Here is a 115,343-nt window from a genome sequence, read left to right as displayed (position 1 = left end):
CTTGTAGTCGTTCGTTCTGAAGATTTATCTTCACCTAAAATAATTAAATTACAAAAGCTATTTCAATCCCCATCTATAAAGAGTTTTTTCGATGTAAAGTATCGTGGAGATATTTTAACAATAACTCAAGAAAGTTAACGAAACAAAAGATTTTTTATACAGATAAGTATTATTTAATCTTGTGTTTTAAGGTCATTTTCTTTAAGAAAAGGTGCTGTTAACAATGTATATTGACGTTAGCTCTCAACCCTTTGCTATTACTTCATTACCTCAATTTATAACTAACTTAAAAGCATGTATTCCTGTATATAATATATCCGTAGGTGTTTCGCGAATTTTAGCCACTTATGACGAGAAAGTTTTGTCAAGTAATGAGAAAACAGAAAAACCCTCTTCCATATCTTCTTTACGCCTTTGGGAACATCGAGTTCGTGGAATTATGGAGATTTTAGGTCTGGGAATAGTTTTATGTGCTGTAGAAATTCTAGGATTAGCAGTAGGCGCGATTCTTGCGGGAGTTCTGTGTCTTATTGTATTACTTGGCTATGGACTTTTTTGTATCGTTAGTGTGGTTGGTGGTGGTATACTGTATCTTGGATGGGAATTGGTCGATGCTGTGAGGTCTACTTGTCGTCGTTAAGAGATTAAACTCATACTTTGTAAATTGTCTGTATTTTTCGTTTTTAAAATATTCTCAAGGTTTCTTTGTTTTTTGGAAGACAAGAAATTGACTTTTTTCGTTTCTGTCGATATAACAAGTTTCTTTTGATACAGCATGCTATCACAATTTTATTTAAAAATTAGTGATGAGAAAAAACAGAAGAAGGATAAAAGTTTCGGAAGTTAATAATCTGTTTCTTTAAGTGCTGCGTTATTCTCTAGGTAGGGTATGTTCTTAAAGCGGAAAAAAAGACGTGAATTTTCTCAAGTTCAAAATGCAAGAATAGCTTCCCCTATAAAACATGCTAAACACTATCTCCATGGTTATTTAAAGGAAATTCAAAAAATCGTAGCAGCTAGGCCTCATGATGTAATTGAGGCTTGGCATCAAGTTTTTGGAGATAAATATAAAAAGATGTCTCAAGCTATAGGGTTTAGAGATCACGTTTTATTAGTAAAAGTTTATAATTCTTCGTTATATGCTCTGTTAAAGCAGACGCCTCAGCATGATTTGATTGCGAGTTTGCATCAAGTAGCCTCTCATGTGCAGATCAGGGAAATACAGTTTTTGTTAGGATAGTTTATGGACCCGAAAGAAAAAAATTATGATGCTTCTGCCATTACTGTTTTGGAAGGGCTACAAGCTGTTCGTGAACGCCCTGGTATGTATATTGGAGATACAGGAGCCACAGGTCTGCATCACCTAGTCTATGAGGTTGTAGACAATAGTATTGATGAAGCCATGGCAGGTTATTGTTCGAGGATAGATGTCCGTATTTTAGAGGATGGAGGCATTGTCGTTACAGACGATGGTAGAGGCATTCCTATAGAAATTCATGAAAGAGAGTCTTTTAAACAGGGAAGAGAAGTTTCTGCTTTGGAGGTTGTCTTGACCGTGCTTCATGCTGGAGGAAAGTTTGATAAAGATAGCTACAAAGTGTCTGGAGGATTACACGGGGTCGGAGTCTCCTGTGTTAATGCTCTTTCTGAAAAATTGATTGCTAAGGTATTTAAAGATAAAAAGTATTACCAAATGGAATTTTCTCGAGGAAGTCCTTCAACTTTATTGGAGTGTTTGGGAGCTACTGATAAACAGGGAACCGAAATTACTTTTTATCCTGATCCTAAGATATTTTCGACATGTACTTTTGATCGATCTATTTTAATAAAGCGTTTACGAGAGTTGGCTTTCTTAAATCGTGGGATCACAATAGTATTTGAAGATGACCGTGATGTTGGCTTTGATAAGACTATCTTTTTCTATGAAGGAGGTATTCAATCTTTTGTCAGCTATCTTAATCAAAATAAAGAAAGCCTTTTTTGTGATCCTATTTATATTTCTGGAACCCGTTCAGGAGATGACGGAGATATTGAGTTTGAAGGAGCCTTACAATGGAATTCAGGGTATTCTGAACTTATCTATTCCTATGCTAACAATATTCCTACGCGCCAGGGAGGAACTCATCTTACAGGATTTTCAACAGCTCTTACTCGGGTAATCAATTCTTATATTAAAACTCATAACCTTGCTAAGAATAATAAGCTTGCTTTAACAGGAGAGGATATTCGAGAGGGACTCACTGCAGTTATTTCTGTAAAAGTGCCCAATCCTCAATTTGAAGGGCAAACTAAACAGAAATTAGGAAATAGTGATGTTGGCTCTGTTGCTCAGCAAGTTGTAGGAGAAGCTTTAACTATCTTTTTCGAAGAGAACCCTCAAATTGCTAGGACGATTGTTGATAAAGTTTTTGTGGCGGCACAGGCTCGAGAAGCTGCAAAAAAAGCACGTGAGCTCACCTTAAGAAAAAGCGCTTTGGATAGTGCAAGATTGCCAGGTAAATTGATCGATTGTTTAGAAAAAGATCCTGAAAAATGTGAGATGTACATTGTAGAAGGAGATTCTGCTGGTGGATCTGCAAAACAAGGCCGTGATCGGAGATTTCAAGCGATTTTGCCTATCCGAGGTAAAATTCTTAATGTAGAAAAAGCTCGTTTACAAAAAGTTTTTCAAAATCAAGAGATAGGAACTATTATCGCAGCTTTAGGATGCGGTATAGGTTCTGACAACTTTAATCTGAGTAAATTGCGCTATAGGCGTATCATTATCATGACAGATGCTGACGTTGACGGATCTCATATTCGTACCTTGCTTCTTACCTTCTTTTATCGTCATATGACGTCCCTTATTGAGAATGAATGTGTCTATATTGCGCAGCCTCCTTTGTATAAAGTGAGTAAGAAAAAAGAGTTCCGCTATATTCTATCAGAGAAAGAGATGGACAATTATTTGTTAACATTAGGTACAAATGAAAGTTCTATCTTCTTTAAGTCTACAGGACGAGAACTACGAGGAGAAGCTTTAGAAAGCTTTATAAATACGATTTTAGATGTGGAGAGCTTTATAACTGCCCTTGAGAAAAAAGCAATTCCTTTCTCTGAATTTTTAGAGATGTATAAAGAAGATTTAGGTTACCCTTTGTATTATTTTACTCCAGGTAGTGGCAAGCAAGGCGGGTATTACCTATATTCTGATGAACAGAAAGAAGAAATATTAAGTCAAGAAGAAGGGACTTATGCTAAAATTATAGAACTTTATAAGGTCGCTGCATTTATAGATATTCAAGAGCAACTCAAAGATTATGGTTTAGATATTTGTAATTATCTTATCTCTCAGAAAAATGAAATTGTAATTGTTTGCCAAGATTCTCCAAGCCGTAATTATAGTTGTTATACTCTCGAAGAAGTCATTAACCATCTTAAAAATCTTGGAAGAAAAGGTATAGAAATTCAGAGGTATAAGGGTCTTGGTGAGATGAATGCAGATCAATTATGGGATACTACTATGAACCCAGAGCAGAGGACGCTAATCCGTGTTTCATTGAAGGATGCTGTAGAAGCTGATCATATTTTCACTATGTTAATGGGTGAAGAAGTGCCTCCAAGAAGAGAGTTCATTGAAAGCCATGCCCTGTCCATTAGGATGAATAATTTAGATATTTAGGAGTCCATAATCCCTATGTTGAATAAAGACGAAATCATTGTCCCTAAAAATCTGGAAGAAGAAATGAAGGAAAGTTACCTTCGTTATTCAATGTCTGTGATTATATCTCGAGCACTTCCAGATATCCGGGATGGACTCAAACCTTCACAAAGACGAATTCTTTATGCTATGAAGCAATTAAGTCTTTCCCCAGCAGCTAAGCATCGTAAATGTGCAAAAATTTGTGGGGATACTTCTGGAGACTACCATCCACATGGTGAAAGCGTCATTTATCCGACTCTTGTGCGTATGGCTCAGAGTTGGGCAATGCGCTATCCTCTGGTGGATGGACAAGGAAACTTTGGGTCAATAGACGGGGACCCACCTGCAGCTATGCGTTATACTGAAGCTCGTCTTACTCATAGTGCTATGTATCTTATGGAAGACTTAGATAAAGATACTGTGGACATTGTTCCTAACTATGATGAAACAAAGTATGAGCCTGTAGTTTTTCCTTCTAAGTTCCCTAATCTGCTTTGTAATGGTTCTTCTGGTATTGCGGTAGGGATGGCGACAAATATCCCCCCCCATAATTTAGGAGAGCTTATAGAGGCGACTCTACTTCTTCTTGCAAATCCTCTAGCTTCTGTAGATGAGATTTTAGAAATCATGCCAGGACCCGATTTTCCTACCGGTGGGATTATTTGCGGCTCTGAGGGGATTCGCTCGACCTATCTTACAGGACGAGGAAAGGTCAAAGTTCGTGCTCGTTTACATATCGAAGAGAACGAAGATAAACATCGTGAGAGTATCATTATTACAGAAATGCCTTACAATGTGAATAAATCACGTCTAATTGAGCAGATTGCTAATCTTGTTAATGAGAAGACTTTAGCAGGTATCTCAGATGTTCGTGATGAGTCTGACAAAGATGGAATCCGTGTTGTCCTTGAAATAAAAAAAGGAGAATCTTCAGAGATTATTATTAATAGGCTTTATAAGTTTACTGATGTACAGGTAACTTTTGGAGCGAATATGCTCGCCTTGGATAAAAATTTACCAAGGACTATGAGTATCCATAGGATGATTTCTGCATGGATACGCCATCGAACAGAGGTGATTCGTCGTAGAACTCGTTATGAGCTTAATAAAGCAGAAACAAGAGCTCATGTTTTAGAAGGTTATCTTAAGGCTTTATCTTGCTTGGATGGATTAGTAAAAACTATTCGAGAAAGTAGTAATAAAGAACATGCTAAAGAGCAGATAATCGAGTTTTTTGGTTTTACTGAACCTCAAGCTCTTGCAATTTTAGAATTGCGTTTGTATCAACTAACAGGTTTAGAAGCAGAAAAGATTCAGAAAGAATACGAAGAACTATTGAGTAAAATTACTTATTACAAGCAAGTGTTAGCAGATGAGGGTTTAGTAAAAGATATCATTAGACACGAGCTACAAGATCTTTTAAAACATCATAAAACACCCCGACGCACGACTATAGAGTTTGATGCGGATGATATTCGTGATGTCGAAGATATTATTACGAATGAGTCTGTTATCATCACCATATCAGGGGATGATTATGTCAAAAGAATGCCAGAGAAAGTCTTCAAAGAGCAGCGACGTGGTGGTCATGGAGTTACAGGATTCGATATGAAGAAGGGAGCAGGGCTACTAAAAGCAGTCTACTCTGCTTTTACTAAAGACTATTTGTTAATCTTTACGAATTTTGGCCAGTGCTATTGGCTGAAAGTATGGCAACTCCCTGAAGGAGAAAGGCGTGCTAAAGGTAAACCTATTATTAACTTTTTGGAAGGAATCCGTGCAGGAGAGGAACTTGCTGCTATACTGAATATTAAAAATTTTGATAATGCCGGTTTCTTATTCTTAGCTACTAAGCGGGGTATCGTTAAGAAAGTTGCCTTAGAAGCATTTAGTAATCCTAGGAAAAAAGGCATACGTGCTTTGGAGATTGATGATGGCGATGAATTAATAGCAGCCTGTCATATTGTTAGTGATGAAGAAAAGGTCATGTTATTTACCCACTCAGGAATGGCTGTTCGCTTCCCCCATGAAAAAGTTCGTCCTATGGGAAGAACTGCACGCGGTGTTCGTGGTGTTTCTTTAAAAAGTGAAGAAGACAGAGTTGTAAGTTGTCAAATTGTCACCGAGAACCAGTCTGTTTTAGTTGTTTGTGATCAAGGTTTTGGTAAGAGATCTTTAGTAGAAGATTTTCGTGAAACCAACCGTGGGGGAGTCGGTGTTCGCTCTATTCTTATCAATGAGAGGAACGGTAATGTCTTAGGAGCTATACCTGTAACAGATCATGATAGTATTTTATTGATGTCAAGTCAAGGACAGGCAATTCGCATTAACATGCAAGATGTCAGGGTGATGGGAAGATCAACTCAAGGGGTGCGTTTGGTCCATTTGAAGGAAGGTGACGCTCTTGTTTCTATGGAAAAACTTTCTTCTAATGAAAGTGATGATGAAGTAGCATCGGGATCCGAAGAAGAAAGCATCCCAGTACAACAAGTCTAAGCTAAGGTAGTATTGTGTTTATAGTGCTTGAAGGAGGCGAGGGATCTGGCAAAAGTTCCTTAGCAAAAATTCTGCATGATCAGCTAGTAGCTCAGGATCGTAGGGTTTTATTAACAAGAGAACCTGGGGGCTGTCTTATAGGAGAAAGGATTCGAGGTCTAGTTCTTGATCCTCCTGAATTAGGACTATCTCATTATTGTGAGCTCTTTCTGTTTCTCGCATCCCGGGCGCAGCATATTCAGGAAGTTATTTTACCAGCTCTCGATAAGGGTTATATCGTTATTTGTGAAAGATTTCACGATTCTACTATTGTATATCAGGGAATAGCAGAAGGTTTAGGAGCTAATTTTGTTTCAGAACTTTGTGATAAGGTTGTAGGACCGGAGCCTTTCCTTCCTAATCTTATTTTGCTTTTAGATGTCCCTGTAGAAGTTGGCTTAGAGAGAAAATATCAGCAAAAGACTCCAGATCAATTTGAGAAAAAACCTTTAACCTATCACAATAGCATTCGGGAGGGATTTTTATCACGAGCTAATGCTGATCCTAATCGATACTTAGTTCTCGATACACGTGAATCTCTGAATAGTTTAATAGATAAAGTGATGTTGTACATACAGCCTGAGCTATGCAGATAAAGGAAGAAAATCAAGGTTGGGAAGCTTTACTTAGGAAAATTTATAACCAAGAAATTCCCTCAGCTGTATTGCTGCATGGGTCTATGCTTCCTAAACTAGAAGATAAAGCATTCGAACTCGCTTCAGAAATTTTGGTGCGAACATCCCCAGATTCTCAGTATAAGGTTTCTCAAAAGGTTCATCCTGACATCTATCAATTCTTTCCTACAGGCAAAGGGAGATTCCATTCTATAGACCTCCCTAGAGAAATTAAAAAGCAGATTTATATATGTCCTTTTGAGGCAAAGTATAAGGTCTACGTTGTCCATGAAATAGATCGAATGACTTTAGCAGCAATTTCAGCTTTTCTAAAAGTTTTCGAGGAGCCTCCAAAACATGCTGTGATTATATTGACAACAACAAAGATCCAGCAGTTGCCAAAGACTATTATTTCTCGGAGTTTATCTATTTTTATTGAGAGGGGGGAGAAAGTATTGTCTTCTAAAGAGACATTTACTTACTTATTTCGTTATGCTCAATGTCAAATTGCTGTTACAGAAGTTTCTCAAATTCTCAAAGAATCTCGAGAATCGGACAAGCAGATACTAAGGGATAAAGTAAAGGTACTGCTCGAAACTCTGCTAGAATTGAGCCGCGATCGTTGTTTTTTAGATTTAGGCTTAAGAGCTTCAGCATTAAACTATCCAGAATATGTTAAAGAGATCTTACAACTACCATTATTCCCTTTGGATAAAGTGCTTTTAATTATAGAATCCGCGTGTAGATCTTTAGATAACTCTTCATCAGCGTCATCTGTATTAGAATGGGTAGCTATTCAACTATTGTCCTTAAAGAATAAAAAAGACAAATTCTTATCGATTAATCACTCTCACGATTTATCCACTTAGGGATTATGGTTTGCATTTTTTGGAATACTACTAAGGGGATTTCATGGCCTCCATTGAAAGAGACCAATTCTCCTTTTAGTTTTGTTGATAAGAGATCATAAAGATCAGTCGCTAGCTTATAAGGAAGAATTTCATCTTGATAACCATGGCTTTGTAAAAATGGCACTTGAGAGCATTGCTTGATTCCTTGCTCCCAGCCTTTATTGAAGAGCTTGGATCCAGCAAAGATTAAAGCGCCAGCATAGGGATTCTTTGATGTCAAAACAAGGTGAGTACTTATAATTGCTCCTTGACTGAATCCACCAATAATAATTTCATTGTAAGGTCGGTTTAGGCTAGTAATGAGATCCTCCAAAGCTTTTTTAGGAGAGTCTAGATCTACATCAAATAATTCATCGTATTTTTCTTTGCAGTCCTTCACTCCATTGACATAGAGTTTAGAGACCTCTTCTAATAGGAGAACGTTAAGGGGAAACCATGCACGAGCTCCTCTGAAGTTATTGTCTAAAGAAAGAATTCCATTGGGGAAAATCCATGTCGGGCGTAGCCTAGGAAATGAACATACTGAAGGAAAAAAAGTTAGATTATCAGCCACGGCTCCGTAACCATGACATAAAATAATAATAGGATCTTCAGGATTTCCAGGGCATTCTATAGCTTCAAGATTGCCGATTTTGCGATGGAAAAAAGAATAATCTACCATAGGTTTTTTCCTTATTAAAAAGTTAAGACGTTATCTTGAATAGAATTAACGATCAACAGTTTATTTTGCTAGTCTATTGGTTTAGTTAGGGCTTTAAAACATAGGGTATGGTCTCTGATTTTAAATATTTAATTTCTGTAAATTAATGAAAAATAGTTCTTTTAAGGAAGAAAAAATAGAAAACAACTAAACTAGTAGATTTCAAACACTTTTCATTGAATGTGTTAATGAGATTTTCCTTTATAGGGAAGAAGAATATCTTCCTAGAGCATATGTTGTATGAAGGCTAAAAAATGTATCAATCCTATAAGTTGTTTTTGGAGTTGCTATGTCTAATAGAAAAGCACGCATTACTCGTTCTTTAGAAGAGATTATACTACATATAGATGCAGGAAAAATCGTTGCTCTTCCTACAGATACTGTTTATGGATTTGTTGTTGCTTTAGATAGTCCCCAAGCTGAAGAAAGGCTATATGCTCTAAAATATAGAGAGCCTAACAAATCTTTTGCCCTTTACGTAAATCATGTAGAAGATATTGAAAATATCTCAGGATCCCCATTGTCTCCTACAGCTAGGAAACTAGCCCAACATTTTTTCCCAGGAGCGATTACGCTAGTAGTTAAGCACTGTAATCCTAAGTTCCCTAAAGGAATGCTTGCTTTTCGAATTGTGGATCATCCAGTGGTTCAGGAAGCTGTAAATCGCTGTGGAATTTTAATTGGAACATCTGCAAATCTATCTAGTTTTCCATCAGCTTGTACAGCGCAAGAAGTTTTCACAGATTTTTCTGATTATGATCTCTGTATTTTTGATGGCCCCTGTTTTCATGGTTTAGAGTCGACTGTTGTTGCCTCAGATCCTTTGTCTATTTATCGTGAAGGCTTAATCTCCAGAAGTCTTATAGAAAATATCACTGAGACTAAGGCTACGATGCTCTCTAAATTTTACCATAGCTTTTCGAAACACATAAAGATATACACTGTCAAAAATGAGGAGCATCTTAAATCTTTTTTAAGAAAACTTTCTCCATTCAATGGTGTGATTTGTAAACACCCTAAACCTAAGACCTTTTATTCTACGTTACGAGAAGTCTTGAAAAATCAAAATTCTTCCGTAATTTTTATTTATGATGTAAAAAATTCAGCTTACCCAGAACTTTTTCCTTTTCTTTCCCCCTATTATATTTAGGTAGATTATGACTATTGATATGCATTGTGATTTACTTTCGCACCCCCATTTTTCTCTTCGTGACCCCTTTGTTCGTTGTTCTCCAGAACAACTGCTATTAGGAGGAGTACGTAAACAGGTTTGCGCAATCTTTGTTGCGAATAGCGAAGGTGATCCTAATTGTGATAAACAAAATACTTTATTTTTTTCTATTCCTAATCAGTATCCTAATATTGGGTTGTTATCCTACAATGAGCAGGAAGCACGTGAGCAATCTGAAGAGAAATCCTTAAGTCTTATTCGTAGTATAGAAAATGCTTCTGCCTTAGGAAGAGATTCTCAACCTCTTATGGATTTATTAGTAAAGCTTAGAGATTTAGCTAAACAGGGGCCCCTTGCCTATCTGGGAATGGTCTGGAAAAGAGATAACCGTTTTGGTGGAGGGACAGAGGCTCCTAAGAAGCTTTCTCGAGATGGGGAGATCCTTTTAGACATGATGTACCAACTGGGTATTCCTATTGATCTTAGCCACTGTAGTGATGAGTTGGCTGAGGACATTTTGGATTATACTGCTGATAAATTGCCTCATCTATGTGTAATTGCGAGTCATTCAAATTTTCGAGCAGTTCTCGATAATCCTAGAAACCTGCTTGATGTACATGCTAAAGAGATAGTTCAAAGAAACGGGGTTATTGGTTTGAACGTAATTAAGTATTTGACAGGAAATTCTTTGAGTCAAATAGAGGAGCATTTACTTCATGCAGAGAATCTTGGAATTTTATCAAACATTGTTATTGGTTCAGACTTCTTTTATTCAAACGAGGATTACAAATTTTTCAGTGAGTGTAGTTCTGCAAAAGCACATCCTGTTTTACGTAATTTGATCTCTAATCTTTTCTCTAAAGAGAAAGCAAAATCGATACTTTTTGCTTGTGCTGAGCAATTTTTAAATCGGGTCATTTCGGAACAGACTGCTAAGCAGAAAACAAGTATAGAACTTTGAGTTGCTAAGGACTATTTTTTTTACTAAGAACACAGGTTTCTCGTTTTTCTAGGGGCTAGAAAAGCAGAGATTTCCTCTTATTAGTGATAGAAATGTTTTAAAGCATTGTTGCCTTCTATCTAAGCATAATAATTAAGGTTTAGGAGGGTTAACTTGTTGTATTATTAAGTTACAAGTTCTAATGAACCATCATCTTCTTGTTGAAACATAGAAATGGGTTGATGATGTTTTATAATTAGACCTTCTGACATGTGTATCTTAGATAGATCAGGTTGACTACTAATTTTTTTAGGAGGCGTTAGAGGTTTAGGAGGGGTTTGAATATATTCTTTAAAAGTCATTGTGGGTACAGAATTTGATCTATGACGTGGTCTAGGAGGGGATGAGGGGGCTAGTACAAATTCTTCTTCAGAAGATGTAGGAGATGAGGATCGAGTCTCTTTAGCGGGAATCTTTGAGGTGGTTTTGAAGTATGGCATAAAGGAGGTTATCCATTTCCAAGTTGATGGGGGAGTGGGGCTCTCAGTGCCAGTAGTCTTCCAACTAGGTATAAAAGATTTACCCCATTCTTTCCATCGGAGTAAAGTTAATTCTTTCGCTTTTTTTTTGGTTATCCCATCTAGATAAGAGGCAATAGTCTTTTGTTGGTCCTTTACTATAGTGTTTTTTTCTTCCAGGATTCCTGATAGATAATAGTTTAGGTAAAGATACATAATTCCCTGGGTTATTAAACTATGTGTACGCAATCCTGCTAAACCAGCAACTAGGCAGGTTGCTCCAAGACAGGCGAGTCCTGCACATAGACCTAGTTGTAGGTATCCTGACAAGAAAAATACTGAAACGATAGCTCCGATAAGAAGAGAGATCCCTAAAATAGTACTTGTCGTGGAACATGCAATACGGAATCGAGAGACTGGAGTACTGGCTTCAATAGTTGGATTTTCAATATCCAAAGGAACTGGTAAACAAGAAGCTGATGTGTTTCCTTTATCATTTTTGGGAATAGTAAAGCCTTGGTGGTTTTGTTTTAAGGCTTGTTCCAAATTTTGTTGAGATTGTATCCATCTTAGCGATTTTTTTACTAAGATAACCAAGTCTATTACGAGGATGACTGTTCCTAAAGTTACTCCGAGGGTCCCTATAACTATAGATAAAGGAACACTTAGGCCAAGAGTACCCATAGTGCATAATAAAATAACCCCGACTAGAATTGCTAGCGTTGCTATAATCAGTTGGGTGACAACGCAGGCGAAGACCTTTCGATCTTGATTAATATACCTAGGGTCCAACGCAGTAAAATTAGTGATTAGTTCGGGTTGATTAAGTAGTTTATTAGTTGAGTTTAACGACATCATTTACACTCATTTTACTTTGAGAACAAGCCATTTTATTACAAAGATTAATTAAAATAAATGTCATCGTTCTCAATTCAAAATTTTTAAGTAAAAATATATTAAATATTTTTATGCCTTCTTAAGTTAATAAATTATAGAATAATTTCTATAGAAGTATTGAGGCGTTAACAATTATATTAATAACTAAAAAAAGATTTAAACCTATTTTTTATAAGGTATTAAACGGATTGATATTGCCTTTCCATCTTCCCCTCTTATTAGAGACATTCCATACACTTCTTCCCCACCTAGACTAGCAATACCGGAGGAATCACCTGATTTTGATGAAAAATGCATTGATTCCGAGTATTGTTCAGTTATTAAATTTGGGCTGCGTATTTTTTCTAATCCTGTAGTAAAGAAAATAGTTCCCAGACCAACAAATCCTGCACACAGGCCTAGTTGTAAATACCCTGTACAGAAGAACACAGAGATAAGAGCACATATAAGAAGACAAACGCCTAGAATAATACCTATAATTGAAGAAATAATTCTGAATTTTGAGATAGGGAAGCCTGTATTAGTGATTGGACTGGCGCTCTTTAAAGGAGTGGATTTATTTCCAGTATCGTTTTGCGGAATGGTAAGGTCCTTATCTGTCTTTGGAGTCCCTAGTGATTTTTTCGCTAGGATAATTAAACCTATTGCAAAGATAACAGTTCCTAAAGTTGTTATAAAGCTTCCTATTACTGCAGATAAGGGAACGCTAAGGCCAAAGGAACCCATACTACATAATAAAGCAACCCCGATAAGGATGACCAGAGTTGCTATAACCAGTTGGGTGACCACATAACCGAAAACCTTGCGATTTTCGTTAATATACTTAGATTTATAGGTATTAGGATCAATTGCTTCTGATTCTTTAAGTAGTGTGTTGGTTGAGCTTAAGGACATTATTTATACTCAATTTATTTTGAGACCAGGTCATTTTATTAGAAAAATCAATTAAAATAAAGGTCCTCTTTTTTAAGAAAAGAGATTTTTAGATTTTAAGTAAGGCATATTAAAATTTTTTAATTTTGCTTCTTTTTGGAAAGATAAAAGTCTAAAAATGTTAAAGAATTTTCTTTTTAAATATTACTTTAGGGTTCCTTTTTAAGATTTATGATTATAAAAAATTTATTTATTTCAAATTGATAAAAAAGATACTTTTGATTATTGCAAATTGTCGAAAAGGGAGTTGAATAATAATTCAAAGAGATTTTATTTTATAAACTTTTCTCTAAAGTTTCGTAAAAATTAGTATAATACTTCAAATAATAGCGTGAGTGGAAGATATTATAGTGGATGTGAAATAATGACTATCAAAAAAGACTTTGAAAATTAAGCAAAAACTTATCGCAACATTATGGCTTTAAATATATAAATTAGACGCATAAAAAGACGAACCCCCTACGAATATAGGAGGTTCTAAAAGGAATGGGGGATAAGTCCCAAATGAGTAGAGAAGAGTATGATTTTCTTATAATCAAATATATTAATTATATAGAAGAGAATAGTTGTGAAATTAAATATTTTTTTAAGTTTAGTTAATTTTAAATATTCGATATTCGCTATATTGTTTTTATCCGCATCTACAATATTTGCTTTTTCTCTACCTGAGATTTCGCAACATTTATCAGTTAAAGTAGGTTTAAGGATTTTAGTTCTAGGAGCAGTTGCATTTATTTTTGCAAGAACTACGGGAATTGTAGTGAATCAGTGTATTGATTGGTTAATTGATAAAAAGAATAGTAGAACCTTAAAAAGAGTCCTTCCGGCTAATCTTGTCTCTTTAAATTTTGCTTGGACCTTCTTCTTAGTTTGTGGGTTTATTTTTCTTGTCCTTTGTATAATGCTTGGTATTTTTAGCTTGGGACTAGCTTCGCTTATTCTAATGATCGTTTACCCTTATATGAAAAGATTCACTTTTTTGTGTCATTGGGGATTAGGATTGGTATACGCTCTAGCCATTTTCACTAATTTTTTTGTTTTGGCTATCACGGGTCTTTCTACCTCTTTGCGCTTACTCGCTATTTTATGGGGTGGAAGTGTAGGCCTAGTAATCACTGCAAATGATATCATATATGCATTGCAAGATATCGAATTTGATAGGAAAGAAGGAGTCTTTAGCATCCCTGCATGCTATGGAAAAAAGAAAGCAATTAAGATTGCACAATTAAGTTTATCCGTTAGTTATTTGTTTTATATTTCCTCCGGTTTTATTGGTTCTTTAGGAAAAACATTCTATATTTCCGCTCTTATTCCTCTAATTATGATTATCAAAGTGCTTAGAATGTATTCTAACTTAGATAAAACAAATCAAGAAGAGGATGGCGAATTCTTTTGGGCAAATATGGGTATTGCTTTATCTTTTCTTGTAAGTATGATTGTGTTTTGGATTTCGAATTTATGAAACGTTATGTTGTGGGGATTTCTGGAGCTTCTGGAGCAATACTTGCCATAAGACTTATTGAAGAACTTGCTAATCGAAAAAACGAAGTTGAAGTGATCATTTCTCCTTCGGGAAGAAAGACGTTATATTATGAATTAGGATCCCAGTCCTTCAAAGCACTATTTTCTGAACAAAATTTAGAATACATTCACACTCATAATATTCAAGCTATAGAGAGCTCATTAGCTTCAGGTTCTTCTCCTGTCGAAGCTACGATCATCGTTCCTTGTAGTATGGCTACAATTGCTGCTATTTCTATAGGTTTAGCCGATAATTTGATACGACGTGTTGCTGATGTTGCTCTTAAAGAAAAGCGACCCTTGATTCTTGTCCCTAGAGAGACTCCTTTACATACGATCCATTTAGAAAATCTATTAAGGTTAAGCAAGAGTGGAGCAATAATTTTCCCACCTATGCCTATGTGGTACTTTAGGCCTAAATCTATTGAAGATCTTGAAAACGCTTTAGTAGGAAAAATTCTTTCTTATTTAAATATTGCAAGTACTCTGACTCAGGAATGGACAAATCCAGATTCATTACAGGCAAGTAGTTAAGTGCGCCTACCATTGATTACTTCATGCAGGTTTTCAATAGCTATAAATGCTGTAGGATCTTCTCTATGGACGATTTCTTTTAACTGTGAAAGCTGAAGACGTTCAACAACAACATAGAGAAGATTTCTCGGCTCTCCGGAGTATCCCCCTTCAGCATGGATATAGGTTAGGCCAATACCTAATGTTTCCATAAGAATATGACCTAGCTTTCTTGGAGAAGAGGTAATGATAGTAACAGACTTTGTGTCTTCAAGACCTAGAATAACCATATCCATAACTTTTGTAGCAATTCCATAAGTTAAAAAAGATACAAAAGCTGTATGCCAATTCTTATAGACAATTCCAGATAAAGCAAAAATAAAGAAGTTTACAAATAAAATTACCTGGCCAACAGTATAGCCTTTCTTTTTATTTATGATGATTCCTAAGATCTCTGTCCCATCTGTGGATCCTCCATGGCGAATAATCAGGCCGCAACCTACACCAATAATTGCTCCTCCTAAAACAACTGTTTCCATCTCAGATCCTTTAAAAACCAAGGGACTGACCCCTAACCAAAAGGGTAATTGATCAATAAGCCAGAGTGAACATGAGAAGATGATAACGGCTGTTAACATCTGAATCACAAAGTATTTCCCAATTTGTTTAAATGCTAGGAATACAAAAGGAAGATTGAATAGAGCCAAACAGAAAGGAAGGGTCTTATGACCTAAAAAATGAGAAGCTATAATAGAAAGTCCAACAATGCCACCATCAATAAGTTCATTAGGCACCAAAACCATTTGAACTCCACAGGCAGCAAGAAAGCCTCCTAAGATAAACCAACTTAATGTTTTAGAAAAATACAGAGGAAAACTAAATTTTGATGGACGTGGACCGTGAGACATCCTAAAACCTCTGAAAGTATATTTCGCGAGAGACGGGGCTTGAACCCGCAACTTCCGCCTTGACAGGGCGGTGCTCTAACCAATTGAACTACTCCCGCAAATGGACACGACAGGATTTGAACCTATGACCCCCTGTGTGTAAGACAGGTGCTCTAACCGCTGAGCTACGCATCCAATAAGACAGGAGACAAATTTAGCAGAAGAAATACTTTAATCACAATCATTTTCCATTCAATTTATGTGAGAAAATTTAGGTTAAGTAAGACCTCTGTATAGGAAAGCATTTAGAATATTTTAGTTCTAATCTCAGGCTTGGAAAGGAAGGTATTAAAATCTTCTTGGCATTTTTGAAACTCTTTAATAGTCATTACTTCAAAGGGGGAACTTTGTAAGAATATTGGAGCAACACTGATATGATTTTCTAACATGCACAAGAATTCTGCCGAAGGTTGATCAGTAACCTTTACTCCAGCAACTTTTCCAACATAATACTTATCCTTGTGCACAGAGCCAAGGTATTGGGGTTCTTCATAGAAAAATTCATCTCCAGGGGGAATCAGTCGCATTCCTTTCCAACAGCAACCTCCTGGACTTACAGGAAAATTGACATTCAATCCAGTTAAAGAAGGGAAGGGCTGAGACAAAAGATACATGATTAATGTTTTTAAAATTTCAGGGGCCCTATCTTCTTGAAAGAAAGAAATGTGTTTGTCCTGAGATAATGCAATCGAAGGAATACCGTCTATTAAAGCTTGTTTTGCAGCACCTACGGTTCCTGAATACCAAGCATTCTTGCATATGTTGTTGCCAGAGTTAATTCCTGAAATCACTATATCAGGAGAGAGCGTTTCAAAAAGTGCTCTGAGACCTAATCTCACGCAATCTGCAGGAGAACCGCCTATAGCCCAGGCTTCTTCAACAGGTTGGGGATAAGTGTAAGGAGTCGCACAGATCACTTGGTCAAGAGAAATAGCCATACTTTTCCCTGACTGCTCTATTTGAGGAGCAGTTATGTAAATATCCCCTATATTAGCCTCTAATAGAGCGGAGACTAGAGAACTCATTCCCTTAGCTGCAATTCCATCATCATTAGTTAGAATTATTTTTAATCTTTTGTTCATAAAAACCTAATAAATTTTTATTTTAAGATTTACATTAAGAATTAATTAATTACAAAATCTAATAATAAAATGATTGTTAATTTTTTTGCGACTTAGATGATCCCTGTTCATAAATGGCTAAAGCAATATTATGACGAGCTAAGGGAAACACTTCTTCTAGAAACTTTAAACCTTGTTCGGCTTTACTTCTTAATGAAATGACGGGACAACGGCAAGTTACTCGTGAGAAACCATTTTCTTTAGCAAACTTCCGGATCCAAAGCTCAGGGGTGAAAATTAGAGGACGTAAAATAGTGACTCCAAAATGAATCATATCTAAAACAGGAAGCATTCCAGCAAACTCTGCTTTATGTAGAAGATTAAGCAAAGCAGTTTGGACCACATCATCTCGGTGATGGCCAAAAGCAATAGCTGTAGCCCCTATCTCTTTAGCCGCTTGGAAAAGCAGTCGTCTTCTTGCTTGCGAGCAAGGATAACACTCAGGGGTTTCAGATTCATAAGGAGAGGCAATTGTTGTAAAGGGAACATGAAGCCTATCACAGATTTGGCTTAAGTAAGATTTGCTAACCTCGGCTCCACATGAATATTTGCCTCCGATATTGACCGCATAGAGATCCAAAGGTGGGAATCCTCGTCCAGAAATTACTTTGAGCATTAAAAGAAGGGTAAGACTATCTTTCCCTCCACTTAGAGCTATCACAATTTTACGATGGTTTTCTAACATTTTATAAGTATAAAGTGCTTTCCGGACTAAGCTCTCTATACGTTTTCCCGCTTTCATCCATGGAGGGTTTAAAAGTAAGGTAGACATGCAAACAATGTGTGGATATATTTTTAAAATGGTAGCATTTTTAAGAAATCGTCTTTAAAAATCCAGAAACTTGTAGTTCTAAAAATACATAGTGTAAAGGGATTGATTCCCCAAAAAGAATAAAGTTTCTTCTCTTATATATGAAAGAGTGATCTCAGACTAGAGAGGAACCTTTCTATTGATAAAAATAAAATAGCTTCTTTTATTTAACTTTGGATTTTATTTTGAGCTTATTTAGACTTTTTCAAAAGATTTTGTGTTCAAGAGGATCGCATGTCAAAAAAGATTAATAGAAATGATTTATGCCCTTGTGGTTCTAACAAAAAATACAAACAATGTTGCTTAAAAAAAGAAGAACAAACAGCGCGTTATACAACTGAAGGAAAATTCAAGTTTTCTGCTGAAGTTCTTTCGTCATCTGCTGAGGGGGACGCAGGAGCGAATTGTGCGAAGTTGTTTCAGCGTTTATCTCAATCAATGGCTTCAGAGCAGCAAGCTTCAGTAAGTAAACTTCATAAGATCACTAGAAACAAAGAGGTTACTAGTAAAAAAGCTCTTAAGAAAGCTCAATTCCAAGAAGAACAATTAGTAGCGGAGAAACTTCAACAGCATAATTTTGAGCTTTTGCATACAGCAGAGAGTTTAGCTCTACCTCTAGGGGACCAAACGCCTTTAAATCAAGATCCTCACTTTATTTCCGAAGACTTTATCCCTACGCAAGAAGACTTTCGTATATCAGAACCTTCCCAAAAGCCTCCAGTTAAGGAAGATTAATTTTAGATAATGCACTTTCTCATTGAGAATAAAACTTTCTTTTTGAGATAATTCCGCTTTGCTTTCTGCTGGAGTAGCTCAATTGGCAGAGCATTCGATTTGTAATCGAACGGTTGAGGGTTCAAGTCCTTTCTCCAGCATTATTTGGGGGTGTCGCATAGCGGTCAATTGCATCGGACTGTAAATCCGACTCCTTGTGGATACGTTGGTTCAAATCCAGCCACCCCCACTTTTTTAAAAAAGGTCCTAATTTATAAAATCGTTTTATAGGCTATTTTCAGCCTATTATTAAGGGTTCAATTAGGAAACCTTATCTTTTAATTTATTCATGTTTTTTCTATCTATTATCTTTTCAATCTCTATCAAACGTTTTTTTTATTAAGTCTTTCTAAGACCAATTACTTTTATATTTAATTTTATTAATTAATTTAATAATTGACCTAATATGTTTAATTTGTTTTCTAGTTAATTAAAATAAAATTTTTATTAAAAAGTTATTATGAAGAACAATATTAATGATAATGAGTGTTATTTTAAATTAGACTCAATTGTAGATGGCGATTTGTTGGCAGCAAATGTCGAGACCTTCGATACCCAGGCTCAGGGAATCTCATCAACTACTACATTTTCTGTTGAAGGGAATGCGGTACTTAAAGATCAGGTTTCAGCAACTGGATTAACTTCAGCTGCTGCTTACAACTTAAATGCGCAAGATTTTACTTCCCAAATATCTATAGATTTTAAAAATAATCGTCTTAGCAACTCTGCTTTGCCAAGATCGGATTGTGATCCAGTGCCTGCAAATTATATACGCTCTCCTGAATATTTTTTCTGTTCTAAGCCTTTAACAGGAAGGTTAACATTTAACCCTGGAGAAGAACATTTATCACTGACTGGATCGGAATATACTCTATATCAGTCGCGTAATGTGGGTAAAGTTTTTCGTTTTATAGGATGGAAGCAAAGTACACAACAAGTAACTGTCGGAGGCAATAATGCTATACAGTTTCTTGCAGTAGGAACATATATACTTTCATTTACTATTGGTAAACGTTGGGGATGGAACAATGGCTGGGGGGGGTCAGTATTTATATATAATGCTTTAAGAGAGGTTCTATGTGAAAGCACAGTATATAGTGGAGGAGGGTACTCAACTGTGGCCACTCTAGGAACCGCAGTATATAGAAGTTCGAGCGATATAGCTCCGAATCCTAATAATCCTAGTGGCTATAGAGGCAGCATTTTCTACATAGAGAATGATTCTTATGGGGCTGAAATAGGGAATTATTCCTTCTCCCTTCTTTATTATGCAGGAGAAAAATAATAACGATGAAAAAATTAAAACAAAAAAACATAATAGTTAAGTCTAGTATCCCTCCTATAAATTCAAATGAAAATTCTGGAGTGAAAGATCAGAATTTATTTATGGATCAAGCAACTCTTAGCGTGGAGGGGAATGCTACAATAGAAAATGCTTTAGTTACTCGAGATCTTAAAGTATCCGATACAACAATTTCTCCATGTGAATTTGTCGTAGGAGGGAACATATCAGCAGAAAAATCTGAATTTAATGCTACAACACTGTCGAACGGTATTAATATTTTCTCTCAAACGAGTTCATCAAGAACGCCTGTTTGTAATAATATTAGTGACCCTCAGTCTGCAAGAGATGCTATAACATTTAATTACTATAGGAAAACTGGATGTCAAGCTGCCAATCTATATACCTATTACCCAGATGGGTATTATGTTGACAGTGGAGCTAGTGTTGAAACTAATGCTAGATCTATCTCCAATAAAACTGTTTATTTTAATAGGACCCCTAATGCTAGCAACTACATCGAAATCGATCCTATCGTTAAATTAAAAAAAGAAGGCATTTACCAAGTTACATTTCAGCTGACACGTTGGTCTGGATATCATGAAGGCGATAATAATCCAGGCCTATTTCTTAATTTTATTTCGAGAAATAGTAAAGTACAACTTTGTACTTCAGATACCAGAGGAGGTTATCAGACTGATCGTGTTAGTGTTGCTCTAACTAGTATTTTTCCTGTAACGGAAGTTGTTCCTAGTCCTCCTTATAACTACCCTTGGGTCAATGTCGAGACTATCCTTTGGATCAACCTAATGTCTGTATCGACATGCGTGATTTGGTTTCCATTTGATTTTAATTTTGCAGAGGTAGACTAGTATGACAAACCCTACACCCTCAACACCGAAGATAAAAATATCAATTCCTACTTTTGTTCGTTTTAATATTCAATTTATTAATTTAACTGAAGAACAAAAGAAAACAGCACTTACTGTTGGTAAGAAGATTGCTACAGAAAATACTCAAGTTTTAGGAAATTTCACTACTACAGGTGGAGGGCTGGTATGTCAGAACGATCTTTCGGTTGGACAAAATATCAGTATTACTCCAAAAACCTCTACTACCATGGTCTTCAATGGTCGAGTGAATTTATCAAACACGCCCCTCTCTTATAAAGATACATGGGGAAATATGCGCCAAGACTATGACAATATTAATAATAAGCAATCCCAACAATATGTTCCTTATGGATATTACAAACTCACGAGGGTCATGATGATTGCACGAGGTGCTTTATCAGGAGGGCATGAAGGTTCTGGACTATTTCCTCGTAGAACTAATGTTTATTGGAATAAGTATGATCAGAAATCAATGCAGAGCACCATGATTAATTCGACTGTTTCTATCAACACGTCAGATCCATCGAAGTTGGAGTTTCGAGCAAATACTTGGGCTCCCAAACTCTTTCGTATATCTGTTTTTATGTCAAAACACGGTAGTTGGCTTGATAATGGTACTGGAGGAGAGGTTATTTTAGTCGCATACGAAGGATCACAAAAAATAGAGCTCGCGCTTTCTACTTGTTCAGGAACAAGTTATTATCGTACTCGTCCAATGCAGTGGCTTTGTTCTACGTATTATGCTACAGAAAATGGGTATTTTACTTTAGAAAATCGAAGTAATAGTAGTTTTAGAGTCCAAAGTTTTTCTTGGAATGTTGTTGCCCTACCTTTGGTTAATTAAGGGATTCCAAGCTTTGCGAGTTTCTAGCAAAGCTTGGTTTGAAGCTTTTTTTATAACACGTCCTACAAGGTCATAGCCAGCTGTCCCTGTGATTTCTATAAGGCATCTTTCTCCAAAATGAGAAACAAGCTTTGCCTCATTAACAATAATACACGGGTCTACTTCTGGAGCTTGTCCATAGAATCTTGCGATAAGTAAAAGGTTGGTCTCAGGATGATAATTATCAATAATGGCTTCTACTTTTTTCCCAATAAACTTAGAGTTATGTTTATCTACGTTATCTTTTTGAATTTGAGAAAGTGTTTTTAATCTTAAAGCCTTGACTTTTTCTGGTATCTGATTAGACAATTGCGCTGCAGGAGTACCCTTTTCTTGAGAGTACAAGAAAATTCCAAGGTTATCAATCCATCCTTCACTGATAAAATCGGCTAACTCTTGAAATTCTTCTTTGGTCTCTCCAGGAAATCCTGCAATAATAGAAGAACGAATATAAACTTGAGGAATCCTAGCACGTAGCTTTTCTAGAAGTCCTATAATCTGCTCTTTAGATGTCGTCCTCCGCATTTGCTTTAAAATCCGATTGTTAACATGCTGCAGAGGAATATCTATGTAAGGGAGAAGTCTAGGATCACCCTCCATAAGATCTATAATTCCGTCACTAACTTCATCAGGATATAAATACAACATTCGCAACCAGTAATCTCCAGGTTGCTTCAATAATTCACGTAATAGGAACTCTAGTTGAGAACTATGATCTGTCGAGAGATCTTTGCCATAATCTCCGAGATCTTGAGCTATAAGCAGAATTTCTTTAACACCACTTTTTAAAAGAATTTGAAATTCTTTAAGAACTTGGTTAAGCGGTTTGCTGCGGAGCCTTCCTTTAATAGAAGGAATAATACAGAAAGCACACTTCTTTCTGCAACCTTCAGCAATCTTTAAATAAGCGTAGTGTTTTGGCGTAGAAAGTTGTCTTGGAACCTCTCCCATTTCAAGATAGCTTTTTACAGAGATTTTTTCTCCAGATTCGCGAGATTCAATAGCGGAGAGAATATGCTCTATATCTCCAGAACCTAGTAAATAATGAATGTGTGGCATCCAAGGTTCAAGCTCATTCCTATGCTTAGAAGTCATACATCCAGTTAAGATGATCTTAGCACTTTTTTTTTTCACATTGATCAGATGGTTAAGATAATCTTTAGCCTCATCTCTAGCACTTTTTAAAAATGCGCAGGTGTTTAAAATTAAATAGTCAGCATCTTCTAGTTTATTAGTGGATTCGTAACCTGCCTTGAGAAGAATACCCAGCATAACCTCACTATCTACAAGGTTTCTGGAACATCCTAAACTAATAAAATGAATTTTATTTTTAGAAACAAAAGAATTAAAAGATCGTGTACTTTTTATTGCCATTGCCAAGTTCTCTAAATAATGGTAACGAGATTCCTTGATTCTTTTTGAAAAGAAATATAGCATAGTAGGCAATTTACTATTTTTTTAAAAGGACTCATCCATGGCAAGTAAGAATCGTGAGATTATTAAGTTAAAAAGCTCGGAAAGTTCTGATATGTATTGGACTGTAAAAAACAAAAGAAAAACAACAGGTCGACTAGAACTCAAAAAATATGATAGAAAGCTGCGTAAGCATGTAATCTTCAAAGAAGCTAAGTAAAGAATTCTTTTGTACCTAACTAGTTGCTTCTGGAATATCATTGTTAAATAGAAGTCATGAAGTTAGAATTTTCAATAGCTTTAAAATATTTGATTCCAAGAAAAGGGAGGCTATCTGCAGCTATAGTCTCTATTTTTTCTATAGGGATTATTTCTCTTGTTGTTTGGCTTTCTGTAGTTTTCATTTCAGTAATTTATGGTTTGGAACAAAGATGGCTTAATGATCTTTCTCAGCTTCATTCCCCAGTAACTATGGTGCCCTCAGAGGCGTATTACTCTTCTTATTATTACCAAATAGATAGGCATTCTGAGCTCTCTAACTATACTACAAAAACTTTAGGAGAGAAAATAGCCTCTCTTCAGATAGATCCTTATGACCCTGAATTAGATTATCTTCTTCCGGAAACATTTCCAAAAAAAGACTGTGATGTAACTGGTCAACAAAAAGACCCTGTAAAAATGGTGGTGGAATCTTTATCACCCTATCTTAAATCTCAGAATGCACAAATTATGGAATTTGAAGAAGGTATGGGCTACTTACACATTGACACTTCTGTAAAACTAAAAAAGCCTCAGTCTAGGACCCTAATTCATTTTCTAACCTACCCTTCTAAACCCTCTTATGAAGATAAAGTTCTTCCCTATGATGAGACAGATTATACCTCTAATGAACTGAACCCATTTAATAGGAGTTCTTTGGGGTGGAAAACAGATTTCCATCGTCTAGAAGAATTATATCGAGGCTCCTCTATTATACTCCCTAATAGCTATAAAGAATCTGGTTATAAAGTTGGGGATATAGGATTTTTTAGTACCTATTCAATAGAGGCCCAAAAAGAAACTCAATATAAAGTCCATGTGATTGGATTTTATAATCCTGGTCTTTCTCCATTAGGAGGAAAGACTGTGTTTATAGATCCAGATCTTGCAGGATCTATTCGTGCGCAATCTGAGGGTTTGGGGATGAATAACGGCTTTCACATCTTTTTCCCTAATATTAAAAGAATTAGTTTTATAAAAAATCATATAGAAAAAATTTTATCTTCCTTAGAAATTAAAGATTATTGGGATACCTCTTCTATCTACGATTACGAATATTTTCGACCTATTTTGGATCAACTCCAAAGTGACCAAGTTCTATTTCTTTTTGTCTCTATACTGATTCTTATTGTGGCCTGCTCTAATGTTGTAACTATGTCGGTTTTGCTTGTGAATAATAAGAAGAAAGAGATAGGTATTCTTAAAGCTATGGGTGTGTCATCGCGAAGTTTAAAGGTAATCTTTGCTTGTTGCGGAGCATTCTCGGGAGCTTTTGGAGTGATTATAGGAATGATATTCGCTATGATTAGCTTGAAAAATCTAGGGCTTATTGTAAAAGCCTTGAACTACTTACAAGGAAGAGAAACATTTAATGCTGCCTTTTTTGGCCAAAATCTTCCTAATACTGTTCATCCTCAAGCTGTCTATTTTCTAGGTTTTGGTACTCTCATTTTAGCTGCAATTTCAGGAGTTCTGCCTGCAAGAAAAGTTGCAAAAATGCATGTTTCAGAAATTTTAAAGGCAGATTAACCGTGTCATTACTTATAGAAGCTAAAAACCTTTCTAAGACTGTCTACAAACAAAATAGAACTATTTCTATTTTGACTGATGTATCTTTGTCTCTTTATTCAGGAGAAACTGTGTCTATTACTGGTGCTTCAGGTAATGGTAAGACAACATTATTACATCTTTTAGGAACTTTAGATGTTCCTTCTTCTGGAACCTTGCGTTTTTTTAATAAAGATTTAGAAAATCGAGATCTTCCAATTTTTAGAAACCAACATATTGGCTTTATTTTTCAAAATTTTTATCTACTTGAGGACGATACAGTACTAAGAAATATCTTAATGCCTGCGCTGATTGCTTGTAAAGATATATCTAAAGGATCTTGTATGTATAAAAGAGCTCTTGAACTTATTGATGTAGTAGGTCTTAAAGATAAAATATTGAATCGTTGTTCCACCCTATCTGGAGGAGAAAAACAACGAGTAGCTATTGCTAGAGCATTAATTAATCAACCTACAATCCTTCTAGCAGATGAACCCTCAGGAAATTTGGATGAAGAAACTTCAGAACACATTCATAACCTCCTTTTAAGCCAAGTATCTGCATCGTGTGGAATGCTGATCGTAACACATAATAAAAAACTTGCTACTAGATGTTCAAGGGAGGGGGTATTATTAAATGGCAAGTTATCTTTTTGTAAATCTTGAGAGATACTCTATTCTCTCTTTCAAGCTACAATAAAAATTTCCTAGATTTCATTGTAAATAATCTAAGAAAGCCTTTGCACTAGTAGTCCATAGGAAAAGATAGTTCACTATACTCAAGGAATCCTTATGGAAATATTTTTAAATTAAGAGTCTTGTTCTTTTTGACTGTTTTTTGTTTGGAAAAAAAATTGGACAGACTTATAATCGCCCTCTCTAGTATGACAGTTACATTATTATGGAAAAAAGAAAAGATACGAAAACAACTATAGTAAACTCCAGTGAAATTGAGAAATCGTGGTACGTTATTGATGCTGCTGGAAAAACTTTAGGAAGACTTTCTTCAGAAGTAGCAAAGATTTTAAGAGGAAAGCATAAAGTCACCTATACTCCTCATGTTGCAATGGGAGATGGTGTTATTGTTATTAACGCAGAAAAAGTTCGCGTAACTGGAGCCAAGAAAGGACAAAAGATCTATCGCTATTATACTGGGTATATCTCTGGAATGCGAGAGATTCCTTTTGAAAATATGATGGCAAGGAAGCCCACCTATATTGTTGAACATGCGATTAAGGGAATGATGCCCAAAACTCGCCTAGGTAAGAGACAATTGAAATCTTTAAGGATTATAAAAGGGGATTCATACGAAACTTTTAAATCTCAAAAACCGGTTTTATTAGATATTTAATTTAGGATAAGTTGTGGCAAAAAGTACAATACAAGAGTCTGTCGCTACAGGTAGAAGGAAACAAGCTGTCTCCAGCGTTCGTTTAAGACCTGGAACTGGTAAAATCGATGTTAATGGAAAATCTTTTGAAGATTATTTTCCTTTAGAAATCCAAAGGGCTACGATTCTTTCTCCTTTGAAAAAGATTGTAGAGGACCAAAATCAATATGATCTGATTATTCGTGTAAGTGGGGGGGGGATTCAGGGCCAGGTGATTGCTACAAGACTAGGGCTTGCAAGAGCTCTTCTAAAAGAAAATGAAGAGAATAGGCAGGAACTGAAAAGTTGCGGTTTTCTGACTAGAGATCCTAGAAAGAAAGAACGTAAAAAATATGGTCATAAAAAAGCTCGCAAAAGCTTCCAATTTTCTAAACGTTAACATTCAAAGTATTAATCCTGCTTCGAAAAAGCCTTTCTTATTAAAGAAAGGCTTTTCTTTTTTTTGGAACCCCAAAGAATGCTCTTCCTCTCTGATTTTTCTTAAAAAATATGTAGAATTTCGAATCTATAAATCTTCCATCTCTCTCTAAAACAAAATATTCAATTTTTCCTGAATATCCAGAAGCATGAATTAGGGTTAATGAATCTTTTTTTAGCATTACATGAGAAATACGAGACTCTCCTTGACGACAAAGAAAAACTAAACCCCCAGGAGGGAGATTTTCGAATTTAGTAATAAAATTACAATCCGCATACTGATCCATGGAGTTTCTAGGAATGTTATATCCTTGTGCTTGGTAAAGAAGATTCATAAACCCCGAACAATCTAAACCTGAATTTTTCAGACTTTTATGTACAGAACGGCCTCCCCATAGGTAGGGAAGATCAAGGAAGAGCTTAGCATCCTGAAGTGCGAGTTCACTAGACCAACTCTTTAAATAACGAAAATGTTGAGGATCACATTTAGGAATTCCAGGTCCCCAAATTGAATTAAGATAACTAAGAATGTGATTAGGAAAACTCACTGTATTGCGAGAATTAATACATAGTAAAGTCCCAAAAGGAAGGGGAATGTTCCAGGGATCTAAAAAAGCATTTAGAGAGGTTATAGCAACATTTGGAGTGATGTAAAGCTCAGGATTATATGGGACGAGTGTGGAACAAAAGCCATATCCTGGATATGGCTTCCACGAAGATTGATCTTGAAATAATTGAGAATAGGCATAACACTTGTTCCCTTGGAAAAGGATGCGTTCTCCAAAGAGAACCTGGGTTTCAATACTTCCTTTTTCAGAAAAGAAATCTGCAGACGGGGAAAATGACAAGTAGTGTTTCATAATTTCTTTTACTAGAGTTAAAGCAGCCTATAATTAAACTTTTTTGAAAATTAGATTGCAACTTAGACTTAGAAAAAACAAAATACTATTTATAAATACATCTTAAAAGGTTTTCAAAAACAAGGTCCTCTTTGTCTTCTGAAGAAATCCAGCATAGCTTGCCCAATTTTTCATAGTAGGTAATAACAGGTGCTGTACGTTCTCTATATTTTTTTAGCCTTTCTTTAATCACTTCGGGAGTATCATCAGACCTCCTTATTAAAGGCATTAGACAATCTGGACATTCAGTATAGCCCTGTTCTTTTTTGTAGATACGAGAGCAGCTTGGACAAAGAAATCTAGAGCCGATTCTTTTTACAATTTCATTTTCAGAAATTTCTAAGAAGATAACTGTATAATCAGATTGAATTTTTTTAAGAAAGTTATTAAGAAGTTGCGCTTGATCCAATGTTCTAGGGAATCCATCAATAATGCATCCTTGAGAACATTCTATACTTTGCATTTTTTCTTTAAGAATTTTCCATACAAAATTACTGGGAACAAACGCTCCTTTGTCCAGGTATGTTTTAGCTTCTAATCCAGCAGGAGTTCCTTCTTCAATAATGGCTCGTAATAAATCCCCTGTACTGAAATGAGGTATACCTAGTCTTTTTGCAAGATGTTGGGACTGGGTTCCTTTGCCTGAACCTGGAGGCCCCATAATAATAAAAACAGAGCCATTATTCATTGCAATTGCTCCTTAAAGTTGGCATCGTCATTCGACTCTAGAGTCAAAGGATCTAAAATTAGCTTAACACATTTGATAACGCAAAATAACAGAATTCTTTTTCTTATTGAAAGGAGCATAGCTCTTGAAGATATTGCTATAAACTGGGAGTGCTTTCTGTTTCAAGGCTTTTATCAGGACTACTATATACCTTTTTCAAAATACTAGAAAATAGAAAAACGGCAAGAAAAGTCTCTTTTATAGCTTTACCAAGGGGTTAGATAGATAATTTGAAAAGCTCTCTAAGTAGTATAGTTGGTTTATTTTTTAGTGCACTAACCTTTGTAAAGGTAGTAAAAGATAAAATATCTAGGATATAAATGGTTGTTCTTTTTAATGAAGGAAACTACAATCTTTTTATTTAATCTCTTATTCTTTTATCCGCATGGCTTGTTGTTTATATTTTAATTCTAAGGATGGTATGGATACGTCCTCAGCCATACACAAAGTGGGTTTATTTATAGATGTTATTCTATATCCTTTAGTTGCAGTGATTTGTTTTGTTGTTTCTCTTGTTTTTTTGGTTTTGAAACCGATATTTTTTTCTTTAAAATTCCTTATTATGCAATCGATAGCAGTGTGTAGATCTAGACAAGGGCCTAGTGTAGAAGAAACCTTTGAGTGTTTGGATAGGGATTTCTTGCTTTTGAGCTTGTTATTGGTTCCGTTAATAGGAACTATAGTTCATGGCGTCCTCTATTGTTTAATATATTCTGATGCACAGGACAGCGAAAAGGATTTGATCCCTGAATTATTTTTAATGATTCCTATTTATCACACCTATTTAGTTGCTAAAACATGGTCCGTGAAGGAAGGGGAAGAAGCATAATCTATCTAATTTTAGGAATATTATAGTTTTTTAAATTGAAATATAAAAATAATTTTTATTATCTGTTGCGATTGTAAAAAACAAGAAGTCTGGACGCCTAGTTTTATTAATTCTTATAACAACTTTAATAAATCAAAATTTAATCTTAAATTTTGATTTATAATACTTTTATATTTGCAAATAAAAACAAATTGTTTTATTCTAGTTTAGTCAAAGCTAATTTCTTGTTAAGTGAAATAAAAAATGGTTTGTTCTCTTCCTTTGTTTTTGTGTAAAGACGGAATAAATTCTCTAGATGATGAATGGAATTCATACCGAGCTTTGGTAGTTATCGATACTATTTTTTATCCTGTAATTGCAGTTATTTCTTCTATTGTTTTTCTACTTTTGTTGGTAGTAAAATTTATATTTTTATCTCTAAAATTTCTTATTACATACTGTATTGCTTTGTTTAAATCTACATCAGTTCCTAGTCTACAAAAGAGTTTTGGATGCTTGAACTCTGACGGTCTCCCCGATTGGCTTGGGTGTTTATTAATCATTCCACTAGTAGGAACGATAATTCATAGTGCTATCGTGTGTTTTTCTGACCTGAGTACAAATGATAGTTTTGAGAGTTATGCCAACTTTATCCAGGCTCCTGTTGTTCAAATTTGTTCAACTGCTCTAATAAATTGGTCTTAAGGAGATTAAGACTAGTTTTTTTAAAGAAAAATTGTTACTTTATTTCCTGATTTCGGAAGGTAGTAATAAACAATTGAATAAATTGGGTATAAGTACAGAAACATTATAAATTAATAAGTGTTAAAATGGCTTGTCTGTATTTTTCTAAGGATAATATTGATACATCCTCAGCTACACACAAAGCTTGTTTATTTATAGACTGTGTTCTATATCCTTTAATTACAGTGATTTGTTCTGTTGTTTTTCTACTTTTGTTCATAGTAAAGTTTATATTTTTATCTCTAAAATTTCTTATTATGCAATCTAGTGCAGCGTGTGGATTTGGAGAAAAGCGATGTATACAAGAAAGCTTTAAATCTTTTAGTAAGGATTTCTGGGGTTGTTTATTAATCATTCCATTAGTAGGATCGATGGTTTATGGTCTCATCTATTGCCTGATTCATAGCGAAGAGATCAAGAATAGCGATATGGAATACAGCAGAGTGTTTATGGCGGCCCCTTTACATCAAGTTGTTGTAACTGCTACACATTGGACGTAACGAAGAAAGTTATAGTCTATTTAATATTGTAAAGAGCTAAGATAAAGTTCATTCCTTTTATCGCGAGTATTATAGTTATCTTCTGGAGTAGAAACTTCGTTAATAGGTAGTAATCTCTTTCTATTTTAAATTAATAAGACAGCCTTTATAATTTCTACAATCATTTTTAAGGAGAAATCGATGGCTTGTTCTATTTTTATTGATATGAAAGAAGGAGATATAGACAGTGTTCCTCTTTCTAGGAAAGCTTCGTGCATGTTCCTTGATGCTCTTCTTTATCCTTTAATGTCAGTAATTTGTTCTGTTGTTTTTGCAGTTTTGCTACTTGTAAAACTCTTATTTTTAGTGATAGTATCTGGCATCAAGAGTATTCCAGAATGTGTAAATAGGGAGGGGCTCTCAGACTTTTGGGGATGTTTGTTACTGGTACCGGTCTTGGGAACTATAATTCATGGTTGTGTTATCGCAAATAAAATTGGTGAGGAATCTTCTTTTCAAGAGACATCTTCAAAATTAGTAGTCTTTATGCAAGCTCCTTTTATGCAAATTAGAAAAACTGCAAAGTATTGGTCGTAAAATTAAGGTGGTTTTTAAAAACAAGAAATTCTCGTTTTTTTTTAAAAAAACTATATTTATTCATTTTAAAGCAGAGAGAAAATTAAAATTTTTTTGTCTCAAACAGTGTTTCCTATGAGCTATTCCTTTGATTCCAATTTAGCAATAACTTCATCTATTAAACAAGTACGTGAGACTTTGTTGTTTTTAAGTAGTAAAGAGAGATTTGTTCGTTACGAATCTACAGTTGAATCAATTCATTCGTTTCTATTGGAAGGAACTCAGCCAAGTGTATTTTTTATAGATGATTTAGAAACTGCTAGCAATCTAGAAGATCACGAGCTTACCGTCTATTTTAGTATAAGCTTGAAGACAATTTTGGGTCGTTTTTTAGAGAAAATATTAACAGTGAGTTCCTCTTCTTTCCTATTAGCTGCTGATTCTGAGGCTACTCTTGATCTTATCCTTTTTAGGATATTTGGGTGTTTAATTTTTACGATTCTGACTGTTGTACTAGGACCTACATTGGGTGTTGTATTTTACTGTGCATATAAAATTTATCAAGTTACAAAGAAAATATCTTTTTTATCAAAAAACCGAACTCAGGTAACTAATTCCTTAAATAGATCAGATACAACCTTGAATCGTGCAGGAACTATAACTGCAGCTTCGGCTTCAGAATCCATAATTAAATCTTGTAAAGCTTTTAGACAATCCACACTGACTTTTTTAGCTCTTGGTTTGATAGCCACAATAGCTCTAGCAGCCTTAGTAGTAGGTATTGTTTTTTCTATACTTTTTGTTGGTCCTGCGGCTGCCTCTGTAATGACTTCAGCAATGATAGGCTGCTGCGCTGGAGGGGGAGGTGGCATCCTTCTTTCTATCTTAGGCTTTTTGATTGCCTCAGTATATAGTGTGCGAAAGAGAAAAGAAGCAGCTGCCTATATGCATACCGCACTACTGCAGGCTATGGTTGCCGACTTAGTTATGCAGAGCCCACATCCTTCAATCAGTTCAGGAGTTAAGCAAGTACTTTCTAAATGTATAGGACGTTATCAAGAGTTCTTTACTAATGAAGAATATGAGGAGTTAATGCGCATGTCATTCAGTGGTCTGCCGCCACCACCCAGTTACAATTCTCTTAGTGGTCTACCACCACCACCGGCTTATAGATCTCTATTTAACGAGGATGGTACTCCTCTTTTACATTCTTACGATGCTTTCAACTGCTGTCATGAGTTCCTGCGTTCTCCATATACTGAAGAAACTATCCCTTCTTCTCCACCGCCGCCCTATTCCTAATTATTCTAAAAATTTTGTTGCATTCAGATAATTTTTAACTTAGTTTTAAAGCTGAACATTAGCTCGAATGCTCTTAGAGAATGAACTATAAAAGTTCTATTAATAAATAAAAGATATATTTATAATCAGTATCTAAATATTTATTTTTATTAAGTAATTTGTTTGTATGGCGTCGTTTCCTCCATTTTCTAACATTATTAATCAAACAAATAGTGTTATACGTAGTCATATTTTTTATTTTATAGAGAACAAATATGTTGATCCTTCTGTAAGTTCTCAAGTAATGCTTGAATCGCTTGCTAGAGGAAGTTTGCCCAATTTTTCTAATCTATTTCAGCAGCCAGAAGAGCTTATGCTTTCAGGATTTAAAGTAGTTCACAACTTTTCTGATCTGCTCTATTGTCTTGAAATCCTGATTATGTGTTTTTCTCATTGTAATCGTCACCACTATTCTAGAGAAAGTGAGAATGCTGTATTTATTTTGGGAGCTACTCTACTTTTCTTTCTTCTACTTCTTATTTTGGGACCAATAGTAGGCACGGTAGCTTATTGTGCTTATAAAATTCATAAGGCTGTAGGAATGATTTGCTCATTGAATCGAGTTAAATCAAAAGTATTAGATAGACTTCCTGATAATGTTTTGCACCGTGCAGCGGCTATTGCAGCTATACGTTCTTCTGAAGAGACTAAAAAGGCATGCAAAGTCTATGCAAATTCAATGGTAGTTTTCTTAGCCATTAGTTTAATAGCTTCTTTAGCTTTGATCGCTCTAACTGCTGGTATTGTATTGGCATTATTTTTTATAGCTCCTGGAGCTGCTCCAGTAATTACTGCAGCAATGATAGGCTGTTGTGCTGGTGGAGGAACTGGCCTTTTACTTTCTCTTTTAGGATTATGGGTGGCTGTAGTTTGTAAGACAAACAAGCAAAGCAAGTGTGCAGGTCATTTGACGCAGGCAATTATTCGTAGTGTCCTTAGCGAGTCAATTTTATGTGACCCTAGTCTATATCACACAAATGAAATAGCAAAAGAAATCCTCTTAAAGGATTGTCTAGATTCTTACGGTCAATTCTTTTCTGAAGAAGAAGTAAAGCAGTTAAGAGGATCTGCTTCTTTTTCTAGACCTCCACCTCCTTCTTATGATGATATCTATCCAGAATATAATCCTCCTCCTCCTTTTAACCCTGCCTATCCCTCTGGCTCACCACCGCCTTATACTCCCTAGAAAGCCAGAAAGAAAATAGTCTTTAAAGGATATCCATTTTATATACTGATGAGATAGTATCAAAGTCGGTGGTATCGTAGCATTCTGGAGAGAGAATCCAGAATAGAGGTGAGCGGTTTCTACCTATACGTTCTATGGGATAAGGTTTTCCTTTTCTTTCTTGAGAGAATAAGATGTTTTTAACTATAGGTTTTTTGTTTTCTCCTTGGACATAAACAACAACATGTTTACTTTTATGTACGCAAGGAAGCGTTAAAGTCATTCTTATTGTTGCTTCTAGTTGCGGAACATCATTGAAGACAACAAGGTCATCTTCATTTTCTAAAGCTTGAGTATCAGGAAACAGAGAAAGGGTATGTCCATCTTCTCCTAATCCCAACATAATCATATCAAAGCTAGACTCAGGAACTTTATTTTTTATTAACTCTTCGTATTTCTTAGCTCCCTCAGAAGTTTCTGTTTCCATGCGAAATATTTGCTCATCAGGAATATTCAAATCATAGAGTATACTCATCGCCTGGCCATAATTGCTCTCAAACGATGTTGTAGGAACAGATCTTTCGTCTCCCCAAAATAGAAAAATTTTATTAGTATCGGTGAGTTTATCTTTATTTATAACAATGTCCTTATAGATGTTTAAAGGAGTGTTACCTCCAGATAGTGCTACATAGAAAGCGCCTCGTTGTTTAATTGCACGATTTGCTGAGGCTATCCAGTCTTTGCTAGCGAGTTCTATAAATAAAGCAGGTTGCTTCGTAAGCAGGAGCTTATTTGTATCATTAAAATTTATCAGTGTTGCCATAGTCATAATTCCTGTTTTTTATATTCTTAGGCGTCTTAAGATGTTTATCTGTAATTACCTATAAGGATCTCCAAGATCTTCCATCTCTTTCAATTAGAATATCTGCTTCTTTAGGACCTGAAGATCCTGCAGCATAGTTTGGGAATGAAGGTGTAATGTCTTGTGCCCATGCTTCTAATACAGGAGTGAATAGCTTCCAAGAGGCCATAACTTCATCTCCTCCAGTAAATAGTGTGCGATCACCTATAATGCAATCGCATAATAAGCGCTCATATGCTTCGGGAGTGGTGGTTTTGAAGTAGCTATCATAACGGAAGTCCATTTTAACAGGACGAACGATATTATTTGTTCCTGGGACTTTACAGTTAAATTTCAACGCGACGCCCTCATCTGGTTGAATTCTAATGATTAATAAATCATTTTCTATAGGACAATGTGAACATTCTTCTAGTGAAAATAGATTATAAGGTGATTTTTTAAAAATAATAGAAATGTCTGTAGATTTTTTTGCAAGTCGTTTTCCTACACGTAAATAAAAAGGAACTCCTAGCCAACGGGGATTATTAATAAGTGCTTTTAAAGCTACATAAGTCTCGACTTGAGAATTGTTATCTACATTCTCTTCTTGACGATAACCTAATACAGAGACTCCTTGAACTGTTCCAGGGCCGTATTGTCCTCGGATAATTGAAGAACCTTCAGAAAACGGTGAAATACGTTGAAGGATTTTGATTTTTTCTTTTCTAATTTCGTCAGCATCAAAAGTGCTAGGAGGCTCCATTGTGAGGAGACAAAGTAGTTGCATCATATGATTCTGTACCATATCTCTAAGCATCCCTGACTTTTCAAAGAGATTTCCCCTAGAGCCTATACCTATGGTTTCACTTAAGCTGATTTGGACATGGTCAATGTATTGCGAATTCCAACAAGATTCGAATATAGTATTAGCAAAACGTACTGTTAGGATATTTTGAACAGTTTCTTTTCCTAAGTAGTGGTCGATATGATAAACGGAATTTTCATGAAGATTCTCATTGATACATTCTTGTAATTTCTTTGCACTATCTAGATCTCTTCCAAAGGGTTTTTCTATAATCACACGAGACCACGGTTTGCCTTCCTCTTGATCATGGTAGAAAAGCTTGTGTTTATTTAAGCTCTGAATGATCTCAGAAAAATATTGGGGTGGAGTAGAAAGATAGAAGAGATGATTACCTTGCGTATTATATTTTTCATCTAATTTTTCTAGAAAGATCTTTAAAGACTTGTATCCTTCATCGTTATCGAATTCTGAACGGTGGTAGAATAAACGCTCTTGAAAGCGTTCCCAAACTTTAATGTCCAATTCTGATAGGGAGAATTGCATAATAGCTTGTTTCATTTCTTGACAAAATTCTTCATGAGTCTTAGCTCGACGAGCAAAGCCAACACAAACAAATTGGTCTGAAAGACGTCCTTCTTTAGTAAGATGATATAAAGCAGGCAAAAGTTTACGTGCTGTAAGGTCCCCAGTAGCTCCAAAGATAACTAAAATACAGGGAGGACATATCCGTGATGGATTTAATCCACCTGTAGTTTCTTGAACAACATTCGTCATTTGCATCTCCTTTTTGTCCCCGCAGTTGGGAAGATAACAAAAAAACAAAGGAGTTTCTAAAATTAAAATCCTTTTGTTTTTGGTATGATATGGTTATAAGTGCAGTTCTTTAGGTAGAGTCTCTAGAAAACTTGTCAAGATTAGTGTTGCAGCAAGAGAATCCGTTTTTCCCTTGCGTTGTTTCCTACTTAGTCCGCAATCTTGCCTCAACATACGTTCAGCTTGGACAGAGGAAAGCCTCTCATCCCATAGTACAATTTCTACATTAGAAATTAATTTAAGTTCTTCGCAGAGTAGAGTGATTTCTTTTTGTAAAGATGAGCAATGGCCTTTTTGCATGGGGAGAGGATTACCTAAAACCACACAAGTTATTTTTCGGTCTAAAATAACCTTATAAATAGCTTCTGCTGATAATTTTAAATTTTTACCTGCTTCTAGGCTACCAATGGGTAGTGTTAGTAATAGAGGTTGTGCTGCATAAGCAAGACCTATGCGTTTTTTCCCATAGTCTATACCAAGAAAGGCTTTAAAAACAGGAGAGTTAGACATGATTTCTATCCTTAGAATGAGTAAGTGCCGCCTCAATAAATGCTACAAATAGGGGATGGGGAGAGATTGGTTTGGATATAAATTCTGGATGGAATTGTACACCGACCATCCAAGGATGATCTTCAATCTCAACAATTTCGCAAAGACCTTGGGTAGGGCAGGTCCCAACAATACGTAAGCCATGATCTTCTAAACTTTGTATATAGCTTGGACTTATTTCATAGCGATGACGATGGCGTTCATTAATTTGGGAAGATTCTTTATATGCCTTATAGACTCTAGTTCCTGGTTTTAATAGACAGGGATAGGCTCCTAATCGCATAGTGCCACCTGTAGCTAATAAAGGATCTTGTCCCTCCATTACACATACAATAGGATAGGGCGTTCTGGAGTTCATTTCGATAGAATCTGCCTCGGGAAGATTTAAAACATTGCGAGCATACTCTACAACAAGTACTTGCATTCCTAGGCAGATGCCAAAGTAAGGTAGACCTTGTTCTCGGCAAAATTTAGCAGCAGCGATTTTTCCTTCCCAGCCACGATTACCAAAGCCTCCAGGGACTAAGCATGCATCGCATTGAGAAAGTTCCTGAATAAGATTAACATCTTCAGAATCAATAGGAACGATTTCAGTAGTATGATTTAAGCTTAAAGCAGCATGAGTTAACGCCTCAAAAATAGACTTATATGCATCTCGATGTTGGAGATACTTTCCTACTATGGCAATCTTTACTTTGGGAAGATCTTGGGATAGTTGGCTTACCCATATTTTCCAGTCATCAAGATTTTCTGGAATAGTAGGCAGTTTTAATTTTTTCCCTATGAAATTAGCAATTTTCTCTTGAGCAAGCATTAAAGGCATTTCATAAATTGTATGTCTTACATCTATGACATTGAAAACAGCATAACTAGGAACATTACAAAAAAGACTAATTTTAGACTTAACTTCAGTAGTTAAAGATTTTTCAGAGCGGCATAGAATGGCGTCGGGAATAATACCAATACCTCGGAGCGTCTGGACAGAATGTTGTGTCGGTTTGCTTTTTACTTCGTCAGCAGCTTGTAAGTAGGGAACATAGGTCATATGAATATTTAGACAATCTTCCGTATGATCATAACGAAACTGTCTGATGGCCTCTAGAAAGGGAAGAGATTCTATATCTCCTATGGTACCTCCAATTTCTACAATAAGAACATCTGGAGAATGCTCTGTAGCAGCATCTAAAATTACTTGGATGATTTCATTAGTGATATGAGGGACGACCTGTACGGTGCTTCCTAGATAATGGCCCTCACGTTCTTTTTTAATAACACGAGCGTAAATTTGACCAGAAGTAGCAGTTGAATGTCTAGACAGTATAGCAGAGGAAAATCTATGATAGTGGCCAAGATCAAGATCTGCTTCGACTCCGTCATCTGTAACATAGATTTCTCCATGTTCAAAGGGATTCATAGTTCCTGGATCCACATTAAGATATGGATCCAACTTTAACATCCCAACTTTAAGTTGTTGACGTTCTAGAATTAGAGCTAGGGACGCTGCTGTTAACCCCTTTCCTAATGAGGAGACAACCCCTCCAGTTAAAAATATGCATTTGAAAGGCATGAGATATATTTTTCTACTTTAGCTATATCTTCTGGATAATCAACAGAAGGGCTTTTTGCATCAACAATACACACGTGAATCTTCTCTCCATGCTCTAAGAAGCGTAATTGCTCAAGATCTTCAGCATTGCTTAGGGGAGTTGAACTATATTGTAGATAACGCAAAAGAGCCTTTCTTTTAAAGGCATACACTCCAATATGGAGATATACTGGGGTCTCTTGTTTAAGATTATAGGGAATAGCACTACGACTAAAATAAAGAGCCCGTCCCTCAATATCAAAAACACACTTTACTTTTTTTTCTGTTAATATTTCTTCAATATCTGTGGTGATTGCTACAGGTGTGGTAAGCTCTGCTTCAGGACAACCTTTTAACTTGCGTACCAAACAATCCACAACCTCAGGATTGAGGCATGGTTCATCTCCTTGAATATTCACAATAATTTCAGCTTCAGGGAAGTAGTTCATAGCTACTTCTCCAGTCCGTTCTGTGCCGTTCGGGCATGTAGAAGAAGTCATCACCGCATAACCACCAAAATCATTCACATGGTCAATGATACGTTGATCATCAGTAGCGACAATGACCCTATCTAATAGGGTGCATTGAGAGATATTTTCATAAGTCCTTTGAATCAAGCTTTTTCCAAAAATGTTGGCCAAGGGCTTGCCTGGAAAACGACTGCTGTTCCAGCGGGCTGGCAAAACTCCAATAGATAGACAGTCAGTTTTTTGTTGATTCATAACGAGAACCTAAAAAAATAAATTTTTAAGACTACCAGGATTATTGTGATGGCTTTTATAAAAAGCAATATTTTTTTATTTTCTGAAAAAAATCTATTTTGTTTTATAAAATAAAAATAATAAAGAGATATTATTAGTTTAGTTATCTTGTTTTGTTTTTTAGTTTATTATGTTGCCAAGTTGCAAAAAAATCTTATTATCGATTGTAGTATCGATTCTAGTTGTTCATCCTATACAAGGAATAGGGATTGAGACCCAGTCGGGTTTTTTAGGAAAGGTTAAAGGGTGGTTCTCAAAAAAAGAGATGGAAGAAGCGCCTGTAGCTTTACCAGTTAAGGACAGTCTTTCATGGAAACGTTATGACTATACCTCAAGTTGTGGCTTTTCTATTGAGTTTCCTGGAGAGCCTGATCATTCGGGTCAAATTGTAGAAGTCCCTCAATCAGAGATTACTATACGTTACGACACCTATGTAACAGAGACTGCTTCAGACAATACTGTTTATGTAGTCTCTGTATGGGAATATCCTGAAAAAGTTGACATTAGTCGTCCCGAACTTAACTTACAAGAAGGGTTTTCAGGAATGATGCAGGCTCTTCCTGAATCACAGGTGTTATTTATGCAGGCAAGACAGATTCAAGGGCATAAAGCTTTGGAGTTTTGGATTGTTTGTGAAGATGTCTATTTTAGAGGGATGTTGATTTCCGTGAATCATACCCTTTATCAAGTCTTTATGGTCTATAAAAATAAAAATCCCCAGGCTCTAGATAAAGAATATAAAGCCTTTTCTGAGTCTTTTAAAATTACAAAGATACGTGAACCAAGAACTATTCCTTCTGCCATGAAAAAGAAGGTCAGTCTATGACAAGTATTGGGTAGTTTGGATGAAAACCACTCTGAGCGAACAGCATTTTTATAATTTATAACATACAATTTATATATTTTAACTATGATTTTTTAAATTTTGAGATGCATTTTTAATTAGATAGAGATCGTTTTTGATTAAGAACTTTCTAATATTTCGCATCTTGATTACTTCTGTTTTTTTTAGACCGGTGATTTTCATTTAAGTCTAAGGAAAAATATGAAATCTTCTTAAGTAAATAGAGCACTGAAAATAGGTCTGCTCCTATTTTTATTCTCTTTAACAGATCTTTTTTTTATATAATATGAAGACGGAGTTTTTAATGTAGAAGACTTTTTTATGATGCGCTATCTTTTGCTTCTTATTTTTTACTCTCTTCCCTTGGCAGGATTTCCTAGAGATAATTTCACTATTTTAGAGGAAAAACAGAGTCCTTTAAACCGTATAGGCATTATCTTTGCTTTGCCAGAGGTCACACCAGCTGCTTTTAATGCTACATGTCCTATTCCTTGGTTTTCTGGCAATAAAAAGACTTTGGAAGGTCAGCGAATCTATTATTCTGGAGATTATTTTGGAAAATATTTTGTAGTTTCCGCTCTTTGGCCTAATAAAGTATCTTCAGCAGTTGTCGCTTGTAATATGATTCTTAAACACCGTGTCGATCTTATTTTAATTATCGGTTCGTGTTATTCTAGATCAGAAAATAGTCGCTTTGGCAATATACTGATTTCAAAAGGTTATATTAATTACGATGCTGATATAAGGCCTTTTTTTAATAGATTTGAAATTCCAGATATTAAAAAGAGTATTTTTGCAACCAGTGAGGTGCATCGTGAAGCAATTCTTCGTGGAGGAAAAGAATTTGTTGCTACGTATAAAGAACAAATAGGGAATCTTTTAAAAGCTTATGGGTATTTGAAATCAACAACAAAAACGGAGCATACATTAATAGAAGGCCTGGTCGCTACAGGAGAATCTTTCGCTATGTCGCGGAATTATTTTCTTTCTCTGCAAAAATTGTATCCTGAGATTCAGGGTTTTGATAGTGCTAGCGGTGCTGTTTCACAAGTATGCTACGAATATAATATTCCTTGTCTAGGAGTGAATATCCTCCTCCCTCATCCTTTAGAATCACCAAGTAATAATGATTGGAAACAGCTTCAAAGCGAAGCAAGTAAAATTTATATGGATACTTTGCTAAAAAGTGTATTGAAAGAGCTTTGTTTAGCACATTAAGAGTAAAAATTCCCTATACTTTCTTTGTTGAGGTTAAATCTCCTCATGAGTAAGATGGTTCTTTACTTTTCCCTTATGGGATGAACGGGGACTTAGCTTAGTTGGTAGAGCGTCTGATTTGCATTCAGAAGGTCAGGAGTTCGAATCTCCTAGTCTCCATCCCTCGCGGTTATAGCTCAGTTGGTTAGAGCGCGACACTGATAATGTCGAGGTCCCAAGTTCAAGTCTTGGTAACCGCAAGCCTTCCTTTCTATTAAGAATAAGAGCTATTCATGTTGCAAGCTCATAGTCTAAGTTACTCTTATAGCAATCAGTTCATTTTAGAAGATGCTTCCTTTGAAGCATATCCAGGGACCATTACGATTATTTTAGGAAGTTCTGGCGTAGGGAAGACAACCTTATTTCGTTTGCTTGCAGGCTTTCTTCCTCTACAACAAGGCAAGCTTTTGTGGAATGGAAATCCTTTAACTCATAAATATGTCGCCTATATGCAACAAAAAGAAGCTTTGCTTCCATGGCGCACAGCTTTAAAAAACATGATGTTGTCAACAGAGCTTGGGCTCAATCCAAATCAAAACGCATTGTGTTCTGAACGTCTTCAGGAAATTATCCATAATTTTGACCTTCAAATGCTTCTTGATCGGTATCCTGATGAGCTTTCAGGAGGACAGAAACAGCGAGTAGCACTTGCTTCCCAATGCTTATCTTTAAAGCCTATTTTGCTTTTAGATGAACCTTTCTCTTCATTAGACGTGTTAATTAAGGAGCAACTTTATAAAGACATTGTTGCTTTAGCACGCAAGGAAAATAAAACAGTCCTTCTTGTTACTCATGATTTTCATGATGTTTTGTATTTAGGAGATGCACTGTTTGTTATTAAGAATAAAACATTAACTCCTGTTCCCTTAGATCCTTCAATGAGATCTTTGAGTAACGGTCTTCGTTTAATCAAAGATTTAAAAGAGCACCTGTATAAATGAGTTTACAGCCTCTTATTCCCCTAACTCCGGTTGTAAACCGTGATTTTCTTACTAAAGAAGAAAAAATAGATTGTTACCAGAAAGTCTCTAGTCATCTTTGGCGTGGAGCTCCTGCTGCAATTTGCGCAGCTATCCTACTCGTATTTTGTATTTTTGGTTTTATTTTAGGGGCTGTACTTTTAGGTGCTCCTCTTGAAGGGGTATCTATCATTAATGAAGTGATTCTTCCTTGGTTAGTCCCTTCTGTTCTTGTTTTTATTCTTATTGTTCTGCCTTTGAATATCTATGCTTATTCTCATCACAAGGAGGTTTTAGCTCTTCATAAGAGAATTGCAGAAAGTAATTATAATGAAGCTCATAACTATTGCGAGAAGGAGAAAAAAACTCCTGATAAGAAAGTGCTTTCTAATTATATAGAATCTAAAGTCCTTATTCCCGAATACAGTAAAAGATTTTCCTCTATGATCTTAGGTAAGACGCTTAGAATCATTCCTAATAAAAATTCTTCTGAATCTTCAAAGCATGATGGTGTTATTCAAAAAGCTATAGAGCGTGCTAAAGAAAGTATTTATATGAACAAATATGAGAAAGAAAAGCGCAATAAACGGGAAATTAAGAAAGAAGAAAAAAAAGCAAAGAAACTCAACTCTTAACGCATAATTTCTAACATAGGGACATGATCACGTCTTTAGGAGTTATGTTTATTCCTCTTTACTTTCCCTATAGATAGGATGATTAAAATGAATCCCGTGATAATGATTGGTAGAAACATTGAGGACTCTAAAGGAATATGAAAGAGTGCTGGAGAGAGTAGGATAGCGATCGCGAAGATTAGATTTATCCAGCGCACGTGGCGTAGGCTTTCTGCAAAAGCTAGAATAAAGAAAACAATGATAAACCAACAACAGATATTCAGAAAGTTTTTAGTAAAGGTAGGGAGATCCATAGTGCTATTAATTTTTACGAAGATAGCAGCAATGAAGATAGCAGTTAGCTGGTTCATTGGGAAGGAGATACCTTCAAAGGCTTGTTTATAGGCTTTTCTTAATGGGAGAACAGTTCTCTCTTCCCAAGACAAGGTATTTTTATAGTACTCTGATCCAAAAAATGAGGCTCTAGCTAGTGCTCGTTTATCTCCTAAAAATTGTGCAATGTAACGTATAGTTGCTCGAGTTTCATCATAGGCAAAAACAACAGCAAGTGCTGGCTCTATAGTTAAGCAAAGGCAGAGCCAGCAATCATGGCGAAGTTGACGTAAAATGATAGGCAAAAGGGTCAAAATAATAACACCTATTAGAGCTAATGCTGTAGAGATTACGATTTTTGGTCTTGTATGCCAGCGACGTTCGCTTCCTGCTAAAGAGAGAACCACGAGAAGAGAATACATAGTCATTATAGACGAATAGAGTAGTAAGAAATTAGAAGACTTGCTGCCAATAATACCTAGACTTCGAGCAGTAAGATAGCGAGCTTCTAGCCACCCAAGTAGGCTTAGAAATAGTATAGCAGCTCTGCGTCCTCCTGCTGAGGGATTATAGGAAAAGCCTTCGGGTAACGTGGGGCCTACTTCAAGAGCTTCGGGTCGTGTAGGAGAAATACATACCACGGCAAGAATCGCAAATCCAATAAGAGTATCATTTGCAAAAACAATAGGAGGCCGTCCAGGAACACAAGCAAAAAGGGTAACCCAGATACCCAGAGGTGCTCCAAACCAGAGTAGAGAGCGCTTCTTTAATGAAGCAATCGCTAGAAAAATAAGCAAAAAACCACAGAGACGATCAGAAAAAATGATATCAACTTGTGTATAGCTAAGCGTATTTGGAGAGCATAAAAGAAAAAGCCCGAGAAATGCTGGGAGAATATTCAGCTTTAAAAAACGATAACGGAAATGACGATAGATATTTTCTAATGTTTCTTTATCCATAACTCTTAAGTCCTAGTCTTTCTTTCTTAATAAAAGCCAAAGAATAAAAGGGGAAGTACTTTTAATTAGATTTTTGGTCTGAAGTAAAAAGACCAAGATAGCTTTGTTGCCTTGAGTAAACTCGTTTCTTTTTACTACTTTACTAAAGAAAATTCTTTTGAATTTTATCTTTTTTGTTCTATTGATGGATTAAGAAATTCACCTTCACGAGGTCCTTTGAATAAAAAGATCCTAGTTCTTTCCACTGCGATGTTTTTTATAGTTTGTTTAGGTTTCATATTACATAAAAAACATGGAATTTTGCCTCCTAAAGCCCATATTCCTACAAATGCGAAACACTTCCCTACAATAGGGAATCCATATGCTCCTATAAACATTACAGTATTTGAGGAACCTTCTTGTTCAGCCTGTGCTGAATTTACTACGGAAGTGTTTCCTTTGCTAAAGAAGCATTATATCGATACTGGCGAGATTTCATTTACTTTGATTCCTGTTTGCTTCATTAGAGGGTCCAAACCTGCAGCTCAAGCCTTGTTATGTATTTATCATCATGATCCGCGTCAGGCAGATATAGATGCTTATATGGAATACTTTCATCGGATTTTGACCTATCCTAAGGATGAGGGCTCCCACTGGGCGACTCCTGAAGTTCTTGCTAAGCTTGCTGAGGGATTAAAAACAAATTCTGGTCGTAGTATTAATGCAAAAGGTTTGGAACAGTGTGTGGCTTCAGGGCAGTATAATGAGCAACTAAAAAAGAATAATTTATATGGATCTCAAGTTTTAGGAGGACAATTGGCAACACCAACAGCTGTAGTCGGAGATTATTTGATTGAAGATCCTACATTTCATGAAATAGAGAGAGTTATTCAACATATCCGTCAGTTGCAAGCTGCTGAAGGAGATTATAATGATTAATTTTATACGTAATTATGGGCTATATTTTGCCTGGGTCATTGCTTGTATTGGAACTTTAATTAGCATTTTTTATAGCTATATTCTCAATGTAGAGCCTTGTATTCTTTGTTACTATCAGAGAATCTGTCTGTTCCCGCTGACCTTTATTTTGGGGATGGCTGCGTATCATAACGATTCTTCGATTAAACTTTATGTTTTGCCTCAAGCAGTTATAGGTTTAGGGATTTCTATATATCAGGTTTTTCTTCAAGAGATGCCAGGTATGCAGCTGGATATTTGTGGGAGAGTCTCATGCTCAACAAAGATATTTCTCTTTAGTTATGTGACTATACCAATGGCTTCTGTTGTCGCTTTTGGGACTATTGTATGTCTGTTAGTTCTCGTCAATAGAAACATCAAAAGATCCATTGGATAGCGTACTTAATAGACGTATTTATGGAGTGATACGTGGAGTCTTTTTTTATATAAGAAGTAAAAATACTTGGGATCTTATGAGTAAAATAGACATGTTGCAACTATTTTTAAAGCTGGAATTGCCATTAAGATGGTTGCGAAAATTTTCAAGATAAAAGCAATAATGCCGAGTCCTAAAAGTTCTAAAATGCCACATAAAGTATGCCAGAATATAGATTTAGATTCTTTAGTATCTTCTGGGTCTTTAATTGACCAGATGCTAAAGAGTCTACCTAAACCGATGATAGATCCTACTAAAGGAATTGTAGCAAGTAGAGTTCGTTTGTATGTAGACGGAGGCTCTAAAAAATCCCAATCGTGGGCAGCGTCTTCCATATCTAGTTGTCCTTTATATTCATGTCTTACAAATCCATATTTAAATAGCGGACAAAAATTTTGAGTTCCTTGAATGAACTCTTTAGTACTTGTATAATAGGGCAAGGTTTCTAGCTCCAAAAATAATAGAGAATTGTATCATAAAGGTTGTTTTAGGATTTATTGTCAATTTTAGAATTATCTTTATAGAAGAGAAGTATTCTTACTATAATCTATTCAAAATAGCTTGTTATTGACGCTTACTGGTTTTTCTCTTTTCTTTTTTGCATTGCTGTGGAATTTTTATTCATTTGTGTTTTTATGCTACTTACAGCTTTTGTGCTTTCCTCTAGGATTCTTCTGGAACTCTGTTTTCTTGCTTCCTCTTCGTTTTCCTTAAACGCTTTGGCTTGTTCCTCAGCTTCCATCATTCGTTTTTTTATTAAAGAGGCTTGATTACCTGCTTGTTCAATAACGAGTTTTGAGATTTCCTCACTTTGAGTCTTTGGAAGGAAAATAGGTTTAGAAGACTTATGCGCTTTTTTTAAGAACTCTTCCGGTCTCCATTGAGGTGGGGGTTCATATTTAGTGGGAACAAAGACTTTTTCATCTGTTGAAAGAGGGGATATAGGATTAGAAGGCTCATGTGTTTTTTCTAAAAACTCTTCCGGTTCCGGTTGAGGTGAGGGTTCATATTTAGTGGGAACAAAGACTTTTTCATCTGTTGAAGGAGGGGGGATTGCTTGGGGGACTGATGCTTTTTTATATTTGAGTAGTAAGCATACCAGACCCACGCTAATTAAGATTATTCCTAATACTAGGCTTCCTATCCCACAGCCAAGCATAGTTCCTCCAGTGAACCCAGGGATAGCTGCTGAAAGAAGAGTCACTCCGATACATATGAATAATAATCCCACTGCAATTAAGCAAATAGCAGTAACTATTGATTTGGAATGCCAAGAACAATCGGTAATTGTTTTCTTCTCTAAAGAGAGAAGTTCCATCTGTACTTCTTTTGATTCTATAGAATTTATAGTCATAAAATTGATTTATCTAATTTTTTAATAAACATTATTAATTATATTTTTTCTTTATTGTTTAAAGTCTCACTAGGAATTAGACGGATACCTGATAAGTAGGGACAATCCAAGCAAAGAATCGAATGAGTATAAATGGAATTTCACAAAGAAGCAGCAGAAGATAGTGAATAATAGTCAGGACAATTTTTAAAGCTAGTGCAAGAATCCCTAAGCACGAGACTTCTAGAATTCCGAATATCGTGTGCCAAATAACTTGTTTTATACTGTCGTTATTACTTGTATACCAAACACTATAAATACGACCCGCTCCCAAGATATTTCCTAAAATAGGGATAGCACCAAGAAGAGAGCGATAAACGGTATTTTTTGAAGAAAGTAACCAGTCACTAGCTTCAACTAGACTGTCATTATCTCGAACAAACCCATTTTTAAATAATTTAGGCAGATCTTCAATTTTTTTTAGAAAAAGAATATTACTTATCTTTGACTCCATGATTTATCAGTTTTTAGTTTATATTGCGAATTTAATTAGGATTTTTAATGGTTTATTAGGCACTTACTTTGTTCTTTTTTTATTGAGTGGTAAAGAATTGTACTATTCATAGCAATACGTTTAATGGATAGGGATTCGACTTAGTTATTTTTATTAGATATCTTGCGTGCAACAATTGCACAACAACATCCCAAACAACAACAGGATAAGAATAATGACAGCAGGGACAAGAAGGATAATATTGTTTTTAATATCAGGTGAATGATTCCTAGGCCTAAGACTTCTAGAATTCCCAAAACTATATGGTAGAATTTAGATTTTGGATTATCTCTAACATCTCTTGTAGAGAGCGCACTATAAAGTCGACCGATTCCTGTAATTATTCCAATAATAGGTATGGCGCGAAGAAAAACAGATCCAAATGTTTCTTTATTAACAGGTCTCAGTCCACCTAGGTCTCTTACAAAAGTACATTGAAATGCCGACTTATAATTATTTTCAGAAAACTCAGTACTATTATTATAACAAGGCATTTTAAGATCCAAATTTAATAAATACTGAGTTAAGGATAACACAATAAAATGTCTTGATCAAGAAATATCACTCATTTTGAATGGGTTAAGATTTTTTAGTATGAACAATTTAATTATAATCCTCATTACTCTATAGATTCTTCTAAGAAGACAAGAATCTATCACATAGAGGCGTTATTAAAATTGCGTCTTTTGGGGTGTGTTTATTAATATTTTTATTTTTTATTGGAAAATAATTTATTTAATTCACGGTAATGTATTCAATGGCCTAAGACTTCTAGAATTCCCAAAACTATATGGTAGAATTTAGATTTTGGATTGTCTCTAACATCTCTTGTAGAGAGCGCACTATAAAGTCGACCGATTCCTGTAATTATTCCAATAATAGGTATGGCGCGAAGAAAAACAGATCCAAATGTTTCTTTATTAACAGGTCTCAGTCCACCTAGGTCTCTTACAAAAGTACATTGAAATATCGAATTCGAATTGTTTTGATAAAACTTAAGATTGCTATCATAATAAGGCATTTTAAGATCCAAATTTAATAAATAGTGAAATAGGGATAACACAATAAGATGTCTTAATCAAGCGATATAGTTTATTTTCAATGGGTTAAATTCTTTCTAATATGAAAATTTTATGCGTTGTCTAGTCCAATATTGTTTAATGCTCGACTCACATCTAGAGCTGTGTAGAGGATTTGTTGAAATCTCTGAGAGCAATATTAAATTATTGCTTTGCAAGTTCTACATCAGACAGAGCTCTTTTGGTTGATAACAATCCTAAAGGTATTTGGAATGCTTTTAAAAAAGAAAATTAATTATTAATTTACTAAAATATTTGTATTTGTGATTTATCTTTATATAATTTCTTGAGAATTTTAAATTTGATCGGAAGGTTTGTTAACTAATATCTAGACTGCCTAGATTTCATTTTTTAGGATCGCTTCACGAATTTCATTCATAACTTGTTGCATATAGTGTAGGTTGTGAATAGAAGCCCAGATTGCAGCATTAGGTTCTCTTACTTTAAAAAGATGTCGTAGGTAGGCTTTAGAAATTCCAGAGAGGCAGGTCAAACAAGAACATGAGGAGTCTATAGTTGAAGAGTCGTGACTGTAGTTTTGATGACCAATTTTGATTGGACCTTTTGCTGATAGAATCAATCCATGACGGGCTGCTTTAGTAGGGTAAGAACTGTCAAAGGAGTCTATGCCAAAGCCTATCATAGCATGTATAGAAGGAAGATCACCGATTCCCAATAGGTGTACAGGGCGTTCTTTAGATAAAAATGAAGACGTTACTCTTACAACTTCAGACATTTCTTTGAGATTTCTTCCTAAACTACCTCCAATAGCAAAGCCGTCGAATGGTTGGTCTTCAACAAAACGAACTCCAAGACGCCGTTGTTGTGGATCTAGCCCTCCGTGAATGACACCATACATTGATTGATGTTTAGGATCTCTTCTATGATAGTCTAAGGAACGCTTTTCCCAAAGATATGTGCGGGAACAAGAGGCTAAGAAGTATTCTTGATTGGCATGAAAAGGAAGTAGTTCATCTAAAGGGATAATAATATCTGCTCCAAGATCCTTTTGAGCTTGCACAGAAATCTCTGGAGAAAGAAATAGGTTTCTTCCATCTCTATAGGATTTGAACCATGCACCCTCGTCTGTAATTTTTACTAGAGAAGAGACTCCTTTTTTTTTCCCACAGCTTTTGATTTCTTGATTGACGGAACCGTAAGCTAGACTAAAGATCTGAAATCCTCCTGAATCTGTAATTATTGGGGCTTGACGTCCCATAAAGTTATGAAGGCCTCCCATCTTCGCTATTGTCTCTGTACCTGGATGGAGAAGGAGGTGATAGGTATTGCAAAAAAGTAAAGGAATATTACTGTGATCGATTACGCCTTTTAGAGCCCCATGAGTTGCTACAGGAACAAATGCTGGCGTATTGATAATACCGTGTGTGGTTTCTATTTGTCCCACTCTGGCTTGGGATTTTGTAGAGTTATGGATGATACGGAATTTGAGTGCCAAAATTAGGGCCCGAAGTGTAAAGAGAATAAGTTAGATTTGTCTCCTAAGGAATCAGGAGCTTACAGGGAAAAATTTTTTAAGTAAACAGAGTTTATAGAGGGAATGATCTTCTTATCTCGGGAAAAATAATAAAATTTTTTATTAAGGTAGGGATTATTTTAAATAATTAGTAGTCTGATAGAGTTAAAAAATTATCTATTTTTAATAGATAAGATTATATAATAATTATACTTTGATTTTTTTATTAAAATAATGCTTTTTGAGTCTTATATAAATTTTTTAAATACAGCGGCTTCTTGGCCTAAACCTTTACGTATTTTAGTTCAGGGAAGATATTTTGTAGATTCAGAACTGATAGAAACTCCATACCGTATTCGCGATTTTAAGAGTACCTCGCTTCCTTTAAGAGTGTATCGCAGTTTGCCTATTGTTTCTACTGTTGCTGGAATAATTCGCTTGATAGAAGCTAGTTCTGGACCAATTCATTCTAAAGATAAGACTAAATATCGATTGGAGATAGTGCAAGCTATAGTTGAGATATTAGGATTAGGGATTCTTATCCTTGTTATTGATATCGTAAGATGCGTGCTGGCTATTCTAATCGCGGTTATTTTCAATGTACTGAATTTTCTCTCTTTAAACTGTAAATGCTTTGATAAACCTTGGCTAAAAGATCGTGTAATGGCAAATCTACTTAAATCGATTGATTTTTTAGCTTAGGAGGAGTGACGATCTAGCACAGCCTTTGTTGCACTTAAGATTGGTATTGCTAGAGTAATAACAATTCCCTTAATTAGAAGTGCAAATATCATAACGTCACAGAGATTACTAACAAGCCCATACAATCCCAAAAATGAAAATAGAAGGGTATCAATGATCTGAGAAAACAGTAGTGAGATTGTTGAACGCATCGTAAAATACTTTTTTGAAAAAGCTTTTTGAAGAAAAGTAAAAAGTTTTATATCCAAAATTTGAATAAAAATTAAAGTAATTAACGAAGCAAAAACTATTCTTGAAGTAGAAGAAAATAACGCCAAGAAATGTTCCTGAGACCTATCATTACAAGATGGCCTTAAGAGGAGGTGTAGTTGGGTTAGAAGCAAAAACGCTATTGAAATGACCCAGGAGCACAACATAGCATCGTTAACAATCCTTTTTTCATAACGTTCGCGGGCATAATTTAGGCAGGTAAGAAGACCAATAATATAAACGTCTGCAGAGGTAACTTCAAATCCCCAAAGGTAGATCTGTTTCATTACAAAGATATTCATTATACTAGAGAGTAGAGAAAGCCATCCTGTAAGCCACGCTTTTCCTTTAGAGGTAAAAAAGATCCCTAGGACTATAACAGTAAAAGTCTGAATTCCAAAAATTAATTCGTTCATAGATGAAAAGTCCTTTAGATTTATAATATATTACTTGTTAGATATAACATTTTTCTTCTGTTTGAGTTTTTTAAAATCTTAAAGTTCACCTTTAGATTATAAGTGAAATTATTTTCCGTAACTTAATAGAGGCTTATTTTGAAAGCTTTCTATGTCCTCTGTTCTCATGCAACTGCTGTTATTTCGTTTTTTATGAACCCAATAGGTTTTACAGGGATGATACTCTAAATAGAGCAGCTTAAAGCTACCATTTTTGCAAAATTCAGTTTTTTAAATACGATTTAAAATAAATTATTGATAGACTCCTTACCAAAAACATTGACCAGAAGGAGTGCGTTATGAACCCTTTGACCTTTGATCGCAGAGAGATTTGGCTTATCCCTGAACAGGAAAGTTCCTTAAAAAAAAATTCCTATATAGTTACAGGAGGGTTGTTTATCGTTGGGATTGCTCTATCTATTCTAGGAGTGCTTTGTTTAGGTATAGGTCTTCCAGGACTTTCTGTTGGAGTTGCTTTAACCTTAGGGATAGGATGCCTTATTCTTGCTCTTATTCTTTTGACGTTTAGCCTTATTCTTTTCTTATCTGAAGAAAAAAAAGCTGTATCTCTGATATCTCTTAACTTTGAAAGAGATTTGCCCTTTGATAGAAAACCACTAACTGAAAAGGTTGAGACTGAATCGGAACTGTATTCGTCACTTGCTGAGCGGCTTGCAGTTGTTGAAGAAGATCTTAAAATAGCAAAAAAATTTAACGAGAGAGGTAGCGCTTATGTTTAAGGCAAAGATTTTTTGCCCATATTATTTTAATTTTTCAAATATATATTGCATCAGTTAAGTTAGCACAAGGTTTATAGAAAAACCTGTCTGTACCAGCTTGTAGAAGCCCTTGCGTAAAAATACTCTAAATGTAGAATTATAGAGCAATAATTTAATGTACTCTTGGAGATTTCAAGATGTCAATAAATCCTCTTAACAGATTAGATTTATTGATTACCCCCCCCCCCCCCGAACTATCAATCCTTTTTCAGCAAGAGGAAGATCATCTTACAAAAAGACAGCGAGTTTTTAGTATAATTTGCATGTGTTTCCTTATCTTAGGAATTTCATTCATAAGTATAGGGTTATATTTTTTGGCAATTGCTACTACATCAGGAGCTCTTGTTATTGGTTTAGGACTTGGAAGTGTCCTGCTAGGATTAGTCTTACTAGGTATAGGAATTGTTGTTTTTAGATATCAAGAAGAAAAGATATTTGAAAATCTAGATCTATCTCAAGAACGTATTGTATTAGATTCAAGAGAGAGAGAAACCATTGAAAGTGATCAAGAACAACAAAGTTATGCCCAACAACTTCTGAATCACATTTTAGAAATGAAAAAGCAAATTACAAATTGTATACAAGATTTGCAATCTGTCATCTCAAATAGGGGATTAGGAATTGAAGAAGTAAGTCAGAAGTTTATTTTTGTTGAAAAATTATCAGAACTAGTTCGTGTAAAGGAACTCAATATAAGCTCTAAGGACGTAGATCATCGAAGCGAAGCGAAGGAGTTACTAGCAAAACTAACTATTGATAGCAGTGAGCCTTTGAAAATATTGAGCAAACAGCAAGAGATGCTTTTAGAGGTTGAATTTCAAGAGATGCAACTCTATCAAGCTACAAGTTGTAAAAAAGATTTATGGATGTATATGGAATGCGTTCTGTTAAAGAAAGAAATAGAGTGTATCCAAAAAAAACAACTATTAACAACTATGAATCAAACTGAATCCTGTCGGAGAGAAAGGTTGTTGGCGTTAGAGTCTAAGTATAAAATCGCTCATAGAAGATACGATAGATTTCAAGAAATGATGCTTTTGATGGAAAGCGAAATTACTGAACTTAGATCTTCTATTGATAATCTTTCTTTTGAAGATGTGAAGCAAGGTATAAAGGAAGTCCTAAATGACTTTAAAGATAACCAACAAAATATAGATCAGGTTCTCGGTGATGTTGGAACAAATGAAGATATTTTATTAGTCGAGACTAGTCAGAAAAGAGAATCAGCTATCCTCCATCAGTGTCGTGTAAACTGTTTAAGGGAATCAAAATTACGAGCTTTATTAGCAATATATAAATACGCCTTACTTAGGAAAATTTCCGATAATCACCAGCAGATTGTAAAAGCTAAAACGGCTGCAGATAAAGTATTTTATGACTTCCAAGAAAAACAAGCTTGTTTAGAGAAAATCCTAGAGATTGAAGTAGATATAGCCTCAATAAGTTTGCAGGCAGTTAGTGATGAGGAAACATAAAACAATAGGGTAATGCTTTTTCTTTCCATATTTGGAGCTAGGTTATGCTGCTGAATTCGATACATTTAAAAATGAACTAAGAACTTTTTATTTTCTATCAATTTTGGGTATTTAGTAAATCCCAGTTTTAATGAATTTTGTATCTAAACACTTGCTAGTTCGTCTGAAATAAAGAAATTTGTGAAGCTTATATCGGATAGAACATGGGGGATTAAGATTTTTACAAGAGATTAACGCCTTAAAAGAGTCTTCTTAGAACTATGAAATAGCGTGTAAGGAAATCATCATTTGGATTGTCTAATGAGTAGTGAGATTAAAGATATGATTATCCAAGAGTACATAGGCATTGTTCTTGGGTGCTTTGAGGTTTTTAATAACGGTTGTCGTAAGCAGCCCTTGATTCGTATAGAAAGCTTAGAATTATAAAAAGATTCCTTTAGCATACTTAAACAACACTTATTCTAGGAGATCCTATGTCTGTTCATAATCAGGATTCTATGTTGTCAGAACCTCATTTTGCCAAATCAAAGGTTCTATTTTTCCCTCAATCTATTGAGGTTCAAATCTTAAAATATCAGCGTATTTTTATTATAGCCGCTGTATGCCTTATGATTTTAGGTACTCTCTTCATATGTACTGGCATTGGATTTTTAGCTGTTATAATGTCTGGGATTTCAACACTTACGTTAGGAATTGGCGGTATTATTCTCGGTTCTATATTGATAGGCATGGGTATTTTACTTATTAAATCTCAGGAACAAAAATTGATAAGACTTCTTCAATTAAAAAATTCTCAATCCTTATTAAAATTGGAAAATACTTTAAACACATCCGATTACGATCATATTACTAAAGAATTAACCAGTTTGAAATCGCAAATTGAACTTTTTGAAAAAGAATCTACTGCTGTAAAAAGAAATATAAGTTCTGATAGAAATTCTCTAGAAGCATTTCTTGATCGACTTTCTTTTATAGAGAGTTCTCTAACAGAATTAAAGCTTCGGTTGGAAGCTAATCCTCAGGATGAGAAAGTCCAAGATAGCTTGACAACTGGAGAAAAAATACTAGAAAGACTGGAGGGCCTTTTAGCGCTTCAATATGATTATAGTTCTAAAGGAAAAAATTTAAAAACTCTTAAAAAGCAGATCTTAGATTTAAGAGAAAATTATCATATGTGTCATAGAAAGGATCTGTGGCTTTGTTTAGAAATAACTTTTTTAAAAAAGGAAGTACAGTCTCTTTATGAGCAACGACTGTTAGATACTGAAGGTGAAGAAGGGAAGGGAACACTTAAAGATCTTTTGGATAAATCTTTTCAAGAATCCGAAGAATGCAGATGTACTTTAAGAAATCTCACAAGTTCTATGGTGGATATGAATCACAGTATCTTAGAGGCAGAACGAAAATTAACTAGTGCAGAATTAGTAAATTTTTCATCCCTAATTAGAGAGAACCGTTTAGCATTAAATCAAAGATTTAGTATTGATTCTTCAATCGCTGCAAGTGTAAATTTGCATCAATGTCAATTGGAGTGTTTAGTCCAAGCTCAATATAAGCTTATAATTGCAACATATGAACATGGGTATTTACTTCAAACTTCTCGAAATCCTGAGGTTATAGAGCAGAGTCGTAAAGGGTTAGAGCTACAACGTAAGTTATTCTTCAGGTTGCAAAAAGAACTTCTAACCCAAAAAATGTGTGAATTGCGTATTTTAGAAATTAGGTGTCAGGAACTTAGGGAAAAACAGAGAAAAAATTCTTAAAGCCCTACGTTTGCGGGACAAGTTATAAAATCATAGAACATGTGCTTAATTTATCATTAAGTTGTTTTGATGATGGGAGAAGTTGAATAGGCGAGAAAGAGAATTTTTCCTTATTATATACTCTTATAAACGCACTATTTTTAATTTGAAAGATCTTTTACAAGGTTTTCGTATAAGAGGTGACGCCGTCTTCTAATTCTACATAAACAAAAAGTTGTTGAGGATTTCTTTGAATTTCTTCAGCCATTTGTTTCGCTTGATCAATATTTTGATCATCAATAGCAATACCACAGACGATAGTTCCAGAAGCAAGGGTTTGTAGGTGTTGTAAAATTTTATAACCAAATCCCGAACGGATCATACCTACCGAATCTAGATCTAAAGAGAAAAAAATGTTCGACCAAATTGTGTTGTACATAGGGAATCTGATTCTTGCCCAAATCTCTTGATTTATCTCTATTTCTTGATAATAAGCACTTTTATTTTGAAGATATAAATGTTCTAATAACAGCATTGCTAGACGTACTTTCCCTTCATGGCTAACGAATTCTTCGTGTTCTTTACTTTGCAAATCTTTAATCAGTTGCTGTTCTTCGGTATTGGCATAAGTTTGGATATTGTGTTTTTGAATACATGCGGTAGGCAGTTGTATTTTATCTAGGTCAATATCATTGAGTAGTCGTTTTAGAGACACAGAGAAGATAAGACTAGGCCTTTGAGTTTTATTATCAATAACAACTGCGAGCTCTCGATACTTCCTAGGAAGATGAAAAACAGGATCATAGGCATTGCTTAAGGCTTTTTGGAATATTGAAGGGCAGGTTGTCAGTGCTGTCTCTATATCTTGAGGAAGGGGTTTGGGTGAGGTAATTGTGAAAAAAGTAGTTTCAGTATACTTTCGTGCAAATTTGCAATGTAGAAGATAGCGAATAGCTAAAGCAATTAGAGTTAGTGGTAAGAACAGAAATAGGATAATTTTATAGATCTTTTCAATGGTAGAAAGCAGAACTTTTTCTTTTACTAATAATACAAAACCATTTTGAGATATCGAAATGATCTTTGTTTTCGTGCCTCCTAAGAAAAAATAGGAATCCAGCTTAACCATAAGCCAGTCACAAAAATTTTTTTTCGAATACTGTTGTGAGAAACTGTATGTTTTCATAAATAGGTTGATTTAAAAAAAAAGAGCAAAAATTTTATTATAAAAATTTATTGTTTTCAATATATTTATTAATTTTTTGTAAAAAAATCTTTATTAAAATTAAAATCTATTATAATTATTTATTTTCTTTTTTTTTAAAGAAGATTCCATTAAAATGTTTCGAGTTATTTTTATTTGTATGATTGTATGATTAGTTTTTTTTCCCCAATTATTTTTGAAAAAAAGTATTTTGCATCCAAACAAATAGGCGCGACTAATCCTGGAATACTTGAAAGTTTAGTAGAGCGCGTCGATCGTTATTTCGATTTGGGATGTATAAACAGTACAAGTTGTATTGAGGAAAAAGAAAATATAATTTTTTTTAAAAGAGTTAAAAGTGAAATCAGCACCTGTGGTCTTATTCTTAGGCTGATTTCATATTTACTTGTTATTACAGTTGTCATCGCCTTAATTTTTAAATGTGTGCTTCGTGCGATTTTACATCTCAAATATAATTTCAGAAGGATTCCTGAATTCAGTTGTCCTGCCGACTCATATCTAGAGACTCCAGTATTTCAGTTTACTTCTGAAGAAAGACAGGAGATTGTTAGATCTCATCAAATAGTTCGAGATCACATTAAGTTTTCTCGAGAGGAGTTGGAGGCCTATGGTATCAAGCTAATTACTTCATCTCAAGGTGATAACGGTGTTTGTGTTTATACACATCGTCACTTTCCTCATCTTATTTTTAAATCTGTACCAATAGATCACGTGGAACATCGCTTAGCTGCTTTTAAAATTGCGAAAGAAGTTGTCACTGCAAAAAACTTAAATTTACTCCATTTACCAGAGACTACTTCTTTAAATTTTGCCACAACTAAAGACTATTCTGGAGTTGTTCAGAAACATCCCCTAACTTGTGGATTAATTGTGGAAGAACGATTGGAATTGATGGAACCTGCTAATCTGCAATTCAAAGATTCTAATGTACATCCTATTATGTTGATTACACATCTGAAACAAAGAGAATTATATCAGACGTTAGGAGAGAGATTACTTCCCACATTGAAGCAGTTAAAGATCTTTATTAGAGAGACGAGGTTCTTTGATATTGCTCACAGAAATTTACCCGTCCTTAAGAGAATGTGTTTAGACTCTCTATCTGGAGCAAAAGTGCCTGTGCTTGGTTTAGTCGATATAGAGAGCCTGAATATTCTCCCTTGGGAGAAGCATAACCAGTCTTCTCTAGGAGATTTATATCGAATGTTAATTGGAATATTACCTCCGAATATAGATTTCAAAAAGCTACTTTCTGAACAGGAGATGAGAGATGCAGACAGAGGACTACCTTTGCCTTATGAAGGACAGAAAATGAGTTCGAGGCATTTCCCTTATAGATAAGATGGTATCTAAAGGAAAAGCAATTTATCTTTTAAAGAACTTTGCTTTTGGTAGTTGTTTTCGAAGAATTAAAATCATAGCCCCAGAAAACTTACTAAGATCTATTAAGACGCTATCTCCTCTTCGTTAGTAGATATACTAGGTAGCGAGGAGGAGGGAGCGTGGCTCTCAGAATTTATTATTTCTTTGGATATAGATGCATTAACAGGAGCCCAGTAGACTATTACTAGCCGTCTACATAGATCCTTAGCTGTGTTTTGCGATTGATCAAAAAACATCATTTTCATTCCGAGACGCGTGCGTAAATCCGTTAAAATTGCATGTCCTATAGAATTATTTTTATTAAAAAAAATGCTATTCCAAATTGAAGGAACATCAAGACCAACACTTTCGTCATGCGCAGGCAAAAATGAGCGGGGAAGTATTCTTCCATTTTCTTCATTATTCGTGCTAAGACACGAAATAAAGAGACCTTCTAACATGAATTTAACGAGTTGTTTTTTTGCTTCATTACTTATTAGAACGGAGTTGCATTCTTGTTGTATAAGAACATCTATTAATTCAATTTCTTTAGTTTTAGTTTTTGATATCGCTTCTCTACCCTTCTTAAGTTCTTCCAAGGGATAGGATAGCAAAGTCATATCAAGATCTTCTATAATTTGTTCGAAGTCAATTGCAAAGGTAATTTTAGAAAAGCCTCCTGTCTCATTCTTTTCAAAATTTATCATTTGGTATTTTTCAGGAAGAGCGAAAAAGGAAGCAGGAACTTCTCTAACTGCATTTTGAAGAAAATCAGGATGTTTAGAAATGGTATCCTGCGTACTTTCCGGAGGAAGGGATTTAAGATAAATAAAGCGTTCCAAAGGTTTAGGCTCCTTGCCTTCAAAAATTTTATGCAGGATATAGCGAAGAGCTAGAGCAAGTAAAACAATAGGAACGAGTAAGAAGGAGAAAATTTTTAAAACCTTTATTACGGTAGAAACATGGACTTCTTCATTGAAAGCAAGACCCATACCGCTTGACGTCATTGAAATCACTCGTATACGTTTTCCTCCGAAGCAAAAATAAGAATCTAGTTTTTGCATAAGATAGAGGAGTGGCTTTTTTTGTAATTCTAAAGAAAAGGTATAATATTTCACATGGATCCTAATTTAGGGGAAAACATTTTATAGAATTACTTATTTTTTTGCAAAATGTATTTTATAATCATCGGGATTCTTTCTAAATCAAGAAGGCTTTATACTAAGTCTCTAAATTTTAAAGATCCTTTTCTCTATATAGAAAAAGGAAAGCTGTCAAAGAGCTGTTTTTACAGGGAATTAACTTACGCCCTCTAATGCTATTTTTATTTATTGATAGTTAGCGGAGATGGTTCAGCCGTTAAGCTGTATTAGGAATCTCTGTACATCCTAGGTATTGAGATTTCCGAAAATTATGGTTAAGAAGAAGAGTTAACGGTGGAAAATTATCTGAGTAGGTTTCAGGAGGAGTTTCTATTTGTAAAGGGCCTAAGAATCGATAGGAATCTTCTAGGGCCCAGATTTTTCTATAGAGCTTAAATTTACGAAACGCATTACTTCCTATGTCGATAAGGTGTTTTTTAATTTTTGGTCGTAGAGCTCCATTTTCTTGACGTTGTACTGTAAACATTTGTACTATAGGAATTGCTCTTAATTTCCACTTCGCGAAAGGACATGTTAAGGATTCTATAGTAGAAAGATACCCATTACATCGGTTGCGAATTAGAATTCCAGCACCGTATCCTAAAGTATAACCATAGTCATTATCGAATTTTGTTGGTAAGCCTGATCGCCCTTCATATCCTAAAAAATGGGAGATTGCATTGAAAGGAACCTTAGGGAAGTATTGCCTAAGGTGGTTTTTTACTAAATGAATTATTAGTTTATCGACGCTAATTTTAGAAACATAGACATTACCGTGAGCATCGCGGTCATTAAGGAGTTGTTGGATAATAGGATTAGGGAAGCTGTTTAATAGACGTTGAGATTCTGGAGATAGATGGGCAATTTTATCTTGATATTGTGATAGGTGTTCTATCTCTTTAACTAGGTTTGCAATTTCTGGAATGAACTCAATAATACCTTCAGGAATTAGAACAACGCCATAATATTTTTCCATAGCGGCTCTGTCAGCAATTATAGAGCAGATTTTATGTATTATAGTTCGTAGTGGTAAATTTTTTTCAGCAAATTCTTCGCCAATAAGAGCAATATTGGGATGAGTTTGAAGAGCACATTCCAATGCAATGTGGGATGCAGAGCGTCCCATAAGCTTAATGAAGTGGTAATGAGCTTTACAAGAGAGGGCGTCTCTTGAGATATTGCTAATTATTGAAGAATAGAATTTGGTTGCAGTGTCAAACCCGAATGTAAGATCTAGATAGGTGTGTTGCAAATCGCCATCTATCGTTTTAGGGACTCCAACAATAGAAGTTTTTGGCCGTCGTTGGGCACAGTACTCTGCAAGAATTGCTGTTGCTGTATTCGAGCCATCACCACCAATAATTACAAGACCATCAAGATCAAGAGCCTCTATCGTTTGTAGAGACAGTTTTTTCCCTTCTGGGGTTACAATATTTTTTCTTCCGGTGCCTAGACAGTTAAAGCCTCCTGAATTACGAAATTTACAAAGAAATGCTTCAGTAATGGGTATGCTATTATTTTGTGTAAGGCCCTCTCCATTGTTTATAAATCCATAAAGAGAAGAATCTGGATGCAGACTTTTTAAACTGTTAAAAAGTCCTTGAATGACATTGTGTCCTCCTGGAGCAGGGCCTCCTGAGAACATAACGCCTACTTTCAGCGGGCTAGCAATTTCTAGATTTCCTAAAGTAAATTTTAAATAGGGAAGGTGGTACGTTTGTGGAAATAGGCTTTTAATTTCTGCATTAACTTGTTTAGATTGCAAAGTATCTGGAGAGGCAACTAAAGAAGGGGCCTTTTGTAATTCCCTTGGTAAAGGAGGAGAATAGGAACTAATAATAGTATCAAGGTCAACGTAGGAAGAAGACATAGGTATAAGGCTACACTTAATTTTATTTTTTGACATAATTCGAAAGCTAAAGTCAATGGGATTTTTCTTGCGTACAAGAACACGGAATCTTTGAAAAGAGCTTTTTTGTGAAATTATTCAAACTATGAATTCCTTATGAGATTCTAGTCTAGATTAGACTTTCGCTTATTGCTTTGTAGTTCGCAGAAAAAAGAGCTCAAAACAAAGGCATTTCTAAGTAGTCAACCTAGTAATTATTAAACCTTCCAAATACTAGGATAATAAACTCAATGACGAATATTTTCTATGTAAAAGACTGAGCTCTTAAATTAGCCCAAGGAGTTTCCACCAGAGACTACCGATTCCTATCCAGATAATGAGATTAGCAATACTGAGAGCAAATCCTGATCGCCACCATTCTTGGACTGTAACAAGATGTGAGCCAAAATATAGAGGTGCAGGTCCTGAGCCGTAGTGAGTTAGTCCTCCAAAGAGATTACTTGCAAAAGCCAGGGTAAGTGCTGCAAATATAGGATTCGTTCCTAACGATATAGATACCGCTAAAAATATGGGATACATAGCTCCAATATGTGCTGTATTGCTAGCGAAGAGATAGTGAGAATAGAAATAAATAAGGAAAAGAAATGGGAAGCCAACTTTCCAAGAAAGACCACTAACAAGGGCTGCTGCAGAGTCTCCAACCAGAGGGATAAATCCAAGCTGATTTAAAAAAGATGCCATCATGATAAGTGCTCCAAACCAGATAAAGGTTTCCCATGCGGTGGTATTTGCTATGACATCTTTTTGCCAATCTAAGATATTGGTAAGAATAAGTAGGGAGAGCCCTATAAGAGCTGCTGTTGTTGCCGAGATTCTCAATAAGTCTCCAAAAGTCCAGAGAACGACAAGAAGAATAAAGATCATTAATATGGTCTTCTCTTCTTTTTTTAGTGGCCCCATTTCTTTAAGTCTTAGTTTTGCTGAGCGAATAGCTTCTTCGCAGGATGTGATTTTCGGAGGATAAAACTTATAAAGTATGATTGGCATGAGGAATAAGCTAATGAGTCCTGGAATAATTGCGGCTTTTGCCCATAAAACCCAAGTTAAAGAAATTCCTACGTGGCCTGCTAGGGCAGCAACAAGTGGATTTCCTGCCATTGCAGTCAGAAACATGGCACTGGTAATTACAGAGCTTTGATAGGCCACTTTGATTAGAAAAGAGCCAATAAGGTCTTGGGTTCCCTTTTCTGCTGAGCTCCCAAAAGAGTCGGAAAGGCTTGTAACTACAGGATAGAGAATGCCTCCTGCACGTGCTGTAACACTAGGAATGGCTGGTGCCAAGAAAAAATCTGTAATTACCAGTCCATAGCTTAGTCCTAAGGGGCTTTTCCCTAAGGCACTCACAAAGAAATAAGCCACACGTTCTCCAAGCCCTGTTTTTATAATTCCTTTAGCTATAGAAAAAGAGAGAAAGACTAACCAAGCTATCGGATTATGAAAACCAGATAATCCTTGTTCTAAGGTTAAAGTTTGTGTCAGCAACAATGTTGAAATTCCAATGATAGCGATAGCTCCCATTGGGACAGGCTGGAAAATGATTCCCATAATCGTCGTTGTGAATATAGCAAAGAGTTGCCAAGCATTAGCACTTATAGATGCAGGGTGAGGAGAAAACCAAATGCCTAAAAGTACTGCTGTTAGAAATAAGAGGGATAAGAAGCGTTTTTTTTTGTTCACTTAGGACCTCGGTATGTGGTTGCTAGAAAATTTATAGAGATATTACGGTTCTATGGGGAAGTCTTCTAACCATTTTTCCATTTCTTCTAGTGTATCATTGATAAGTTCTGTGGAAGAACAAAGAGTAGTGATACAAGACTCTATGGTTTCTTCATGAATAATGTTTTCTACGTCTTCCATGCTAATGAAAGATAGATCAACAAGTCCTGCATCGAAGGCTTTGCTGATAGGGTAGAAGAGCTCACCGGGATAGAGGGTGCAAATGCCTGCAATGAGGTTATCCCAAGCAAAAGAGGGATACTTTTCTAGTCTATAGTTTAGAAGTTCTGCAAAATAACGAATAGTTTTATCTCGAGAGGTTTTTCCAGATCCTACAAGTGTCACAAGCCCTGAGATTGCTGCTGCTTTAACATAAGGGTTAATTTTTGGAGTTTCTATCAATTCTTTAATTAGTGATTCGTCATCGCAAACGCTGGCTAAGATTCTAGGAAGATCTTCAGTAAGAACATCACCTGCAATAGCGTGGGGAGTATCATCTTCAAATGCAAAGAGTTTGATTATTAGAGGTAGAGCGCGACTTTCACGAAACTGTGCTAAGAGATACATTGCATAGAGATGACCCTGGTAGCTACCGTCGTTCACAATTTCAGGAACCCGTTGTGTAGCATCCTGTAAAATATCAAGTAGGTAAGGCGTAATTTGCATTTGTTTAACAATAGCCGCTTCTATAGCTTCCCTTGGAAGTATACCTTCATCATAGGCAAGGTCTTCCAGGATATGGGAAATATCCATTAGCAATGATACTCCAGTTGCATCACTATTAATTGTCTCGTAGCATGGAGTGCTTCTTCTGTCAATGATTTACAGATCAAGGGTTTGCTAGGATGACAATGGTTTATCGAGAGCAATAAATCACTTATGGCTAAGTATTTGTAATATGTCGTTAGCTCTCTAAGCACATTTTATCTTATTTTTTTTTTTAATGATAGGATGGAAGAAGTTTTATAGGAGAGCTCCACGTCTAGCGAGAAGAAGTATACGTAATTCTGTACATACTATAAAGAACTTTAGCAATAGACAAGAGGCGTTTATCTTAGAAAAAAACACAACACTTAGTGATAGAGTACTTTGTTAATTCATAAACTCCTTGTCTAACAATATACTTGTACAAGTTTTTTCCCACGCTATCGTGGGGGGAGTAGTAGGATAAATATTATGTATTTTACCAGACATTCCCAGCTTTTCCAGTTGTTTTAAAATGCAGTAGCCGAGTTGTTCTTTTCTAGAAAAACTATTAGAAAGGAAAAAGATATGATACCAGATAGAATTAGGCATAGTCCTTTGTTCTTCGTAAAGTGTGAAGGGGGGATTAGCTGAAGGAAACCAAGTGGTTCTACCAAGGCTGGATATTTTTGAAGCTTCTTTGTCTACTCCATGAACAAAGATCTGTTCTAACATCAAACGAAGCAACTGATTTTTACCTTTTTCACTGACATATGTATTATCTTTTTCCTGCGCTTGAATAGATTTAATTAGTGCTTGTTCTTCAGCAGTTCCAAACTCTAGCAAGGGAGAATCAATACATTTAGTGGGCAGCCGAAACTCTTTTAATGAGATGTCTTTTTCTAATATATCGAGATCTACAGCAAAAGTAATTTCTGGGACTCTTGTTTCAAAAAGTTCAATTTTTATTTTTCGGTATTTTTTGGGCATGCAAAAAACAGCGGGTGCATTTATTGCTGCTTGTTTAACTGCTTCTGGGTTGGCTGCAAGGATAAACTCTTCCTCTTTAGAGATTGGTGTCGGTATAAAGAGACATTTTGTTGAAGAAAGTAGTGACGCGCGTAAGAAAAAGCGTATTGCTAAAGCAATCAAGACTATGGGTAATAGAATAAATGAGAGGATCTTTAAGATCTTGTTTATAGTAGAAACTGTAGCTTCTTTTTTTATCGCTACTTTAAAATGATCCGATGTTAAAACTATAATTTGGGTGCGTTGACCACCTAAGAAAAAATATGATTCTAATTTTTCTAGAATAGTTAGAGCCGAGCTCTTATGCATTCCTGAAGAAAAGGAGTATGTTTCCATAAATTAACATGTTTTCTAATTATATAGCAAACATTTTAAGCAATAGTATTATTATAATCAATAACTATGAAAACAGAATTTTTCTTATTAAAATATATTAAAAATCATAAATATAATTCCGAGTTTATTAAAGATTTTTTAAAATCAGACATCATTCAATGGATACTTGTTTGTTTCGATGGATGATGTTTTTAAATCTTTTAGTCGGGGAAAAGAAGTTGCTTCACATAAAACTTTTTCTTATGAATCCTTATCTTTCCTCATAGGAGAGATTAAAAATATCAATAGCAATCCTTTTTTATAAGGGGGACTTATTTTTAGAATCATTTACTTTGATACAGCTTCTAGTTCATATGTGTTTGAAGATTGAATTTCTTTAGAAATCAAAGAAAATGAGGGAATAGCATCAAGAAGCTCTTGTGTAATGATATGTTGAGGAGTAGAAAAAATTTTTTCTCTGGATCCATATTCGACAAGATTTCCTTGGTCCATAACAGCAATAGTATCAGCAATATAGTAGGCTGCCGACATGTCATGGGTAATGAAGAGTAGGGTATTTCGATACTCTTTTTTTATTGTTTGGAAAAGATCTAGGATTAGGGATTGGTTAAGAGTATCTAGTGAAGATAGGGGTTCATCACAAATCAGAAGCTCGGGTTTAGATACAAGAGCTTTTGCAATGACTACTCGTTGTTTTTGCCCTCCACTCAGCTTATAGGGCTTAAGATTGAGAATAGACTTGGGAAGGTTCACAAGATCTAGAACATTATAAATTTCTTTTTCTTGTTCAGTTTTAGAATAATTGCCAATGATATTTAGAGGTTCCGCAATAATCGTTTTAATAGACATACAGGGATTTAAACTACAGTCAATATCTTGCCAGATCACTTGCAGTTTACGTGCTCTAGGAAGATTGGTATCAATATTGAAAGTTATTGTGCCTGTATTTCGTTTTAGGAGGTTCAAAACAGTCAAAGCTAAGGAAGATTTTCCAGAGCCGCTAGGTCCTACAATAGTTAAACAGCTCCCTTTCATTAGTTGAAGGTTAATCTGATTTAGTATTTTCTTACCTCGAATAGTTACAGACAGGTCTTCTATACTAAGTAAAGTAGTCATAAATCACCTTTAAAAGTCACTAAAGGCTGGAATTTATTTTTCAGAATAGGAGAACTACTTTCTTTAACAGGGATTTTAGTAACAGCATTAAGAAGTTGTAGAGTATAGGGGTCTTTAGGATTCGAGAAGATTTTTTCTACCGGTCCCGTTTCTATAAGTTTACCGTTTTTAATAATGCAAACATCATCACAGAGCTCTTTGACGAGGGAGAGATTATGAGTTACAAGGAGAATCGTAGACTTGCGTTGTTTTTGAATATTATGCAGGATTCTCAAGACTTGAGCTTGCGACATAGAATCTAGAGCTGTTGTAGGTTCATCAGCAAGAATAAGCTTTGGATTACTTGCAAGGGCTATGGCTATAACAACACGTTGGCGCATACCACCGCTGAGTTCAAAAGGGTATTGTGAAAAGCTGTGGAGAGGATTAGGGATTCTTACATCAGTTAAAAGTTTCATAGCTTTTTGATAAGCTTCGTTTTTATTTATCTTATGATGTTGTCTTAGGGTTTCGATAATCTGCGTTCCTATACGCATTGAGGGGGTCAGAGATCCCATAGCATTTTGTAATATGGTAGCAATCTTCTTTCCACGGATTTTATAAAGTTCCTTAGGAGAGAGTCGATTAATATCTATGTCTTCAAATGAGATGCTACCACTTTTAACAAAGCAGTTCTCTGGCAGGAAACCTAGGATAGCTTTGGTAATTGTAGTTTTCCCCGATCCACTTTCTCCAACTAAAGCAAGATTGCGATGTTCTCTAAGTTTTAAGGATAAATTTTCGACAAGCGTCTTGGCAGGATTCTTAGAATCTATTGTCAAATTTTTAATATTTAGTAGTAGACTATCCATAAGATCCCTCTTCAAGACATAGAGCTTTAGCACCTTCTCCAATCAGATTAAAACTTATAGATAGGGTGATCATAATTAGAGATGGAAAGAAAAAGAGCCAGGGGTAGTAATCTATAGCATTGATTCCCTCTTTAACTAAAGTCCCAAGACTTGCTTGAGGAGGTTGTATCCCCAAGCCAAGAAAACTAATGAAGGCTTCAGTATAAATGGCTCCAGGAATAGTAAATATTAGTGTGGATATGATCGGAGCTAAAGTATTAGGCAAAAGATGCTTCTTTAAAATATGGAATGTAGAGGCATTCATAGCTTTTGCAGATAGGACAAAAGGCTTATTTTTTAAAAGTAGAAATTGGCCATAAATAATTCGGGATATAGGAATCCATCCTGTAATCGTCATGGCAAGAATTAGAGGAAGAAGTCCATGATGGAAAATTACTAGAAGAAGAATAACAATAGGAATTCTGGGTAGAGAAAAAAGAATCTCTGTTGTTCGCATCATTAAGAAATTTATTTTTTTCCCTCCAGATACAGCAATTGTAGCCCACAAAAGTCCCATAAAAAGATCAATCAGGGTAGCAATCATTGCGACGAGCAAGGAGAGTTGTAAGCCTTTTAGAGTCCGGGCAAGCATGCATCTTCCTAGAGAGTCTGTCCCGAAAGGGAAAGATAGGGAAGGAGAAAGAAGGATATTTTTTAAAGATGTTTGTTCATAGTCTTGATAGAAGAATGGTAAAATTATACACCCAGAAATTAGGATGCTCAAAATAGTTAGACCTAAAATAAGCATTTTATTTTGGATTATAGATTTCCAAACACTAGGTGATCTAAGTGAAGATACGTTTTTCATAAAATTACGATTCTTCTATTTGGATTGCTTTGATCGTCTTATTTTTTTCCTTCCTATAGGCATAACGAATCTCAGGATCTATAAAAGCTTGAAGCAAATCAGAAAGTAAGGAAGAAAGCATAAACAGAGTCCCATAAAATACTGAAAGGCCAAGCGCTACCGGGTAATCTCGTTGTTTAATACTAGAGATAAACCATTTTCCCAACCCAGGAATACAGAAGATATTTTCGATAGCAAAAGTTCCTGTAATGATTGTAGTAATTAAGAATGCAGAATAGGAAATTGTTGGGAAGATTGCATAAGGTAAAATATGTTTTAGAATAACTTTAAGTGGGGATAATCCTTTTGCGTAGGCAAGTAGAACATAGTCTTTCTTTAAGGCTGATGCGACTGAGGAATATGTCAGCTGTATAATGAATGCCATAGGAGTTACAGCAAGTGCCAAAGTAGGGAGTATTGTATGACTGAAATTTCCCCAACAAGCAATAGGAAGAAGAGGAATTTTGACAGCAAAGAGGTATTGTAGAAGTGTAGCGAATATAAATGCTGGAATCGAGATTTGTATTATAGAGGCTCCTAAAATATAGCGTCTTGGCTTCTTTTTTTTTAATGCAGCAACAGTGCCAAGAACAATTCCTCCTCCTATTGAGATTAGAAGGCTTTGTAGTCCTAGGATTGCAGATATAGGGAATCCCGTAGCGATAATACTAACAACCTTACGGTCTTTATAAACTAGCGAGTTCCCGAAGTCTAGCTTTGCTAATGAATAGAGATACTGTATGTATTGTTTATAGAGGGGTTTATCTAAACCATAGCGAGCTTTTAAAGTTTGTAAGACCTCTTCTGATAGAACATTACAGCCTTCATCATTGAAAGGATCTCCAGGAATAGTTTTCATAACCAAGAATGTAAGTGTTAGAACAATCCATAAGGAAAGCAGATTAAAAAGAAGTCGGTTTTTTATGTATGAAAACACGAGAGAAAACCCCATTAAGCATTTCCACTGAAAAGTAATTGTCAGTGACAAAAGATTTAGGTGATTATACTTTGATTTTTAGTCATTTTCAATATAAAAAATATGTTGAAATTAACGACTTTTACTTCTTATTTGTTTAGAATAATGAGTTCTTTAATTAGAGATGATTTCGTTTTTTGAGCGACCTTCAATTTAAAGTAAAAAATTTATAAATTTTTATCTCATAAAATTAATTTACCACTTCTACATTTTTAAGATCCATATGACCTAAAAGAGAACCAAATGTATTTTGAATTTTGGGGTTTATCGCATAAACGTATTTACTATGATATAGAGGAATAATAGGGGTTTCTTCTTCTATCATGGTTTCCGCACTTTTTAAGTAATCTTTACTTTTTAAGTGGTCTTGATAAGTAACAGCATAATTTAGGTTAGCTAGAGTCTGTTCATAATCATGGTTTTTCCATTTTGTAAGATCTCTAGGATTGCCTAGAATTCGCAAAAAAGACATAGGACTTAAATATTCTGCTATCCATCCTGCAGAAGCCATAAAGAAGTCTCCTTGGCGCCGTTTTTTTAAAAAGCAGTGATATTCTATTCCTTGGATTTTAATTTTCAGTCCTAGGACTTCTTTAAGCTGCCTTTGAATTTCTTGAATTGCGATACAGAAGTTAAATGATTCTATAGGATAAAGAATGTTTAATTGAGAAAGTTCTTCATCAGAGATTGTTTGTTTTGCTTCTTTAAAATAGGCTCGAGCTTTGTTATGACGTTCCTCCATTGAAATATTTTCTTGAATATTAAGTTGTGAAAGGTTTGGAGGAACTAGAGTAAAGGCGGCTTCGCATGGACTTACTAGTCTTAAAATGGCTGTTCTATCAATAGCATAGGCAATAGCTTTACGCAGTGCTTTATTTTGTGTTGGGGGTTTTTCTAAGTTATAAATAAGAAGAGTTGTGCTTGATACAGGATAAAAATGAACCTTTTCTTTAGGAAGAGCTTGTTGAACTTCATTTGAGATAGCAGAGCTCCATGGCGAACCAATCCAATCTATAGATTTATTTTTAAATAGTTTAATTGCAGTGGAAGGATCAGGTATGATTTTTAGAGTTATAGAATCCAAGTGGACTGATTGGTGATCATAATAAAGGGGATTTTTTTCTAAACTTAAGTAGTTTTGGTGTTCATATTTTTTTAAGATAAAGGGACCATTTGAAATATATTTGTCTCTGTATTTTGTGATATTGTAGTCTCTAAGAGACTTATGTACAGGAGAAAATGCTGGATGAGCAAGGAGTTCTAGAAAGTGTGGACAGGGATGTTCGAGTAAGATCTCTAGGGTAAGATCATCTCGTGCATGTATACCTAAAGCCTCCATAGTTCGTTCCCCGCTAACAATCGCTGAAGAATTCTTAATTACACTAAGTAGTATAGGTCTTGAACATGAAAATTCTTTGAACTGCATTTGTCTCCAAGACTCTTGAAAGTCATAAGCAGTAAGAGGGGTTCCGTCGCTCCATAAAGAGGGCCTTAGTTTGAAAGTATAGACTGTATTATCTTCAGACAGAGTATAACTTTCTGCAAGAGCAAGCTCGACCCCTTTATGTGTTATTCTTGTTAATCCCTCATATAGAGCTTTTGCTAGGGAAGCATCCCTGCTCAAATAGGTATTGCGAGGATCTAGAGTCGCAGGATCATGGCTCATTGCAATGATTAGAGTGTTCTTCGTAAGGTCATTACCTTGTCTTGAGCAACTTAACAGAGAGAGGAGTAACCAAGGAATAGCAATAAGACTTTTTAAGATGTATTTAAGTCTATATATCTTCATGTGAGTTTCTCAATTTAAGGCTTAATCTAAGTTTATAGGGATTGAAATTAGTGAAGAACTTGAAATTATAATTCTTAGTTTGCAATATTCACTAAACAAGGAATAGGTCTCTTTTGTTTTTCTAGATAAAAATACCACATGGGTATTTCTCTTGGGATATTTCTTCTTTGTTTTGCTCCATATATGAATTAAAATAGAAGCAATTTCTGATCAAAGCGTTCTTATAGAGAGACTTAGTATACCCGCAAAGAAACCCTTCTTCAACAAAAAAATATTGGTTAATGATCCTATTCTCTCGGTGTTAAGGGAGATAGGTGTATTTGAGATCCACAGCTCCAGATGCATTATAAATTAATCCCTCTATAGAACATTGGGTCAGGTAGTCATAGCTCATATAGTAGAGAGGAATAATTTCAAAATTATGTAAGAGTTTGTGTTCTTCAGGCATTAAGTTAGCTCCAGGATAATAGGCTACACCTGTTTGCGTTGCTATAACATAATCTTGAACTTTTCGTTTGTTAACAAAAAGATGGTATTCCAGACCTTCTAATATTAAATCTATGCCGGCAGCTTTCCATTGTTCTTTCAGAATTTCTGCAATTCGTTGGCATCTGAAAATATCTGAAGGATACGTCAACACTAGTTTTTCTGGAGGTGTTAATGGCTTTTCTTTGTTATACTGATTGGGTTGTGGCATTCCTCGAGAAAGTGTTTCTGCAGGTTCTTGGCTCCCTTGAAGAGCTTCTTGAATTAAAGAACGTTTATCAATAGAAGTTGCCAATCGATGTCTGTTTTGAAGATTCTTTAGATGTGGGGATTTCGTGTTTAGGGTGAGCCAGAAAGCTCCTTCTACAGGATAGCTATGATAATAATATTGAGTTTGTCGATGAAGCTCCCATGGAATACCTTGATGCCAAGGTTGTCCTACCCAATCAATTTTTCCTCTATTTAGAAGATGAATTGCTGTATAGATATCAGGAATAATTAATAGTGTGATCGAATTTATTGAGACGTAATGATAATCATAATAGTTAGGATTTTTCTTTAAAAAAAGGCTATTGCCTGGTGAGTATTCTATAAGAGTATAAGGGCCACTGAAGATTTTGGAGTTGCGGGGTTTAAAAATAGCAAAAGCAGGAAAGGTAAGAAGCTTTGGAAAATCTGCGTTTGGTGATTCTAAAACAATATTGATTGCATTTACAGAAGGGGTATAAAAGTGGAGACCTTCAAAAACTTTTGTATGAGGAGAGTGCTCTTGGGAATACTCCCAAGCATTCCGAATATCTTCAGAAGTAATGGGTGTTCCATCACTCCATAAGGCGCTGTCTTTAATATAGAATGTATAAGACGAAAAATCTTCGGTAACTGTATATCGACTAGCAATTGCAAGCTCTAAACCATTAGAGCCGGTAGGAGTTTCTCTAGTTAGACCATCAAAAAGCAATTTTGCAATTGATAGATCCATTGATCGTTTTGCTTGTTCAGGAGAGAAAGCTATAGGATCATCGTGAATTGCAATAGTTAAAGATTGTTTGTGTTTTGCAGAGTAGGGAAGGCATCCAGTAAGACTAGTGATCAATAAAAATAATGAAACCCATCGTAAAAACATTTTCACAAAAATAATTAAGTTATAACAAAGCTCAATACTTTCTCTAAAAAACGAAAATCAGATGTCCTTCGATTCAAGAGACTAGGATTTTTAAAGTTTTGAATATTTTTATTCAAAGCAATTCGAATATTAGAATGACATAATGGTATAAATAAGGGCAAAGTTTGATCTTTATTTCTCTGTTTTAAGAGCGCTATTTGACCAATCCTTCAGAATACATCACGCATTATGTCACGCATTATGTTTTGATCTGCCATCAGATGGGCTTTTATTCGATCAAAAGGATAGCGCACTTTTTTCATATTTATGACTAAAGTTCCTTTAGAAGATGGAGATTCGGAGCATTTTGAAGGAAACCAAGAAAGTATAACTTTAGAAGATAAAGTTAGGGAATCAAGGGTGTCATAATGACACCCACTTAATATAAGATTCAGTTCTTGATCAATCTAAGGAAAAGTTAGTTTTCTTTAGCATAACGGAAATCTACCACTCCTGTTGGCGAGACTCCTAGATTAGAAAGTTTTTTATTCATAGCGAATTGAAAAGCATCATGATAAATAGGTTCAATAATATGAGATGTTTCTAAATAAAACGAGGCTTGGGATACCAAGTTGGAACGCTTATTGGGATCTTTTTCTTGCTCTATGTTTTGGAGAAGCTCAAGGAAGCCTTTATGGTTAGTTGCGTAGGGAGGCACTCCTGATGGATAAGCAAAAATTGTAAGAAATGCCATAGGATCAGAGAAATCTGCAAACCATCCCCCTGTGGCTAAAGAAAAGTTTCCTGAGGACAAGTCTGATTGAAGCAGAGCAAATTCTTTGCCTATAATGGGAATAGTAAATCCTAGACTTTCTTTCCACTGTTCTCGGATAAGTTGGACTAAGAGGGAACTTGTAGGTGAAGATACCGGGAAAATAAGATTTAGATGTTCTAAGTCTTTAGCAGTGATATGGAGTTCTTCAAGAGCCTCTGTAAAAAGTTTTCTAGCATAAACTTTGCGGTAGGATATTTCTTGTTCCTGTTGTTCAGGATAACTATGAATATTTGTGGGCAAAAGATGATTGGCAGTCTTTACACGACCTAAAAATATAGTAGAAACAAGCGACTCTTTGTCTAATGCATATGCTAATGCCTCCCTAAGTTTCATATTATTGAGAGGGAACTTATGGATATTGAAAGTAAGCCATGAAGTTCCAGCAACATCAAAAGAGTGCAGATGTCCCCTAGACTCTAAACTAGATAGAGTTTCTTGGGGAATTCGCTCTCCCCAAGGAGGTCCTTGCCAGTTAAGTTTGCCTTGGTTAAATAATTTTGCCGCTGTATTTGCATCAGGGATGAAGTGGATAGTAATTGTTTGGGTTTCAACTTGCTTTTGATTATAGTAATAAGGATTTTTTGAGAGTTTTATCCACTGTTTTTGTTTGATTTTTTTTGGATAGAAAGCACCGCTTGTTATAGGCAAACTTTCTTTCAAAGGAAGGGTTCTTTGAGATTTATGAACAGGAAAAAAGACAGGAAGAGCTAGAAGTTTTAAGAAATGTGAGGTTGGAGATTCTAAGGTAACAATAAGCGTAGATTCATTTGGGGCACTCACTCCAAAGTGATCTATAGAGAGTTCTTTCTCTTGAATTTTTCTTACATTTTTAATCGGATTAAAAGCAAAAGCATAGATTCCGGAGACCTCTTGATTAGCCATCTGTTTCCAAGAAGCTAAAAAGTCTTCAGCTGTGATAGGATCGCCGTTGCTCCAAAAAGCTTGTTTCAATTTAAAAGTATAGGTTAGACCGTCTTCAGAGACAGAGTAGTTTGCTGCAAGAGCAGGCTCTATAATCCCTGAAGTAGTATTTTCTTCTACTAACCCCTCATAGATATGCTTAACAAGACTGATTTCTGAAAGTAGTCGTACTTGTCTTGGATCTAGAGAACGAGGCTCATCTCGTATATTAATAGCGAGTTCACCTTTTGGCATATAAAGACGATTGTACTTTTTACAACTTTGGAGTCCTAGAGAGAAAACACAAACGAGGGCGAGACAGATTCCCACTGATATCTTGCGCATAAATGAATGTCCGAAATACTCGAGTTTTTTTTAAAAGATTCTATTCCTAGACCTGCAATCATAGCCGCATTATCAGAGCATAGCTTGGCAGGAGGGAAGTATAGGGGTAAATTACACGTAGCTTTTATTGCTGATCGAAAGTAATTATTAATGGCTACGCCACCTCCAACAAGTACAGACTGACACGAAAATTCTTTTATAATAGTAGGAAGTTTTTGTGCAATAGTAGTGCACGCAGCTTTCTGAAATGAAGCTGCGATGTCTTTTTGCTTTTCTTGAGATATCTCTGGAACAGGAGAGCGTGGGTTCGTGTTATTTCCTTTAATTGCGTATAGGACTGCAGTTTTAAGACCACTGAAAGAGAAATCATAATTAGGAACTTTAGCAGGACTAAAGGAATAAGCATTCTCAGAACCTTCTAGGGCAAGTTTTTCAACTAACGGTCCTGCAGGATAGGGCAACCCTAAAAAGCGCCCCACTTTATCAAAAGTTTCTCCCATAGCATCATCTCGACTTTTCCCTATGAGCTTGTATGATGTAGGGTTTTCAACAAGAAATGCTGCAGTATGAGCTCCAGAAGCCACAAGACCAAGGGCAGGGAACAAGACGTCTTGCGCTGCCATATAAGCAGCATATAAGTGAGCTTCGACATGATTAACTCCAATCAGAGGTTTCCTTGTGCTTATAGCAAGCCCTTTAGCAAAATGTACTCCTATTGATAGAGAGCCTATCAATCCTGGGGTTTGTGTTACTGCGATCAGATCTACATCCTTAATCGAAAGATTTGCTTGTTCTAGAGCTTTATTTATGACTTTTGGGAAAGTATCCAGATGCGCTCTTGAGGCAAGTTCGGGGACGACGCCACCATACGATGTATGGATATCTTGAGATGCAATAATATTTGCTAATATCTGCTTATCATCATTAACTATAGCACAAGCAGTCTCATCACAAGAGCTTTCTAAGCCTAGGGTGAGCATAATAAACCAAACAAAGAAAAAGTTACCTTCCATAGTATGGGTGACTTCTCAATATGAGCAAGTAAAAGTTACACAGGGGTTCTATGAAAAAAAAATTAACTATAGAGGAAACTTTAAAAGAAATTTTACGTCTTGAAGGAGCGGCAACTCAGGAAGAGTTGTGCGAGAAACTATCTGCTCAAGGATTCACTACTACACAGTCTTCCGTATCTCGATGGTTACGAAAAATTCATGCTGTCAAGATTCCTGGTCATCATGGGCCAAGTTATTCTCTACCACCCTCGAAGGATAACATTCATGCCCCTCGTTTAGTTGTTTCTATTCGTCATAACACCTATCTTATCGTGATCCGTACGGTACCTGGTTCTGCTTCTTGGATCGCGGGATTGATAGATGAAGAGCTTAAAGATGAGGTTCTTGGAACTTTAGCAGGAGATGATACTGTCTTTGTGACCCCTGTTGAAGAACAGCGTCTTTTACTTTTAGTGGATGCTATTGCAAACCTATTACAAGTTTTCTTGGATTAATTGCATAAATATGCTTTTATTGTAAATAAATATGCACAAGAGGTCAGAATGGATCATTGGCTACTTACAACAAAATTATTGTTGCGAGGGTGCGGATACACACTATTTATTAGTGGTATAGGAATTTGTTGCGGTTCTATTTTGGGGTTATTAATTGGAACAGTAACTTCTTTATATTTTCCCTCACGGTTAACTAAATTTCTAGCTAATAGTTATGTCACTATCATTCGTGGAACCCCTTTATTTATTCAAATTTTAATTGTATATTTTGGCTTGCCTGGAGTTGTTCCTATAGAACCAACACCTTTAGTTGCAGGTATTATTGCTTTAAGTATGAATTCCGCTGCCTATCTTGCAGAAAATATTCGTGGAGGAATCAATTCTCTTTCTATCGGACAATGGGAATCTGCCATTGTTTTAGGGTATAAAAAGCATCAAATTTTTATTTATATTATTTATCCCCAGGTCATTAAAAATATATTGCCATCACTAACAAATGAGTTTGTCTCTTTAATTAAGGAAAGTAGTATTTTGATGGTAGTGGGGGTTCCTGAATTAACTAAAGTAACTAAAGACATTGTTTCCAGGGAGTTGAATCCTATGGAAATGTACCTTGTTTGTGCTGGGCTGTATTTCTTGATGACAACAGCATTTTCTTGTGTTGCTAGGTTGTCAGAGAAAAGGAGGAGTTATGACAATTAAGGTGGAAAATCTAGCTTATTCTGTTAATCAGAAGAAGGTTTTATATGACGTAACTTTTTCTTTAGAAGAGGGACATATTACACTGTTTGTTGGTAAAAGTGGTTCAGGGAAAACCACAATTTTACGTGCTCTTGCGGGGCTAGTTAAGCCTATACAAGGAGACATTGTTATTCAAGGCGAGACGCCAGCTTTGGTTTTTCAACAACCCGAGTTATTTTCTCATATGACAGTCTTAGGAAACTGCACACATCCGCAAATTCATATAAAAGGTCGCAGTAGTCAAGAGGCTAGAGACAAGGCGTTTGAGCTTTTAAATTTTCTTGGGATAGCAGAAGTTGCTGAGAGTTATCCTGATCAACTATCTGGAGGCCAAAAACAACGTGTAGCAATTGTACGTTCTCTGTGCATGGATAAGCGTACGCTGCTTTTTGATGAACCAACATCAGCTTTAGATCCTTTTGCTACCACATCATTCAGGCATCTTTTAGAAACACTACGTGATCAGAAGTTCACTGTTGGTGTAACAACCCATGATATGCAATTTGTTCATAGTTGTTTGGATCGTATTTATCTTATAGATCAAGGAACTATTGCCGGTGCCTATGACAAGCGTAATGGAGAGTTAAATTTAGATCATCCGTTATCGAAATATTTGCATTCTGAAGAATATTGACTACAGCTGCTAAAAGCAGCTGTAGTGGTTATTTAGAATCCTAACCAGTAACAGGAGTGAGCAGCGTGGACTACATAAAAATCAATTGGAGTATTTTCAAATTGTTGAGTATTTTTTAATTGTAAAGAGAATCCAGAACAGTTAGGGCTAATTAATAAAGTCTCGTTTGTTTGATGTGGAGCGAGTTCTAAAATGTCATATTTGTGTCCTCCCAGCATAGTTTGTCCTATTAAAGCAAGGGGTAACGTAATTGGTTGGGACATATTCAAAATATTATCGATAGGAATCCAATCTTCGTAATAGTACATAACTGAAAGCAGAACTTCAGGATTTTTGAGGTTAAAAATAGCAGGGACCAAAGCTTTTAAAGACAAGGACCATTTATAGGTTCCTGATTGATTTCCTGATAGTGTTGTTGATGTAATACGGAAACACTCAGTATCAGATTCTGTTTCCTTATGTCTAAGCGCAGTAAAAGGAAAACTACCATCACTCGATTTACTTGTGCTTTTCCAAGTAAATCCAAGGATTCCAGAAGTAAGAAGTCCTAGAGGTAGAGGGCTTTCTAATTTAGGACTAAGTCCCTGAGAATAGAGAAGTTTTCCTGTATTCATTTTTTTAGGTAATTTTTCCTCAGTCTTTTCTGAAGAGAGTTGAGAACTAACATAGCGCTCTAGGTAGTCCTTAGAAACTGCATCTTCTCCATTTTTAGGATCACCGACTCCTAAAATACGATACCCGTTCATATCAATATGACCTCGGAATTTACCTCCGGCTACTGACATCATATGGAACTGCAATGAAGAGATATTGGTATCATGAAGAGATACTTTCTCATAAATTTCGCCGATTCTCGTATTGCATGGTTGGAACAACCTTTGTACATACCCCACAGAAGCCGCATCAGATTCTTCAGGATTTTCTTGAGTTAGAAGTCCTTGAATCTTATTATTACTCATATCAAGTTTTCCAGAAAGAGTCCCTCCTATAGAAGAAAGAAATTTATCTGAGACTTCAATAAGTACAGATTGGATGAGTTGGTCATGCTGACCTAAGGATTCTTCTATGCTTTCTTCTACAAGATGTTTCAAAGAACCAAGCTCTTCTATCACACTGTTGATTGAAAGCTTTAGTGATGATGCATTATCCTGAAGATCAGAGAGTGTTTCTTGAGAACAATATTTTTCAAGCATCTGGAGCCCTTCAGCTTGTTTTGAAAGCGTTTGTTTAATTTCTCTGATCTCTTCTAATATCCCTGTAATTTCTGAATTTGAATTTTCTAAGGATAGAGGAGGTTCTGTTGCTTCCATAATTTTAATAATTTTCTGAATAGCTTTAGAAATAACTTCTTTTTTTGTTGAGGTTTGATCTAAAGAGTGGCTTTTTCTCATGAGTTATGATCCTAAATAATTAATTAACTAATTTTTATTTTTATAAAAATAATTAATTAAAAAACACGAATAATATTTTTTATATTATTTTTATTCGACTACTCCTGCATTGTCTGTATTACTTTGAGCCATGCCTCCCTAAACCCAGTGAGATGCTAACTGAAGTTAAAAGCGCGGTCAGAAAAGTGGTTCAAAATTTAAAGCCATCGACCTCTAAAAAACAGGAAAGTGCTTACCCTAAAATATCAGGAATGCGAAGAGGATACAGCTTTCGATAGAAACCAATAAGGCAGGATCAATAAGTAAACCTTTCCTGATATTTTTGAGAGTATAGCCTAGAGACTTCCTTTACTAGAACTCTGAAGATTTAAAAGTCTTCTAGACAACAAACTTCTGTCCAACTCTTAATTTTCTAGTAGTTATTTTCTAGGGACTATAAGATGCCTTATTGCAAGGAAAAAAAATACAGTCCCTGACTTTAATTGAAATCGGAATATATAATTAAAATTCCAAGTAGTTGTTAGGATATTTAATTTTAGAAAAGAAAACCTGCTAATTTTAACATAGATATTGGGTCAGCCTCAAACAGGGCACGGAATGGTGCACTAGCGGATATATATTGAGTACGAACGAGTGAACAATAATTATTTGCCGTAAACACCCCTAACTTTACAAGTCTATCATACACGAGTGATCCAGGTGAGTTTCTGAAAGCAGAGCCCGTCTGCCAAAAGAAGATCTTATACCATATGGTTTTCTTGTATCTACATACATTAATGGGTGTCTTATATCCATGTTCATGATATGTAAAAGGCAACCGTATATGTACAGTACCTTCATCTTCTTCGTTAAGAGTGGGGTGCTGGGTGCAGATACATTCTAGGAAATGTAGCACCAAGAGTTTTTTGCTTTCTAGACTCATCTCCTCGCTATCTTTTCCTTCAATTGCACGAATCTTATTAATTAGGGCCTCCTCCTCTGGATGACCTGTAAAGTCTAAGTCATCGTATAGATACTTTGTTGGCCAATTAAGAGATTGCAGATCCAAGTCTTCTAAGAGCAACTCTATATTTATAGAGAAAGTAATTTTAGGAGCCTGTCCTTCAAGAGCTTCGAATTTTATAAGCTGATATTTCTTCGGAGTATAATAAAATAAAGGAACTGCAGTTAAGACAGCTTCTTTAACTAATTGAGGATTGGCAGCAAAGATAAGCTCTTCTTCTCTAGTCATTTCTGTTGGTAGATAAAGGCATTTGATAGAAAATCTATCCAATTTTTTATGTAAGAAATTGCGTATGGCTAGGGCAACTATGACAAGAGGGAAGAAGATAATAAAGGACATAATCTTTAAGATTTTTTCTAATGTAGAAATCTTAAATTTTTCTTCTTTAACGAAAGCAAGGCCATTAGGATCTACCAGAACAATTCTTTGTCTCACCCTAGTAGAGCAAGCGAAATAAGAGTCTAAACTCCTCATAAGAGAAGCTTGCCAACTAGAATAACATTTTGCGTAAGCGCATGAATTTGCCATAAAAAACCCCTATCTAGAGATGTAAAAAACCCCTATCTAGAGATGTAAAAAACCCCTATCTAGAGATGTAAAAAACCCCTATCTAGAGATGTAAAAAACCCCTATCTAGAGATGGTAAAAAACCCCTATCTAGAGATGTAAAAAACCCCTATCTAGAGATGTAAAAAACCCCTATCTAGAGATGTAAAAAACCCCTATCTAGAGATGTAAAAAACCCCTATCTAGAGATGTAAAAAACCCCTATCTAGAGATGTAAAAAACCCCTATCTAGAGATGTAAAAAACCCCTATCTAGAGATGTAAAAAACCCCTATCTAGAGATGTAAAAAACCCCTATCTAGAGATGTAAAAAACCCCTACTATATTTAGAATCGATGTAAATATTACATGCATTATACATACATTTATATTTCTTAAAAATCTAAATGTTAAGCTTTTCAGACATATTTAGAATCGATTCTTTTAGTAGAAGTGATCAGCAGCCCACAGCACTACTTTCCAGAAAGTTTGTTTTCTATAGAATTAGGATTATTTTTTTCCCATGGGAAAGGATGCACTGTGGGTGGAGGCGTAGAATCACCAAGAGAAGAGAACAGTTTATCAGCAAGACTACTAAAAGGATTTCCAAGACTATAACTTTTTAGTAGAGCAATTCTAGCGTAAGCTGAGGACCAGTCGACTTCAGGAGACAAAATGGATCCTCGAATTTTGATAAGGAAGAAGTCTTTAGTTTTTAAAGAAGTGTTATGAAAATACTTCTTAATAACTTCCGGATCAATGCCTAAAGTCATGAAAAGACGATCATTAGCAATATCAGTTTTTCCCCATAGAGCAAGGCGTATTCGACCGTCAATAAGAGCGTCGAAGCGCTTACAGTTGATAGAACCTTTTTGCACAGAAAAAAAAATAGGAGTAAACCAAGATTCTACAAATTGTTTATTCTCAGTAATATCTAGAAATCGGAAAAGAGCGTACATAGTTCCTGTATTTGCTATCGAGACTTTACCTATATCCAAAGTTGCTGATTGTATTCGGAATTCTTCAAAAGAGTAGGGACGTATAGGAAGATAGAAATTTTGTTTATTGATCTCTAAAGTCACTGGATGTTGAGAATAGGCTCCTCCTGCCATGAGTGGATTAAACTCTTGTAAAAATGCTTTGTTTACATCTTCATTGATATTAAGATGAGCTTTGAGATTATCTCTAAGTAAAATTGATTGTTCTTTTAAGATTAGTGGAATTTGAGCTTGAAGGTTCTCAGAATCTACCATAATGTCAATTGATCCTTCACCAATGTCAAGCTCATTCTTAATGGATACGTTAATTCTAGGGCCAGCAAGAGAACATATTTGAGCTTTCAATCCTAGTGACATTGGCATAATTCCAGCAATAAAGGAAGAAGGAATGTGAATCCAGTGTGCAGTTTGTTTAAACTGCCTTGATTCTGGAGAGAATAAGTGGTTCACTCTTCCTTCTAAAGAAAATTCTGCAGGAGCCTTTGAGTCCTGCCTAGGGGCTAGACAGGAGCCGTTGAGCTTGTATTCTATTTTAGAATCTAAATTATCGGCTTGTAAAGAACCTTGAAAGTCATTAATAATAAAAGTCTCTTTAGACACATTATCATAGAAAATTAATGGTGTTGTAGCTAGAGAGCCTTCAAGTCCTCCTGCAACCAAAAGTGTTAGGCAAGAAAGGCCCTTTGTTTGATCTGGACATGAGAGTTTCGATACATCTAGACGTAAGCTTGCAGTTCTATGAAGCAGGCATGTAGGCAAGCACGATGCATTTTTAAAGAAACTTGCATAACGTTCAGGAGTTACCTCCCATTGAAGAATCCCTTGGCTTCCAGAGGATAACTTCATAGAGGAATCCATGATCAAATTCAGTTCTGCTAAGAGAGCGTCTGATTTAAAGTTTGAATTTAACTTGAGTTGTTCTAGATCTTTAGGGTTATAATTTAACTCAAATTTGATATCTCCGGATGAGCCAAAGTAAGGAGAAAGCAGAACTTTTTTCCCATAGATCTTTGTAATTGAGTCCAAAGGTAGAGAAAAGATCTCTCCAGAGCATTGGACTGTCAGGTCTTCCAAAGAGGGAGAAGAAAATTCTTCAGGAGTAATAAGAATTTCAGGAACTAAAATACGTGTGTGATTTAGATTTGGGTAATCTGGATTATCAATAAGAGCTTGCAAATTTCCCTTAGTTATAAACTTTGCTCCATCCGTATGGAAGGAAAAGTTCAAGTCTTTCAGTTGAAAGGGAGAAAAATGATTGGAGATAAGGCTCAGCGGAAGTGACGAAAAATGTCCGTGAACTAGAATAGATGTGGTTTCAGGCTTTATAGGTTCACGAGGGGATCCAAATTTTGCATGAATGAAAAATTCATTTTCTCCTGCGGTAATTTTACCAGAAAATTTGGGAAAAAATAGATTCATTTCTGTAATTTGTGCTCTTCCCGAGAATGTAGCTTCAGCGGAAGAAAAATGAGGAGAAAGTATTTTTTGCCATTTTTTATTAAAGTGATACGTTCCCTCTCCTTTAAAGAGAAAATTCTTCCACGCGCCAGATGCTGAACAAGTTAATTTTAGTAACGGATTATCCAGAATAACGTCTGCATCTAAATGGGCATTTTTATATGTTCCTTCTATGTTTAATGAGTAGTAGGGAACATCTAGGGGAGTATTTATAATAAAAGGCTTAGGGAAAATAGCTCTTAAATAGGTATGGGGAAGTTGTGCTTGCTGTAGACGAAATTTAGTAAGCTTCTTTTTACTGTCTATCCGTATTAAACCATTAAGATGAGAAGGAGCAGCACCACCTAAAACTGTCGACGAGGCATAGCGAATATCTGAGAATTTTTCAGTCTTTTTAATACCTAGTTGAGTGTCACGCAGTTGTAAAGCTAGGTTAGGATCTTCTGGGTATATTGAAATCTGAGGAAGCTGCGCTTGAGAAGTAATTTCAATCTGTTTCCATTTACTTATATCTAAAGGAATTTTTGCATGTGACACAGTAGCATGAATTTGCTTGCTACTGATTGGTGTCGACAATGGAATCATGAGGTTACAGAGAGCAGATGCCAATTCAGGTTTAAGCTCTATGAACGAAGAGCTTCCTTCTATAATATAGAATACCGATTTATATACATGACCTTGAAGTTTGCATTGGATTTGATTTCCTTGACAAGAAGCTGTCATAGATATCTTACCATCATTAGTATGCGCTGCCTCTGCTGATAAGTTTACTATATCTTCATAAGACAAGAGATGATCCCAAAATGGAGATGCTATAAAAATTTTAAAGAAAGCAATAGGCACAGAAGAAAATTGTGCAGAGATACTTGTAGGAGAAAATATACTCTCTATAAAGATAGTTCCAGACTGCTGATCTTCGCTTACGACACACTTAGTCATGAACTTCTTTGTTGACCTTTCTAAGTAAAAACCCGATACCGACAGCCAAGATCCCGAGACCGTCTTCATATTAATCGAACCATGCTCACAAAGAATTTTAGAAGTATTTAAATAACTAAGTAAAGATCCAGGATCTAAATGACTCACAGAGGGATGATCTATCGAGGCTGGTTCATTAATTTTTAGGGACCATCCTGATAAAGTAATCCCTATAGGCTTTTTATAGATTAAAAGACGTAATAGAGATCCATCGAGTTGAAGCTTTTCTGCAGAAAAAACTTCATTATCAGCTTCACCGATAAGCTTTATTTTTTTTGCAGTTTGTGGCCCAAACCAGGAAATATGAAGTTCTTGAGCAGAACAAGAAAGACCTGATTCTTTATGAATAAGTGAAAATAGGAGATATTTTCCAGATCCTGTTGAAAGTAGTTTAGGTAGGAATAGCAAGAATATCAAGAAGATACTAGTCCCTAAATAGATTCCTGAAACTTTAAACCATGATCTTTGTTTCATTTAAGTCGCCTAGCAATCTCGGTAAGGGTTAGGTTGTCTTTATTTTTAGAAACCTGGTTAAACATCTTTTGGAAATTACTTTCTATAAAAGTGATTCCCATATTGGGATTAAATTTTGTAAAAATCTCACGGTGTAAGAGTCGATCTGCAATATCTTGAATTGTAAATTCTGAGAAATTAAAAACAGGTTGGTAACCGTTATTGTGAGGAAAGATAAATCCTTCTTTCTCTAGTATGTCTAGACATTGCGAGACCTCTCCAATAGGAACCTTTGATTGCTTAGCAATGAATTGCGCGGTTAAAGCCGGAAGCTCTTCATTAAACTGGCGTGTGACTAAAGCAAGAATATAAGTCGATGTAATTAACTGTAGATAACAGCTAGGCAAGATTTTATTTCCTAGAAATAAAAAAGTACACCCACGATTTTGGATAATAAAAGTCAGAGATCCTCCAAACAAATAGATGATAGCATAGAGATAGAGAAGTAGAAGAAATGAAGGAAGAGCAACAAGGGCTCCATAAGTGAAACTATAGTTAAACAGAGAAACTTGAAGGCTGAAGAAGGCTTTTTGAAAGATTATCCACATCGAGCCTATGATTAATGTAGAAATAATAGCTGCTGTTTTTTGAACTGCAACACGCGGAAGAAAAGCGTAACAGCAAAACAGAGCCAGATAGATTAAAAAATAGGGGGTAAGCTTTGACATGAAATATAACGCTGACATTGAATGACTGAGAGAAAATAACTTAGCGTATTGGATAGGCATGATCTGTGTGATATAAATCCAAGCTCCACAGACAATAATAAAAATCATAGGACTGATTAGAGTAATGATAAAATAAGCAACTAATCTCCTTAAAGATATTGGAGTACAGCTAGTACGAAAGATTTTATTTAATCCGTCTTCTAGAGATAAGAGCATTAAAATACCTGCCCAGCAAAAAACAAAGAAACTTCCTACAAGCACTAGCCCTATGTTATGTTCAGTAGCATGATATGCAGCTTCGATAATGGCGGAGATTGGCTTTTTATAATCTGGAAACTTGATAATTAACCATTCTTTCCAGTTCAAATTTGTAAATAAGTGTTGGGAAAGCCTTAAGAAAAAGACTAAAATAGGAATACAGGTAAGCAACCCATAATAGCTTAAAACGCAGGCTTCTTTGGAGGCTTCATTATTTAATAAAACCTTTATTGATTGGATAAGGGCTTGCACAAGTCCGTTGCTTCGAAGGCGTTGCTTCTGATTTGTTTTTTTTTTAGAAAACTGGAAAAGTTTTCGAAGCATAATGAAAGAATCTTGTGTTTTTTATTTATTCTAATAAAAAATACCTTTAAATAATAAAAAATTGATAGATTATTAAAATTTATTTTATTTCATTTTAGTTGTTGAAATCATTAGAAATAATGGAAATTCTTTGCGACAAAGGTTTTCTGCCTTAGCTCGCTTTCCTGTCGAGAGTCTTGAGGAGGTCCATTCTTCAAGATTTTGAATTAAAAAGCCGTGGGAAGATAACTCCTTCGCCCAATAACTTAGGGGGAAATGGAAGGAAAGCGTTGAGGGAGAATCTTTTTGTCCAGGATGAGCCACTATAGGAACTTTCATAGGGGAGAGGTAGCGCTCTACGTGACGAGAAATAATTTGTTTATTTTCATCATAGTGCCATGACGATGATCTCGGGACACGAAAACAAGGATGGTTTAAAACTATGAAAAATTGGCCAAGAGGTTGAAGAAGAGTTGCTGTATTTTGTATAGCTTCATTAGGAAATTCGATATTTTGAAGGGAAAGAATCGCTACTGCGTGAGAAAACAGTTCTAATTCTGAGAATTCCAAGGGTTTAGTAAGATCAGCTACTTTAAATTGATGAGGCCGTGCTGAACGCATCTTCTTAGCTATAGCAATCAAAGTAGGGGAGATATCTAATCCTAAATAACGACACCTCTTAGGAATAGCTCTTTCTAAAAATCCTTGACCACAACCAATATCCAATAAAGAACTTTTAGAATTTAAGTTAAGCAAAGGAAGGAGCGCTGGAAGGATAGTTGCTTTGTGATAGTAGTGACCCTTATCTTGAACAAGCTTATTATAACTTGATGCTATAGGGTCCCAAGAAGTTTCTTTTGGATCCAGAAGACTTTTTTTTCTTTTAGGAAGAAATTTAGGTTTTGAAGACATGTAGATATAGATTTATGTTAGTTTTCAGGAAAACAAACCCTAGCTTAATAGAGCAAGCATATGACGGAACAAAATTTGTTGCAATCTACTTTAATTATCGCAATAAAACTAAACCAGGTTTTATAAGGTTGCTTTTGAAGTTAGAGATGGGTTTATGGTTTATCTCTAGAAAAATAAGAGACAAAGGTAAAACTCTATCTCTTATTGCTGCAAAAATGGAACACCTATTGCGTACCACCACTTCCTGATGTACCATCACTTCCTGATGTACCACCACTTCCTGATGTACCACCACTTCCTGATGTACCACCACTTCCTGATGTACCACCACTTCCTGATGTACCACCACTTCCTGATGTACCACCACTTCCTGATGTACCACCACTTCCTGATGTACCATCACTTCCTGATGTACCATCACTTCCTGATGTACCACCACTTCCTGATGCTAGCAGTTTGTGTATCAGTAGATAAGCATCGTTTGCTTTATCTATCATTCCTTCGATTGCCTCTTTCTGCTTTTGTAATTTAAACTCTTCTTCTTGCATTCTTACAATTTTTGCTGTGAGTGCTTGCTCAACCTCTTTTAATGCTGCAGTTTGTTTTTGTAGGTCCTTTATTTCACCGTACAGAGCATTTAGACAACCTTCTAGACCTCTTTTAGTCCCTGCAAGATGCTTATTGGCCTCCTCTAACGATAAAATATTGGTTTCCAGAGCTTTAACCTGCGAATGTAATACAGCTACATACTCGCCGCTAAGTAATAATTTTATTTGCTCCATCAATTCTGTTGTTGCAGTTGGAGAGATTGTTTTAAAAGTTTCTTGGAGTTCAGTAATTTTCTCCAATATTGTTTCACAGTCTGTAGAATTCTTCTCAACAATATCCTTAAGCTCAGACAATCCTCGTATTTCTTTTAATAGGTTTTCAACTTGTTTTTCTAGAGTGCCTACACTTGTTTGCAATTTAATATTTTCTTCTTGGAAAATTGTAATTCCAGCTGTCAAATTATTATTAGCTGCTTTTAGTTTCTCTACTTCAGATGTAAGTTCTATACGCAATGTTCCTAGTTGATGATTCTCATCTGCCAATCTATTTATTTGTCCTCGGAGTCTTTTTGCTGCATCTCCAGTTATCGAGTCCCTAAGAATCAAACCTAAAATTGCCACAGAAATAATAAAAACAACAAGAATAGCTATCCCTATCCCAGGATTCAACAACCCACATAGGCCGAGAACTGTCCCCAGGACCCCTGTTACAGCTACAATGGCGTAAATCACATACTTGGCTATAGTAATAATCTTCTCAAGGAAGCTGGGTTTGGGAGAAGCAAGAGTTTTTCCTGTTTCTGAAAGATCCAATTTGGAACTAGCTTCCACACCAGTTGCAGCGTTTGTGATAAGTGACATAAAAACCCCGTTGTTAGTGATTTAACACGGCAACAAGTATTGTTATTGTCGATCTAAAAAATCAATATATTTATATACAAAACATCTCTTCAAACACTCTAAATCAAACAACTAGACAAGGTTTTTCCAATATACTTCTAATCTTAGAACAAAACTAGGCTCTATTTGAGCTAGCATATCAGGCAAATAAAAAGATTAGTCTAGAGACCTCCTATAAGAAGGATTTTTAAGTAAGAAACATTCAATGGTTCTTTGAAATATATTACTTCTGTATTATGGTTATGATCCATTGCTAGTATTCTCTAAATGCATTAAGAATGGAAGATAGAAGAAGTTGAGATTCGCTGAGGTGAAAAAACACGAACGCATATTAGTTGGCCCTTCAATTATGGGCGCAGATCTTGCTTGTTTAGGTGCAGAAGCAAAAAAGATAGCAGAAGCTGGAGCTGATTTCATTCATATAGATATTATGGATGGTCATTTTGTTCCTAATCTTACTTTTGGTCCTGGGATTATTGATGCAATTAATAGATCCACTGATTTATTTTTAGAAGTTCATGCTATGATTTACACTCCGTTTGATTTCATAGAGAGTTTTGTTCGTGCTGGTGCGAATAGAATTATAATTCATTTCGAAGCTTCAGAAGATATTAAGGATCTTTTAGTTTACATAAAAAAGTGTGGGGTTCAAGCCGGTCTAGCTTTTTCTCCCGATACTTCAATGGAATTTCTTCCTTCTTTTCTCCCTTTTTGTGATGTGGTTTTATTAATGTCGGTTTACCCAGGATTTACAGGACAAAATTTTTTAGAAAAAACCGTGGAAAAAATTGTTTTTGCACGTCAGATGAGAAAAACTCTAGGTTTAGAGAAATCTTGTTTAATAGAGGTAGATGGAGGCATAGATCTGAACTCCGCACCGTTATGCCGCAAGGCGGGAGCTGATATTTTAGTAACAGCTTCTTATTTGTTTGAAGCAGATTCATTGGCAATGAAAGATAAAATTTCGTTGCTCCGAGGAGAAAATTATGGTGTTAAGTAGCCAATTATCCATAGGAATGTTTATTTCCACAAAGGATGGTCTTTATAAAGTAACTTCTGTTGCTAAAGTTGCAGGACAGAAGGGGGAATCTTTTATAAAAGTTGCTTTGCAGGCTGCTGATTCTGATGTCGTTGTTGAAAGAAATTTCAAAGCAACCCAAGAGGTAAAAGAAGCACAATTTGAGATTCGGACTTTAGAATACTTATATCTTGAAGATGAAAACTATCTTTTTTTAGATTTAGGAAATTATGAAAAGTTGTACATTCCAAAAGAAATCATGAAAGATAATTTTTTATTTTTAAAGGCAGGTGTTACTGTCTCTGCAATGGTCTATGATAATGTAGTATTCTCTGTAGAATTGCCGCACTTTCTAGAGCTAATGGTATCGAAAACAGATTTTCCTGGAGACTCGGTTTCTCTTTCAGGAGGAATTAAAAAAGCCTTACTAGAAACAGGAATAGAAATTATGGTCCCGCCTTTTGTAGAGATTGGTGATGTTATAAAAATAGATACGCGAACTTGTGAATATATTCAACGCGTCTAATTTCAATTAAAGAAGACTTGGTATGGATTTAAAACAGATAGAAAAGCTTATGATTGCTATGGGACGCAATGGTATGAAGCGTTTTGTTATAAAACGTGAAGGGCTTGAATTGGAGTTGGAAAGAGATACTGGGGAGCGAAATAGACAAGATCCTGTATTTTATGACAGCAGATTATTTAGCGGATTCTCACAAGAGCGTCCTATCCCAATGGATCCAAAAAAGGATACAATTAAAGAGGCGTCTCAAGAAAATTCAAAAATCACGGAAACAACCCCTGGAGAATTTATAAGTTCTCCTCTAGTGGGAACTTTTTATGGTTCTCCTTCTCCAGATTCTCCTCCCTTTGTGAAACCTGGAGACATAGTTTCTCAAGATACTATTGTCTGTATTGTTGAAGCTATGAAAGTAATGAATGAAGTAAAGGCTGGAATGAATGGACGTGTTCTTGAGGTATTGATTACTAATGGGGATCCCGTACAATTTGGTTCTAAGTTGTTTCGCATAGCTAAAGATGAGTAATGAAAAAAATCTTAATTGCCAATAGAGGAGAGATTGCCGTTAGAATTATACGTGCCTGTCATGACTTAGGATTATCGACAGTTGCAGTATATTCTTTAGCAGATCAAGAAGCTCTTCATGTACTTCTTGCTGACGAGGCTGTTTGTATTGGAGAGCCTCAAGCAGCAAAATCATATCTAAAGATATCTAATATCTTAGCTGCTTGTGAAATTACAGGAGCTGATGCTGTTCATCCTGGCTATGGTTTTTTAAGTGAAAATGCAAATTTTGCTTCCATATGTGAAAGTTGTGGCTTAACCTTCATAGGCCCTAGTTCCGAGTCGATTGCTATGATGGGAGACAAGATAGCAGCAAAGTCTCTTGCAAAAAAGATCAAGTGCCCTGTAATTCCAGGCTCTGAGGGGATTATTGAAGACGAAAGCGAGGGTATAAAAATAGCTGAAAAAATTGGTTTTCCTATTGTAATTAAAGCTGTTGCTGGAGGGGGAGGACGTGGAATCCGTATTGTCAAAGAAAAAGACGAATTTTATAGAGCTTTTTCTGCGGCACGAGCAGAGGCAGAAGCTGGTTTTAATAACCCTAATGTGTATATCGAAAAATTTATAGAAAGTCCAAGGCATTTAGAAGTCCAGATCATTGGGGATACACACGGGAACTACGTCCATTTAGGGGAGAGAGATTGTACGATTCAACGGCGACGTCAAAAATTAATTGAAGAGACTCCTAGTCCAATTTTAAATGCAGAGCTTCGCGCTAAAGTAGGGAAAGTCGCTGTAGATTTAGCAAAAAGCGCGGGTTATTTTTCTGTAGGAACTGTAGAATTTCTTTTAGATAAAGATAAAAAATTCTATTTTATGGAGATGAATACCCGGATACAGGTAGAACATACAATTACTGAAGAAGTAACGGGTATAGATCTTGTAAAAGAGCAAATTTACGTTGCTATGGGCAACAAGTTACCATGGAAACAAAAGAATATATTCTTTTCTGGACATATTATCCAATGCCGCATTAATGCAGAAGATCCCACCAATAATTTTACTCCATCGCCAGGTCGTTTAGATTACTATCTTCCTCCTGCAGGTCCTGCAGTTCGTGTAGACGGAGCCTGCTATAGTGGCTACGCAATTCCTCCTTATTATGATTCTATGATAGCAAAGGTCATTACCAAAGGAAGAAATCGTGAAGAGGCCATAGCTATAATGAAGCGTGCTTTAAAAGAGTTCCATATTGGTGGGGTACAGTCTACGATACCATTCCACCAATTTATGTTGGATAATCCGAAGTTTTTAGAGTCCAATTATGACATTAATTATATAGATAACTTTTTAGCACAGGGAAACTCCTTTTTTAAAGAATTTTAAACAATCCAAACCCCCTTCTTTTCCCGAACTTATTAAAATCAGATCAGACGTATCTTAATAAAAAATTTTTTTAAGAATCAATAATTAGGATTCTTGTTAAAAAAAATAATAGTCAAATTATAAAAAGTTATTCAAAAAAGAACAAAAATTATTTATTAAAAATGAAAAATTGTTTAAAATTTTTTATTTTTAATAATTGTTTATGAAACTTTTTAATAATAGTTATTATTCTTTAAACTCTCATCATGAAAAACCAACCTGTTTAGAGAAAGCTGTCGTAAGGCTTGACTCTTATTTTTATTGGGGAGAGATAACTACAGATGTCCTGGCTAGAGACGATCTTTCTAAAGAGCTGTATTGCGTTAGACGTCCTGGAAGAGCACTAAGTACAAAAGAAAAAATTCTGAAGATAATATCTTGGATTTTCTTTCCTGTGGTTCTTATTGTTCTAGCTCTACGATATATTTTACATAAAATATTAAACCTCAATTATAAAACTATCTTTATTCAAAATACTATAGCCTCTGAAAGTTACCCACCGAATGTTATAAAATCACAAAAGATCGTAAGAGAGATATACTTTGATCAGGCAAAAGAAAATGCTACAGAAGCCAACCGGATCTTAAAAGATAAAGGCATCCGTATACTAGACATATATCCGGAAAATAATCATATAGTATTTACTTTTAGTATAGAGAATTACCCAACTGTTAGTTTTACTTTTGTAGCTTCTAAATTTAATGAAGTCAACGGTACATCAAAAGTTTTGGACAATATTCTTGTAGAGGCTATGGTACGTAGAACCCATGCAAGAAATCTTCTTGCAGCACATAAAATTCAAAAATTTGAAGTTCCTAAAGTCATTGGACTCAACCTAAAATCTGGCCTACTCGTTTCCAAATTAGATCTTGAAAGAACAAACTTACAACCACTAACTGAAGACTTCCTCAGAAATCCTACACGTTTAGAAAACTCGGAGGACCCTTTTACTAATATTAATTCAAAACGTCGTCTTGCAATAATCAACGATTGTATTGATAAATACCTGTATTTTGCTATCAAATCAGGGCGTTCTGGAATAGTTCCAGGCCAAAAGAAAATGGTATTAAATGTAAATAGTGAAACGACTAGCAATTATTCTTGTGTAGTACAATCTATCGGATTTTTCCATAATCAAAGTTTCGATGAAAAGCAAAAGCAGCAGGCCGCATCAATACGAAAAATTTTAAAAGCAGTACCTCCAAGTTTTTTAAAAGGATTAATAATGAAATTACCAAGGTCTCTAAGGAAAGACTGGAAATTCATGTGGTCTTTAATTTCTCCTCAATTGAGTCATACCTTAAATTTATCCGCTTCTATTCATATTAAGGGAAAACACCACCTCTTATACGAACAAAAATTAGAGTTAGTACAAGAATACTTAGCATTTTTAGCTAAACGCAAGATTACCCAAGATCCTAAAACAGGACGTCATTGTACAGTGGTTCAAAAATTTGGCGGCATAACTATAGATGCCAAAACAATTGCCGGCGAACTTTTTCATAACGCAGACACGTCAGAACCAGAATACAACAAACCTTGTTTAGGAGAGAGCATTCTAAACCAACTAATTACCTTCGGCATTATTAGGGGTTATGAGAATCAGAAGAGAGAAGTTTGGATTTATTTAGACTAAATTTTTTCATTATAAAAATTAAAAAAGAGACTTCCTATTGAACAATAAAACTTAAAAATATAAGAGGCTTTATATAGTTGGATTAGTTTTCCTTCTTTGAAATATTTCTTGATGATTTCTAAACAATATTAAAGTTGAATAACCCCATAAATCTTGTGTCATCTTCTACAGAGAAGCAATGATTGGTGGCAAAGAATCTAGAAAATCTCTTTAACTGCAGTTTGAGAAAGTAAAAATTTGTTTTTTTCTATCAATTAGGGACATATGAACTCACTAGCCTATCTTACTTGTTTTACTGTGTTTCTAGGATTTAGCCTGTGTTCTCTTTCGTCATGTAAACAAAAGTACTCTTTTACTAAGGAGAATACATCAAATACCAAAGGGTTCTTTGTGAATGGCAATAGAAATATTTCGCAACTGCCTCACTACCCTTCAGCATTTCGTGCAGCACAGATATTTTCTCAAGAACACAACGATCCAGAGATTATAGCTAAGATCGATGAAGAGTCGCGTAGAATTTGGAGAGAAATTCATAAAAATCTTAAAATTGTAACTTCCTATATTCCTGTATCTACTTATGGGAGTCTAATGCATCCAAAATCGGCAGCCCTTACATTAAAAATATATCGTCCTTACCCCATCTGGATAAACGGATATGAACGCTCCTTTAATATCGATACAGGATTATACTTAAAAAATGGAAGTCGTCGGAGAACTTCTCAAGATGGTCCGGAAAATCGAGCAGTTCTTAATCTAGTTAAAGCTCCTGGACGACGGTGTAATGCTATAGGCCTAGAAATGACTGAAGAAGACTTTGTAACAGCTAGAAAGCGAGAAGGAATCTATAGTCTATATCCTGTTGAAATCTGCTCCTATCCTGAAGGAAGTCCTTGTGGAATAGCCTATGCTTGGATTGCAGATGAGAGCGTTTGTTCAAAAGATGTTTTTCCCATCAAGGGGTATTATTCTTTAGTTTGGGAGAGTGTTTCTTCTCCAGAGTTTAAGAATACTTTTGGTGATTCTTTCTCTGAAGACTACCTTCGAAGTACATTTTTAGCAAATGGGATCTCTATATTATGTATTCATGAAAGCTATAAACAGTTCGCTCCTCAACCTTAGAGAGGCATTTTAAAAATATTCCTACTTATATTAAAATATAAGTTTAGGAAGGATATCTTAATAAGTTGTGGAAACTAATAGCAGTATTGACATCTCCCTAAAACTTTACACTAAAGCCAGGAGATGTCAAAAATAACGATCTATACTTATGTCTTAATTATAAAGACAGCATCACTGGAATTCTTAGTTCGAGTTAACGTATGATAACCATCAGCCATACTAGTAGTCGCAAGATATTCTCCAGATGCATTGTGCTTCAAACGTATTTCATCTCCGGAACGAATAAAAAGATCTCCAGTTGTATTCAGTTTTTCTAAAGTCCAAGTACATCTGTCTTGATATCCAGGCCAGTCAAAATATGCCTGAGGCCAAGAACCATAAAATGATAGTGCATCATATTCTACATACGAACTTCCCCAATATCCTGTTCTTACTAATAAAGAAGCTAAAATATATGACGTGTTGTGCACAAGATTTTGTTGCTCAAACATATTCTCCAACCGCAAATAAAATGTTAAAGGTCGGGCATGTGAAGTTTCTTTAAGAGTTGGGAAAAGATAGGGAACGTAAGACCAGTAATCTATATAAGGCAAAGTAACTGCTTTAGGATTATGCGACGCCATAAGAGTAAACGTTGAGGATGACGAATTAAATCCTGAGGTAATAATACTTGGTTTGGGATCCTCTTTAGGTTTATGACTCTCCAAATAATTAAAAATGACTTTACCAAGAGCTGATTTCTTCTTTGCTAAAACCTGAACATCTTGAGAAGGGAAAAACTGTGGGGTAAGAAGATCTGTGATTGGAGAGACACTAATCTCCAGAGGAATAGGTTCATTGAACACACTATCCGACCAATCTTTGAAATCTAATCGATCCTGTTGAAGATCGGGTAATACCGTTCCACCTAAAAATACTGTTTGTGATGATGATTCAGACTGATAAGAAGAATAACCTTTCTCTGTTTCATTAGATGTCTTACTCTTTAATAAAGAGCTAGCAGCAGCAGCTGTTACAGTAATTTTCTCTCTCTGTAATTCTTCTACTTGGAGATAGGACATCTTTAATACTTGGAAACCTACACCACCATAAGTTACAGAAGTTGTGTAGTGTGTTCCAACTTCTTTAATGAAGGCATCTAAAGAATCAGGATTATTCACATCGAGTTTTTTTTCTACCCAATAACGGAATTCATCGTCCAGTTTAAGTTTACTTGGATCGTAAGAGCAATCCTGCTTTAAAGTGTATAAAGTACGGGTAGCTTTTGAGTGTGTGACCGTATTTTTAGACTCTCGGGTGTTTGAACGTACAAATTCATAGGAAAAACTAGCTGAAAATGCAGCTTCTTTAGAAGCTTCTTCTCCATCAACCTCATCCATAGGATCGTCGTCTTCCTCTGATGAGCTCCCTAAGAATGAAGGATCACCTAAACCATCTAGTACAGTAGACTTAAAACTTACTTGATAAATATGACAGTCATCTAAACTCTGCTGAAAACCTGATTTAATCTTCCGAATAGCATAGGTTTGTTCAGAAGAAATCTTGATATCTGCAATGGGTCGATCAATCAAAACTGAAGAAATGGTATGAGTTCCTACTTGAATCTGATAGTTAAATTTACTACTATCGAGTCCTTGTAAATCTAAACGAACATCTCCTTCAGTAAGAATTTGACTTTTAGCTTGATTACGCCAAATATTACCGAAATTTATTTTATTTATTAAAATCTTTGCTGATCTTTTATATTTCTTAACTAGATCAGGAAGTTTTGGAGCATAACTAGGGAAAATCTGTCGCTTCACTACTACAATTTCCTTAGAGTTTTCTTTAAAACATCCAACGCTACATTCAGTGTTCTTTAAACCATAAGGAACATTAACAGTTACTGTTGTAGAAAACGTGTTGGAGAATGAGGTTTTTTCTTCGAAAACAGAAGTGCTTACAGCTACGTCTGCTCTGTATTGTGGAAGGAACTTAGTTCCTGGGGGCAGCCCTAGTCTACTGTCAGAGCTAGGAACTGCTGTCTCCTCATTAAAAGAGTAGTCTAAAGCACAATAAGATCCTAAGCTATTAAGAATATTCACAGGATCTATTGTAACAAGGTTTAATGCCCTTCCTAAAAAACTGACGTTCTTTACAAGTTCAAAAGAATTGAATCCTGTTAACAGATCTTTATGACTTTCTGGCCCTATAAAATAACGACTACCAGTTTCAGAGCTCCTTAATAAAGCTTCCTGGATCTGACTAAGAAGTTCTTCACTCATAGAATCTATTAAGAGAGAGTTCTCTATAAGACAAGCTGCAACTGTATTTAAAAACACACCATCTAAAATTTCATAGTAGACTCCTAAATCATCTCTGTTTTTAAAACAGAGATAGAATTTGGGGTGATAACCCGGAGCTATAGGAATCGCAACTTCTTCTAAAGGAAAGCTAGATGGACTTAGACTTTCAATGAATTCTGCAAGTGCATTTTCTGTTTCCAAGGGGGGGCCTTTTCTAAGTCCATTTAAGCTATCACTTAATCTGGGATCAAAGATATTCAAGGGATACATAATAGTTGTAGTATTTTGAGAAATACAGTTAGGAAGGTTCATAGGCACCAAAGCTAGTAAAATGGCAGAAATGTTAATAAAAACCAAAATATTATACAAGGATTTTGATACACTTATCTATAAAATTGACTTTTTAATTTTTTATTAATTAAAAAACATTTAGTAGAAGTAGATTAGCAATCTACAAATAAAGTAACGATTATTTTTTGTTGCTTTTGTAGATCTATTATAAGAATCACAACTGCGTATCAAGCACTCCTATTTTTAAGGCTTCGAGTTCATTAATATATGCTTCTTCTCTTTCTTCAGCTTCACAGAGCTGTTTTTGCAATAGGCCTGCAAGACCTTCGTCTAAACTCGAAATCATAAAGTATAACCCCATAATTAGAAAAAGCAAACCCACAAGAATTAAACAGGATGAAGAGATAATCGCTGCGGTCGAAAGTAGGTTTAACCCATTTAAAAAGAAAACAATGACAAATGTAGAAATCACTGTGCCTAAGCCAAGAATGATAATGAATATGTCCAATAAAATACGCAATGTTGTCCTACGACCTTTGACTGGGACAGTATAAGCAAGAGATGTTTGTGTTCCTGATGACTTATAGTTTATCGTAGACGCTATAGACGTTTCAGCGTGTGATGTAGGTATAGCCGACATAAGGTTATTAGAGATATAAAAAATTTAACAAATGAATTGTATATATTTTTTTTTAAAATGCAAGAATCTAGTCTTAGGTAACACCTCTTAGGTAACACCATAAATAGTAGTACTTCAGAAATGTAAACCAATCTTTCATCGAGTGGATAGATAACCAATATTATAAAAGACCAATAACCCTTACGCATGATTTTCATTATAAAAAATCCAATTGATCTTGATACAAATCAAAAGACTAGGTCATCTTTTTCTAAATCTATATAAATATACTAGGAATAAGGCTTTTATAAAGTTTAATACGTTGTTATTAAATAGATTTATTGAATCACCTATAGCGGGAAATAAGTCTAAAAACTTGCTCAATAAACTGCTATAGGTCTTATCATCGAGTTATCGCTATATTTCCATTCGTGCTTAGGTGTGATTATATGTTTTTCTATTTATCAAACCCTAGGTCCAACCACACTTGTGGTTAGGATATTGCTCGAATTCGTGCTACTTATTCTCTAATAAAAGCTAGGGGAGTGTCGTATCTTACCTAAGGACTAAAAATTTCATATCTATTTATGTCGTACTACCCTTGATCACTCTATATAAAATAAATTTGGATATAACCCTCTAAACTATCTGAAACGATTTCTTAATATACAAATATATTCTAAGGAAGGAAGTGGCTTACAAGTGCTTAAAATACATATGTACCTTTAATCAAAAATTAAAAATGTTGACAGGATACTAGAAAACATTAAGAATCCTTTAAAGGATTTTACTATGATTGCAACAGAAGAAGCTCTAACTTTTGATGATGTTCTTCTAATTCCCCAGTATTCTGAAATACTTCCTTCTGAAGTGTGTTTGAAAACGGCCATTTCAAAAACTCTTATCTTAGACATTCCTATTCTTTCAGCAGCAATGGATTCTGTAACTGAAACAGATATGGCGATTGCTTTAGCACAAGAGGGAGGATTAGGCATATTACATAAAAATATGAGCGAAATAGAACAAAGCTCATCTGTTCGAAAAATTAAGGAAAATCTTTCTGATGCCCTTGTAGGGGCAGCTATAGGTACTGGTCTTCAAGGAATTTCAAGAGCTACAAATCTTGTGGAGGCTGGGGTAGATGTCTTAGTTATTGACACCGCACACGGACATTCTAAAGCCGTATTTCAAACAGCTTTGGAGATAAAATCTTTGTTCCCACAAATTACTTTAATTGTTGGAAACATTGTTACAGCTGAAGCAGCATTATTCTTAGCAGAAATTGGAGTTGATGCTGTTAAGGTTGGCATTGGTCCAGGATCAATCTGCACAACTAGAATCGTTTCTGGAGTTGGATATCCACAAATTACAGCAATTATAAACGTAGCAAAGGCCCTTAAAGGCTTCCCTGTGACTATAATTGCTGATGGGGGAATGTGTTATTCTGGCGATATTGTTAAGGCACTGGCAGCAGGAGCGCATAGCGTGATGTTAGGAAGCATGCTTGCAGGCACTAATGAAGCTCCTGGAGAGATTATTTATATTGATGAACAACCTTTTAAAATGTATCGGGGTATGGGCTCTTTAGGAGCTATGGAAAAAGGAAGTGCTGACCGCTACTTTCAAAAACAGGGAGAAAAAAAATTTGTTCCCGAAGGTGTTGAAGGACTTCTTCACTTTAAGGGACCTGTTTATAATGTTCTGTATCAAATTTTAGGGGGTTTACGCTCAGGCATGGGATATCTTGGAGCTAAAAGCCTTCAAGATTTAAGGGATAGGGCATCCTTTGTTAGAGTAACTCAATCTGGAAGAGCCGAAAGTCATATTCACAATATTCAGAAAGTTCAACCATCTCCTAATTATTTAATAAGTTAACAATATAGGAAATATTTGATTTCAATAGTTATCATAGATTTTGGATCTCAGTATACTTACGTATTAGCAAAGCAAATCCGCAAATTATCAGTATACTGTGAGGTTGTTCCATCGAATATCTCTGCGAAGTCTTTAAAAGAAAAAGCTCCTTTAGGGATCATTCTTTCTGGAGGCCCTCACTCTGTCTATGACAATAACTCTCCAAGTTTAGATCGTGAAATCTATCAACTCGATATCCCAATCCTAGGTATTTGCTATGGTATGCAACTTATAGCTAGAGATTTTAGAGGAACCGTAAGTCTTGGAACTGGTGAATTTGGTTATACGTTAATTACTCTATACTCTTCGGACCTCTTTCAAAATCTGGTTCCTTACCAGTCCTTAGATACAAAAATTCGTATGAGCCACCGCGATCATGTGACATCACTTCCTCCAGGATTTAATGTCATTGCCTCTACTTCTCAATGTCCCATCTCAGGGATAGAAAATAAAACGCGAAGACTATACGGATTACAATTTCATCCTGAGGTTTCTGACTCTAATTCAGTAGGAAATCAGATATTAAAAACCTTTGTTCAAAATATTTGCTGTGCTTCAACTAATTGGAATACTTCTTATATACACCAAGACGTTATAAACACAATTCAAGATACTATAGGAGAAGATGAAAAGGTGATTTTAGGGCTTTCTGGAGGCGTCGATTCTTCAGTAACAGCAGTATTATTACATCAAGCTATTGGTGATAGGTTAGTCTGTGTATTCGTAGATACTGGGCTCTTACGAAAACACGAAGTTGAGGAAGTGAAAGAGCAATTTACTACTCTTGGACTCAATTTAGTTATTAAAAATGCCGCCGAATATTTTTATCAAAAACTTACAGATGTTATAGATCCTGAAGAAAAAAGGAAAACACTTGGATCCACGTTCATTGAAGTGTTTGACGATATTGCTCAATCATTAAATGTGCAGTGGCTAGCTCAAGGAACGATTTATTCAGACGTTATTGAGTCTTCTCGCTCAGGATATTCTTCAGAAATCATAAAATCACATCATAATGTAGGAGGTCTTCCCAAAAACCTTAAACTTAAACTCATCGAACCCTTACGCTACTTATTTAAAGATGAAGTCCGCATTTTAGGGGAGGCCTTAGGCCTGCCCAAGGATCTCCTAAATAAGCACCCCTTTCCTGGACCAGGTTTGGCAATTCGCGTTATAGGAAAGATCCTTCCTGAATACCTAAATATTTTAAGACAAGCTGATGAGATCTTTATCGAAGAACTCAAAAAATCCAAACTGTATCATAGAGTAAGTCAAGCATTTGCTCTTTTTCTTCCTATCAAATCTGTATCTGTCAAAGGAGATTGTAGAAGTTACGGTTATACCATAGCTTTGCGTGCTGTAGAATCCTTAGACTTTATGACAGCACAATGGGCACACCTTCCTTTTGATTTTCTTAGCTGGTGTTCATCACGGATTATTAATGAGATACCAGAGGTGAGTAGAGTAGTTTACGATATTTCAGACAAGCCACCAGGAACTATAGAATGGGAATAGTCATATGATTCGCAACAACAGTTGTCTAGTTGCAATATTACTTATTTGAGTCAACTTAGAATATATACTTACTATGCTGTATAACGAACTTCTTCTTCAAAGAGAAGACTCTCGAAATATAACTCAGATACTTAAAGATATCCTTTTATTGTTGCCAAAGCTAAACGCGATTTCTTGCACAGAAGCTATTATTAAAGATCTCCCCAAAGCAGATATTCATGTTCATCTTCCTGGAACAATCTCACCTGAACTAGCTTGGATTTTAGGTGTGAAAAATGGCTTTTTAAAATGGTCTTGCGGTTCTTGGATCGACAATCGACTCCTATCTCCCAATAATCCTCATAAAAAATATTCGAATATTTTCTTAAATTTTCAAGACATCCGTCACAATAAATACCCAAAATTAAGTTTATTGCAATATAACATTATGCATCACGATTTTAATAGTTTTGATAAAGTCATGGCTACAGTACAAGGACATCGATTTCCTCCTGGAGGTATCCAAAGCGAAGAAGACCTTCTTCTTGTTCTCAGTAACTATCTCCAACAATGTCTCAAAGATAATATTATCTATACAGAAGTCCAACAGAATATCCGTCTTGCCCATATTTTATATCCTTATCTTACAAAGAAGTATGCTCGGATGAAATTTTATAAGACACTATTTAATGCGTCACAAATGTTTCATAGACAAGGAATTACCCTACGTTTCTTAAATTGTTTCAATAAAACTTTTGCCACCAAAACAACCTCTAAAGAACCAGCTCAAGAAGCAGCTCAATGGCTCAAAGAAGTCAATTCTGAGTTTCCTGGGTTATTCGTAGGAATACAGTCTGCAGGATCAGAATCTTCTCCGGGGGCTTGCCCACAATTATTATCTTCAGGATATAGAATTGCTTACGATCTGGGACTTGGTTGTGAAGCCCATGCTGGAGAGGGGACAGGCTTTCACTACCTTCAAAATACAATTAATACACTTCCACTACATCGTATTGCTCATGGATTTCAGGCAATTGAAAATCCTGACGTAATTGAAGCGATCCGCGATCGTAAGATTACCCTAGTCATGGCTCCTATAATAAATTTAATTTTAGGAGCAAATTTACATAGCTACCATAATGGTATTAAGATAAATAAGACTCGTATTTCAAGTCTAAATGAGCATCCATTTTTCGATCTCTTTAGACAGCATGGCCTAAAAATAGCTCTGAGCTCCGATAACCCTCAAATGGGGGGAATTTCTTTGCAAAATACGATAATGATTCTCTGCGGACTGATGCCATCAAGCTGGAGCTTACCCTTTCCACTAGGATCTAGCTATCAATCTCCCATAACACTTAGAGAACTTATAGAGCTGGTGATAAATGGAATCACTGTAGCATTTGCCGAAGAAGAAACTAAAATAGTTATATTAAAACAGGTTTTAGCCTTTCTTACTTCTATAACAAATCAAAAGCCTTTAAATCCTCAATTCATTTGAAAGATTCTTAACTTCCTTGACGTTCTAGACATCTATCATAAAAAATCCCTTGAAATATTATATATTCTGGTAAGTCTCTTCTTTACTCCACTTTCGCTAATATAAAAAAGTTTATCTTATTGATAAGATACAAGCTAACAGTAGATTAAGAATACTAACAAGGAATCACAAACTTTATAGGTTCTCTTTATATTGCCTTTTAATACAACTTCGCAAAGAATGTCTGACCAGTTTTATTTAATATAAACTACAAGAATTAAGGGGAACAGATTATGACAAGTATAGAAAAGCAAAAGGAGGATCTGACTTCTTTTTACAACAAATTTCAAAGTGATTGCCCTAAAAATACAAATAAAGAAAAACTAGAACTACATTGTGAAACTATAAAGAAAAAAGCAGCTCCATATTTAGTAAAAATATCAAAAACAGCTCTTCTGGCAAACTCTGTGATTTTTTTGATTGCTGGCATTATACTGTTAGCACTCGCTGCCTCGTCAATTCTATCTCTTATGCCCTATCTTGTTATAGGAATCCTTCTTACAGCACTTTCTGCAATTATTTTAATCTCGATGGTCTATTTTTTTAAACTCACAACAATACTTTCTTTTACTAAATCAAATGATAAAGAAATCTCTGAATGGATAAAACAACAAAGAGCCTATGACATATTATTAGAAAAAGAAAACCCTGAAGAATATGGGGCAGATGTACTTCGGTTGCCTTTTAAAAATATTTCGCCTTCAAAAGCAGTTCGAGAATTAATAGCAGCAGCAGAAAGTAGTACTCTCAAGACATTTTATGCAGATAATGCAGAAACTATTCTATTTATATTTTGGAACCCAAAAAATATGTTTTGGAACCCAAAAGCATTTAAAGACAATATAAACCATAAGTCAGAAGAAGATATACGCAACGTACTAGGAGGTTACACCTTACTGAAAAACGCTAAGGCATTATTTTCAACACTTGTTAATGAAACATTTGAAGGAATAAAAACAGGGGATGGTCTTCTAGAACGTTGTTCTCAGTATCGAGAGAGAGCAAAAACCACACCTTATAGACAACGAGCTCTGTTCTGTCTTACCTACTCTTGTTTTCGTGATGGCCGTCTCACACCATTCCGTGTAATACCTTCTCATATGATAAATAGCTATCTAAGTTTGCGTCAAACCCATCATGAGGAGGACTTTTTCACTCCTGGTCACCCCTGTTATTACGCTCGATTAGCTTTCAATGAAGCTGTCCTCATGTATCGAAAGTTAGTTAATATAAGCGAACTTAAAAAAATGTTTGTTAATAAAGATTATCGTATAAGTCAGGAAGGAAACCTAACCGCCATCCTTAATTTTGTAAAATCTACAGATCAAGGTGATGAATTTCTTATAGAACATGGAAAAACAGAGACAGAGCCTAAATATAGAGATTCGACTGACCTATTTTATTGATTTTCGAAAAGAAACCTATTTTAGCAGATACAGTATTTTTTATTAATAGTTTGATATGACCGAAAACACTATACCAAATGTCAGTACGGCACCTTCAAAAGTATTGACTCAACCAGTCGATAAAGAATCTTTAACACCGAGATACATAAAGCTGACAGTTCTTGTGATTGCCTTACTTCTTTTACTTGGAGGCATTGCTCTGATAGCTTTATCTGTAACAACCCTTCCTCTTATTCCTGCACTAATTCCTGGTATTATTCTTGTAGTCATTTCTTCTATATTTCTAGTATCTAAACTTTATGTGACATGTAAATCCTTAGAGATTAGGGTAGTTAAAGGTGATCCCGAAATTGACAAATGGGTCCAAAATCAGCGAAACATAGATCTTAGAAAAGCTGAGGAGGATCCCGAACATTTTGGAGAAAATGTAGGGGATGGATGTGTTGGGCATACAGCAGACGGGCGATTTAAACTAATGGTATCACAGTGTGAAAGCCGAGTTCTAGAAAAGCTCTATAGAGAAAATAAAGATCTTATTTTATTCAAAGGTTGGGTGCCAAAAACCATAGACGGTATAGATAGAAAGTCAGAATCTCGTATACGTAACGTTATATCTTGCTATAAGTTAATAAAAGCATGTAAATCTAAATTACCAGAAATTATCAAGGAAGCGCAAAGCCGCATTCAAATTTTGCCTCCAAAAAGGGCGAGTCAGAAGGAGCTGCTTTGTTTCTGTATTCAATGGTCTGGTTATCGTTTTGGACCTCTCTCAGCAATACGAACAGGATCTAGGGTTGTAATGAATGCTTACCTAGAGTTGCGTAAAAATAACCCCCCAGAGCTCTTTTTCACTCCTGCTCACCCCTGTTATTACGCTCGATTAGCCTTCAATAATTGTGTTGAATTATGTCGAAATCTGATTGATATTCAACAACTTCAACAAGCCTACGATTCTCAAGACTATAGCGCCAACAATAATCACAATATAAAGCCTATACTTGCGTTAGTAAAAACAACAGATGATGGAGAGGGATTTCTTTCCCAACATCAAGGACTAGAGTTAGACTGTAGAAGTGCCTGTGATATTTTCTATGGTTAAGAGTACTTCAGGTATGCCAGCTAGCTTTATTTTAAAAACAATTTAGATTATAACTTTTCTTGTTTTGATATTATGAGTATATCTACTTTTTCTCCTGGCGTTTGCCCGAATTGGGCAGCCTCTGTTATGAGTAAACTGGATTCTTATTTTTGTTTAGGGGGCAAGACTACTCGAGTTATTTCTTACCCACTTCCTTCTGAGCTTACTTTAGCGAAGGAAGAACATACCGAAGTTTCTACAATAGTAAAGACCTTAAAGATTATTTCCTTTATCATCTTCTTCCCTCTTGTGATAGTTGCCCTAGCCATACGCTATCTCTTACACAAAAAATTTGATAGGAAGTGCTTCTATTTACCAGAAGGAATCACTAAAGAAGAAGAGCTTATCCTTGCTGCCAATCCTAAATTAGTTAAAAAAGCTGCTCTAGAGGTCTCTCCTTCATTCTTTGCACTTCCTAAAAAATATCAGGTTATAAAAGTTGAAGTTGTTAAAGAGCAAGTTCCTAAAATTACTTTCTCTATCAATATAGATCTGATCTTAAAAGACTTGGATCTGCAATCTATTGATTGGCCTACAGTACATCTATACGATGACTTAGACTTTACGTGTCATCCAGAAGAGAAAGCCCTAATTGATAAGATTCGTAAAATTGAAGGAAAGGATAGCAAGCAGATGAGTTTAGAGAGCAAAATACTCTTAACACGTCATCTCTTAGAACATATTTTTGTTTATAGTATTAAGTCGAGTATTAAATTTGATGGGGGTAGAGACTCATTTTTACCAAATATATATAAAACGAATTCAGGGTTTACTATATGGAAGCAACTCTTCTTTAACATCCTATCTGAATGCTTTATTTTGACCGTCGTCTGTGTACTATTGAATAGGCTATTACAACTCGGCTTAAAACTACCACCGCAACCAAGTCCTTATTATTTTGATGACAGAGGTTTCGTTTTATACTGGGAAACAGCGCGCCAAACTGTATTAAAGGATTATGGCTTTATCCAAGATTAGAAAAGAAACAATGTTGAAGAAGGCTACTTTTTGATGTTCAATGAACGTCTGATAATTGTTATTATGTTGCATTAAAAAATTTAGATGACTTTAGTCTAGACAAATTCTATGATACTTAATCAATTAATTAGGACGGGTTCTATTGTGCTTAATTTCTTTTCTGTAATTAGAATTTTCCCAACCTATCCTAGAGACAACATGTTTGGGAACAAACAATCTACGCTATTAGAACGAATTGCGGCAAAAGTAGATTGTTATTTTGATATTGGGTATCAGAATAGCGTGGTATTTGTAATGAAACAATCCGATACAATCTATTATCAAAAAGTCTCTCATAAAACAACTTCTCTTCTTTCTAAGAGGCCTGGAGTTTGTGAATGTGTATTAAAGATTTTATCGTATTTATTGATAGTTCCTTTATTGATAGCTTTGATCTTTAAATGTATTCTTCGACTACTCCTGCATTGTCTGTATTACTTTGAGCCATGCCTCCCTAAACCCAGTGAGATGCTAACTGAAGTTAAAAGCGGGGTCAGAAAAGTGGTTCAAAATTTAAAGCCATCGACCTCTAAAAAACAGGAAAGTGCTTACCCTAAAATACCAGGAATGCGAAGAGGATACAGCTTTCGATAGAAACTAATAAGGCAAAGTAAACCTTTCCTTTACTAGCATAATCCCCTCTTCTATGTCTTAATTCCTAGATAGAACGGAGCTGCCTTTCTTTAAGGAGAAATCTACATTGATTCTAGCTAACTTGAAATTACCTTGATATAGGGAATTCATTACAACATATTTTTGAGAGTATAGCCTAGAGACTTCCTTTACTAGACTAGAACTCTGAAGATTTAAAAGTCTTCTAGACAACAAACTTGTGTCTAACTCTTAATTTTCTAGTAGTTATTTTTTAGGGACTATAAGATGCTTTATTGCAAGGAAAAAAAATAAAGTAAATACAGCTAAGTTATTCGCTAAGATTATGCTCAATATACCAAAACATAAAAGGCTTACTGAAATAGGATGAGTAGAGGCTATAGAAATACAGGCAATGCCTACAGCTAGAACTAAGATGGTTCCTATGGTCAGGACAATTTGATAACATAACACCCTTTTAACTTTCGAATAGGAGTTACGATTTGTCCCTATCATATATTTTTGTAGCGTAAGTATAATTGCGAACAAGGGTGAAGCTGTTACTAGGTCGTATGACATAACTCGGCCTGATTTATAACATATTTGAGAAATATGCTATAAAAACTCCAAGTTTTTGATAAATAGATCATTATGAAAAATTTAAAAATTTTGTGAAGTAAAGGAACTCGATATCGGTAGATATTATTGCCTGTTTATATACCTGAAGTACTTTAAGCCCAGAAAAGGTCACAGCCACTTCTACCGTCTAACTTTAGTCCTTGATGTTGGGAAAGAAACCCCGCTCCATCATCTGTTGTTTTTACTAACGCAAGTATAGGCTTTATATTGTGATTATTGTTGGCGCTATAGTCTTGAGAATCGTAGGCTTGTTGAAGTTGTTGAATATCAATCAGATTTCGACATAATTCAACACAATTATTGAAGGCTAATCGAGCGTAATAACAGGGGTGACCAGGAGTGAAAAAGAGCTCTGGGGGGTTATTTTTACGCAACTCTAGGTAAGCATTCATTACAACCCTAGATCCTGTTCGTATTGCTGAGAGAGGTCCAAAACGATAACCAGACCATTGAATACAGAAACAAAGCAGCTCCTTCTGACTCGCCTTTTTTGGAGGCAAAATTTGAATGCGGCTTTGCGCTTCCTTGATAATTTCTGGTAATTTAGATTTACATGCTTTTATTAACTTATAGCAAGATATAACGTTACGTATATGAGATTCTGACTCTCTATCTATACCGTCTATGGTTTTTGGCACCCAACCTTTGAATAAAATAAGATCTTTATTTTCTCTATAGAGCTTTTCTAGAACTCGGCTTTCACACTGTGATACCATTAGTTCAAACCGACCGCCTGCTGTATGCCCAACACGTCCATCCCCTACATTTTCTCCAAAATGTTCGGGATCCTCCTCAGCTTTTCTAAGATCTATGTTTCGCTGATTTTGGACCCATTTGTCAATTTCGCGATCACCTTTAACTACCGCAATCTCTAAGGATTTACATGTCACATAAAGTTTAGATACTAGAAATATAGAAGAAATGACTACAAGAATAATACCAGGAATTAGTGCAGGAATAAGAGGAAGGGTTGTTACAGATAAAGCTATCAGAGCAATGCCTCCAAGTAAAAGAAGTAAGGCAATCACAAGAACTGTCAGCTTTATGTATCTCGGTGTTAAAGATTCTTTATCGACTGGTTGAGTCAATACTTTTGAAGGTGCTGTACTGACATTTTTTATATTGTTTTCGGTCATATCAAACTATTAATAAAAAATAAGGATTATAATATAAATTGCTTTTATACAGAAAACATCTTGATAACAGAAATTGTATTTAAAGGGATAAAGGATAATGAAAGCCGTGATTCCTTAAAAATGACAGTACTCCCTGAAGGCGGTCTTCTATAACAGATTCATAATTAGCACCAAACCAAATAGCCCATGTGCCATTCGTAGGAGAGATAGCCTGGCAACTTCTTAAAGACAAAATATAGGTAGAAAAATCAGCAAAAGCAATAAAATAGGTGGCCCCAACTAAATCTTGAGGAATTATATCGCAATTAAGTTCAACTGCATGCAATTGATTAGGATAACTTTGTACTAGATCATCTAAAATTCTTAACTGCTCTGGGGAACGTAATTCACGGCCTTTTTTAGGGTATACCGTAAAGAGTTTTCCTCCTTCTTGTAGATAATCGTGAATAATATTAATTCGTTTTTTTACTGTAAGTAATCGTTCTCGATCATTCTGAACGATAGGATCTATAAGACCCGTTGAAATCTCCCCGGTCCCACAAAGAGGCGTCGCTGGAGCGGGAGTATGAATGATGCATGTACAGTTTACAATTTGTTTAGATTTAAGTAAGTATACAATTGCCTGCTCAAAATTTGCCTGAGCATTCACAAAAATTGGGCGTTGGTCCGCATCACTCCCTTCTCGATTAACAAAAGAAGAGATCATTAGCTCCTCAAGCAGTTTAGAAATAGAGCTTTCATATGAGTTATTTTCAGCCTGATTAAAAGCCTTGGTCAACTCCATTAGTGATTGTGAATCAATCATATGATTTGTAGAGAATTTTGGTATAATCAAAAACCGAACTGTTCCGATGAGCAAAGCAGTCAGAAGAACGATTAAGATTTTAGTTTTTTTCATTCAATAGTCTCTTACTTTAATTGAAAGCGAAATACATAATTAAAATTCCAAGTAGTTTATTAAGATATTTAATTTTGGAAAGGATAATCGATCTTATCGAATCAATCAATATAGATCGCCCTTAAACTTGAAGGAACCTCTAAGGGTCTACAAACTTCTTCTACGTTATTGTTCCACATCCTAAATAAGGCTCCCTTGTAAGAAAAATTATTTCCTAGTCGGGGTTTTCGGAAGAAAACCTGCTACTTTTAACACATCTATTCGTTTAGGAGGAAATATGAAACGGAATTGACTAAAGGATACACTATATTGACGAGCGACTGGAAGACATTGATCTCCCCAAAAAAACCCTAACTCTAAAAGTCTGTCATAAACCATTGTTCCAGGTGAGTCTCTGTGAATAGAGCCTGTCTGCATAAAGTAAATCTCATGCCATATGGTTTTTTCCCCTCCACATACATTTTCATCATATGTATAAGGCAAGCGTACACTATGTATAATACCATCCTCTGTTGGGTCAAGACTAGGCTGCTGGGTGCAGATACATTCTAGGAAATGTAGCGCCAAGAGCCTTTTGCTTTCTAGACTCATCTGCTTGCTATCTTTTCCTTCAATTTCACGAATCTTATCAATTAGAGTTTTCTCTTCTGGATGACCCGCAAAGTCTAAGTCATCGTATAGATGTAGTGTAGGCCAATTAATCGTCTCCACTTTTAAGTCTTCTAAGAGCAACTCTGTATTGATAGAGAAAGCAACCTTAGGAGCTTGTCCTTCAAGAGCTTCGAATTTTATAACTTGATATTTCTTCGGAGTAAAATAAAATAAAGGAACTACAGTTAGGGCAGCTTCTTTAACTAATCCAGGGTTTGCAATAAGGATACGCTCTTCATGTTCAGTCATTGTCATTGGTAAATAAATGTATTTTCTATCAAATTTTTTGTGTAAGAGATAGCGTATGGCTAGGGCAACTATCACAAGAGGGAAGAAGATGATAAAGGAAATAATCTTTAAGATCTTTACTGTTGTAGAAACTTCGGTATGTTCTTCCTTCGCTAAAGTAAGGCCATTAGAATCTATAAGAACAATTCTTTCTCTAATCCCAGAGAAATCGAAATAAGAGTCTAAACTCCTCATAAGAGAAGCTTGCCAACTATAAGAACAATTTGTGTAGGTACATGAGTTTGACATAAAAACCCCTATCTAGAGATGTTAAAAACCCCTATCTAGAGATGTTAAAAACCCCTATCTAGAGATGTTAAAAACCCCTACTATATTTAGAATCGATGTAAATATTACATCCATTATACATATATTTATATTTTTTAAAAATCTAAATATCAAGCTTTTCAGACATATTTAGGATCAATTCTTTTAGTAGAAGTGATCAGCAGCCCCCAGCACTGCTTTCCAGAAAGATCGGACTACCTTTGGCTTTATCCTAAGAACAAACCCAATCTAGCCCCATTTAGAGAGCAATAGTTTTTCTTAAAATAAAAACTATTTATCAATTTTACATTACCTAATTCCTGACTGACTTGCCACGTATTATCTTGTATAGAGTGAACGGTCATTCTCCTGCCACTGATTATAGGCCTGCGTAAGTTTCTGATGAATTTTATAAAAATATTTATAAATAAATAGAGTCTGAGTTAAACTTTTTGCCAATTTTAAATAAAAACTCTTAAATATCTCCTAGATGAAAACATATAACTTTTCTCCCTCTATCAATTTATCCTGGTCAGAGTCTCTAATGGTTCAATTAGACTCATATTTCTTCCTAGGAGGACAAAAAACAAAGGTTATTGCTATAACTCCCTCAGGGCTAAGATTTTGCTCAACAAGCACAAATAAGATATCTACAACACAAAAAATTTTAAAAATTCTCTCCTTTATCTTCTTCCCTATTGTTTTAATCGTCTTAGCCTTAAGGTATTTTTTACATCTAAAGTTTGAAAATCGTGAGGTATTTTCTACTCCTGCTTGGGACCCATTAATCGAGGAAGCACTTGAAAAACATCCTGTATGTATAGAAGAAAGCTTTATTTCTGCAAATCCTGTATTTTTTGCTTTTCCAAAAACTATGCGTTATCTCCGCGTACGCCTTCCTCAAGATAGCAGTGTCCCACAAATCACTCATTGTATACAGGAAGGCATAGTAAAATTATCAAGTCTTATTGATCTGACAAAGATTCCCTGGTCAACTGATTGTCTTCACCTTGACATGGTTGCAAGCAAATCTAATCGTCTTCTTGTCAATCGTTTAATCAAAGAAGAGTGCTCTCCTGAACTTAGTGATCAAGGGAAACAACTCCTTTTACAAAGTATGTTGCAGCATCTTTTTATTACAGGTGTAAAGCAAGACAATCCCGGAACAAATCCCCAAGGCCCTAGACTTACGTTATTCCCTGAGACCGTTAAAAAAGATGGCCAATTAAAAAAAACATTTTGGTTTTCAATCTTTTTTGATAAAGAGAACTTGCAAGAATCTCCAGGTGTTATGATCTTAAAACAGCTCTATAAGTTAGGTGTGGATTTACAAACAATCTTACCCTTCGAAGAGAACCCAAACTTAGCTCGTGTAAGTACTGAAGGCGGCCTACGGATCTATTGGGAGTCGAGATTCCAATCTGTACTTCAAGATTATGGTTATACCTTTAAGTAAAAGGAGCGAAGAACAATAGCTCTAATATTTTGACCAAAGACTAATCCCCTATTAATAATAGAAAATTACAAACATAGTTTTATGAACCGTCATTTTTTAGGACTGAGTTATTAGTAGTTCCTAAATCAAGAAACTATTCATAATTTTCCTGCGTTCCAAAAAGCAATTATTCCTTTAATCTATTTAGATTATTTTCCCCTATATGTACGGTTATGAAAATTTATAGCATCACTTCAGAAGTAAAAGCGACATGGCCGCTTCAGCTCGCATCAAAGATAGACTCCTATTTGTTCTTAGGAGGGAAGAGAATAAGGATTGTGGCTATCCCAAAACCTAGTCAGATTATTGGACAAGAAGAAGAAGTCCAGATCTCCCTAATTATAAAAATACTAAAAATTTTATCCTTTCTGATCTTTCCTCTTATTGCTATTGCTCTAGCCCTACACTATTTTCTACACGCTAAGTATAACAACTGTTTACTCGTCTCTAAGGTCCTTCAAAGCACACAGCAATCAGTTCCTATTCCAGGTGCTCCCGCAGGCACCTTTTCTCCTTATAAAATAACAACACTAGTTCCAATGTCTCAAAAAAATCTACGCTTTATTGGATCTAATCCGATACTAGTTCAAAGCGCTTTTGAAGCAACAAAACCAACTTTTTTCTGTGTGCCAGTAAAATATCGTCAAATTGTAATTAAAAATGGAAAAATCAATTTTTTTCTAGATCTTGAGAAACTTGCTGACGATATTAACTTAGATTCCGTTCATTGGCCAGCTGCCTATCTTAATTCTCCTATGGACTTCTGTAGTGATGAGGATCGACGTCTCATAAAAAAAATGCAAAGTGATCAGACAGGAACTTATATAAGTTCGATAGGAAAACGTAGCCTTTTAGATTTCATGTTAAAATACCTATTTATCGATGGTATTACGCAAGACCAATTCTATAATCCCTCATCGGGTAGAGTTACTTTATTCCCTAAAGTTCCTCATATCTATGCTCGTTATAGCAAACAAAACTCTACAATATGGTTCGAAGTTTTTTTCAAAAAAGGCCCTTTAGAAGAAGATCAGGGAGGAGGATTCTATATCTTAGAACAATTGAGAAAATTAGGAGTTAAATTTCCTATTATTCCTTCTCAAGGAGGACAAAACCCTGATTTTGAACGTATTCTCGGGATTCGCGTCTATTGGGAGACTTCATACGAAAAACCACTCTCGCATGGAGTTAAAATGACAAGCTAGATTTTCTCCTAGGAGATGGAGTGAAGAGTTTGACTTAAATTAGAATAACTAAAAACTGTGCTTGTTATAAACAAGCAATTGATATAAACTACTCTTTTTGAACTCTTTAAAAGGTCGTTATGATTCCTTTTTGTTCGAAAATCTGTATAGCTAAGTCATATCTCAAATCAGTTAATCCGGATCTGACACCTGCCTCTAACACTTTAGAATCTATAGCAGCTAGAATAGACAGTTATTTTAATTTAGGACATATAAGCAAAGTAATCCTGCTTCACAAAATTGTCATCCCTACAAAACGAAAAGCTCTAATCATTTATACATTATCTAAGGAACCCTCTCGTCAATCCAATTTTATTCGCATATTAAAAATCTTATCGTTCCTATTAATCATTCCATTAGTAATAGCTTTCGTATTTAAATGTATCATTCGGTTAGCCCTTTACTGTAAAAGTCATTTTTATAAAAGTAATGTAAGTATAGAACCACCGGAACTGAAGTATTCTATACCAACGAATTTTCTCGACTAATTTTTCTTTAAAAACTACATTAACGCAGATCAAGCATATCTATAAGGTAGGAGCACCCTTTGATCACAGGCGCGGTATTAAAAAAACATGAACGGCGCACTATGTTTTCACTGACTCTACTTAATAAATTCACAACTTTCGGCATTTTACATGCTCCCCTCCATGTTAATCCTCCTCATCCTACGGTTGTCCTTCTCCACGGCTTAGCGTCGGACAAAATAGGTTCAAAGCGCTCCCATGTAAAACTAGCTCATGCATTGACTCAATTAGGAATAGCAGCTCTTAGAGTTGATCTCCTTGGTCACGGAGATTGTGAGGGTCAGCTTACAGATTTCTCTCTTGAAGATTATAAGGTCAGTACTCGTGAGATTATTGAATACGCTCATTCCCTTCCTCATCTAGATCGAGAAAATCTAGCTATTTTTGGTTCCTCTCTAGGAGCAACTCTGACTCTCCTAACCCTGCCTTCTATTGATAAAATTAAAGCTATAGCTTTATGGGCACCCACAATTTCAGGTGAACTAATGTCTATAGAATTACAAAAACAGCCTTCAGAAGTTATTTCAATTCATGGAAATAGTGAGATTATTTATTCTGGCGTTCCTTTAAACCCTATTTTCTATTCACAATTCTTAAAATTAGACATTCTTAAGGAGCAGCCTTTTTTCCCTAAAAATCTTTCCGTCCTTTATATGCAAGGTGAGAAAGATTGCCTGGTTTCTGTAAATCACCAAAAACTTTTTGCTCAAGCCTTTAAAAATAAACTTAAAAAACTTACCATCCTTACTTATCCTAATGTGGATCATACCTTTCCTCTTCTAGACACTTCTGCTCTTTCAGATCTCACTCAGTGGTTAAAAAACGAATTAATTTCTAGAGAATAAACCTGTGGAACTTCTCTCTTTAAACAAAAGCTACTTTGAAATCCAGCGCCTGCGCTATCGCCCAGAGACTCTTTTTTTATTGGAAACAATACGTTCCAAACATATTCAAGAATCGCATCCTTCATCCTATCCTCCCCGAGAATTAAAAGAACAAATTCCTAATCTATGTCGAATTCCAGAAGTTTCTATTTATGATCAAGAAGCAACCTCATCTAAACCATTAAAAATCGGGGTTTTGCTATCAGGAGGACAAGCACCTGGCGGTCACAATGTTGTTATTGGCCTTTTTGATGCTTTAAGAGCCTTTAACCCTAAAACTCGCTTGTTTGGATTTGTTAAAGGACCTTTAGGACTCACTCGTGGACTCTATAAAGACTTGGACATCTCTGTAATTTATGACTACTATAACATGGGGGGCTTCGATATGCTGTCCTCTAGTAGAGAAAAAATTAAAACTGAAGAACAAAAAAAAATTATTCTCAATACAGTAAAGAAATTAAAACTAGATGGATTACTCATTATTGGAGGAAACAATTCAAACACAGATACTGCTATGCTTGCAGAATATTTTCTATCTCAAAACTGTAAGATTCCTGTAATTGGAGTTCCTAAAACCATAGATGGTGATCTAAAAAACTCTTGGATTGAAACCCCTCTAGGTTTTCATACTTCTTGCCGCACGTACTCAGAAATGATTGGAAACCTGGCTAAAGATGCTTTGTCTACAAAAAAGTACCACCATTTCATTCGGCTTATGGGCCAACAAGCTTCTTATACTACTTTAGAATGTGGATTACAAACTCTCCCTAATATAGTCCTAATTAGCGAGCACATTGCAACTAGAAAAACCTCTTTAAAAAAGCTTAGCGAACATCTTGCTTTAGGTCTTGTACATCGATATCGCTCTGGGAAAAATTACAGCACAGTATTAATTCCTGAAGGTTTGATTGAGCATATTTTTGATACACGAACACTTATAGACGAACTCAACATTCTGCTTGCTAACGGAGACTGTACTATTGAAAAGATCATTACCAAACTCTCTAGACAAGCCTTACAAACTTTTTATTCTCTTCCTAAAGAGATTAGTAACCAAATCCTTCTAGCTCGAGATTCCCACGGCAATGTTAGAGTTTCAAAAATCGCTACAGAAGAACTTCTTGCCACAATGGTAGAGAAGGAAATTAAAAAGATCGAACCCAATATGGAGTTTCAATCGGTATCTCATTTTTTCGGTTATGAAGCAAGAGCAGGATTCCCTTCAAATTTTGACTGTAATTACGGAATAGCTCTGGGCATCGTGTCTGCATTATTCCTAGTCCGAAAAAAAACAGGATACATGATTACAATAAACAACCTTGCTGAGGCATATAACCAGTGGCAAGGCGGAGCGACTCCTTTATATAAGATGATGCACATAGAAAGCCGATGTGGAATAAAAACTCCCGTTATTAAAACAGATTTGGTAAATCCAGAAGCTCCTGCTGTTCAATACTTACTTAAACAAAGTGATTCTTGTTTGATTGAAGATTTATATTGTTTCCCTGGACCTTTACAATATTTTGGCCAAGAGGAGCTTATAGATCAGCGCCCTTTAACCTTAATTTGGGAAAACCAATCAGGTTCTCCTTCAATCTAGAAACATTGCGATCATAAGCAGATCGAGTACCCAAGCATGAGTTAAAGACCGCATCTTTTCGTCTTAATTAAAATTCTTATTTATAAATTAAACATATCTTTGCTAAAGCTATATAAAAACCGATTTTAGTATTTATTTTAATAGCAACTATAGAATACAATAGATGCGTTTTAAACTATTAAAAAGAATAACTTCATGAATATATCTACTT

The 115,343-nt window shown here is 35.4% G+C and carries 106 protein-coding genes and 6 tRNA genes (2 of these 112 running past the window's edge); 63 read left to right on the top strand and 49 right to left on the bottom strand.

From position 1 onward, the window contains the following. From C834KP_RS01235 to C834KP_RS01205, 7 genes are all read left to right on the top strand, one after another. On the top strand, window positions 1–138 hold the 3' portion of the coding sequence (locus tag C834KP_RS01235; RefSeq protein ID WP_108896392.1) for a MetQ/NlpA family ABC transporter substrate-binding protein. The gene continues 678 nt to the left of window position 1, outside the view; 138 of the gene's 816 nt are visible here — the last part of the coding sequence; the start codon falls outside the window, past its left edge; the stop codon is at window positions 136–138. Between the two features lie 73 nt (window positions 139–211). Beyond that, window positions 212–640 (top strand): hypothetical protein, encoded by a 429-nt coding sequence (locus tag C834KP_RS01230; protein ID WP_157951044.1) that lies wholly within the window; start codon window positions 212–214, stop codon window positions 638–640. Window positions 641–889: 249 nt separating this feature from the next. Then, entirely contained in the window at window positions 890–1,240 is a 351-nt protein-coding gene (locus C834KP_RS01225; RefSeq protein ID WP_108896390.1) for a DciA family protein, read from the top strand. Between the two features lie 3 nt (window positions 1,241–1,243). Next, the gene (gene gyrB, locus C834KP_RS01220) at window positions 1,244–3,661 is read left to right on the top strand and encodes a DNA topoisomerase (ATP-hydrolyzing) subunit B (RefSeq protein ID WP_108896389.1); all 2,418 of its coding nucleotides are present in this window, start codon (window positions 1,244–1,246) and stop codon (window positions 3,659–3,661) included. Window positions 3,662–3,676: 15 nt separating this feature from the next. Next, window positions 3,677–6,178 carry a DNA topoisomerase (ATP-hydrolyzing) subunit A gene (gyrA, locus tag C834KP_RS01215; protein ID WP_108896388.1) on the top strand — a complete coding sequence of 834 codons (2,502 nt, stop codon included), beginning with the start codon at window positions 3,677–3,679 and terminating at the stop codon, window positions 6,176–6,178. A 14-nt stretch (window positions 6,179–6,192) separates the two neighbouring features. Continuing rightward, the gene (gene tmk / locus C834KP_RS01210) at window positions 6,193–6,813 is read left to right on the top strand and encodes a dTMP kinase (protein ID WP_108896387.1); all 621 of its coding nucleotides are present in this window, start codon (window positions 6,193–6,195) and stop codon (window positions 6,811–6,813) included. Further along, window positions 6,804–7,700: a DNA polymerase III subunit delta' gene (locus C834KP_RS01205; RefSeq protein ID WP_108896386.1), complete on the top strand. Its 897-nt coding sequence runs from the start codon at window positions 6,804–6,806 to the stop codon at window positions 7,698–7,700. Before tmk ends, C834KP_RS01205 begins: the two co-directional genes overlap by 10 nt. Here C834KP_RS01205 and C834KP_RS01200 read toward each other — a convergent pair. After that, complete coding sequence (locus C834KP_RS01200) at window positions 7,672–8,403, bottom strand: alpha/beta hydrolase family protein (protein ID WP_108896385.1); 732 nt, start codon at window positions 8,401–8,403, stop codon at window positions 7,672–7,674. The genes C834KP_RS01205 and C834KP_RS01200 overlap by 29 nt on opposite strands. Before the next feature lie 328 nt (window positions 8,404–8,731). On the opposite strand from C834KP_RS01200, the gene C834KP_RS01195 reads away from it, so the two are divergent. Together C834KP_RS01195 and C834KP_RS01190 are read left to right on the top strand one after the other, a co-directional pair. After that, window positions 8,732–9,592: an L-threonylcarbamoyladenylate synthase gene (locus tag C834KP_RS01195; protein WP_108896384.1), complete on the top strand. Its 861-nt coding sequence runs from the start codon at window positions 8,732–8,734 to the stop codon at window positions 9,590–9,592. 7 nt (window positions 9,593–9,599) lie between these two features. Continuing rightward, window positions 9,600–10,574: a membrane dipeptidase gene (locus tag C834KP_RS01190; protein WP_108896383.1), complete on the top strand. Its 975-nt coding sequence runs from the start codon at window positions 9,600–9,602 to the stop codon at window positions 10,572–10,574. A 164-nt stretch (window positions 10,575–10,738) separates the two neighbouring features. Here C834KP_RS01190 and C834KP_RS01185 read toward each other — a convergent pair whose 3' ends face one another. Then, window positions 10,739–11,926 (bottom strand): hypothetical protein, encoded by a 1,188-nt coding sequence (locus C834KP_RS01185; protein ID WP_197709723.1) that lies wholly within the window; start codon window positions 11,924–11,926, stop codon window positions 10,739–10,741. 204 nt (window positions 11,927–12,130) lie between these two features. Next, window positions 12,131–12,862, bottom strand: a complete 732-nt coding sequence (locus C834KP_RS01180) for a hypothetical protein (RefSeq protein WP_108896382.1) — start codon at window positions 12,860–12,862, stop codon at window positions 12,131–12,133. A gap of 607 nt (window positions 12,863–13,469) precedes the next feature. On the opposite strand from C834KP_RS01180, the gene C834KP_RS01175 reads away from it, so the two are divergent. Together C834KP_RS01175 and C834KP_RS01170 are read left to right on the top strand one after the other, a co-directional pair. After that, a complete protein-coding gene (locus C834KP_RS01175; protein ID WP_108896381.1) occupies window positions 13,470–14,363 on the top strand; it encodes a UbiA-like polyprenyltransferase in 894 nt (297 codons plus the stop codon). Further along, the gene (locus tag C834KP_RS01170) at window positions 14,360–14,956 is read left to right on the top strand and encodes a flavin prenyltransferase UbiX (RefSeq protein ID WP_108896380.1); all 597 of its coding nucleotides are present in this window, start codon (window positions 14,360–14,362) and stop codon (window positions 14,954–14,956) included. The genes C834KP_RS01175 and C834KP_RS01170 overlap by 4 nt, the downstream gene beginning before the upstream one ends. Here C834KP_RS01170 and C834KP_RS01165 read toward each other — a convergent pair. The 5 genes from C834KP_RS01165 to C834KP_RS01145 form a co-directional block, all read right to left on the bottom strand. Further along, window positions 14,953–15,843: a YitT family protein gene (locus tag C834KP_RS01165; RefSeq protein ID WP_108896379.1), complete on the bottom strand. Its 891-nt coding sequence runs from the start codon at window positions 15,841–15,843 to the stop codon at window positions 14,953–14,955. The two genes, C834KP_RS01170 and C834KP_RS01165, sit on opposite strands and share 4 nt — an antisense overlap. Before the next feature lie 24 nt (window positions 15,844–15,867). Next, window positions 15,868–15,941 (bottom strand) — tRNA-Asp (locus tag C834KP_RS01160). A 3-nt stretch (window positions 15,942–15,944) separates the two neighbouring features. Further along, window positions 15,945–16,017 (bottom strand) — tRNA-Val (locus C834KP_RS01155). 110 nt (window positions 16,018–16,127) lie between these two features. Then, on the bottom strand, window positions 16,128–16,964 hold the full coding sequence (surE, locus tag C834KP_RS01150; RefSeq protein WP_108896378.1) for a 5'/3'-nucleotidase SurE: 837 nt from the start codon (window positions 16,962–16,964) through the stop codon (window positions 16,128–16,130). Between the two features lie 76 nt (window positions 16,965–17,040). Beyond that, window positions 17,041–17,775, bottom strand: coding sequence for a tRNA 2-thiocytidine biosynthesis TtcA family protein (locus C834KP_RS01145; protein WP_108896377.1), 735 nt, complete (start codon window positions 17,773–17,775; stop codon window positions 17,041–17,043). Between the two features lie 273 nt (window positions 17,776–18,048). Between C834KP_RS01145 and C834KP_RS01140 the strand changes: the two genes are divergently transcribed. From C834KP_RS01140 to C834KP_RS05315, 6 genes are all read left to right on the top strand, one after another. Further along, window positions 18,049–18,549 (top strand): SEC-C metal-binding domain-containing protein, encoded by a 501-nt coding sequence (locus tag C834KP_RS01140; protein ID WP_108896376.1) that lies wholly within the window; start codon window positions 18,049–18,051, stop codon window positions 18,547–18,549. A 67-nt stretch (window positions 18,550–18,616) separates the two neighbouring features. Further along, window positions 18,617–18,689 (top strand) — tRNA-Thr (locus C834KP_RS01135). 6 nt (window positions 18,690–18,695) lie between these two features. Beyond that, window positions 18,696–18,778, top strand: a tRNA-Tyr gene (locus C834KP_RS01130). A 270-nt stretch (window positions 18,779–19,048) separates the two neighbouring features. Then, window positions 19,049–19,873 (top strand): hypothetical protein, encoded by an 825-nt coding sequence (locus C834KP_RS01125; protein ID WP_108896375.1) that lies wholly within the window; start codon window positions 19,049–19,051, stop codon window positions 19,871–19,873. Between the two features lie 5 nt (window positions 19,874–19,878). Further along, on the top strand, window positions 19,879–20,742 hold the full coding sequence (locus C834KP_RS01120) for a hypothetical protein (protein ID WP_174165540.1): 864 nt from the start codon (window positions 19,879–19,881) through the stop codon (window positions 20,740–20,742). Between the two features lies 1 nt (window position 20,743). Further along, window positions 20,744–21,607 (top strand): hypothetical protein, encoded by an 864-nt coding sequence (locus C834KP_RS05315; RefSeq protein ID WP_174165539.1) that lies wholly within the window; start codon window positions 20,744–20,746, stop codon window positions 21,605–21,607. Here C834KP_RS05315 and rimO read toward each other — a convergent pair. Continuing rightward, a complete protein-coding gene (gene rimO, locus C834KP_RS01105) occupies window positions 21,590–23,020 on the bottom strand; it encodes a 30S ribosomal protein S12 methylthiotransferase RimO (protein WP_108896373.1) in 1,431 nt (476 codons plus the stop codon). The two genes, C834KP_RS05315 and rimO, sit on opposite strands and share 18 nt — an antisense overlap. A 100-nt stretch (window positions 23,021–23,120) precedes the next feature. Here rimO and rpmG point away from each other — a divergent pair, with 100 nt between their 5' ends. The 5 genes from rpmG to rpsI all read left to right on the top strand — a co-directional run bounded on the left by rpmG (window position 23,121) and on the right by rpsI (window position 26,633). Beyond that, window positions 23,121–23,279, top strand: coding sequence for a 50S ribosomal protein L33 (rpmG, locus tag C834KP_RS01100; protein ID WP_100934780.1), 159 nt, complete (start codon window positions 23,121–23,123; stop codon window positions 23,277–23,279). 56 nt (window positions 23,280–23,335) lie between these two features. Continuing rightward, window positions 23,336–24,847, top strand: coding sequence for an ABC transporter permease (locus C834KP_RS01095; RefSeq protein ID WP_108896372.1), 1,512 nt, complete (start codon window positions 23,336–23,338; stop codon window positions 24,845–24,847). A gap of 2 nt (window positions 24,848–24,849) precedes the next feature. Further along, window positions 24,850–25,530, top strand: a complete 681-nt coding sequence (locus tag C834KP_RS01090) for an ABC transporter ATP-binding protein (RefSeq protein WP_108896371.1) — start codon at window positions 24,850–24,852, stop codon at window positions 25,528–25,530. A 235-nt stretch (window positions 25,531–25,765) separates the two neighbouring features. Further along, window positions 25,766–26,215 carry a 50S ribosomal protein L13 gene (rplM, locus tag C834KP_RS01085; protein ID WP_108896370.1) on the top strand — a complete coding sequence of 150 codons (450 nt, stop codon included), beginning with the start codon at window positions 25,766–25,768 and terminating at the stop codon, window positions 26,213–26,215. A gap of 13 nt (window positions 26,216–26,228) precedes the next feature. Beyond that, entirely contained in the window at window positions 26,229–26,633 is a 405-nt protein-coding gene (gene rpsI, locus C834KP_RS01080) for a 30S ribosomal protein S9 (RefSeq protein ID WP_108896369.1), read from the top strand. Window positions 26,634–26,673: 40 nt separating this feature from the next. Here the strand turns inward: rpsI and C834KP_RS01075 are convergent, their stop codons facing one another. After that, complete coding sequence (locus C834KP_RS01075; protein WP_108896368.1) at window positions 26,674–27,531, bottom strand: C40 family peptidase; 858 nt, start codon at window positions 27,529–27,531, stop codon at window positions 26,674–26,676. A gap of 85 nt (window positions 27,532–27,616) precedes the next feature. After that, window positions 27,617–28,258: an adenylate kinase gene (locus C834KP_RS01070; RefSeq protein ID WP_108896367.1), complete on the bottom strand. Its 642-nt coding sequence runs from the start codon at window positions 28,256–28,258 to the stop codon at window positions 27,617–27,619. A 460-nt stretch (window positions 28,259–28,718) separates the two neighbouring features. On the opposite strand from C834KP_RS01070, the gene C834KP_RS01065 reads away from it, so the two are divergent. From C834KP_RS01065 to garD (C834KP_RS01040), 6 genes are all read left to right on the top strand, one after another. Next, window positions 28,719–29,126: a hypothetical protein gene (locus C834KP_RS01065; protein WP_108896366.1), complete on the top strand. Its 408-nt coding sequence runs from the start codon at window positions 28,719–28,721 to the stop codon at window positions 29,124–29,126. A 243-nt stretch (window positions 29,127–29,369) separates the two neighbouring features. Then, a complete protein-coding gene (locus tag C834KP_RS01060; RefSeq protein WP_108896365.1) occupies window positions 29,370–29,810 on the top strand; it encodes a hypothetical protein in 441 nt (146 codons plus the stop codon). A gap of 125 nt (window positions 29,811–29,935) precedes the next feature. Next, window positions 29,936–30,349 carry a hypothetical protein gene (locus C834KP_RS01055; RefSeq protein ID WP_108896364.1) on the top strand — a complete coding sequence of 138 codons (414 nt, stop codon included), beginning with the start codon at window positions 29,936–29,938 and terminating at the stop codon, window positions 30,347–30,349. Between the two features lie 180 nt (window positions 30,350–30,529). Beyond that, a complete protein-coding gene (locus C834KP_RS01050) occupies window positions 30,530–30,925 on the top strand; it encodes a hypothetical protein (protein ID WP_108896363.1) in 396 nt (131 codons plus the stop codon). A 114-nt stretch (window positions 30,926–31,039) separates the two neighbouring features. Continuing rightward, entirely contained in the window at window positions 31,040–32,206 is a 1,167-nt protein-coding gene (garD, locus tag C834KP_RS01045) for an inclusion membrane protein GarD (RefSeq protein ID WP_108896362.1), read from the top strand. 166 nt (window positions 32,207–32,372) lie between these two features. Further along, window positions 32,373–33,431: an inclusion membrane protein GarD gene (gene garD / locus C834KP_RS01040; protein WP_108896361.1), complete on the top strand. Its 1,059-nt coding sequence runs from the start codon at window positions 32,373–32,375 to the stop codon at window positions 33,429–33,431. A 22-nt stretch (window positions 33,432–33,453) separates the two neighbouring features. Here the strand turns inward: garD (C834KP_RS01040) and pgl are convergent, their stop codons facing one another. The 5 genes from pgl to kdsB all read right to left on the bottom strand — a co-directional run bounded on the left by pgl (window position 33,454) and on the right by kdsB (window position 38,725). Then, the gene (gene pgl / locus C834KP_RS01035) at window positions 33,454–34,233 is read right to left on the bottom strand and encodes a 6-phosphogluconolactonase (RefSeq protein ID WP_108896360.1); all 780 of its coding nucleotides are present in this window, start codon (window positions 34,231–34,233) and stop codon (window positions 33,454–33,456) included. A 58-nt stretch (window positions 34,234–34,291) separates the two neighbouring features. Next, complete coding sequence (zwf, locus tag C834KP_RS01030) at window positions 34,292–35,836, bottom strand: glucose-6-phosphate dehydrogenase (protein ID WP_174165538.1); 1,545 nt, start codon at window positions 35,834–35,836, stop codon at window positions 34,292–34,294. A gap of 87 nt (window positions 35,837–35,923) precedes the next feature. Next, on the bottom strand, window positions 35,924–36,379 hold the full coding sequence (gene ruvX / locus C834KP_RS01025; protein WP_108896358.1) for a Holliday junction resolvase RuvX: 456 nt from the start codon (window positions 36,377–36,379) through the stop codon (window positions 35,924–35,926). Beyond that, window positions 36,372–37,985: a CTP synthase gene (locus tag C834KP_RS01020; RefSeq protein WP_108896357.1), complete on the bottom strand. Its 1,614-nt coding sequence runs from the start codon at window positions 37,983–37,985 to the stop codon at window positions 36,372–36,374. Before C834KP_RS01020 ends, ruvX begins: the two co-directional genes overlap by 8 nt. Beyond that, window positions 37,961–38,725 carry a 3-deoxy-manno-octulosonate cytidylyltransferase gene (gene kdsB, locus C834KP_RS01015; RefSeq protein WP_108896356.1) on the bottom strand — a complete coding sequence of 255 codons (765 nt, stop codon included), beginning with the start codon at window positions 38,723–38,725 and terminating at the stop codon, window positions 37,961–37,963. The genes C834KP_RS01020 and kdsB overlap by 25 nt, the downstream gene beginning before the upstream one ends. 169 nt (window positions 38,726–38,894) lie before the next feature. On the opposite strand from kdsB, the gene C834KP_RS01010 reads away from it, so the two are divergent. The 6 genes from C834KP_RS01010 to C834KP_RS00985 all read left to right on the top strand — a co-directional run bounded on the left by C834KP_RS01010 (window position 38,895) and on the right by C834KP_RS00985 (window position 42,459). Then, on the top strand, window positions 38,895–39,590 hold the full coding sequence (locus C834KP_RS01010) for a hypothetical protein (RefSeq protein ID WP_108896355.1): 696 nt from the start codon (window positions 38,895–38,897) through the stop codon (window positions 39,588–39,590). 342 nt (window positions 39,591–39,932) lie between these two features. Next, window positions 39,933–40,826 (top strand): 5'-methylthioadenosine/S-adenosylhomocysteine nucleosidase family protein, encoded by an 894-nt coding sequence (locus tag C834KP_RS01005; RefSeq protein ID WP_108897119.1) that lies wholly within the window; start codon window positions 39,933–39,935, stop codon window positions 40,824–40,826. Between the two features lie 86 nt (window positions 40,827–40,912). Further along, a tRNA-Ala gene (locus tag C834KP_RS01000) sits at window positions 40,913–40,985 on the top strand. A 6-nt stretch (window positions 40,986–40,991) separates the two neighbouring features. Beyond that, window positions 40,992–41,065 (top strand) — tRNA-Ile (locus C834KP_RS00995). A gap of 33 nt (window positions 41,066–41,098) precedes the next feature. Further along, on the top strand, window positions 41,099–41,806 hold the full coding sequence (locus tag C834KP_RS00990) for an ATP-binding cassette domain-containing protein (protein ID WP_108896354.1): 708 nt from the start codon (window positions 41,099–41,101) through the stop codon (window positions 41,804–41,806). Continuing rightward, window positions 41,803–42,459 carry a hypothetical protein gene (locus tag C834KP_RS00985; protein ID WP_108896353.1) on the top strand — a complete coding sequence of 219 codons (657 nt, stop codon included), beginning with the start codon at window positions 41,803–41,805 and terminating at the stop codon, window positions 42,457–42,459. Before C834KP_RS00990 ends, C834KP_RS00985 begins: the two co-directional genes overlap by 4 nt. Window positions 42,460–42,494: 35 nt before the next feature. Here the strand turns inward: C834KP_RS00985 and C834KP_RS00980 are convergent, their stop codons facing one another. Continuing rightward, complete coding sequence (locus C834KP_RS00980) at window positions 42,495–43,730, bottom strand: hypothetical protein (RefSeq protein ID WP_108896352.1); 1,236 nt, start codon at window positions 43,728–43,730, stop codon at window positions 42,495–42,497. A gap of 216 nt (window positions 43,731–43,946) precedes the next feature. On the opposite strand from C834KP_RS00980, the gene C834KP_RS00975 reads away from it, so the two are divergent. Next, a complete protein-coding gene (locus tag C834KP_RS00975; RefSeq protein WP_108897118.1) occupies window positions 43,947–44,648 on the top strand; it encodes a thioredoxin domain-containing protein in 702 nt (233 codons plus the stop codon). Further along, window positions 44,641–45,063 (top strand): disulfide bond formation protein B, encoded by a 423-nt coding sequence (locus tag C834KP_RS00970; RefSeq protein WP_108896351.1) that lies wholly within the window; start codon window positions 44,641–44,643, stop codon window positions 45,061–45,063. Before C834KP_RS00975 ends, C834KP_RS00970 begins: the two co-directional genes overlap by 8 nt. A gap of 74 nt (window positions 45,064–45,137) precedes the next feature. Here the strand turns inward: C834KP_RS00970 and C834KP_RS00965 are convergent, their stop codons facing one another. The 5 genes from C834KP_RS00965 to tgt form a co-directional block, all read right to left on the bottom strand. After that, window positions 45,138–45,542 carry a hypothetical protein gene (locus C834KP_RS00965; protein ID WP_108897117.1) on the bottom strand — a complete coding sequence of 135 codons (405 nt, stop codon included), beginning with the start codon at window positions 45,540–45,542 and terminating at the stop codon, window positions 45,138–45,140. Window positions 45,543–45,676: 134 nt separating this feature from the next. Then, window positions 45,677–46,456, bottom strand: coding sequence for a hypothetical protein (locus C834KP_RS00960; RefSeq protein ID WP_108896350.1), 780 nt, complete (start codon window positions 46,454–46,456; stop codon window positions 45,677–45,679). Window positions 46,457–46,532: 76 nt separating this feature from the next. Next, the gene (locus C834KP_RS05365; protein WP_231911696.1) at window positions 46,533–46,949 is read right to left on the bottom strand and encodes a hypothetical protein; all 417 of its coding nucleotides are present in this window, start codon (window positions 46,947–46,949) and stop codon (window positions 46,533–46,535) included. A gap of 140 nt (window positions 46,950–47,089) precedes the next feature. Next, window positions 47,090–47,482 carry a hypothetical protein gene (locus tag C834KP_RS00950; protein WP_108896349.1) on the bottom strand — a complete coding sequence of 131 codons (393 nt, stop codon included), beginning with the start codon at window positions 47,480–47,482 and terminating at the stop codon, window positions 47,090–47,092. A 922-nt stretch (window positions 47,483–48,404) separates the two neighbouring features. Beyond that, complete coding sequence (gene tgt, locus C834KP_RS00940; RefSeq protein WP_108896347.1) at window positions 48,405–49,523, bottom strand: tRNA guanosine(34) transglycosylase Tgt; 1,119 nt, start codon at window positions 49,521–49,523, stop codon at window positions 48,405–48,407. 252 nt (window positions 49,524–49,775) lie between these two features. Here tgt and C834KP_RS00935 point away from each other — a divergent pair, with 252 nt between their 5' ends. After that, complete coding sequence (locus tag C834KP_RS00935; RefSeq protein WP_108896346.1) at window positions 49,776–50,243, top strand: hypothetical protein; 468 nt, start codon at window positions 49,776–49,778, stop codon at window positions 50,241–50,243. On the opposite strand, the gene C834KP_RS00930 is transcribed toward C834KP_RS00935, so the two are convergent. After that, on the bottom strand, window positions 50,240–50,908 hold the full coding sequence (locus tag C834KP_RS00930) for a queuosine precursor transporter (RefSeq protein WP_108896345.1): 669 nt from the start codon (window positions 50,906–50,908) through the stop codon (window positions 50,240–50,242). The two genes, C834KP_RS00935 and C834KP_RS00930, sit on opposite strands and share 4 nt — an antisense overlap. A 338-nt stretch (window positions 50,909–51,246) precedes the next feature. Between C834KP_RS00930 and C834KP_RS00925 the strand changes: the two genes are divergently transcribed. From C834KP_RS00925 to C834KP_RS00915, 4 genes are all read left to right on the top strand, one after another. Continuing rightward, window positions 51,247–51,687 carry a hypothetical protein gene (locus C834KP_RS00925; RefSeq protein WP_108896344.1) on the top strand — a complete coding sequence of 147 codons (441 nt, stop codon included), beginning with the start codon at window positions 51,247–51,249 and terminating at the stop codon, window positions 51,685–51,687. Between the two features lie 176 nt (window positions 51,688–51,863). Then, window positions 51,864–53,201 carry a hypothetical protein gene (locus C834KP_RS00920; RefSeq protein WP_108896343.1) on the top strand — a complete coding sequence of 446 codons (1,338 nt, stop codon included), beginning with the start codon at window positions 51,864–51,866 and terminating at the stop codon, window positions 53,199–53,201. A gap of 300 nt (window positions 53,202–53,501) precedes the next feature. Then, window positions 53,502–53,627 carry a hypothetical protein gene (locus C834KP_RS05405; RefSeq protein WP_275667717.1) on the top strand — a complete coding sequence of 42 codons (126 nt, stop codon included), beginning with the start codon at window positions 53,502–53,504 and terminating at the stop codon, window positions 53,625–53,627. Between the two features lie 47 nt (window positions 53,628–53,674). After that, window positions 53,675–54,964, top strand: a complete 1,290-nt coding sequence (locus C834KP_RS00915; protein ID WP_108896342.1) for a hypothetical protein — start codon at window positions 53,675–53,677, stop codon at window positions 54,962–54,964. A 157-nt stretch (window positions 54,965–55,121) separates the two neighbouring features. Here C834KP_RS00915 and C834KP_RS00910 read toward each other — a convergent pair whose 3' ends face one another. Next, on the bottom strand, window positions 55,122–56,126 hold the full coding sequence (locus C834KP_RS00910) for a DUF648 domain-containing protein (RefSeq protein ID WP_108896341.1): 1,005 nt from the start codon (window positions 56,124–56,126) through the stop codon (window positions 55,122–55,124). A gap of 186 nt (window positions 56,127–56,312) precedes the next feature. Between C834KP_RS00910 and C834KP_RS00905 the strand changes: the two genes are divergently transcribed. Next, window positions 56,313–57,506, top strand: coding sequence for a DUF648 domain-containing protein (locus C834KP_RS00905; protein WP_108896340.1), 1,194 nt, complete (start codon window positions 56,313–56,315; stop codon window positions 57,504–57,506). A 104-nt stretch (window positions 57,507–57,610) separates the two neighbouring features. On the opposite strand, the gene C834KP_RS00900 is transcribed toward C834KP_RS00905, so the two are convergent. From C834KP_RS00900 to tsaD, 13 genes are all read right to left on the bottom strand, one after another. After that, window positions 57,611–58,645, bottom strand: coding sequence for a DUF648 domain-containing protein (locus C834KP_RS00900; protein WP_108896339.1), 1,035 nt, complete (start codon window positions 58,643–58,645; stop codon window positions 57,611–57,613). 241 nt (window positions 58,646–58,886) lie between these two features. Beyond that, window positions 58,887–60,539: a diphosphate--fructose-6-phosphate 1-phosphotransferase gene (locus C834KP_RS00895; RefSeq protein ID WP_108897116.1), complete on the bottom strand. Its 1,653-nt coding sequence runs from the start codon at window positions 60,537–60,539 to the stop codon at window positions 58,887–58,889. 303 nt (window positions 60,540–60,842) lie between these two features. Then, window positions 60,843–62,255: an anion permease gene (locus C834KP_RS00890; protein WP_108896338.1), complete on the bottom strand. Its 1,413-nt coding sequence runs from the start codon at window positions 62,253–62,255 to the stop codon at window positions 60,843–60,845. A 42-nt stretch (window positions 62,256–62,297) separates the two neighbouring features. Then, the gene (locus C834KP_RS00885; RefSeq protein ID WP_108896337.1) at window positions 62,298–63,053 is read right to left on the bottom strand and encodes a DUF1186 domain-containing protein; all 756 of its coding nucleotides are present in this window, start codon (window positions 63,051–63,053) and stop codon (window positions 62,298–62,300) included. 333 nt (window positions 63,054–63,386) lie between these two features. Beyond that, entirely contained in the window at window positions 63,387–64,343 is a 957-nt protein-coding gene (locus tag C834KP_RS00880) for a DUF648 domain-containing protein (RefSeq protein ID WP_108896336.1), read from the bottom strand. Between the two features lie 327 nt (window positions 64,344–64,670). After that, window positions 64,671–65,459 carry an ABC transporter ATP-binding protein gene (locus C834KP_RS00875; RefSeq protein ID WP_108896335.1) on the bottom strand — a complete coding sequence of 263 codons (789 nt, stop codon included), beginning with the start codon at window positions 65,457–65,459 and terminating at the stop codon, window positions 64,671–64,673. Further along, a complete protein-coding gene (locus C834KP_RS00870) occupies window positions 65,456–66,310 on the bottom strand; it encodes an ABC transporter ATP-binding protein (protein WP_108896334.1) in 855 nt (284 codons plus the stop codon). The genes C834KP_RS00875 and C834KP_RS00870 overlap by 4 nt, the downstream gene beginning before the upstream one ends. Further along, the gene (locus tag C834KP_RS00865; protein WP_108896333.1) at window positions 66,303–67,157 is read right to left on the bottom strand and encodes an ABC transporter permease; all 855 of its coding nucleotides are present in this window, start codon (window positions 67,155–67,157) and stop codon (window positions 66,303–66,305) included. Before C834KP_RS00865 ends, C834KP_RS00870 begins: the two co-directional genes overlap by 8 nt. A 4-nt stretch (window positions 67,158–67,161) precedes the next feature. Further along, window positions 67,162–68,133 carry an ABC transporter permease gene (locus C834KP_RS00860; protein WP_108897115.1) on the bottom strand — a complete coding sequence of 324 codons (972 nt, stop codon included), beginning with the start codon at window positions 68,131–68,133 and terminating at the stop codon, window positions 67,162–67,164. Between the two features lie 229 nt (window positions 68,134–68,362). After that, on the bottom strand, window positions 68,363–69,961 hold the full coding sequence (locus tag C834KP_RS00855) for a peptide ABC transporter substrate-binding protein (protein ID WP_108896332.1): 1,599 nt from the start codon (window positions 69,959–69,961) through the stop codon (window positions 68,363–68,365). 301 nt (window positions 69,962–70,262) lie between these two features. Further along, the gene (locus C834KP_RS00850) at window positions 70,263–71,570 is read right to left on the bottom strand and encodes an ABC transporter substrate-binding protein (RefSeq protein WP_108897114.1); all 1,308 of its coding nucleotides are present in this window, start codon (window positions 71,568–71,570) and stop codon (window positions 70,263–70,265) included. A gap of 457 nt (window positions 71,571–72,027) precedes the next feature. Then, window positions 72,028–73,629 carry a peptide ABC transporter substrate-binding protein gene (locus tag C834KP_RS00845; protein ID WP_108896331.1) on the bottom strand — a complete coding sequence of 534 codons (1,602 nt, stop codon included), beginning with the start codon at window positions 73,627–73,629 and terminating at the stop codon, window positions 72,028–72,030. Then, entirely contained in the window at window positions 73,575–74,609 is a 1,035-nt protein-coding gene (gene tsaD, locus C834KP_RS00840; protein WP_108897113.1) for a tRNA (adenosine(37)-N6)-threonylcarbamoyltransferase complex transferase subunit TsaD, read from the bottom strand. The genes C834KP_RS00845 and tsaD overlap by 55 nt, the downstream gene beginning before the upstream one ends. Before the next feature lie 83 nt (window positions 74,610–74,692). Between tsaD and argR the strand changes: the two genes are divergently transcribed. From argR to C834KP_RS00825, 3 genes are read left to right on the top strand one after another with little or no spacing between them, the layout of a single operon-like run. Next, on the top strand, window positions 74,693–75,136 hold the full coding sequence (gene argR / locus C834KP_RS00835; protein ID WP_108896330.1) for an arginine repressor: 444 nt from the start codon (window positions 74,693–74,695) through the stop codon (window positions 75,134–75,136). A 48-nt stretch (window positions 75,137–75,184) separates the two neighbouring features. Further along, window positions 75,185–75,838: an amino acid ABC transporter permease gene (locus C834KP_RS00830; protein WP_108896329.1), complete on the top strand. Its 654-nt coding sequence runs from the start codon at window positions 75,185–75,187 to the stop codon at window positions 75,836–75,838. After that, window positions 75,828–76,511, top strand: a complete 684-nt coding sequence (locus tag C834KP_RS00825; RefSeq protein WP_108896328.1) for an ATP-binding cassette domain-containing protein — start codon at window positions 75,828–75,830, stop codon at window positions 76,509–76,511. The genes C834KP_RS00830 and C834KP_RS00825 overlap by 11 nt, the downstream gene beginning before the upstream one ends. Window positions 76,512–76,543: 32 nt before the next feature. Here C834KP_RS00825 and C834KP_RS00820 read toward each other — a convergent pair whose 3' ends face one another. The 6 genes from C834KP_RS00820 to C834KP_RS05330 all read right to left on the bottom strand — a co-directional run bounded on the left by C834KP_RS00820 (window position 76,544) and on the right by C834KP_RS05330 (window position 86,947). Further along, a complete protein-coding gene (locus C834KP_RS00820) occupies window positions 76,544–77,902 on the bottom strand; it encodes a hypothetical protein (RefSeq protein ID WP_108896327.1) in 1,359 nt (452 codons plus the stop codon). Window positions 77,903–78,437: 535 nt separating this feature from the next. Then, window positions 78,438–79,433 carry a DUF648 domain-containing protein gene (locus tag C834KP_RS00815; protein ID WP_108896326.1) on the bottom strand — a complete coding sequence of 332 codons (996 nt, stop codon included), beginning with the start codon at window positions 79,431–79,433 and terminating at the stop codon, window positions 78,438–78,440. A 490-nt stretch (window positions 79,434–79,923) separates the two neighbouring features. Then, a complete protein-coding gene (locus tag C834KP_RS00810; protein WP_108896325.1) occupies window positions 79,924–83,358 on the bottom strand; it encodes a hypothetical protein in 3,435 nt (1,144 codons plus the stop codon). Beyond that, on the bottom strand, window positions 83,355–84,647 hold the full coding sequence (locus C834KP_RS00805; RefSeq protein ID WP_108896324.1) for a YihY/virulence factor BrkB family protein: 1,293 nt from the start codon (window positions 84,645–84,647) through the stop codon (window positions 83,355–83,357). Before C834KP_RS00805 ends, C834KP_RS00810 begins: the two co-directional genes overlap by 4 nt. An 84-nt stretch (window positions 84,648–84,731) precedes the next feature. Then, on the bottom strand, window positions 84,732–85,538 hold the full coding sequence (locus C834KP_RS00800; protein ID WP_108896323.1) for a class I SAM-dependent methyltransferase: 807 nt from the start codon (window positions 85,536–85,538) through the stop codon (window positions 84,732–84,734). Window positions 85,539–85,762: 224 nt separating this feature from the next. After that, window positions 85,763–86,947 carry an IncA family protein gene (locus tag C834KP_RS05330; protein WP_108896321.1) on the bottom strand — a complete coding sequence of 395 codons (1,185 nt, stop codon included), beginning with the start codon at window positions 86,945–86,947 and terminating at the stop codon, window positions 85,763–85,765. A 349-nt stretch (window positions 86,948–87,296) separates the two neighbouring features. On the opposite strand from C834KP_RS05330, the gene rpe reads away from it, so the two are divergent. From rpe to C834KP_RS00755, 6 genes are all read left to right on the top strand, one after another. Continuing rightward, the gene (rpe, locus tag C834KP_RS00785; protein ID WP_108896320.1) at window positions 87,297–87,986 is read left to right on the top strand and encodes a ribulose-phosphate 3-epimerase; all 690 of its coding nucleotides are present in this window, start codon (window positions 87,297–87,299) and stop codon (window positions 87,984–87,986) included. After that, entirely contained in the window at window positions 87,973–88,530 is a 558-nt protein-coding gene (locus C834KP_RS00780) for an elongation factor P (protein ID WP_108896319.1), read from the top strand. Before rpe ends, C834KP_RS00780 begins: the two co-directional genes overlap by 14 nt. A gap of 22 nt (window positions 88,531–88,552) precedes the next feature. Then, complete coding sequence (accB, locus tag C834KP_RS00775; protein WP_108896318.1) at window positions 88,553–89,050, top strand: acetyl-CoA carboxylase biotin carboxyl carrier protein; 498 nt, start codon at window positions 88,553–88,555, stop codon at window positions 89,048–89,050. Continuing rightward, complete coding sequence (accC, locus tag C834KP_RS00770) at window positions 89,050–90,414, top strand: acetyl-CoA carboxylase biotin carboxylase subunit (RefSeq protein WP_108896317.1); 1,365 nt, start codon at window positions 89,050–89,052, stop codon at window positions 90,412–90,414. Before accB ends, accC begins: the two co-directional genes overlap by 1 nt. 202 nt (window positions 90,415–90,616) lie before the next feature. Then, complete coding sequence (locus C834KP_RS05360) at window positions 90,617–92,089, top strand: DUF648 domain-containing protein (RefSeq protein WP_231911694.1); 1,473 nt, start codon at window positions 90,617–90,619, stop codon at window positions 92,087–92,089. A 264-nt stretch (window positions 92,090–92,353) separates the two neighbouring features. Continuing rightward, entirely contained in the window at window positions 92,354–93,208 is an 855-nt protein-coding gene (locus tag C834KP_RS00755; protein WP_108896316.1) for a gamma-glutamylcyclotransferase family protein, read from the top strand. A 146-nt stretch (window positions 93,209–93,354) separates the two neighbouring features. Here C834KP_RS00755 and C834KP_RS00750 read toward each other — a convergent pair whose 3' ends face one another. Further along, window positions 93,355–95,805, bottom strand: coding sequence for an MAC/perforin domain-containing protein (locus tag C834KP_RS00750; protein WP_108897112.1), 2,451 nt, complete (start codon window positions 95,803–95,805; stop codon window positions 93,355–93,357). Window positions 95,806–95,998: 193 nt separating this feature from the next. Continuing rightward, window positions 95,999–96,424, bottom strand: coding sequence for a hypothetical protein (locus C834KP_RS00745; protein WP_231911693.1), 426 nt, complete (start codon window positions 96,422–96,424; stop codon window positions 95,999–96,001). Window positions 96,425–97,195: 771 nt separating this feature from the next. Here C834KP_RS00745 and guaB point away from each other — a divergent pair. The 7 genes from guaB to C834KP_RS00710 all read left to right on the top strand — a co-directional run bounded on the left by guaB (window position 97,196) and on the right by C834KP_RS00710 (window position 105,506). Then, window positions 97,196–98,278 carry an IMP dehydrogenase gene (gene guaB, locus C834KP_RS00740; RefSeq protein WP_108896315.1) on the top strand — a complete coding sequence of 361 codons (1,083 nt, stop codon included), beginning with the start codon at window positions 97,196–97,198 and terminating at the stop codon, window positions 98,276–98,278. A gap of 15 nt (window positions 98,279–98,293) precedes the next feature. Then, window positions 98,294–99,832 (top strand): glutamine-hydrolyzing GMP synthase, encoded by a 1,539-nt coding sequence (gene guaA / locus C834KP_RS00735; RefSeq protein ID WP_108896314.1) that lies wholly within the window; start codon window positions 98,294–98,296, stop codon window positions 99,830–99,832. 73 nt (window positions 99,833–99,905) lie between these two features. Next, on the top strand, window positions 99,906–101,312 hold the full coding sequence (locus C834KP_RS00730) for an amidohydrolase family protein (protein ID WP_108896313.1): 1,407 nt from the start codon (window positions 99,906–99,908) through the stop codon (window positions 101,310–101,312). A gap of 272 nt (window positions 101,313–101,584) precedes the next feature. Further along, complete coding sequence (locus C834KP_RS00725) at window positions 101,585–102,757, top strand: hypothetical protein (RefSeq protein ID WP_108896312.1); 1,173 nt, start codon at window positions 101,585–101,587, stop codon at window positions 102,755–102,757. A gap of 55 nt (window positions 102,758–102,812) precedes the next feature. Further along, window positions 102,813–103,856: a hypothetical protein gene (locus C834KP_RS00720; RefSeq protein ID WP_157951043.1), complete on the top strand. Its 1,044-nt coding sequence runs from the start codon at window positions 102,813–102,815 to the stop codon at window positions 103,854–103,856. Window positions 103,857–103,928: 72 nt separating this feature from the next. Then, window positions 103,929–104,873: a DUF648 domain-containing protein gene (locus C834KP_RS00715; RefSeq protein ID WP_108896310.1), complete on the top strand. Its 945-nt coding sequence runs from the start codon at window positions 103,929–103,931 to the stop codon at window positions 104,871–104,873. Window positions 104,874–105,017: 144 nt separating this feature from the next. Continuing rightward, complete coding sequence (locus C834KP_RS00710) at window positions 105,018–105,506, top strand: DUF648 domain-containing protein (protein ID WP_157951042.1); 489 nt, start codon at window positions 105,018–105,020, stop codon at window positions 105,504–105,506. 264 nt (window positions 105,507–105,770) lie between these two features. Here the strand turns inward: C834KP_RS00710 and C834KP_RS00705 are convergent, their stop codons facing one another. The 4 genes from C834KP_RS00705 to C834KP_RS00690 all read right to left on the bottom strand — a co-directional run bounded on the left by C834KP_RS00705 (window position 105,771) and on the right by C834KP_RS00690 (window position 109,364). After that, complete coding sequence (locus tag C834KP_RS00705; RefSeq protein WP_157951041.1) at window positions 105,771–106,082, bottom strand: hypothetical protein; 312 nt, start codon at window positions 106,080–106,082, stop codon at window positions 105,771–105,773. Window positions 106,083–106,234: 152 nt separating this feature from the next. Further along, a complete protein-coding gene (locus tag C834KP_RS00700; protein WP_108896307.1) occupies window positions 106,235–107,278 on the bottom strand; it encodes a hypothetical protein in 1,044 nt (347 codons plus the stop codon). Window positions 107,279–107,357: 79 nt separating this feature from the next. Continuing rightward, window positions 107,358–108,176 carry a hypothetical protein gene (locus C834KP_RS05355; protein WP_231911692.1) on the bottom strand — a complete coding sequence of 273 codons (819 nt, stop codon included), beginning with the start codon at window positions 108,174–108,176 and terminating at the stop codon, window positions 107,358–107,360. A gap of 207 nt (window positions 108,177–108,383) precedes the next feature. Continuing rightward, window positions 108,384–109,364, bottom strand: coding sequence for a DUF648 domain-containing protein (locus C834KP_RS00690; RefSeq protein WP_108896306.1), 981 nt, complete (start codon window positions 109,362–109,364; stop codon window positions 108,384–108,386). Between the two features lie 508 nt (window positions 109,365–109,872). On the opposite strand from C834KP_RS00690, the gene C834KP_RS00685 reads away from it, so the two are divergent. The 5 genes from C834KP_RS00685 to C834KP_RS00665 form a co-directional block, all read left to right on the top strand. Next, on the top strand, window positions 109,873–110,838 hold the full coding sequence (locus C834KP_RS00685; protein WP_108896305.1) for a DUF648 domain-containing protein: 966 nt from the start codon (window positions 109,873–109,875) through the stop codon (window positions 110,836–110,838). 317 nt (window positions 110,839–111,155) lie between these two features. After that, window positions 111,156–112,082 (top strand): DUF648 domain-containing protein, encoded by a 927-nt coding sequence (locus C834KP_RS00680; RefSeq protein ID WP_420808678.1) that lies wholly within the window; start codon window positions 111,156–111,158, stop codon window positions 112,080–112,082. Between the two features lie 628 nt (window positions 112,083–112,710). After that, a complete protein-coding gene (locus C834KP_RS00675) occupies window positions 112,711–113,493 on the top strand; it encodes an alpha/beta hydrolase (RefSeq protein ID WP_231911690.1) in 783 nt (260 codons plus the stop codon). Between the two features lie 4 nt (window positions 113,494–113,497). Beyond that, window positions 113,498–115,132 (top strand): diphosphate--fructose-6-phosphate 1-phosphotransferase, encoded by a 1,635-nt coding sequence (locus tag C834KP_RS00670; RefSeq protein ID WP_108896302.1) that lies wholly within the window; start codon window positions 113,498–113,500, stop codon window positions 115,130–115,132. 195 nt (window positions 115,133–115,327) lie between these two features. Beyond that, window positions 115,328–115,343 carry the start of a DUF648 domain-containing protein gene (locus tag C834KP_RS00665; protein WP_108896301.1) on the top strand. Its footprint extends 995 nt past the window's final position, so only the first 16 of its 1,011 coding nucleotides appear in the window; it begins with the start codon at window positions 115,328–115,330; the stop codon falls past the right edge of the window.

The organism is Chlamydia serpentis (genome assembly GCF_900239945.1).
Lineage (GTDB): Bacteria > Chlamydiota > Chlamydiia > Chlamydiales > Chlamydiaceae > Chlamydia > Chlamydia serpentis.
This window is presented reverse-complemented; position numbering and strand designations above follow the sequence as displayed.

Coding starts and splice junctions, on each gene's coding strand:
- C834KP_RS01225 (WP_108896390.1), top strand. CDS start 890: ATGTTCTTAAAGCGGAAAAAAAGACGTGAATTTTCTCAAGTTCAAAAT.
- gyrB (WP_108896389.1), top strand. CDS start 1,244: ATGGACCCGAAAGAAAAAAATTATGATGCTTCTGCCATTACTGTTTTG.
- gyrA (WP_108896388.1), top strand. CDS start 3,677: ATGTTGAATAAAGACGAAATCATTGTCCCTAAAAATCTGGAAGAAGAA.
- C834KP_RS01205 (WP_108896386.1), top strand. CDS start 6,804: ATGCAGATAAAGGAAGAAAATCAAGGTTGGGAAGCTTTACTTAGGAAA.
- C834KP_RS01200 (WP_108896385.1), bottom strand. CDS start 8,403: ATGGTAGATTATTCTTTTTTCCATCGCAAAATCGGCAATCTTGAAGCT.
- C834KP_RS01195 (WP_108896384.1), top strand. CDS start 8,732: ATGTCTAATAGAAAAGCACGCATTACTCGTTCTTTAGAAGAGATTATA.
- C834KP_RS01190 (WP_108896383.1), top strand. CDS start 9,600: ATGACTATTGATATGCATTGTGATTTACTTTCGCACCCCCATTTTTCT.
- C834KP_RS01185 (WP_197709723.1), bottom strand. CDS start 11,926: ATGTCGTTAAACTCAACTAATAAACTACTTAATCAACCCGAACTAATC.
- C834KP_RS01180 (WP_108896382.1), bottom strand. CDS start 12,862: ATGTCCTTAAGCTCAACCAACACACTACTTAAAGAATCAGAAGCAATT.
- C834KP_RS01170 (WP_108896380.1), top strand. CDS start 14,360: ATGAAACGTTATGTTGTGGGGATTTCTGGAGCTTCTGGAGCAATACTT.
- C834KP_RS01165 (WP_108896379.1), bottom strand. CDS start 15,843: ATGTCTCACGGTCCACGTCCATCAAAATTTAGTTTTCCTCTGTATTTT.
- surE (WP_108896378.1), bottom strand. CDS start 16,964: ATGAACAAAAGATTAAAAATAATTCTAACTAATGATGATGGAATTGCA.
- C834KP_RS01145 (WP_108896377.1), bottom strand. CDS start 17,775: ATGTCTACCTTACTTTTAAACCCTCCATGGATGAAAGCGGGAAAACGT.
- C834KP_RS01140 (WP_108896376.1), top strand. CDS start 18,049: ATGTCAAAAAAGATTAATAGAAATGATTTATGCCCTTGTGGTTCTAAC.
- C834KP_RS01125 (WP_108896375.1), top strand. CDS start 19,049: ATGAAGAACAATATTAATGATAATGAGTGTTATTTTAAATTAGACTCA.
- C834KP_RS01120 (WP_174165540.1), top strand. CDS start 19,879: ATGAAAAAATTAAAACAAAAAAACATAATAGTTAAGTCTAGTATCCCT.
- C834KP_RS05315 (WP_174165539.1), top strand. CDS start 20,744: ATGACAAACCCTACACCCTCAACACCGAAGATAAAAATATCAATTCCT.
- rimO (WP_108896373.1), bottom strand. CDS start 23,020: ATGGCAATAAAAAGTACACGATCTTTTAATTCTTTTGTTTCTAAAAAT.
- rpmG (WP_100934780.1), top strand. CDS start 23,121: ATGGCAAGTAAGAATCGTGAGATTATTAAGTTAAAAAGCTCGGAAAGT.
- C834KP_RS01095 (WP_108896372.1), top strand. CDS start 23,336: ATGAAGTTAGAATTTTCAATAGCTTTAAAATATTTGATTCCAAGAAAA.
- rplM (WP_108896370.1), top strand. CDS start 25,766: ATGGAAAAAAGAAAAGATACGAAAACAACTATAGTAAACTCCAGTGAA.
- C834KP_RS01075 (WP_108896368.1), bottom strand. CDS start 27,531: ATGAAACACTACTTGTCATTTTCCCCGTCTGCAGATTTCTTTTCTGAA.
- C834KP_RS01070 (WP_108896367.1), bottom strand. CDS start 28,258: ATGAATAATGGCTCTGTTTTTATTATTATGGGGCCTCCAGGTTCAGGC.
- C834KP_RS01065 (WP_108896366.1), top strand. CDS start 28,719: ATGGATACGTCCTCAGCCATACACAAAGTGGGTTTATTTATAGATGTT.
- C834KP_RS01060 (WP_108896365.1), top strand. CDS start 29,370: ATGGTTTGTTCTCTTCCTTTGTTTTTGTGTAAAGACGGAATAAATTCT.
- C834KP_RS01055 (WP_108896364.1), top strand. CDS start 29,936: ATGGCTTGTCTGTATTTTTCTAAGGATAATATTGATACATCCTCAGCT.
- C834KP_RS01050 (WP_108896363.1), top strand. CDS start 30,530: ATGGCTTGTTCTATTTTTATTGATATGAAAGAAGGAGATATAGACAGT.
- garD (WP_108896362.1), top strand. CDS start 31,040: ATGAGCTATTCCTTTGATTCCAATTTAGCAATAACTTCATCTATTAAA.
- garD (WP_108896361.1), top strand. CDS start 32,373: ATGGCGTCGTTTCCTCCATTTTCTAACATTATTAATCAAACAAATAGT.
- pgl (WP_108896360.1), bottom strand. CDS start 34,233: ATGGCAACACTGATAAATTTTAATGATACAAATAAGCTCCTGCTTACG.
- zwf (WP_174165538.1), bottom strand. CDS start 35,836: ATGCAAATGACGAATGTTGTTCAAGAAACTACAGGTGGATTAAATCCA.
- ruvX (WP_108896358.1), bottom strand. CDS start 36,379: ATGTCTAACTCTCCTGTTTTTAAAGCCTTTCTTGGTATAGACTATGGG.
- C834KP_RS01020 (WP_108896357.1), bottom strand. CDS start 37,985: ATGCCTTTCAAATGCATATTTTTAACTGGAGGGGTTGTCTCCTCATTA.
- kdsB (WP_108896356.1), bottom strand. CDS start 38,725: ATGAATCAACAAAAAACTGACTGTCTATCTATTGGAGTTTTGCCAGCC.
- C834KP_RS01010 (WP_108896355.1), top strand. CDS start 38,895: ATGTTGCCAAGTTGCAAAAAAATCTTATTATCGATTGTAGTATCGATT.
- C834KP_RS01005 (WP_108897119.1), top strand. CDS start 39,933: ATGCGCTATCTTTTGCTTCTTATTTTTTACTCTCTTCCCTTGGCAGGA.
- C834KP_RS00990 (WP_108896354.1), top strand. CDS start 41,099: ATGTTGCAAGCTCATAGTCTAAGTTACTCTTATAGCAATCAGTTCATT.
- C834KP_RS00985 (WP_108896353.1), top strand. CDS start 41,803: ATGAGTTTACAGCCTCTTATTCCCCTAACTCCGGTTGTAAACCGTGAT.
- C834KP_RS00980 (WP_108896352.1), bottom strand. CDS start 43,730: ATGGATAAAGAAACATTAGAAAATATCTATCGTCATTTCCGTTATCGT.
- C834KP_RS00970 (WP_108896351.1), top strand. CDS start 44,641: ATGATTAATTTTATACGTAATTATGGGCTATATTTTGCCTGGGTCATT.
- C834KP_RS00960 (WP_108896350.1), bottom strand. CDS start 46,456: ATGACTATAAATTCTATAGAATCAAAAGAAGTACAGATGGAACTTCTC.
- C834KP_RS05365 (WP_231911696.1), bottom strand. CDS start 46,949: ATGGAGTCAAAGATAAGTAATATTCTTTTTCTAAAAAAAATTGAAGAT.
- C834KP_RS00950 (WP_108896349.1), bottom strand. CDS start 47,482: ATGCCTTGTTATAATAATAGTACTGAGTTTTCTGAAAATAATTATAAG.
- C834KP_RS00935 (WP_108896346.1), top strand. CDS start 49,776: ATGCTTTTTGAGTCTTATATAAATTTTTTAAATACAGCGGCTTCTTGG.
- C834KP_RS00930 (WP_108896345.1), bottom strand. CDS start 50,908: ATGAACGAATTAATTTTTGGAATTCAGACTTTTACTGTTATAGTCCTA.
- C834KP_RS00925 (WP_108896344.1), top strand. CDS start 51,247: ATGAACCCTTTGACCTTTGATCGCAGAGAGATTTGGCTTATCCCTGAA.
- C834KP_RS00920 (WP_108896343.1), top strand. CDS start 51,864: ATGTCAATAAATCCTCTTAACAGATTAGATTTATTGATTACCCCCCCC.
- C834KP_RS05405 (WP_275667717.1), top strand. CDS start 53,502: ATGAGTAGTGAGATTAAAGATATGATTATCCAAGAGTACATAGGCATT.
- C834KP_RS00915 (WP_108896342.1), top strand. CDS start 53,675: ATGTCTGTTCATAATCAGGATTCTATGTTGTCAGAACCTCATTTTGCC.
- C834KP_RS00910 (WP_108896341.1), bottom strand. CDS start 56,126: ATGAAAACATACAGTTTCTCACAACAGTATTCGAAAAAAAATTTTTGT.
- C834KP_RS00905 (WP_108896340.1), top strand. CDS start 56,313: ATGATTAGTTTTTTTTCCCCAATTATTTTTGAAAAAAAGTATTTTGCA.
- C834KP_RS00895 (WP_108897116.1), bottom strand. CDS start 60,539: ATGTCTTCTTCCTACGTTGACCTTGATACTATTATTAGTTCCTATTCT.
- C834KP_RS00880 (WP_108896336.1), bottom strand. CDS start 64,343: ATGGAAACATACTCCTTTTCTTCAGGAATGCATAAGAGCTCGGCTCTA.
- C834KP_RS00875 (WP_108896335.1), bottom strand. CDS start 65,459: ATGACTACTTTACTTAGTATAGAAGACCTGTCTGTAACTATTCGAGGT.
- C834KP_RS00870 (WP_108896334.1), bottom strand. CDS start 66,310: ATGGATAGTCTACTACTAAATATTAAAAATTTGACAATAGATTCTAAG.
- C834KP_RS00865 (WP_108896333.1), bottom strand. CDS start 67,157: ATGAAAAACGTATCTTCACTTAGATCACCTAGTGTTTGGAAATCTATA.
- C834KP_RS00855 (WP_108896332.1), bottom strand. CDS start 69,961: ATGAAGATATATAGACTTAAATACATCTTAAAAAGTCTTATTGCTATT.
- C834KP_RS00850 (WP_108897114.1), bottom strand. CDS start 71,570: ATGTTTTTACGATGGGTTTCATTATTTTTATTGATCACTAGTCTTACT.
- C834KP_RS00845 (WP_108896331.1), bottom strand. CDS start 73,629: ATGCGCAAGATATCAGTGGGAATCTGTCTCGCCCTCGTTTGTGTTTTC.
- tsaD (WP_108897113.1), bottom strand. CDS start 74,609: ATGCTCACCCTAGGCTTAGAAAGCTCTTGTGATGAGACTGCTTGTGCT.
- argR (WP_108896330.1), top strand. CDS start 74,693: ATGAAAAAAAAATTAACTATAGAGGAAACTTTAAAAGAAATTTTACGT.
- C834KP_RS00830 (WP_108896329.1), top strand. CDS start 75,185: ATGGATCATTGGCTACTTACAACAAAATTATTGTTGCGAGGGTGCGGA.
- C834KP_RS00825 (WP_108896328.1), top strand. CDS start 75,828: ATGACAATTAAGGTGGAAAATCTAGCTTATTCTGTTAATCAGAAGAAG.
- C834KP_RS00820 (WP_108896327.1), bottom strand. CDS start 77,902: ATGAGAAAAAGCCACTCTTTAGATCAAACCTCAACAAAAAAAGAAGTT.
- C834KP_RS00815 (WP_108896326.1), bottom strand. CDS start 79,433: ATGGCAAATTCATGCGCTTACGCAAAATGTTATTCTAGTTGGCAAGCT.
- C834KP_RS00810 (WP_108896325.1), bottom strand. CDS start 83,358: ATGAAACAAAGATCATGGTTTAAAGTTTCAGGAATCTATTTAGGGACT.
- C834KP_RS00805 (WP_108896324.1), bottom strand. CDS start 84,647: ATGCTTCGAAAACTTTTCCAGTTTTCTAAAAAAAAAACAAATCAGAAG.
- C834KP_RS00800 (WP_108896323.1), bottom strand. CDS start 85,538: ATGTCTTCAAAACCTAAATTTCTTCCTAAAAGAAAAAAAAGTCTTCTG.
- C834KP_RS05330 (WP_108896321.1), bottom strand. CDS start 86,947: ATGTCACTTATCACAAACGCTGCAACTGGTGTGGAAGCTAGTTCCAAA.
- C834KP_RS00780 (WP_108896319.1), top strand. CDS start 87,973: ATGGTGTTAAGTAGCCAATTATCCATAGGAATGTTTATTTCCACAAAG.
- accB (WP_108896318.1), top strand. CDS start 88,553: ATGGATTTAAAACAGATAGAAAAGCTTATGATTGCTATGGGACGCAAT.
- accC (WP_108896317.1), top strand. CDS start 89,050: ATGAAAAAAATCTTAATTGCCAATAGAGGAGAGATTGCCGTTAGAATT.
- C834KP_RS05360 (WP_231911694.1), top strand. CDS start 90,617: ATGAAACTTTTTAATAATAGTTATTATTCTTTAAACTCTCATCATGAA.
- C834KP_RS00755 (WP_108896316.1), top strand. CDS start 92,354: ATGAACTCACTAGCCTATCTTACTTGTTTTACTGTGTTTCTAGGATTT.
- C834KP_RS00750 (WP_108897112.1), bottom strand. CDS start 95,805: ATGAACCTTCCTAACTGTATTTCTCAAAATACTACAACTATTATGTAT.
- C834KP_RS00745 (WP_231911693.1), bottom strand. CDS start 96,424: ATGTCGGCTATACCTACATCACACGCTGAAACGTCTATAGCGTCTACG.
- guaB (WP_108896315.1), top strand. CDS start 97,196: ATGATTGCAACAGAAGAAGCTCTAACTTTTGATGATGTTCTTCTAATT.
- C834KP_RS00730 (WP_108896313.1), top strand. CDS start 99,906: ATGCTGTATAACGAACTTCTTCTTCAAAGAGAAGACTCTCGAAATATA.
- C834KP_RS00725 (WP_108896312.1), top strand. CDS start 101,585: ATGACAAGTATAGAAAAGCAAAAGGAGGATCTGACTTCTTTTTACAAC.
- C834KP_RS00720 (WP_157951043.1), top strand. CDS start 102,813: ATGACCGAAAACACTATACCAAATGTCAGTACGGCACCTTCAAAAGTA.
- C834KP_RS00715 (WP_108896310.1), top strand. CDS start 103,929: ATGAGTATATCTACTTTTTCTCCTGGCGTTTGCCCGAATTGGGCAGCC.
- C834KP_RS00705 (WP_157951041.1), bottom strand. CDS start 106,082: ATGTCATACGACCTAGTAACAGCTTCACCCTTGTTCGCAATTATACTT.
- C834KP_RS00700 (WP_108896307.1), bottom strand. CDS start 107,278: ATGACCGAAAACAATATAAAAAATGTCAGTACAGCACCTTCAAAAGTA.
- C834KP_RS05355 (WP_231911692.1), bottom strand. CDS start 108,176: ATGAAAAAAACTAAAATCTTAATCGTTCTTCTGACTGCTTTGCTCATC.
- C834KP_RS00690 (WP_108896306.1), bottom strand. CDS start 109,364: ATGTCAAACTCATGTACCTACACAAATTGTTCTTATAGTTGGCAAGCT.
- C834KP_RS00685 (WP_108896305.1), top strand. CDS start 109,873: ATGAAAACATATAACTTTTCTCCCTCTATCAATTTATCCTGGTCAGAG.
- C834KP_RS00675 (WP_231911690.1), top strand. CDS start 112,711: ATGTTTTCACTGACTCTACTTAATAAATTCACAACTTTCGGCATTTTA.